The sequence below is a fragment of the Priestia sp. 3CA3 genome (assembly GCF_056836725.1).
Genome location: NZ_JBXENJ010000008.1, coordinates 57672 through 173014 on the forward strand (window position 1 = coordinate 57672; position 115343 = coordinate 173014).

The window sequence follows — 115343 nt, forward strand, 5'->3', positions numbered from 1 at the left end:
GGCTGCCCGCATTTTTAAGTGCAGATCCAGGTCTAGAGTCCGGGCTCATGATTACTCAATACGCTGCGGCTTCATTAGTTTCCGAAAATAAAGTATTAGCGCATCCATCAAGTGTTGATTCTATCCCATCTTCAGCGAATCAAGAAGACCATGTCAGCATGGGAACGACTGCTGCACGTCATGCTTATCAAATTATCCAAAATACAAGAAGAGTTCTATCAATCGAAGCAATTTGTGCGGCTCAAGCAGCCGATATTCAAGGAGTGGATAAACTTGCTTCAGAAACAAGAAAAATGTATTCAAGAATTAGAAAAACCGTACCAACCATTATGAAAGATCGAATTTTCTCACGTGATATTGAGGCGTTAGCAGCTAATTTCAAAATTTTTGTGCAAGATACGAATTATGAACTAGCACTGTAATAAAAAGTTAGTTTAACAGTTTTTCATTTTTATAGAGGAGGAAAACGAAATGGAGACAAAACAAAGTGGAATAAAAGCACCTCGTGGAACAGAACTAACGACAAAAGGCTGGGTACAAGAAGCCGCTCTTCGCATGCTTCTAAACAATTTAGATTCCGAAGTAGCAGAGCATCCGGAAAAGTTAGTCGTATACGGAGGGATCGGAAAAGCAGCCCGTAACTGGGAGGCGTTCGATCGTATTGTAGATACGTTAAAAGAATTAGAAGAAGATGAAACGCTTCTCATACAGTCCGGCAAGCCGGTTGCGGTTTTTAAAACGCACAGTGATGCGCCGCGTGTTTTATTAGCAAATTCAAATCTTGTTCCTGCTTTTGCGAATTGGGAGACGTTCCATGAGCTCGATAAAAAAGGGTTAATGATGTACGGGCAAATGACTGCAGGAAGCTGGATTTATATCGGAAGCCAAGGAATTGTTCAAGGAACGTATGAAACATTTGCTGAGTGTGCCAACCAGCATTTTAACGGAACTTTGAAAGGAACCATTACGTTAACAGCTGGATTAGGAGGAATGGGAGGTGCACAATCGTTAGCCGTTACGATGGCAGGCGGCGTTGTCATTGGAATTGATGTTGATCGCACGCGTATTGAAAAACGTATCGAAACAAAGTATTGCGATACGGTAGTCGAAAGTGTAGCTGATGCAATCACGTTAGCTGAAGATGCAAAAAGATTGGGCAAAGCGCTGTCCATTGGATTAGTTGGAAATGCAGCCGAGATTCTTCCTGAAATGATAAAGCGAGGATTTATCCCAGATATTGTGACAGATCAAACATCGGCACATGATCCGCTTAACGGATATTTGCCGATTGGAGTCAGCTTAGCAGAAGGAGAAAAATTGCGGAATACAAATCCAAATGAATATATAAAACAATCAAAAGCAAGTATGGCTATTCACGTTCAAGCCATGTTAGAGATGCAAAGAAAAGGCGCGGTTGCTTTTGACTATGGCAATAATATTCGCCAAGTGGCGCTCGATGAAGGTGTCGCGAATGCATTTGATTTCCCGGGATTTGTCCCAGCGTACATCCGTCCGCAGTTCTGTGAAGGAAAAGGACCGTTCAGGTGGGTCGCTTTGTCAGGAAACCCAGAAGATATTTATAAAACAGATGAAGTCATTTTACGTGAGTTTTCGGATAATACGCATCTTTGCAACTGGATTAAAATGGCGAGAGAAAAAATTGAGTTTCAAGGGTTGCCGGCTCGTATTTGCTGGCTAGGCTACGGAGAAAGAGCGCGCTTTGGAAAAATTATTAATGACATGGTAGCAAACGGAGAGCTGTCAGCGCCTATCGTTATTGGCAGAGATCATCTAGATGCCGGTTCTGTGGCTTCGCCAAATCGTGAAACTGAAGCAATGAAAGATGGCAGTGATGCAGTAGCAGACTGGCCTATTTTAAATGCATTAGTCAATACGGCAGCAGGCGCAAGCTGGGTATCCGTTCACCACGGAGGAGGAGTAGGTATGGGGTATTCTCTGCACGCTGGAATGGTTGTAGTAGCAGACGGGACGGAAGATGCCGCCAAACGTCTAGAACGTGTTTTAACAACAGACCCTGGCATGGGTGTTGTTCGTCATGTAGACGCCGGCTATGATAAGGCCATTCAAACTGCAAAAGAAAAAGGGATACAAATTCCTGCGTTACATGAATAAAAAAGGAGGGATACGTATGACTATTACGTATATCAAATGCGCTGAACAAGTCATTACGGTTAAAGGCGGAAGTAAGCCTAGACGAGAGGAAGAAATGTCAGCTCTAGGAATCATTGAAAATGGCAGCGTACTCGTGAAAAATGGAAGAATTGTATTTGTTGGACCTGACGTCAAAGCGCAGGAATACCTTGAGCATATCCATGAACCTATTAATATAATTGATGCCGAAGGAAAAATCGTAACGCCTGGGTTAATTGATCCCCACACTCACCTTGTGTTTGGAGGCAGTCGTGAAAAAGAATTAGAAATGCGCTTAAACGGGGCAAAGTATATTGATATTTTAAAAGCGGGAGGAGGAATTTTACAAACAACCGTTAGTACACGACAAGCAACAGAAGAGGAGCTAATCAAGCAATCTACAAAACGTTTAAATAAATTTCTGCAGTACGGAGTTACAACTGTCGAAGCCAAAAGCGGGTATGGTTTAAATCTTAAAGATGAAATCAAACAATTAAAAGTAGCGAAGAAACTGAATGAACAGCATCCAGTAGATGTTGTTTCAACCTTTATGGGAGCTCATGCGGTGCCGGTTGAGTACAAAGGGAATGAAGATGCGTTTGTTCAACACGTTATTGAAGAAATGATACCAATTGTTGCAAAAGAAGAGCTAGCGGAGTTTTGTGATGTATTTTGTGAAGAAGGTGTGTTTACAGTTGAACAGTCAGAGCGTATTTTACAAGCTGGAAAAGCATACGGACTAAAACCTAAAATCCACGCCGATGAAATTGTGTCTTTTGGCGGGGCAGAATTAGCGGCTAAAGTGGGAGCTGTGTCTGCGGATCATTTATTAAAAGCATCGGATCAAGGAATTAAGCAAATGGCTGAAAGCGGAGTTATAGCCGTTCTATTGCCGGGTACTGCATTCTTTTTAATGGAAGAGCCGGCGCGTGCTAGAAAAATGATCGAAGCAGGGGTACCGGTTGCTTTGTCTACAGATCGAAACCCAGGGTCTTCTCCTACGGAATCGCTGCCGTTTATTATGAATTTAGCTTGTTTAACGATGAAAATGACGCCAGCAGAAGTTTTAACAGCCTGTACGATCAACGCGGCTCATGCCATTGGCAAAGGGGATCAAATCGGAAGTATTGAAGTAGGTAAAAAAGCCGATTTAGTGCTATTTGATGCGCCCAATTACCAAACGCTGCAGTATAACTATGCCGTAAATCTTGTAGACACGGTATTAAAAGATGGGAAAGTTGTGGTTGAAGGCGGTGTTTTACATGAACTATCCGTACCCACAGCTTGATCCACCGCCTTTTTGCTGGCAGCGTCAAAGTACTTCTGACCCAAAAATAAGTGATTGGATTCAGACAGTTGAAGATGGGTGCAAAGTCGACTTTACATCGATAGATATTACGGTTTTGGGCGTGCCTCTTTCAAGATCCTCCATTAGCGCTTCTGGAGCCAGTGAGACGCCAATGGCCATGAGGAAACTCTGGAAATCCTTTAATCCGTATCATATTGAGTATGATACGGATTTGACTTCCTTGTCAGTGTTGGATTTAGGTGACGTCAAACAGCACGTAACGGATATAGAGAAGTCTCATCAGTATATAAAAGAAGCGATGATGTCTATGCGGAAATGTCATCCGCATGCGCTGCCTGTTATGCTCGGAGGAGACCACTCCATTACAGCTATGTTAGTAAAAGGATGGAAAGAGTCACATCCCGAACAGAAAATAGGAATTTTACAGTTTGATACGCACTTTGACTTACGAAGCTTAGAAGACAATGGCCCTTCTAACGGAACACCCATACGAAATTTAATTGAAAGCAACACAATTGATGCAACTCATGTATGGAATATTGGGCTTCACGGGTTTTACAACTCAAAATCGTTAAAGGAATATGCGGATAGCAAAGGCGTTCATTATGTAACGCTACTGCAAGCAAGAAAAGCGGGAGTAACTCATACGGTGAAAGAAGTACTAAAACAGCTGAGCAAAGAAGTAGACATGATCTATTTAACCGTTGATATGGACGTGTTAGATATTGCTTACGCACCTGGAGTTCCAGCAGGAACCACAGGGGGAATGAGAACGGAGGAATTGTTTGAAGCGGTATACACGGCTGGGAGTCATCCGCTTGTTCAAGCAATGGATATCGTTTGTCTAGATCCGCTGCGTGATGTAAAAGAAATAACTGTAAAAGCAGGCGTACATGTATTTTTGAATTTTTTAACGGGAGTTGTAAACAGAAAGTAAGGGAGTATACTTCCTTGCTTTTTTTATCGTTAAATAGCTGCTTACATAGGATTAATAAACTTTTTTTAGAGCGAGATAACATAACTTTAGAAGTGTGTATGGATTTTAGTAAATATATTTTTACTAAAATAAACTAATTATATTGTTTTTATTTAAAATTAGTAATAATATATTTACTAAAGAAGGTGAGTATCTTATGGAGGAAAAACTGGCTAAGGAATATATCGCTTTAATACCGGTTTTATTTGAAAACTTCAAGAACTTAAACAAGAATGAAGTGAAATTAACACATTTACAAAATCACGTAGTTGAATTCATGTATATGAAAAAAAGAGATTTGAATATTAAGGAAATTAGTAATGGATTAAATATTGCCAAACAACAGTTAACGAATGTTATCAGTGAATTAGAAAATGAAGGATATTTAATCAAAATGCCTGATCCGCGAGATAAGCGTGCAGTTTTAGTCTCATTAACGTCTAAAGGAAAAAATATTCAAGAAGAAAAATGGAGAGGGATTTATAGTAATTTCAATACAAATATCTCCAAATTAAATGAAGAAGAGCAAATAGACCTGCAGTTTGCTCTTCATAAATTAAATATTTTGTTAAAAAAGATGGAGGGATAAATTATGAACCAAAGAGAACGGATTTCACTCATTAGTGTAGGTGTTATAGGCGGGACAGTAATGGGAGTAATTTATAAAGATATATCCAACTGCTTGATTACAGGTGTGATTGTTGCTTCAATCATTACTTTAATGCTCAATCAAAAAGCGAAAAAAACAGCTAGATAGTATGAATAAACGTAAGACAGCACCAGCAAGTTGTGAACTCGACGTTCTGGTGCTGCCTCTATAAAATTTATCTTCTAGATGAACATTACGAAGCTGAATATGTTTTGAGAGCCTCAATCATTAAATTCCAAAATGCGTCTACATCAAGAGTTAAACCGAATTTAGCATTGGGTTTCCTCCCTGTGACTCCAAGCAAATCAACTGAAGTTGTTCCAGCCGTGTATTCTCCGCGTGTTTCTACTACAATATTAACTTCTTTTAGCGTAAATAGTTCTGGAGCTACACAATAAGCAACGGTCAATACATCGTGAACAGGAGGGCCATTAAATCCAAAGGTTTCTTTATAGGTAGATTTAAAAAATGCTAATAATTCCCCGACCTTTTTTGCTACGTTATTATCGATGTTCATGACTTGGTTAATAACGTCATCTGTTGCAACGGCTTGATGCGTAATATCTAACCCCATTACTACGAGTGGGATGCCGCTATCGAACACTTTTTTAGCCGCTTCTGGATCTGCCCAAATATTAAACTCAGCCGTTGGCGTCCAGTTCCCGAAGGTTCCACCGCCCATAAGGATAATCTCTTCAATGTCTTCTTTCATTTCTGGAGCTTTCATTAAAGCTAAGGCAATGTTTGTTAAAGGGCCTGTAGGTAAAAGTGTAACGGGATCTTCTGACTCTTTTACCATTCGTATAATAGTATCTACTCCGTGTTCTTCACTCCAGCTGCGAGACAGAGGAGGGAACTCAGGGCCGTCTAACCCTGAATCACCATGTATGCTAGGAGCGTTTTCACGCGTGCGAATCAATGGTTCACTTGCTCCTTTTGAGACAACCACGTTATGTAAAAATACTAAATCACACACTTTCAAAGCGTTCACTGTCGTTTTTTCAATTTCTGCGTTTCCCGAAACAGTTGTGATCGCTAAAATATCTAATTCCGGTCGTGCGGCAGCCAAAATAATAGCAATAGCATCATCATGACCTGGATCACAGTCCATAATAATCTTTCTTTTTTTCATTATGATCACCTCTATAGAATGGATAAATTGCTGTTAATTTTGCGTGGGTTTTATTTTCTCTAAAATAGCTTCTGTAAACTCCAATGTAGAGGCATGTCCGCCTAAATCTTTCGTTTTCACTTCATCTTGAAGCGTTTGATAAAGTGCGTGTTCTACTGTAGCAGCCACTTTTGTAAGTTTGTAATCCGCATGTTTTTCAGCTAGCCATTTGAGTGTAGTATTTTTTTATGTCTATAGATTAAATTCTTTTATCTTTCGTTTTGCCCCTTTTTAAAAAAAGAACTAGCTAATGGTTTCATGCTCCAGATTTTCTATCAACTAGCTTCTTAATTGGCGTTATTAAATTTTAAAAAACACCCAATTAACACCTAAAACACATTTTAATTATATCATAATTCAGAAAATTAAATGGTTATACGTTGGCACGAAAATTGCTTGTACTATATGTGAAGAACACAAGAGAAAGGAGCAATGTGTAGCTGCAGATAAGGAAGCTGCTTTTAAAGAACGAGATGTCTGTTTAAAGTTACTATTTCACAATGAAGGGGAGAAGAAGAATGAGTGAACCGCAAAAGGAAATGAGTTCATTAAATAAGGTACGGAAAAAAGAGAGAAAAATAAACGTTTTTGCTTTATTGTTAGGCTTTCTTGTGATTGCTACTATTTTAACGTATATCTTGCCAGCCGGAGAATACGCACGTGTAGAAGTAGACGGACGAACAACGGTAGATCCTCAGTCGTTTAAATGGATTGGTTCTACACCTGTTGGATTCTTTGATATGGTCAAAGCGATACATACAGGAATGGTAGAAGGAGCCGACATTATCTTTTTTGTATTAATTATCGGCGGTTTCTTTGGTGTACTAAGCGCTACGGGGACAGTAGATGTATTGATTACAACGATGGCTAAAAAGCTTGCTACTAGAGAAAAATTATTAATTCCTGTTATGATGCTATTTTTTGCGGTAGGCGGTTCTTTAATGGGGATGGCGGAAGAAACGCTAGCTTATATTCCTCTTTTAATTCCGCTGGCACTTGCTCTTGGATTCGATGCATTAACAGGGACTGCTATTGTTTTAATTGGCGCATCGGCTGGTTTTACTACGGCCGTTATGAATCCATTTACAGTAGGTGTTGCACAAGGAGTAGCAGAGCTTCCTATGTTTTCTGGAATGGGCTTTCGTCTCATCTTATTCGTAGTTGTTTATGCTGTTTCAGTATGGTTTGTCTACCGATATGCGATGAAAGTGAAAAGAAGTCCTTCTATAGGAACATACGGAAAATACAGCATAACTAATGCACATAAACTTTTAAACTCTGATGCGAAGTTAACTAGAAAGCATAAATGGATTATGGCAGCATTTCTTGTTAACTATGTAATTCTTGCTTTTGGTGTTATTAAATATAAGTGGTACATTACTGAAATTGCCTCTCTGTTTGTGATTTTGACAGTGGTGATTGGGATTATTGGAAGGCTCTCTGTTGAAAATACGGTTAAGTCGTTTACAAACGGGGCAGCAGCACTAGTTGGAGGAGCGCTTGTTATTGGAGTTTCTCGCGCAGTTCTTGTTGTTTTAAATGAAGGTCATATTGTAGACCCTATGCTTCATCAAGTATCTGGAGCTATTCAACATATTCCGGGATATTTAAGCGTCATCGGAATCTACAACTTCCAAGCGCTGATTCATCTTATTTTAGCGTCTGGAACGGGTCATGCGATGCTGACGATGCCAATCATGACCCCTCTTGCAGATTTGCTTGATATTACGCGACAAACGGCTGTATTATCTTTTTCTTTTGCAGACGGCATCGGAAATATTATCTTCCCAACGGCTGGAACATTGATGGCTGGCTTAGCGATTGCGGGGATTTCATGGACAAAGTGGGCAAAATGGGTGTTGCCGTTAGTCCTTATTCAATATGTGATTGGTCTAATAGCCGTTGTGATTGCTTATTTTATCAATTACGGGCCATTTTAAGAGATAGAAAAATGTAATTTGTAAGTTGAGCTTACTAGGAGGAATAGAAGTTGTTAACCTTAATCAAAAACGCAGAAGTATATGCACCACAGCACTTAGGAAAAAAAGATATATTGCTTGCAGACAGCAAAATCATCCTTATAAAAGATTGTATTGATCATGTAAATACGTCCATTCCTATTAATGTTGTAGATGCCGCTAATCACATTATAGCTCCAGGCTTCATTGACTCACATGTTCATATTATTGGCGGAGGAGGAGAAGGTGGATATAAAACACGCACTCCTGAACTAATGTTAACCGATGCAACAACTGCCGGTGTTACAACTATTGTAGGTGTACTTGGAACAGACGGTACAACAAGAAGAATGGAAAACCTTCTGGCCAAAGCAAGAGGGTTAGAAGAAGAAGGGATTAGCTGCTTCATTCACACAGGTTCCTATCAAATACCGGTAAAAACGTTAACTAATAGCATTGAAGAAGATCTTATTTTAATTGATAAAATTATCGGAGTAGGTGAAATTGCCATTTCCGACCACCGTTCTTCTGAACCGACATTTGAAGAACTGGTGAAGGTGGCTGCCGCTGCTCGCAATGGAGGGATTTTATCAGGGAAAGCCGGAATATTAGAGATTCACGTAGGAGACGGAGAACGAAAATTATCTTTATTGAATCACATCGCAGATAAAACAGACCTGCCAATTCGTCAGTTTCACCCTACACATATTAATAGAAATGAAGAGCTGTTTAAAGAAGGAATTCAATTTGCAAAGCGAGGCGGATATGTAGATTTTACGACTAGCACGATCCCTCACTTTTTAGAAGAAGGCGAAGTTAAGTGCAGCAAAGGGTTACGCATCATGCTGGAAGAGAAAGTGGCGATTGACAGCATTACGTTTTCATCCGATGGAAACGCGAGCCTGCCGTTTTTTGATGATAACGGAGATTATAAAGGTCTTCAAGTTGGAAAAGTGTCTTCTTTATTTCAAGAAGTACGAGATGCAGTATTAGAGGAATCAGTACCGTTAGAAACAGCTCTTCAAGTCATTACTTCTAATCCTGCCAAAGTATTAAAACTGTCCAATAAAGGGCATATTCAACCCGGAAAAGATGCAGATTTAGTCCTTTTAGACAAAGAGACGCTAACAATTAAAACGGTTTTTGCTCAAGGTAAAGTAATGGTAAAAGACGGTGTCCCTGTTGTGAAAGGAACGTTTGAATAACAGGTTTTAGATATCATTTATCGAAAGTATCGCGGAAAGGATACGAGCTAATTAGAGAAGGGTATTAAAATTTGCGTGGAAAGGATCTTTCAAATGAAAAAGAAACTGGTTTCATGTCTCATCAGCTTTACATTACTTTCTTCGTTGAGTACACCCCTGCTTGCAAAAGCACAAGAAAATACTGAGGGCATTAAAGGCAGCCTTGTTATTGCCGGCGGAGGTGTAGGAACATCCAATCACGATATATATGAAAAATTTCTCTTGCTTGCTGGGGGAAAAGAAAAAGCCAAAGTAGGGATTATTCCAGCTGCTAGCACAACGCTGCAGTCTTCTGAAAAGTTTAAGGAAGACCTCGTGAAATACGGAGTAAACTCAGATTCTATTCAAATTCTTCCCATTTCCAATCACGATTTTTCTGACACACAAAAAGATGAATCGACTTGGAAGAATCAAGTGAACGACAAGAAGTTATCCCGTACGATTAAAGGACTAACGGCAGTTTGGTTTGTTGGAGGAGACCAAACAAAAATTGTGGATTCCCTTCGTGAAAATAATGGAAACGATTCTGAAGCGTTAAAAGCTATCTGGGATATATATCGTAAGGGAGCAGTTATCGGAGGTACAAGTGCAGGAGCTGCAATTATGAGTGACGTCATGATTACAGGAGGAGACAGTCTAGGAGCTTTAAAAGAAAGTATAGGAAACAAGGAAAATAAACATGTAAACGAAAAGCAACACAATAAGAAAGAATACGAGCCTCTATCAGTTCAAAAAGGGCTGGGATTTTTCCAACACGGCATAATTGATCAGCATATGGATGAACGAGCACGACTTGGACGACTGGCAGTAGCTGCGTATAATGCTGAACGTGACAAAGAAAAAAACTTTGCATACGGTGTAGACGAAGATACTGCTATGGTCGTTAACAATAAAGATCAAAAGGTTGAAGTCGTTGGAAGAAGCGGAGTAGCTGTATTAGATATGAGCAAAGCTAAGCTTATATCTAAGCAAAAAGTGCGTTCAGGCTTAGAGAACATAAAAGTCAGTTACTTATCTCCTGGAGATAAAATTAACTTTCATTTAAAGTCATTTGAATTTCCAAAAGATAAAGTAGAAACAAAGGGGTTTGAATATTATTCCTTTAACGTACTGCCTGCTACGGGTGTTTTTACACCGTATGGAAGATTAAAGGCTTATTTATCATATTCTTTCGTTGATAATAAATCAATGAAATCTGCTAACAGCTATGTTTATGACAGTAAAGGGTCTGGATACGAAATTGCTTTCCAAAAGGATAATGACACAAACGGCTACTGGCGGTATACTGATGGACAAAAAGATGATTATTCCATTGTCAATGTAAGAATGGACATTACACCTAAAACCGTAAAATTTCAACCGGATAAAAAAACTAGTTTAACGTATAAAAAACCTACTTTTTCTTCATCTGAAAGTCCTGCATACGACGAGATTAAAGGTAATCTCTTAATTGCAGGAGGAGCGCTTGGAAGCAGTAATTCAAGCGTGTATGACAAGTTTATTACTCTTGCAGGAGGAAAGCAGGCCAAAATAGGGATTGTTCCTGCAGCAAGTACTAAGTTCGACTCCTCTAATCAGTTTAAAAGTGATTTAGTTAAATACGGAGTGAAGGCAGAAAATATAGAGATTTTACCTATTTCAAACCACGACTTTAAAGGAACTTCTGAAGATGAGTTGACTTGGAAAACAAATATGAACAGTGATAAACTAGCCCAAAAAGTTAAAGGGCTAACAGGCATTTGGTTTGTAGGAGGAGATCAAACCTTGATTACGGGCTCCTTGCGTAATGAAAATGGTTCGGACTCAAAAGTTTTACAAGCCATATGGCATACGTATAAAAACGGGGCAGTACTTGGCGGTACGAGTGCCGGAGCGGCAATTATGAGTAATACTATGCTGGCTGGCGGAGATAGCTACGGAGCGCTTTCATACGGATTTACAGACACGTACGATGATATGGCTCAGCAAGAAGGCGGTCCTGCTTATTTAGAAAAAGGGCTCGGCTTTTTCCAATACGGTCTTGTAGATCAGCATTTTGACAACAAAGCAAGACTAGGACGCCTTATTGCAACAGCATATGAAAAAGGAAATAAAAATCAGCTTTCTTACGGCATCGATGAAGATACTGCTATGGTGGTAAACAATAAAGAAAAACAAATAGAAGTTGTTGGAAGAGGCGGTATTACGCTAGTTGACTTAGCAAAGGTACAGGCAAATGACAAATTTCCGAGTGATTACAAAAATATTCTTATCTCTTGTATTACGCCAGGTGATAAAGTAAATATCACAACAAAAGAAATCGTCATAAACCCAGCTAAAACATCTACTAGAAAAAATGAATACTACAGTGAAAAGGTTGGGCCAAACACGGGTCTTTTCTCTCCGCACGGTGTATTAAGGAAATTTTTAGCTTACGATCTTATCGATAACGCTCAGAGCAAAGAAATAAAGAGCTATGCGTTTAACCAAGGCAAAGGTTTTGAGCTTACCTTCAGAAAAAGCCCTGAAAGCAATGGCTATTGGGCTTATACCGACGGTCAAAAAGACGATTACTCTATTGTGAAAGTAGCCTTAGATATCAAACCAATAAACGTAGACATTAAATGAGAAAAAAGTAATTCAATGCATCTAGCACTTTAGCATATCGTGCCTCCACCCATTAAAGTGGAGGCGCTTTTTTCTACTTATTTTTATTTACAAAAGGGACAAACGTCCGCTAGATGAAATGCACAGCAAAGTATAAAATGATAGGTATAGTATTCCAAGACTAATCTCTGAAGGCAAGTCAAGTTAAAGGCCTGTAGAAAGGTGTCCATACGATGAAAAAGAAATTAGTTTTAATAACAGGAAGCAAGCAAACTAGAATCATTTTACACAATCAATTAAAAGAGTTGCTAGGCGATTATATTTTTATTGAATGCTTTGCAATTGATGAAGAATTACGAAGAAAAATTGATGGAGATGTTGTTCTTTATTCATCAGAGAGTATATATCATGAAATGAAGAACAGATTAGACGTTCAGCATGCACATGAAATTGTAGGAAATAGAACAATTCATCATAAGCATATAAATGAATTACTGAAAATCCCTGCCCATACAAAAGTATTAATTGTAAATGATGACGATAAAGAAACTCTTAAATTAATAGAATCTCTTTATCAAGTAGGCATTAATCATGTTCAGTTTATCCCTTTTAAAAAGCAAAAGACCTATTACGAAGGTGTTGAAATTGCAGTTTCTCCAGGCGAGGTTCACTTGTGTCCCCCATACGTAAAGCATGTAATTGATATAGGCGTTAGACTTTTTGACATGGCGACCATTTTTGAACTTATAAAATCATTCGGTTTTAATCAGTCTAATCATTCAATTATTTGGGATCGCTATTTGCGAAACATCATTGTGCTGCAAAAAAAACTAATAGAAGCAGAAGGGAAAATGAAAGAACTTCACCTTCATGTAAAGAGTATTGTAAACGTAGTAGAAGATGGTATTCTTGCCGTGGATTTTAATAGAAAAATTACGTTATTCAATAAAAGGTTAGAATCACTGTTCCAGCTAGCTTCTTCCGATGCTATAGATCATGAGATTCAAAGCGTAATTTCTAACAAAGGCCTTGTGGAGTTTATTATATCGTCCGATGAGAAAAGTCAGTACTTTAACATAAATGGGTACGAAATGGTTATCTATAAGTCGATGATTGAGAAAAGCAATACTACTGTAGCAACGTTTAAAAGTGTTAATCAAGCTGTTGAAATAGAAGGAAAAGCGCAGTCAGAACTTAGAAAAAACGGATTTTCTGCTAAGTATAACTATCAAGATATTATAGGAGAACACCCAGCTTTGCTTAAAACGATTGAAATTTCCCGGAAAATGGCTGCCACTGAGTATCCTATTTTGATTCAAGGAGAAACCGGTACAGGAAAAGAGCTGTTTGCTCAGGCTATCCACAATCATTCTACACGTAAAAACGGACCGTTTCTTGCCGTGAATTGCAGTGCCATGACCGATACATTACTAGAAAGTGAGCTGTTTGGGTACGAAGAAGCCAGCTTTACAGGAGCGCAGAAAGGCGGCAAAAAAGGGCTGTTTGAGAGCGCTGATAAAGGTACAATCTTTCTAGATGAAATTGGTGATATCAGCCCGCGTTTACAAACTCAGCTTTTAAGGGTGCTTCAAGAAAAAGAAATTAGGCGGGTAGGAGGTACAAGAGTCATTCCGATTAATGTAAGAATCATAGCAGCCACTCACAATAATTTACTACATAAAATGAAAGAAGGTCTGTTTCGAGAAGATCTGTACTATCGTTTACATGTATTATCTTTAACGATTCCTCCTTTAAGATATAGAAGAACCGATATTCCTTTACTGATTCATCATTTTATGTCCAAATCGAAAACGTGGACGCATATCCATCCAGAAGCGATGAAGCTGCTTATCGAACATGAATGGTTAGGAAATATAAGAGAATTAAAAGGCGTAATTGAGTATTTACTTACCGTCTGCGATGACAACGAAGTGAAAGCAAAAGACGTAGAGTATAGGCTTAGTAGTCAAAAAGAAGATCATTCTTTGTATGAAGTTGAAAATGAATCGGTTGACTTAATCGAACTTCAAGAAAATCGTGCCCTGTTAGAAACGATAAAACAGTGTAATGATACAGGAAAAGCAGCAAGCAGAAAGTGGATCACCCAGCATTTAAAAGGCTTTACGCTTACAGAACAGCAGGTGAGAAATCGTTTGGATGTACTAGAAGAAAAAGAGTATATTATAAAGCGCAGAGGCAGAGCCGGAACGAAAATAACAGAAAAAGGACTGCATTATCTATATCATTTAAAAACAAAACAGCATTTAATCAATCCTTGATGTGCGTAAGGAAGGGAAACTTTACTGATCAAGCTTCCCTTTTCTTATTCAATTACCGTTTACGGCTGATTTCCGCCGTAAACTTTTCCTGTAGAAGAAGTAATAACACCGCTGTTTACGTTTAAAGTATAAGCTAATCCTCCAGAACCTGTCCAAGTGGAAAGATTAAAAGTGCTGCCATTAAATAGTTTATAGATAGAAATATTATTAAACGTCAGCGGCTGACCGTTTGCACAAGTGGTAGGAGCCATATTCGTTTTAGCTAGATAAACAGCTGCATTTGTAGAGCCCGGCTGTGTTACGACCTTAGCTGAACCATCTTTTTCTACCAACAGTGCTGACTGTTCATTAACAGCAATCCCTTTTGCGCTTGTTCCAGTTTCTTCTCCATCTTTAATATTACGTGCAAGAAAGGTTAAAAAGCGTCCCATTCTATCTCGTTGTTCAAAATGGGTGTCTGTTTGAATGTTGTTGTTATGAGGTGTTTGAATCAAATAATCTGTAAAGGAAATAAGAGAACTATAAGGATTGTTTAGCGCTGTTTTAGAATCTAAAGTTGTAGAGCCTGCTGAGATAGAGTCGTAAATGTGATCCCCTTGAATCATAGTACCAGCACTTGTTCCTCCAAAAGGAATGCCTTGATTAATACGATTATTTAATGCTGTAAGAGCGGGAGACCCTTCTAAAAAATCTACATAATCAGCTTGATTGCCTCCAGCAAAAAAGATGCCTTCTGCTTTGTTAATCTTATCTATTAAAGAAGAGTCTGAACCTGCTCTTATTAAATCATCGACGACAATTGTGCTAACAGAGTTAAGAGGCTTACCTATGCTTTTTGCTAGGTCGTAGATATAAGAGTTATAGGCATCAGTACCCGTCGCTCTTATAACTAAGAAATCTCCGCCGTTTGCCTTTTGAATCATCCATTTGAACGCTTCATCTACATCGATGCTTCCACCCATATAGACTTGTCCAAAGCTTGTACTAGTCGCTTTGTCTGCAGTACTTCCGACTTGATAAAGTGTATAAGGTGCAGATGCAGCAGAAGCTGAAATGGGCAGTAAAAGAGATGCTGCGAGAACAGCACCAGTAATGACCTGCTTTTTAATACTTTTCTTACGTTTAACTTTTTTCATAAAGTTCTCCTCCTTTAGTAAGTGTTCATAGATGAACATGCAAGTTTTATACCAACTTATTAAACAGCTGAAAAGCTGTGAAAGAAGAGGTCTTTTGAAAAAAACACGGGTGATATAGGTTCTTTATGGGCTCTTATTGAATTGCTTTATAACCAAAAATGACAAGAAGAACTCTAACTTGGATGCCTAATAGTGAAAGGGAAATAGTAAAGGATATATTTTAAAAGTCCATACCTCATTGAAAAATAACCTTTAAAAACTTAAAATTATCATAGAAAGGAAAAACAAGGATAAAAAGAAGAGCTGTCCGCAATAGCGACCTATTTATCAAACAGACCTTCATTCTATCAATATCTTCATCTCTTAAACGTTTTCCACCAGCATTTCTACGCAGAAAAAATTATACATGAGAGGATCTATCAAAATGAACAAGCAGGAAAGTAGTTATAGATGGGTGGTTTTTGGAACCGCTTTATTAGCGTATTATTTGATTGTCAGTCAACGAACAGCCCCCGGACTTATTACCGAGCAGTTAATGAAAGATTTTCACGTTTCAGCATCCGTTATAGGATTGATGACGAGTATACAATTTTTAGCCTATGCAGGCCTTCAGATTCCTGTTGGTTTACTTTCTGACCGGTACGGTCCAAATCGATTTCTTATCATCGGATCGCTTTTAACCGGAATAGGAAGCCTTATCTACAGCACATCTCCCAACGAATATGTGTTAATTTTCTCTCGTTTGCTAGTCGGTACCGGAGACTCCATGATTTTTGTCAATTTAGTGTTAATTTTAAGTCAGTGGTTCAAGGGAAATGAGTTTGTAAAGCTTTTAGGTTTAATTGGGCTGGTAGGAAGTGTGGGGTCATTATCAGCTACCGTGCCTTTATCTATGTGGATCTCCTTTTCAGGCTGGAGAGTTCCTTTTCTTAGTATAGGTCTAGTTTTAATCGCGGTATCTTATTTGCTTTATGTCGTTTTAGTTATAAAACCTAAACGATTATTTGTAGATGATGCTAAAGCAAATAAAGCCTCTGTTAAGACTCAAGAAAGCGTATGGGCGATCCTAAAAAGGGTAATGACGACTCGTCAAGCATGGGCAACATTTCTTTGTCATTTTGGTGTAGTAGGTACATATATAGGTTTTATTGGCTCTTGGGGAGTTCCTTATGGCATGAATGTGTTTCATTTATCTCGCGCTGATGCAAGTCAGCTTATTATGTATGGTTTGTTTGGCGCTATGATTGGCGGACCTTTAATTAGCTGGATATCAAGCAGGTTAAACTCCATTAAAAAAATCTATTCACTCGTCCATCTTATTGTGGTGCTTAGCTGGACAGGATTATTATTAACGGGAGTGAAACCTTCATTCATGCTAGTCGTTATTTTACTTTTTATCATCGGATTTGGAAACGGCGCAAGCGCTTTGACATTTGCCGTAGTACGTCAATCTTTTTCAGTAAAAGAAGTAGGAGTTGTATCAGGTTTTGCTAATATGGGAGGCTTTTTAAGCGCTGTATTATTACCTAGTATTTTCGGAAATGTCCTTGATTTATTCCCTGAACGCTCGCTGCACGTGGGCTATCATTATGCTTTTATGATTCCCATTTTGTTTTCAATGATGGGGTTGTTAGGTGTCTTACTAATTAAAGAAAAAGGAAAAAAGGAGCAGAAGGTGCTACATGCTTCTTAATTGGCTTTGAATAAGTAAGTTTCAGCACACAAGCGTGTATCTGTAGTATAAGACATATATTATGTGGTTATTCCCGATATAAATCCTTAAAAAGAATGTAACAGGTAAAGCTTACTTTAATGTATAGCGGGGGATACAAAGGAAAATGATTAAGTAAATACAAATTAAAGGAAAACGAAAAGAGAATTACAGAAAAAAAACAGTTCTTGAAAAGGCTCTATAGATACTAATAGCAGCATTTTTACATAATAAATAAGAAAAAGTTTTATAAAATCCTTGCGTTAAAGCTGACTTTAGGAGATAAGCTATTACTGTACCAGCTAACACAGCGAAAAACAGCAGGTCATAGACTTGCTTTCTCACTAAAGGTAGAAATCAGTTAAAACAGAAAGGATGAATGTTTATTATGTCTAACACACAAGGTAAAGTAGTCATTATTACAGGTGCTTCTAGCGGAATCGGCGAAGCAACAGCAAAAGAGCTTTCAGCAAAAGGAGCAAAGCTTGTTTTAGCAGCTCGTCGTGAAGATCGTTTGAAAGCATTACAAGAAGATATCAAAGCAAACGGCGGAGAAGCAATCTACAAAGTAGTAGACGTAACGTCTCACGAACAAATGCAAGAGCTAGCACAAGATGCGCTTTCAGCATTTGGACGTATTGATGTGCTTGTGAACAACGCAGGTCTTATGCCATTATCTCTTCTACGCAACCAAAAAGTAGATGAGTGGAATACAATGATTGATGTGAACATTAAAGGTGTTCTTTACGGAATCTCAGCAGTTCTTCCAGCAATGAGAGAACAAAAAGACGGACATGTGATTAACTTGTCTTCAGTAGCTGGACACGCAGTAGGTGCTGGAAGTGCCGTGTACAGTGCAACCAAATTTGCGGTTAAAGCGATCACAGAAGGTCTTCGTCTAGAAGAATCAGCTGGCGGAAGCAACATTCGTGCAACGAACATTTCTCCAGGAGCGATTGCAACAGAACTAAAAGAAACAATTACGGATACAGATTTAAAATCAGGTATCGATGAATTCTATAAAGGTGCGATTGAAGTAGAAAGCATCGCACGCGCGATTGCGTTTGCGATCGAAGAGCCAGCTGGTGTGGCGGTAAACGAAATGATCATTCGTCCTGTACATCAAGAATGGTAATTTGAGGATCCTATTAAGTCAAAAGTTGTCCAGAGAGTAACCTCACTCTTTGGACAGCTTTTTCTATTTGTACCATTGATACGCATATGAAGAAAATAGGAGTGAAATCACATGTCTTATACAATGAGAGACATGCAAGAAAAAACGGGGCTGTCTGCTCCTACATTGCGCTACTACGAAAAGGAAGGTATTTTACCCTTTGTTGAACGAAACGAACATGACCAGCGCCTATATACTGATCAGAATATTGAGTGGGTTAAGTTTATTTTAGCTTTACGCGCAACTGGGATGCCTCTTGCTGAAATCAAGCAATATGTAGAGTCATATAAAAAAGGCGAAAGTACAATCAGCGAACGTAGAAACATGATGCTTCAGCATAAAAAGAAAGTAGAAGCAGATATGTCGCAAACTTATCTCCACCTAGAACGAATTAATTATAAACTTGCCCTGTATGATACGTTGGAAGCTGGTTTAAACAATAAACAAATAAAAATTTAAATGCTGACAACAGAGAATCCTGTTTATAAACAAACTATAAAGGTGTTAAAAACTGCGAAACAAATAAAAGAAGATAACTGAATAGTTATCTTCTTTTATTTGTTCTATTTTAGTATGTACTGCTTAAATAAAGAGCCACATCGCGAATGGCTTTATCAGTTTCACTTTCTATTAACTCTCTGTCCTTTGTATACGAATAAAGAGTATCGCCGTGAAGAAGGTGGTCTGATAAATTCAACAAGCCCACAGCGCGCTTGTTGAATTTATGAGCAATCGCTAAAGTGGTAGCTGTCTCCATATCCACGCCGAGAAAATCTGCAAGTGACCATTCTTTTACCATATTATGCGTCTCCATAAGCATGGCACCCATACTGACCACATGTCCTTTAATATAGCTGTAGCCTTTTTGTTCACAATATCTGCAGGCGGCTTCCACTAGCTCTTTGTCAGCTTCTACAAGCGTTTGGTCTGGTAAATACCAGTGCGATACGCCGTCTTGCATTTGTGCTGCAGATACAATTAAAATATCTCCATATTGTATAGTGGAAGATAAGCCTCCAAAATATCCCGTTTGAATAAATAAGTCGGTTCCGCTGCCGGCAAATTGATGTACGATGTTTGATGCCATTGGACTGCCGTACACATTCGCAAACCCTATATTTCTGTTTTTGAACTTACCTATCACCGTGTTCCATTTAGGCATATGAACATTGGTAGATAAAATCTCTTTCCATAAGCTTAGATTATCTTGGAATCCCCACTCACCATGAATAATAAATGCATTAGGCAGCTCTTTTTCTGATAGCTTTAATACGTTTAGCCAATCTTCTTTTTCAAAATCTCCGTACAGTTTCATATCATTCTCCTTACTTTTTACATTTAGACTAGTTGGAGAAGAATTCTTCATTTCTATCTTTTATTCCTTTAATTTTTAAAACGAACAAATACAAAATAAATGACGGTTCTGATTTAGAAATGAAGAATTGCGTGCTTTTTTGCGTGTTTTTCGACAAATATTTATGACTAAAAAAGGAATTCACTAATAATAAAAGAACTTTTTTACTAACCATTATTTAAATTAGATAAAGCTGTGAGAAAAGATCCGTCCAGTTAATGAATGGATAAGAGGAGGGAATTACAGGTGTCACATCATTTTCCTGTCATTAAAACAAAAAGACTTGTACTAAGGGAAATTGTAGCAGAAGACGCAAGCAATATTTTAAAATACCTATCCGACAAAGAAGTAATGAAACACTACGGTCTAGAGCCTTTTACAACGGTTGAAGATGCTTTAAATGAGATTGCGTGGTATAAATCAATCTTAAACAAAAGATCTGGAATAAGATGGGGCATTACTCTTAAAGAACAAGACGACATTATTGGCAGCTGCGGGTTTCTTAATCGAGTTCATGACCATTACCGTACGGAAATTGGTTATGAATTAGCCAGAGACTACTGGGGAAATGGAATTGCTAATGAGACATTGGGCGCGGTCATAAAATATGGTTTTACACATTTTAACTTACGGAGAATCGAAGCTTTGATAGAGCCTGCTAATGCTGCTTCACAAAAATTAATAAAAAAGCACGGTTTTATAAAAGAAGGCCTATTAAGAAGCTATGAATTTACGTGTGGAAAATTTGATGATTTGTACATGTACTCTTTATTAAAACAAGATTTTGACAGGCTTCAATCACATGAAGAGAATATCTAGACATCGTTATTAAAAATACGAATAGCACAATGACAGATAAGGGGAAAATGTATGGCCCATTTTAATGTTGATATTGTTCACTATCATCCACAATTTGCTGAGGCAACGGTAAAAATGTGGAGAGATAGTAAAGAAAAAGCGATTGGACAAAAGGAAATGCACAGTTTTGACCGTCATATTTATTTTTTAGATCATATATTGTCAGCACACTATAAAGTTGAATTAGCGTTAATAGATGAACAAATAGTAGGAATGGTCGCCTATAACGCTGATGAAATTAACCAGCTGTACATTCATATAGATTATCAAGGAGGAGGAATCGGACAGCGATTGCTTGAAAGAGCCAAAGCAGAATCAAATGGAAAATTAACATTACGTACATTTGAACAAAATAAAAACGCACAGCGATTTTACGAAAAACACGGCTTCAGTATTATAAAAAGAGGAGGTGAAAACGAAGAGAAACTACCCGATATTACATATGAATGGACAAATAAATGAAAAATACGTAATTCGGATGAAGGAGCGGTTATTTTGAATAAGTTAGCATATGAAACATAACAACGCTGCCTGTATGTTCGTGGCCCGCCTTTTACTAGTTTAGGATAGATGATTAATGCTGACTGACTATTAAAAGGAGGATTTTAACATGATAACGGACAAACATTTTTTAAATGATGTAAACAATACAAATGTTGATTTTACTGGATGGGATTTTTCTATTATTACTCGTACTGGTCGTATGGATAGCGATATGCTTTCGTGGTCATACGGAAGTGAAGCTTTTCGCCTTATTCAAAACTCTAATGCTGCTTTAGATATGGGAACAGGAGGAGGAGAGTTTTTATCTTTGTTACAACCTTTTCCTCGCGTTATGTATGCTACCAAGGATACAAACCTAACGTTCCAATCGCTAAAAAACGGTTAGAGCCATTTGGTGTCACAGTTGTTGAACGAACTGAAAACGAGAATCTACCGTTTAAAGATGGTATATTTGATTTAATTTTGAACCAGCACGAAGCTTTTTGTGCGTCTGAAGTGAGAAGGATTTTGTCTAAGGGAGGCACGTTTTTCACTCAGCAAGTGGGAGGGTTAGACTGTTCACGAATCAATGAATGTATAGGGGTTCCAATAAATAAAGAGTTTTGTAATTGGAATTTAAAGAAAGCAACAGAAGAGCTCCAACAAAGTTCTTTTAACATCATCTTTTGCAAGGAAGAGTTTCCTGTGCAGAGATTTTATGATATCGGGGCGCTAGTTTTTTATCTAAATGCAATTCCTTGGCAAGTTCCTAATTTTGATATAGAAACACATATTGGCGGATTGTATAATATCCATCAAATTATACAGTCTCAAGGGTTTTTCGACGTAGAACAACATCGTTTTATTATTAAAGCTGAGGCAAAAAAATAGAGTAATCACACACAGAAGGCGGATCTCTAACTGGAGATCCGCTTTTTGTGCATCAATGATGATTGTGCATGAAAACCATGATATAGACAGAATTAGTTACGTAATGGAACGTTTATGATCTTTAATATGATTTTTTAATGTATGAGATGTTGGTAATATGCAGTCTACTGCTTTTTGAGTAATGGGCATAAAGAAATTAAGCAGCACGCCGCCTAAACACACGGTTAATAACGTTCCAACACCAATTGGTCCGTTTAAAAATATTGCAGCTAGTAAGAATGTGAGGTAAATAAATGTTCTTGAAAGAAATAAATTGGTTTTAGCTAGTTTTTGTATGATTAATGTTAAGCGGTCAATTGGAATAGGTGCAAAATTTGTATGTAAATAGGCTGAGGTTCCTACTCCTATAATGATTAAACCGATTCCGAAACAACATACTTTGCTGTACCAACTTTCGAACGTAATCCAATTCTTTAAGAAAAAAAGCCATATATCGATACCAAGACCTGTTATGAATGCCGTTAACAGTCCCAGTATTTCTGGCTTTTGTTTGCTTAAAAGAGAATTACCACAAATTAAAATACAGGCAAGTATAATCTCCCAGCTTCCAACGCTAAAACCTACGTTTAGTGACAGTCCAACCAACAGTGCATCAAAAGGTGAAGCTCCTAGGTTAGATTGTATCGTCAAAGCAATTCCAAGAGTTAATAGTAAAATTCCTCCTGCATAAACAACATACTTCACTGTCATCATCCTTTTTGTTATTTTTTGTTGCAAATGCAACTATTTTGAGATACATTAAATGTAGATTATTTTTATTGTATTTGCAACAAAAATATGTATAAAGGAGATATTTTATGAGTGAAATTCTGCGTGAAATTGGAATGATAGCAAGAGCATTGGATTCAATTAGTAATATAGAATTTAAAGAATATGACCTGACAAAAGGGCAGTATTTGTATTTGGTGCGAATATGTGAAAATCCAGGAATCATTCAGGAAAAGTTAGCTGAAATGATAAAAGTAGATCGCACAACAGCGGCTCGGGCTATAAAAAAGCTTGAAATGAATGGTTTTATTGAAAAGAAAGATGATCTCCATAATAAAAAAAATAAAAACCTTTTTCCTACTGAAAAAGGGAAGAACGTATACCCGTTTATAAAAAGAGAAAATGATTATTCGGATAAAGTGGCATTAGAAGGTTTTACCCAGGAAGAAGCAGATACCATTCTTAAGCTAGTTCAAAGAGTAAGAAAAAATATCGAAACAGACTGGGAGTTTGTCAAAAAAGGAAACAAGAGAAATTATTGATGATATAAAGGAGAGGCGTATGTCAGTGATGATGCATATAAAAAAGTGTATTCTTGAAGATGTATATGATCTTCAAGACGTTAGCTATAAAACGTTTTATGAGACATTTAAAGATCAGAATTCACAAGAAAATATGACAGCTTATTTAGAAAAAGCATTTACAATCGAACAGCTAGAAAAAGAACTATCCAATACGTCCTCGCAATTCTTTTTTATGTATGTTAATCATGAAATTGCAGGTTATTTAAAGGTTAATATGAATGACGCTCAGTCTGAAGAGATGGGGGAAGAAGCGCTTGAAATTGAAAGAATTTATATAGGTAACAGCTTTCAAAAACAAGGACTTGGTAAACATTTATTTAATAAAGCAGTAGAGATAGCAACGACATTTAATAAAAAGAAAATTTGGTTAGGCGTATGGGAAAAAAATAAAAATGCGATTGCTTTTTACAAGAAACAGGGATTTGTTCAAATTGGATCTCACTCATTTTATATGGGAGACGAAGAACAAATAGATCTCATCATGGTTAAAACACTTTTTTTATAGTTTTAAAAAATAAGGATTATTCACTAATTTAACTGGTAGAGGATAATCCTTATTGCATACAGAGACTTTATGCTTTTTTTCAAAGCAGATGCTTTTAGGGGAAGCAGTAAGCAAACTAATATGGTTGCTGTGCCAACACATAGGAGAATAAAATTAATGTCACATGCTTACCAAAATGTTGGCTTCTTTCATTTTGGAAATTACATTTTTACTTTAATTCTATTTGAAACAACACAAACTAATTAGACATATATCGAATTAGAAGGCTTAAAAAATGAACGTTTTTACGTCCACTTTAATAAATAACGGGCCACATCTCTTTCGGATTTGACTCGTATTCTCCATTTTGCCTATACATAAAATGCTGCATAATTAACTCTCTGCGAATCGTTGCATAATCTTCATGATATTTTTTAATATGTTCATTTAATTCTTTTTCTGGATACGTTTTTCCGTGCTGTAAATCACGTATTAAATAGGCTAATATTACGTTCTTTTTCTTTCTTTGACTTGGAATAATTTTTAAAGTACCGTCACTATTTATAAAGTTTTTAACAATAGATAATTTGTCTTTATCCTGTAAATGGTTGTCTTGATTTTCCATCGAATCCTCTCCAATACTTAAAATAGCCTTCGAGTTATATTCAAGTCTTTCAAGGTCTAGATAAAAATAAATAATGTTTCCTTGTCTTCTTTGATAAACAATTCCTACATCTCTTAGCTTTGAAATATGATGAGTAATAGTTGAAGGCTGTAACCCCAGTTTGTAAGCAATTGCTTGCCCGTGAAGAGGCCCTTTTTTTAATAGTGAAATAATTCTAATCCTGGTAGGATCACCAACGGCTTTATGATAATTAACCAACTTATCTAATTGCATAGCTTAATACCTTCTCCCTCTAATTCGATATACATCTAATTTGATATTAATCGAATTGGGTGTACATGTCAAAAAAATATTTAAAGTGAAGACTTGTCACACTGCATATAAAAAACCGGCTCCGTCTAATCTTTAAAGTGTAAAAAAGATCCTGCTTCTCTATATAATTCAACTATTATTTTCACCTGTTCTTTTTATTAGTAAGAAAAAGTTACCATGTTTTCATCAAATAATACCGGGGAACATATTCAAAGAGATAAATGAATTATTAATGATACATGTATGTAAATAATAAATGAAAAAGGAATGAGTAAATCATGGCAGGAAATTCAAAAGTTTTAATGGTTGTTACAAATGGACATACGATGGAAAATGGAGAGCTTGCTGGAATTTGGCTTACAGAATTCTCTGAAGCATATTTAGAATTTAAAAAAGAAGGATACGAAGTAGTCGTAGCAAGTCCAAAAGGCGGAAAATCACCTGTGGATCCTAACAGCTTAACAGATGATGTGACGGACGAAGACAAAGAAGCAGGAAAACTTTTAGAGAATACAAAATCATTAGCTGAAGTAAGTTCACAAGAATTTGCAGGTATGTTTGTACCTGGAGGGCACGGAACAATGTTTGACTTTCCAGACGATACGCACTTACATCGTTTGCTAACAGAATTTGCTGAAGACGACAAGCTAATTGCAGCGGTATGCCACGGACCGGCAGCTCTTGTAGGCGGAAAGCTTAAAAACGGTGAGCCGATTGTAAAAGGAAAACGTATTACAGCGTTTACTGATTCAGAAGAGAAAGATACAACGTTAGATAAATACATGCCGTTTCTTCTTGAAACAAAGCTTCGTGAGCTAGGCGCCGAGTTTATTGCAAAAGATAATTGGAGCGATCATATTGAAGTAGACGGAAAGCTTTTAACAGGACAAAATCCGCAGTCTACAATCAGCCTAGCAAAAGAATTTGTGCGTGCTTTAAACGCGTAAAAGTATGTATAGCCTTAATGGGGATGTCTCATGAGTGTTTGAGACATCCCCATTTCTTTAGGGTGAAATAAAATGAGAATTAAGGAAAACAAAAAGGGCGGCTATCTAAATAGCTGCCCTTTTATTTATTAGAAGATTTATTTCTGAAAATGTATGTAGTAATTCCTGTCACAATGATAACAGCCACAATACAAATGATCAGACGAACAATCTGTGTCACAAAAATATTATCTGCAATACTCATGTGTTTCGTTAGAATTAACGTTCCATAAGCAGCTAAAACAGATAAAAACATATTGACGATTCGTTGAGCCATGTTGTCGTTACTCCTTTCGTTCCACTACTTTACACTTTAACATATGTATTCACTGTAAAAAATAGCGAATTACAAGTATGTCAGAAAATCAGCACTCTCGTAAAAGATTCCACACGTAAGGAAGTAGCTGATATCATATTAGTTATGACGACTAAACGCAGTTCAGAGAAGGAAATGAGCTTTCTTTAGTCGAATTTAACATGCTTATATTCTTTTTTAGATAGGTGGGAAAAGCTTGTTTGATAAATTGAAAAAGCTATTTATGGATAAACAGGGTCAGGAAGCAGATGACAAATACATTCTAGTCCCTGAGAGTGAAATAAATGAGAATTTAAAAAGAGAGATAGTGAAGTTGGAAGAAGTAGGAGAGGCATACAGCGAAAGTCTTCAGCACAAATATAGAAATAAATTTGAACATGATGGTAAGCAGAACTTAAAAATATGGGTGTGTCGAGATATTGATGGCGACCAACTACCAAATCTAAGTTCGGAGCAGTGTCTAGAAAAAGAATATCGTTCCCAAGTTGCGATAAACTTTGATGGATTTACAGATGAAGAAGATGCATACGTTCATTACCTTCAGTTGTGGTATTACTTTGGTGGGTATTTTAAAGGGACAGGTACTTTGTATGATTTGTCAAAAAATCATTTAGAAGCTGATATTGAAGAAAAGTTAGAAGAATTACTGAAACAGCTATAACCTTTTAGCATAGAGATTATGTGTTAGCACACAGGGGGAAGGAAGATGAGGGGTCGTCCAGAGTTAGAAATAGAAAGGGAAAAAGTTTATAAAACGAAAAAAAATCCTAACGGAACATTTATAGCGCGAATTATTCAAGTGCCTAAGGAAGAAAATATGTTAGATTTCATGTTGGAAATCAAACACTTAAGGAAAAAGGAACTTACTTATAAAAATCTATTAGTAACGACTGAAAACTGGTATGATTCTTTTCGTCTTGCTAGAGGAGATCTGAAATGGGTATCTTTGCATACAGTAGCTGTGTGGGACTGGTTGGGACATAAATTAGTTGAGGTAGCAGCCCCAACCGGTAAGGAAAATTATCGTATTTCAGATGACCACTGTTCAGCTTACCGAGAAAAGCAATAATGACGATATAGTAAGGAGCAAACGAATGAAAAAGCATTGCTGCGATTATATGAATTATCATGTGAACTTTACGTGTGATATTCATAGTGATCCATTTGAGTGTCCAGATAATCTTATCTTATTTGATAAAACGAACAAGGAATACGGTTTAATTATCCATGATGGTGGCTCATCCACTATTGAGATTTCATTTTGTCCATGGTGTGGTGCGGAGCTATGAACTAAGAAATGAAGAGGTATCTTTTGCTTAAGAGATCCTCTTCACTCTTGGAATGGGGGATTATACTTGATCTTACGTTATCTAGCTATGTTATCAGGATTGGGAATAGCTTTATTAAACCTTTTTGACCCTTTACATCAAGGGATTACGCGCTGGTTAATGGTTATCTGTGGCTTGTTGATTTTTATTAGCCATTTAAAATTCATCGTAGATAAGAAGTCAAAAAGAATAGATAATCAAAATAAGACCTACTAATAAGAGTTTCTTTTGACTTAGTCCTGTTGTTAAACGGTGTTATGTAAACGAAAAACTTACTGAATATGTAGTAAAGAAATAAACGAGAGAATTATATGTTATAATAATCACGAATATCCAAATAAAGGAACTTTTTGTTGCTATGAATCGTAAATTTAATTCTCTATTTATCATCTATCCTATCGTTTTCTTTGTAGTGCGTACTGTTTTTTCTTTTGTGAAAAATAGCGCTGCGGAATCTGTCTATGAGACGTTAGCTATACTTGCCATGTATTACTTTGCAGTTAGTGTTTTCTATTCGATTGACTTATATATGCAAAAGAAAAATAGTTAATAGATTAGACAATGCTGAGAGTCAGAGTAAAAACAAACGATATAAAGGAGTCTAACAGTGCGCATTAAGAATTATTTTTTGTTTATCTTTCCACTCATTTTACTAGTAGTAGCTAGCTGTGATCCATCTTTTACGCCTAAAGAAAAATACTATTCAAGCACCAAAAGCACAAATCTTGAATTAGAAAACGTTCAATTAGTATCAATAGGCAGTTCTAAATACGAGGTAGCAAGTTGTTTGAAGAAGAAACCAAAATTTATAGAGATTACTGAGCAGCCTCCGTATACTACCTACATTTACGGAAAAAGTACAGAAAAGTATGATGTTGAATTTAAAATTATAGATAATCAAGTCAGCAGATATGACTTGATTAGTAACAAGTATGCTACAGAGAAGGGAATACATACTGGTGACAGCAAACAAAGTGTCGTTAGGGCATATGGTAAAAATTATTACGAAAGAGAAGATACCGGAGCAACAATAATAGGGTATTTTGATAAAACTCATAAACTCAATATTGAGTTTTCTTTAGATGATAAGGACAAAGTTGGAGGGGTTTTGGTTCAAAAATTAAATAATTAAGATGAGTAATGATCATTTATTTGCAAAATGAAATATATTGACTAGTAAATTTCAAATAATAGTAATAGAGGAGAATATGCTGATGCTTGGGGAAACATTTACATTATTAAGGCCTATTTATTACCTGATCGCAGTTTTTTCAGTATGCAATTTGGTGTATATAATTTTCTTGAGAAATAAAGTCAAAGCAAGTAGTTATGTAATCGTCAATTCTTTTTTCTTTTTAATAATTGCAGCAGCCTTATTGTTTCAAGAAGGCATCATTGTAGATGAATTTAATCGTTCAGGTGATTCTGTAACCTTTTATTTAACGATGTTATTGGGCTTTTTGTTTATAGCTAGTTTCATTTTTCAAAGAAAGAAAATGAGAGATAAAAATTGAAGTAAATAAATATAATCATGTTTGCTGTAACTTTCAATATTTGCTCTTTTATGTAAATTGAGTGTTAGGGCGACCAATCTACAACAAATAAAGGGAAAGGATTTTTCTATTGAGCAACTTTATTAAAGTAGTACCGTCAACTTTTATACTTCTCTACATAGTATTCTTCTTTTTAAATATTTCGTATCGTTACGGTGTTTCTTATTTATACAGCTTTTTTCTTTTTTTGTTTTTGTCGTTAATATCTGTAGTTTTATGTTTAGTAATATGGTTTAAGAATAAGGAACGTCTTTTTCTATTTTTGACCGTCGTTTCAATCCTCCAACTTATGTTTACTGTTTTTATTTATCTTTTACCAGAAGCAGGAACCAAACCATTGATCTATGAAAAAGCAATTATAAAAGAAGAGGTTTTAAATAAATAAGCTTACACAAAAAAACTTCAAGAATGTGTATCTAGTATAAGGCTATTAAAGAGATCCCCTTAAATAAAGAGGATCTCTTTGATGTAGGTGTTTGTAATAGTAATTATATTAACTAGAGCTGTATACTTTTTCATTAAAAAGCGTTGTTTCATACTTATTAAAAAAAGAAATGTGTACAGTTAGTTGAGGAAAAGAGATCTGTCACTATAGGTTTCTTTCTTCGCTTCTAAAAAACCATTATTTTATATTTTAACCATAATATGTTATAATGTTTTAAAAATGGTGGTGTGACAATGAGCGAAGATAAAGAAACACCTGAAAGAAGAAGAGAGAGATTAAAACACGAAGAGGTAAAAAGAAATCCAGCTGGGAATATGAACGATGCATTTAATAGAAATGAAGCTGGAAACTTATCTGGTTTAGCAGGCAGCTTAGGATGGAAGGGTCTTGGTGTACTTATTACTGTAATGATTATAGGTTTTATCATTGCGTCACTATTTTTAAAATAATATCAGGTTTATAAATTAAGAGTACTGGAGGCGCTTTTTTGAAAAACTATGCAGTGTTTATTGGTAGTTTTATATTGTTGCTATTTGCTTTTCAAATTGTTTCTGGTCTATTTCTTACACTTACATATGTACCTGAGACTTCACAGCACTTGAGTAGCTCAACGGTCAGTATTTTTTCTGTTAATTATCCATTTTTAAGTTCGATTATAGCGGCCACTTTTTCATTTATTATTTCAAACAAAGTATGTAAAGTTAAGAAGAGTACCTATAAATAAGTAGGTGCTCTTTTTGTGCTGAGAACAGTGATTACTATTTTTAATAAATTACATATTCCTTTTTATGGTATTGTATATAGATACGTATTAAATACTGTTGAAAGAGGGAGATACTTAATGTTGCAATCACTAATCTTTGATATGGATGGAACGCTGTTTCAAACAGATAAAATTTTAGAATTATCACTTGATGATACCTTTAACCATTTGCGTACACTCAACCAGTGGAATACTAGTACTCCTGTTGATAAGTATCGTGAAATCATGGGTGTACCGTTACCCAAAGTATGGGAAGCTTTATTACCTACTCATTCAGGTGAAATAAGAAAGTATACGAATGACTATTTTTTGAAAAGCTTAGTTGAGAATATAAAAAAAGGCAAAGGCGCTTTATACCCTAATGTAAAAGAGGTCTTTAGCTATTTAAAAGAAAATAATTGCTCCATTTACATAGCAAGTAACGGTTTGAAGGAATATTTAGAAGCGATTGTAAACCATTACGATTTGGATAAGTGGGTAACAGAAACATTTAGTATTCAACAAATCCAAACGCTCGATAAAGGAGATTTAGTCAAAACGATTATAAAGAAATACGATGTAAAGCACGCAGCAGTAGTGGGAGACCGTCTATCGGATATCAATGCTGCAAGGGATAATGGTTTAATGGCAGTGGGGTGCAATTTTGATTTTGCTCAAGAAGCTGAGCTTGCACAGGCTGATGTGGTAATAGATGATTTAATGGAGTTAAAAAGGATTGTATCCAACATAAATAGTAGCTTGTCAGTCTAATAGACTGATCCTCGTATATAACTATTATAGATGGTTAATGTCTCAATTATAGACCTAAATCTACTGAAGTTGAAACATAAGTAATGAGCGGTTCCCCTGTAATTTAAAATTTTTACATAATCTTTTCTTGTCATTAATAAATGGTTTACAATACTGAGCTATGCTTAGGTTAAGATTTCCAAAATAGTTTTATATTAAAAATAATTCTATAAGAAAGGAGATTTTTGATTGTGACTTCGCATATGATTCGTAAATCTGATAGCGCTCACTTATATATTAGAGAATATAAGATAAAATTGACACTCAGCCAGTGGGAGCTTGTAAGCACTCAGAGATAATGGTTAACCCAACTATAAAAGAGGAAAACCTCCATCTTAATTTAGATGGGGTTTTTTGCATTTCTTTTATTAACCTTTTAATTGATTAACTATTTAGACTTTATAATAAAAAAGACTAATAAAAGTTAAAAAATGTAATAAAAAAGAGGAATATTATTTAAGTGAAATTAAAATAAAGCACAACTAAATATGCATTTTTTAAATGTTTTACCACTTTTTATTGACCATAAAAATTTAAAAGAATTAAAATAAATATAAAGTAAGTAGTTACTTACATTTTAAAATTAGTTTGTAGGAGGATGAATATTTTTAATGTATAGTTTAAGTTTTCAAAAGGTCGACGAGGCAAATGAACGAGTTGGAGCAAAAGCTTTAAACCTTATAAAAATGAAAAGAAAAAATTTACCGATTCCAGATGGATTTGTTATTCAAATGGAAGCTTTAAAGCGATATATTGAATGGAACGGGATTGATTGTCAAACGGATAATATACACGAGAGAATTTTACACGGGGAAATTCCTATTGAAATTGAATCGGATCTCATAGAGGCATTTCGAAACCTAAAGTGCTCTTATACATCGGTAGCTGTTCGTTCATCATCTAGTGCTGAAGATTTAGAAGGTGCATCTTTTGCTGGCCAGTATGAAACCTATCTTAATGTGAAAAGTACCGAGGATTTTTTGAGTAAAGTGAAAGCGTGCTGGGCCTCCTTTTTTACTGAAAGAGTCGAACAATATACTCAAAATATGTATGCTAATTTTGATGAAGTTTCAATGGCAGTTGTTGTTCAAGGGTTAATTCAGTCCGAAGTATCGGGAGTGATATTCAGTCAAAATCCTGTCACTCATAATACAAAAGAAATGATGATTAATGCCAGCTATGGATTAGGAGAAGCCATTGTATCGGGCTTAGTAACACCTGATGTTTACCTAGTTAATAAACAAACTTTTAAAATAGAGAAAGAAAAAGGGCTAAAGGAAGTAAAGATAATTCCACTTGCTGAAGGCGTTGAAGAAATCGAAACAACGGAAGATGAGCAGCAAAGGTTTTGTTTAACAGACGAGAAAATTATTGAATTGGCCGAAATAACAAAAGAAGTAGAAGCTCTTTACCAACATCCCGTAGACATAGAGTTTGGGGTTCAAGACAATCAAGTATATCTATTACAGGCAAGAGCTATTACTACATTAACAGAGGCCAAAGAATTAACTCCTTTCCAAAAAGATATATCTTTAAGTTTCGACGATATGGAAGAGTTTTGGATTTTAAATGACACAAGTTTTTCTCATGCTGTTAGTCCTTTGTACGCTTCATTTATTATTCCGGCATTTTCTGAAGGAACAGCTGCTAGTTTTAAAAAATTAAAGTTTATGTTTAATAGACTTAATTTAAAACTTTATAAAGGTCATATCTATACAAAAATGGAGCCTTTTAAAGGAGATTCTAATAAAAGATTCCAAGAAAATAAAGAATTGATGGAAAGTATTTATCCAATCCTAACAAAACGAATGAATCAAATAATTACGGAACAATTCTTGCCTTACTATAACAAATTAAATAGTTTTACCTATGAAAATCTAACCCTTCAGAGAGGAAAAGAGATTCTTCAAAGTTTAGCTGATTTTTATAAAATGGCATATGATCTGCACTTTGATATTGTTATGCCTCAAATGTCTTTAAATACTATAGTTGAAGAGTACTATAAAAACCTTACAAATAAAAAATCCGGACATGATGTTTATGAGCTATTGACCGGAAAAATGAACAAATCGTTGGAAACGGATCAACAGCTTTCTAGACTTGCTTTAACAGTGAAAAGAGATAGTGAACTTACTGAAATTTTTCAAGAAGAATGCACAGAAACTTTATTAAAGAAATTGGAGGGAAATAAAGCAGCAAAAAGCTTTATGGCTGAAGTAGATACTTTTCTAAAACAGTATGGATATCGAAACGTTGTAAGTCACGATTTTGTAGGAGAAACTTGGCTAGAGAATCCTCTTCACGCATTATCAATTATTCAAGGGTATGTTAATGACAATTACAACTTTGATGAGAATTTCAAACAGACGGTCAAGAAACGTGAACAGAACTATAATGAATTCCTGGAACAGATAGCGGATAGCAAACACAAAGAAGAGTTTAAAAAATATTATCAGTGGGCATTAGATGCATCCGTTATAAGAGATGACCATCATTTTTATATCGATGCAATGCTGGATGCAAAAGCACGTTTGTTCCTACTTAAGCTAGGTAATTTACTAGTACATCATCATGTTTTTCTAGTGGAAGAAGATGTTTTCTTCTTATATCTTGATGAGCTAGAGACTCTTTTAGAAAATCCAGTAGACATGACAAAATTAATCGAGAAACGGAAAAAAGAACATGTAGAACATGAGCAAACGTCTAATTTACCTAGATACTTCGGCGTCCCTGAAGCAGCTCAGCTGAAAGAAGCTGAGAAATATATGGGAGCTATTGAGGAAGATGACGCGAACAGCGAACATTGTATTAAAGGGTTAGCCTCTTCTTCAGGAATCTATACCGGAAAAGTAACAGTCATTTCAAATACGAAAGACTTTTCTAAGCTGGAAAAAGGTGATGTTTTAGTATGTAAGACCACTACTCCACTTTGGACTACTTTATTTCAAACTGCGGGGGCTGTTATCACCGACGCTGGAGGTATTCTTTCTCACTCGGCAATAATTGCACGTGAATATGAAATTCCTGCAGTAGTTGGTACGAAAATAAGTACGGATAAGCTAAAAGATGGCGATATGGTTATGGTCGATGGTACGAATGGAATTGTCACGCTTTTAAATGACTAAATGATTCTCTTCGCTTCTATTTGACAACAGCTCTTTTTCCTTTATATACTGCCTAATGGAAAGTAAATACTTACATTCAGGAAGCATAAAGGATGATTAACATGAAAAAAGATGAAACAAAAAAGAAGATAACAAAAGCTACAATAGAACTGCTTAAAGAAAAAGGCTATAAAGGTACTACCACTAGAGAAATTGCAGAGCAAGCTGGCGTTAATGAATTGACGGTTTTTCGCCACTTTGGCAATAAAGAAGGCATTATTCAAGCTATTGTCAAAACAACAAGCTTTTCACTTGAGATTTTTGATAAATCAATTGAATGGGAGCTTGAAAAAGATTTGACGAATTTCGGTTACCTGTTACTAAAAGACTTTGATAATAACCGAGACATGATTTCAATTGCTTTAAAAGACCCTTTAATTTTCTCACAGGCGCACGAGGAAATTATAAAAAAAATTAATGATACGAAAAAAATATTAAAAGAATACTTTGAAGAAATGCAAAGGAAAGGATATATCAAAGAATTAGATTGCTGCACACAAGCAGAGATTTTCCTAAGTACGTATTGGGGATATTTTATGTATAAACTAAATTTTGGAGACAAAGCCTTACATGCGGATTATCAAGATATGATAAAAAACAGTATAAACACGTTTATAAAGGGAATTTCTCTCCACTAAAAGGAGGCATTAATGTTTGGGTAAACATAAAGAGCTTATCTTGATTATTTCATTGCTAATTGGGACATTTCTTGTACCAATTAATTCAACCATGATTGCCGTTGCTCTATCAACTATATCAGCTCATTTTAATGAACCACTTGCAAATATTTCGTGGGTAGTAACTATTTATTTGATTGTAATGGCTGTTACTCAGCCTATCGCTGGAAAGCTAGGAGATTTGTACGGAAACAGAAATATCTATTTATGGGGCGTAGTGTTCTTTCTTATAGCATCTTTAGGATGTATATTTTCAACTAATCTCATTTCCCTTATTATTTTTCGATCACTGCAGGCAGTAGGAGGAGCTTTACTCACCCCTAACACGATAGCCATCATTAGATATGTGGTGCCAAAAGAGCGGCTTCCTAAAGTTTTAGGTGTATTTGGAATGGGAATGGGATTGGGTGCTGCAATTGGACCATTGCTAGGGTCTGTATTGCTTGAAAACTTCAACTTGGAAGCTATATTCTGGGTGAATGTGCCTTTTCTTTTCTTAGCTTTAATCAGTGGCATAGTTATGATTCCTAAATCTAATGTAAAAAAACAAGCAAGTACTTTAGATATTCAAGGTTCCATCTATTTAGCCATTAGTATTTCCTTATTGATTTTATTAACACACGGTATGGAGATTACTAAGGCTTTAATAATGGGATTAGTATTTGTTTTATCTTCATTCTTGTTTATCAAAAGAGAAAATACGGCAGAAAACCCGATTATCAATTTTTCTTTGTTTAAAAATGCCACCTTTACAAGCGCTAATTTGTCTATTATGCTTAGCAATTTTGTTATGTATGTGATTTTATTAATTATGCCGCTGTTAATGAAGGCTCAATTTCACTTATCTACAGCACAAACGGGTATTGTTTTATCGGTTTTTTCGATTTCAATGTCTTTAAGCGGCTGGATAGGAGGATTGTTAAACAATAAGTTTAGTTCTAAAAAAGTGATTGGCTTTTCTTTTGCTATGATCATTTTCTCTACTATTCTTTTTCTATCTTTAGAGAACGTTGGATCTATTCTTTTTCTTATAGTGGCTTTAATTATTGGAGGTTTTTCGACCGGAATAGGTCTAACAAGCATGCAGATTGCCTCGCTAGACTCGGTAAGCAAAGAGCAATCTGGTACAGCCTCTGGCATTTATTCAACGTTTCGTTATTTCGGAAGTATTATTTCGTCCACGCTTATTGCTCTTGTTACAAGCTATAACTCCATCTTCATTGTTTTAGGGTTATCGGGGGTAGTAGGTATACTAGTAGCTAAAAACATTAAATCTGGTAGCCAAGACATGATAAGCAGCAATAATTCCAGTGCAAAAGCATAGTTATTTTTTGATAAAGCTTTTGGTTATATATGCGATTTACTAATTAATCTATAAAAATAAGTAATGCTTCTGAAATAGGAGCATTACTTATTTTTTGACTAAATTTCTATGGATTGCTTTTTTAATGGTAATATTTAGCTGAAGGGATATACAGATAAAAAGTTCAATTACAATGGGAGAAGGGTTAATCTTATTTATCATTACAAGTATATTTATAGTAGCACTAGAGCTAAAAAACGGGGGCGAGGTTGAAAGATAAAACTTTTCATTATGAGAAAGGCGGGGATGAAATGGTAATCGGAATCGCATTAACTGTTTTAGTATTAGGTCTTATGTTTGCGAGTAGACTAAGCCAAGGAAAGTCAGCTAAAAAAAAATATATAGTATGGGGAACGACTATTATATTATTAATAACTCCATTCTTTTCATGTGTTGTTTCTATTCTGTTTAGTATTAATCAAGGAGATGATTTTGCAGAAGTTGGTTTAATGATGTTATCATTGCCGCTTTTCTTTTTAATCGGAGTCCTTACTCTTCTGATAGGTATTTTTAAGAAGTACAATATGAATAAAATCTATTTAGAAAGCAAAGAAAGCTCTAAGGTTTATTTATGGGGCTTTCTTTACTTCTTATTATCTCACTTAATAATATGATGATTATAGATATAATGGATCCTATAAAAATAGCAAAATTAACTACTCCAATTCCCATACCAGTTAATCCTCCGTAAAAATAGCTTATAATAACAATACTTAGACTAACTATTCCTGCAATTAAAGGTATTGTATATTTTAAAGAAGATGTTGTTCTGCTCAGTTTGTATGAAAGTAAAAGTAAGCAAGCAACTGTAGTTATAACAATCAAGTACATTATAGGCATTTTTAACCTCCTTGAGCTGTATGACATAAATATTACCATAAATTTACACATCAATAAATGTTTTTTTGAATTAAAGAAGTTCGTTAAAAAAAGAGATATTTTCAATTAGTCTTCATTAAAGGAGGAAGGGAATATGAAGGAAAACCTCACTATAACAAAAGTTATGGCTTACATAACTAGATTCAATGAGCCCTATACAGAGTTACTAGTTTGCGAACATAGAGATTATCCAGAAGCAGGAGTTCAAGTTCCAGCCGGTACTGTAGAAGAAGGAGAAACAATTGAAGAAGCTTTATATAGGGAGGTCAAAGAAGAATCTGGATTAATGGAGTTTTTATCCGTCACAAAATTGAAAACATATGTTTATCATCATGAAGGTAAAAATCAATATCATGAACGACATGTTTTTCATTTAGAAGTTCAAAAAGAAACGGCAGAACGGTGGGAATATAAGGTGAATTCTGAAGGGGAAGATGCAGGATTAATCTTTTTCTATTATTGGGTTCCTGTTGGAGCTGTTCCTAAACTAGCTGCAAATCAAGATGACTGCATTAATCAGTTATTCGTATAGTTTTGAATTTACTCATAAAAGAAACATGCATTTAAACAAAAAATAAAACCGATTTTCATATTATATTAAACCGTCCATAAGGAGAATAGGAAACATGCTTAACCAATTAAAGTTGTGGGCTAAAAAGTTAAAAAAGCAGCTATTTATCTTATACTTAGCTTATAAAGATAACCGAGTATCTTGGTATACCAAAGTATTTACTGCTTGTGTGGTTGCATATGCCTTCAGTCCAATCGATTTAATTCCTGATTTTATACCGGTTTTAGGCTATATTGACGATATAATCATTGTTCCTTTAGGAATTATGCTTGCTTTAAAGATGATACCTAAAAATGTAATAGAGGACTGCACAATAAAAGCAGAAGAGCTCATTCAAAATGAAAAACCTAAAAATTGGGTTGTGGGTTCAATTATTATCATAGTATGGCTACTTATTTTTACGTGGAGCTGTTTTACTGTTTTTAAGTTTTTAAACTGAATGTACTCTTACAAAGAAAAAAATATATTAGGTTTACTATCGATCGTTATGATAAAAAATGGTAAATGATATATATAATTGAAAGGAGTACATTAGAACACATGCAGCAAATTGGTATTCAAGAAAAAAATAGACAGAGCTCTCTTTCAATGTATTTTCTCCATATTTATCTTAAAACAGAAACAAAGATTGTACCTTAGCGCATAATTGATAACCATAGGTATCAATTATGCGCTAATTTACCTCTATGCCTTTTGAAGAAATGTTCGTTAATGGTTATATTTTTATATAAATTAGATTGATTTACAATTAGAAATAAAGGTTGAAATCAAGCTAATAATCCATTTGTTTAGTACGGTTTTTTTACTATCCACTTTTTAGAGATGTAGTGTAAGAGAAAGCCTCTGTACTGATTTATAATATAGTAGCTAGCAATATAGAGTATACTTCCAAATAAGAAGCTGTTAAGAATCATGCCTGTTAAAAAATTCTTTCCTACTTTTGCTCCTAGTTCTAGTCGATTATCTAAATCTTCATCTGTATTCTGAAGTAAAGTTTGATCAAGATCGATTGGGAATATATATCCTCCAACTAATGTATTCAAGTAAAACATCAACGGAAAGGCCCACATAAAAAACATTCCACCAATGAGTCCTGCTATGCTGTTTCCTTTACATAATTTAGCTAAACCTACGGCTAGTATAAGGCCAAATCCAAAGGTAGGAACAAAGTTCACAACAGAACCTAGACTAAAACCTAGCGCAACTTTATGTGAATGATCTTTTAATCGTAATAGTTTAATAAGTAAGTATTTAAACCGGCGCTTCAAACCCGCTATTTTGCTCACATTATTCCCCCTATCCTTTACCATGCAGCCTCTATTTTTCTTTTTTATGTTCACAATTATAAAAAGGTGCTTTATTGTATGAAAGATTTGGCGGTATATACGTAAAACAGTAAGGTCAAAGAATAGTAACTTTAACCATTATAAGTATATTTATACTTTATATGACAAAACAAATAATTACCTCCTAATAAATCAAGTGATTTTTAGAATTGTCACGAAAAATTCACAAATAGGTTGTTTCTTTTCTATTTCTCCCTGCTAAAATTTTATAGTCAAGAACAAGAAAAATATAACATCGGGGGATATACTTAGTGAAAAAGATAATTTCTTCATTAGCTTTATGCTCATCATTGATTGTTTTACCAACAATAAGCCATGCAGCTTTAGGGGACAAGCTATTAAAAGAAGGTATGACAGATCCAGACGTAAAAGAATTACAGGATGTTTTAAGACAGAAGGGCATATTTTCAGCTACTTCGACTGCCTATTTTGGTTCAATTACAAAAGATTCAGTTCTAAGCTTTCAGCGTTCTCATAGTTTAACCGCTGATGGAATGGTGGGACCTAATACATATCAAGCGTTAATAGCTAATTCAACAAGTGCGGTTACAAGCAGTACACTTCTGAAATATGGAATGACTAGTAATGAAGTTGAAAAAGTACAGCAGCTGTTAAAGGAAAAAGGTTACTTTAACGCCACACCAACAGGCTATTTTGGCACAATTACTCAAACTGCCGTTATGAATTTCCAACGGGATCATGGCTTAGCTGTGGATGGAATAGTAGGTCCAGCTACTTTAAATGCCTTAAATAACGCATCTACTAGCGCCACTGGTTCTTCAACTGTTAATAGTTCAACGCAAGCGACAGCTAGTGATATTGTGGCTTATTCTAAAAAATTCATAGGGGTGCCATATGTTTGGGGCGGAACTTCTCCAAATGGTTTCGATTGCAGTGGTTTCATTTATTATGTATTTAAAAATGGAGGTGGAGTAACTGTACCGCGAACAGTAGCCACCTTGTATCAGTCAGGAAAAAGTACATCTACTCCGAATATTGGAGATATCGTATTCTTCGATACTACTGGAGGTCCTTCACACGCTGGAATTTATATTGGAAACGGGCAGTTTATTCATGCTGGAAGTTCAACTGGTGTAACTATTGCATCGTTAAGCAATTCTTACTGGGCACCTCGTTATTTAGGAAGTAAATCTATCCTCTAATAGATTACTAGTAAAAAACACAGCAATTCTAAGCAGCTGCTTGATTATTATTTATGTAAATAAAGTAAAAAGTCCTGATATATAGTCAGGACTTTTTATTATAGCCACCAGTTAGCCATTCAAACGTTAAACATTCCTTATATAAGCTTGTTCCATTGAGTGGCTTTGATAGGTTTGAGTGTATGTGGTAAACATCGAAACATTGGTAAGTATTCCTGCAGCAAGCATTAACAATGTCAGCGAAGAACCTCCAAAGCTTATAAAAGGTAGGGGGACACCGGTAATAGGAAGAAGACCCGTGACAGCTCCAAGGTTTACAAATACTTGAACAGCTATCATAACGAAAATATTTAGAAAGAATGTTTGTTAAAGTTTTACCTTCTAACTTTTATATAAAAGCTGTGATTACTTGCAGCGCGCAAAAATTTTTTGAAGATTACCTTTTTATTTTTATGAATATTGAGCTTTATGATACGATATGAAGTGAACTTTTTAAATGAGGGTCTATATGCAAAAAATTAAAGGTAAAAGAGTAAAGATCAGTATATTCATGCTGGGATTAGGGATGATTTTTTTCCTGTTTGCCGGGAAAGAGCTTGTAGTGAACGAAAAGCCTGTAAAATCTGACGTGATTATTGTGTTAAGTGGTGATAATGATAGACTGGAGAAAGGAATTGAATTATATAAAAAAGGATATGCGTCTCATTTGATCCTTTCGAATGGTCAAGAGAATAATTTTTATCATCAAGCCAAAGACTCTGGAATACCTAAGGATTCAATTATATTAGAAAATCACGCTACAAGTACTACGGAAAATGCTAAATTTACAAAAAAGCTAATGATGAATTATCACTTTCAATCCGCTATCGTTGTTTCTTCAAACTATCATATGAAAAGGGTAGAAAAAAACTTTAATAAAGAATTTGAGGATACCCAAATACAATTAACCTATTGTTCTAGTGGAAGTCGTTATTATAATCCACAGAGATGGTGGGAAACTGCTTTAAATAGAAAAGTTACTTACACAGAATACGTCAAACTTATTGGCAATTATTTTGGTTTTAGCGGAAAGAAATCTAAAGAATTATTAAGAGAATTTATTTAACAAAATAGCAAAAAGTCCATAGGGAATGCCTCTATGGACTTTTTGCTATTTGAAATTCCGGCTAGTTTAACATAGTCTTGTAAGCTCATATGAAACGGAATGATAATGGATTATTTGTTTAACATAAAGGAAAGCACGGTGCCCCATATAAAGATTACTAAATAGAATAACCTTTGCAGCAGACCGGTAGGCATAGGAACAAAAAATACAAGCATAATGAGTAGGAGAATGATTAGTAGGGAAATTAAGCAGCCATAAGTCCAATACTTGCCGCTGCTTAAAGATGATGTATACATCCAAAGACCAGCTAAAACAGTAACCATGCCAAGCTGAGCAAGTATTGAATGCCAAAATAAATTAATATCAGCCGGTATAAAGCCTGAAACAATATTACCTAAAGCTAATATAAGAATAAAAGCTGTTGCTAGTTGGCTTTTTCTCGTTTTCTTTAGGTTTTGTGAAATGTACAAAACACCAATTGAAAGTGTCAATCCGTTTATGATAAACAATACGTTCATCCAGAAATGGTGAGGAGAGCAAATTTCATGAGGTGCAATTGAATAGGTGTAGTTTCCACAAGAAGTTACACCAAGATCACTCATTGCGTGATGTAAAAAACTGTAGGGAGCAGTTGAAGTCAAAATAAAGAAAGGTTCAACTAAAAAATACAAGCAAGTAGCAAACCAGCTTAAAATGCCAACCTTTTTTGATATATACAGAATCATCACCTCTTAAAAAGCGTTATATACGAATTATATATCCAAATAATGTTAAAAAGAATGCCCTTGAAGCCTATTTTTATGTAGGGCTTGGGGTTGATGTGAGGAAGGAGGACAAAGTGTTTAACTTGGAGGTGTTTAGGAAAGGACCTCTTTACTAATGCTTTGTAGCGCTAGAGAGGTCCAAAAGCAGCTTGATTAGAAATGAATAACGCTGATTATACGGCCTAACTTACATGGAGTTTAATGTATCCAAAACGCGGTGGCATTCAAGATGTTTTCTCTAGAATTTAATAATCTGCTGTTTTTTGAATATCTACATCATATTCATGTGCAAATGTTTCTAATTCCTTAAAAACATTTGGTGGATTAAATAATGCTATTCTCATATTCCACCCGTTTTCTACTTTTACTACTGCTAATTTTGATTTCCAACTTAACCGTTTAAATACAATTCTTTTAATGTCCCTGGGTTTAACGGTTTTTGCATATACTTTAAACCATAATATATATATTCTATAGGTTAAAGTATCTCTGTCTATCTGAAATTCATATCGGAGAAAAAGGGAAAGAAACAAGCAAAGGATAGCCAAAAGGTTTAAAAAGGCAAGTTCTTTATGTTGAACTGCTTGAATGAGTAATAAAGTATTTAAAAGTAATAAAGGATAAACAACAGTTTTTTGAGCGGTAGCTTTAAATAACATAAAGTCTCCTTCCTTTAGTAAATAAGCCAACTTATTTTTCTTCTATGATATTATTTAGTTATTGATTTAGATTAGATTTATATTGGGAGGTCTTTTATATGTATAATACCATTTCAGATTTTATCAAAGAATGGAACAACGAAGCCATGCTGACTCAAAAAGTTTTAGATAGCTTGACAGATGATTCGTTGAAACAACAAGTGTATCCTGAAGGGCGTACGTTAGGGAGAATTGCTTGGCATTTTACAACAAATATTCCAGATTACCTAACTGAATTCGGATTAAGTATAGACAGAATTGAAAGTACAGCAAGCGTTCCATCTTCAGCACAGGAAATCGCTATAACCTTTAAAAATGTAAGTTCTCATGCTGCTAAAATTATCGAACAGCAATGGACAGATGAATCTTTAGAACATACGCAAGAAGCGTTTGGAAGAACCCAATCAAATGCCACAATCTTAATGGGACTAATCAAACATATTGTTCATCACCGAGGTCAAATTACCATTCTTATGCGTCAAGCAGGCCTAAAACCTGCTGGAGTTTATGGGCCTCCAAAAGAAGATTGGATTCATTTAGGTGTGGAAAATCCACCGCTTTAATAATATCAGGTAAATAAAAAAGAGGCTGCCCATAGAAAATACTATAAAATTATTTTCCAGGCAGCCTTTACGTAAAACCTAATTAATCATTTAGTGCTTACTCTGAAAAAGATTTTGAGTAATGTACAACACCTTGCACATTTTTTAGAGATCCTTCTGTTAACTCTATGGCCATAAAAAATTCTTCAGGCACGTCAAATGGAGCATATATATTCCATGAGCTAGCTGGTTTAAATCCAAACTTAGGATAGTAATCTTTGTGCCCTAAAACAATTACTGAATGATAACCAAGCTCTTTTGCGCGTTTTAACGCAGCGTGTATTAGTTGGCTCCCAGCTCCTTGTTTTTGATACTGAGGTGCAACTGAAACTGGAGCAAGTGCTAAAGAAACGGTAGCGTTATCACCATCTATAATTGTTATTTTAGATAAAAGAATATGACCTACAAGGTCTGCATTCTGATTAAATGCGACCAATGACAGTTCAGGAATAAAGGCATCTGACTTTCTAATCCGTTTTACAAGTAAATGCTCTTTTTGATCGCTGTATTCTTCATTTAAAAAAGCACTTTTAACAACTTCTTCCGTTTTATTATATTCTTCAGTGAGTTCTTGTTTAATTAAGATATCCATTTATAGTCTCCTGTCCATTTGGTGAATTACGGATTTTTATACTCCATAAATGGGGATTCCTTTATGCAAACAGCCATCAAGGAAGCTTACTCACCCAGCTTTAAACATAAGTTTAACAAACAAAAACCTCCAAAATTAGTATGTATATATTTTATATTGTTCTATTTTATGAGTCCACCTTTAGTACACAATATTTGTTAATTATTTATGGTAAAATATACTATATATGTTAAATTAGAGTGTGTAAAGAAGGTGTAATATCTGATGTTAAAATTATTATTTGTATGTTTAGTAAGCTGCTTCATCATTTATATAGGGAAACGTATATGGAAAGAAGGTAGTACCAATTTTATTGCTGGATACGGAAAGACATTTACCCCTAGAAATGAAAAGCAGCTCGCTAAAGGATTTGGACTTGTTATTATGTTATTTGGCTTTGAAACTATGATATTCCCCATTCTCTCTTTATTTTTTGAAGGGGTTGGGTTTTATTATGGATTGCTGGTTGTATTAAACTTCTTCGCTATATTTGGACTTATGATAAAGGACCAGGTGCAAAGAGAAGCCTAAAGGGGGAGAAAACAATCAATAAAAATATTCGGCTTATGATTGGTTTAATCGGCACTATTATCCTATGTTTTTATGGAATAAGAGGTTTATTCATGCATGAAACAATACCGTTTTCTTCTTATCTCTTTGCGGTAGGTGGAGCTATTTCTACCATTGCTCTTATCTGAGAATTAATAAAGAAAGATGCAGCTTAAATTGAAAGGAGTAATGATGTGAAAAGACGATGGATTTCCTGGTGGATAGCTAATATAATTTTGATCATACTTTTCGTCGTAGGAACAGCTGTTGTCTGGACAAGAGAAGTGGATGGAGCGGGTGTTACCCAAACACTAGAGCTGAAATTGTTCGCATTTATAGTGTTGCTAATCGCATTTATTTTTCCTTTGATTATCCAAGTTATACGGCTAATTATTAATTTAAAAACTAGTAAGCATGTACTATAGAAAATAGGAATGATGTTATGAAATAGAAAGGGTGATATGTATGCAAAGTAAAAAGTGCTCTAAATGTGATTCAGCTCTAACCAAAGCCCGTATTCAATCATCACCTGGTACAGTAGGTATAAATAAAACACCGAGCAGGGGATTAAATAACAATCACCATTACAGTGAGTTAATACCTTATGTTTGTTCAAGCTGCGGTTATGTGGATTTTTATGTGGAGGAGCCTAGAAAGTTTGTTTAATAGAACTTTTAGGATTGTTCGTTTTCGAATACATTATGATACGTCACTGAACTTGGTATATCGCCTAATGTCAATTTTACTTAAAGGGTAAGGAAAATGATTTCCGGAGGCTATTATGAAGAGAACACTTAGTTTTCTGTCAGTAGTTTATTTAATCGTTCTAACTGCATGTAATCAAGAAAGTTTAGGGACGAATACAGAGAGTTCTTCTGCTATCGTTGTTGTAGTTGAAAACAAGGAATATAACGGAACAGAAGATAAATTAGATCAAACACAAGAAATAGGAGACCAAATAGGGACAATAGAAAAGGAAACCAAAGCAACTAAAATGCCCGCGGGTAATAATCAATCAAACTATTTTACAGTTGGTTCAGAAATCTATTCACTAAAAGGAACAGAGGATTATATTATAGTTAAAGATAAAGATCATAAAAGTCAGTTAATGAAAAAGGTAGTTCAAAAAAGGTGAGTGTTATCTAATATTGTCAAACAAGATTTTAAGTCTCTTAACGAATATAAATATTATCTTGATACATTCCGCTTTTCCACCAGGAGTATTTGTCTTACCCTTCAATCAACTGCTAGAAAGACCTAAACAAATGAAGGCTGCGTTTAGCTTAATAAAAATAACAAACTATTAATCGCTTGATCAATAGCTCGTTTTTTACTTCATCTAAAATACTTTTGTCTCAACCTCTTTTTTCACCAGAATTTCTACTTCCGACTTTCTTATTCTCGAAAAAGAACTTTCCTGACACTGTTTTTCTAACCCTGAAATAAGTTCAACTAGATAAAAAAAATTGTTGATATGTGTAAGTTTTTGATGATAAATCAGTTGAACTGAAGGATTGAAAATCTACCTTTTCTTTTGTATAATAAGTTCAACAGAAGTTCAACTAAAAAAAGAGGTGTATAGAGATGAAAATTTCACGTTTTAATAAAGACTGTGGGAACTCAGTCGATATGAATATCATAGATGGATATCTATTTGATTTCCAAACCAACGTAGTAGAACTCCAAAAAGAAGCTGCTGATTCATTCTTCACAGATGCGGTGACAGCACCAGAGGAATTTAAAAAGCGTATCTTATTATCTACAACCATTGGAGAGGAAGAAAAAGAACGTTATTTCTTGGTGGGTGACATTGCCGCCAGCCAACAATTAGCAAACAATCATATCAATCGTTTACATAATAAAATTACAAGTCATATTCCATACGTAACATTTTTAGCTGCCGTTGCATACTACCACGCGTTACATACAAAAGATCAAAAGGACAACAACATCCAGATTGACTATTTCTCTACAATGTTACCAATTTGGTTACTAAAAAAAGAAAGTACGTTTGGTGAAGCGCAAAAGGCTATGGCAAATCGCTTTGTAGGTGATCACACTTTTTATATCCATACCCCAGGATTTGAAAAAGAATTAAAAGTATCTGTGGAGGAAAGTGTTTGTTTAAAAGAAGGTGAAATCGCACGTTTTGCGTTAAAGAAAGACCTAACGCTTCAAGACCGTGAAGATGCTAATGAATATGTGGAATGTGAAACCGTAATGATCGATATTGGTGGAGGATCCATTGATGTTGTAATCTTACCTGAAGGGTTGAAGGCTGCGAACAGTCGTGAATCGTTCCAAAGTATCGAGGGTATTCCCTACTTAGCACATATCGATAAGTTACGAAAAGAGAAATTCCCAGAGTTGTTTACCGATTTACGCGCTTTCGATCAATTTATTTTAGATAACTACAGCAAACAAAAGTTTGAACTAAAGAATGAAAACACAGGTGAATCCATTGATTTAACAGCTCAAATCAAATCTTCTCTAAGAGATTATGTAGAGATCTTACTAGCTAAGTTAAATGATGTCGCCCCACCACCAGCAAATAAAATCCGAAAATATGTATATAGTGGCGGTGTCGCTCCTACACTAGAAGTAGCGATTATGAATAGCATGCGTGAAAAAATTGGCGAAGAACGCACAGAGAAATATCATAAAGTGCCTGAGGATAGCCGTCACTTAAATTTATTCGGCTTAGAAATCCGAAGCATGGGGTACCTTCAAAAGAAACAAGCCGAGAAGAAAGCCGTTAAATCCTAACAGCGTAGGTGATAACCATGTCAGAGCGTCAAAACGCCTTTACGATTAAAACTAATCAGTTGAGTGATGAAGTCTATGATATACTTGCAAAATATGCAAAGTCTCGAAAATTAGGGGACTATATTTCATCTCTAATTGTTCGTGACCTTCATAGTTCATCTTCCAATCAAGTAGAAGCAGGACACAGAACAGAAGAACTTCTTGAACATATCAATTCCGAACTACGGGAATTAAAGAAATTAGCTCAGTCCAACGGGTTTGTGAGTAAACAAGAGGAGATAGAAGAGAAGCCTTCAGAAAGCCACCAAACCTTCAAAGAAGGTAAGGTTGCAGATCTAGAGCAATTATCCGGGTCATTAGATGATGATGATTTAGAGGAATATAACGATTTTTAATTAAAAAAGCTAATGGTATGTGAGACGAGACTGTCCCACATACCATTAGCTTTTTTGTTTTCAATATGTCTATTCGTTTTTGATACATTATCATATGTACAAAAAACGTGTTAAGCCTAAAAAAAATGGAAGGAAACAGTTTATTTATGGATAATAATAATTAGTATGAGTACTTTTATTTATTCTAAATTTGCTTTGTCTCAAGAACATTAATAATTAAGTTTAGGTATTCTAAATACCATATCGAAGCTCAATCACACCATGAAGTGTTAGATAAAAGGTACGCTTACCGTCTCCCAAGATGACAAGGACATTGCGGAGTTTAGGTTGGATTCAAACGAATAAACATGACTATAAATTTATTAGATTAATAGCTTGCTAACTCTGAAGGTATTCAGAATTAGCGGGCTATTGTTTTTACATTGAAACGCTTGTACGTGAATTTAATTTATATAGCTTTTTTAAGCAACATATAATTGATTGGCTCTAATTATTTAGTCACGATAAGCGCTCGAATAATTTCATTCCAGTAGTATTTGAAATCTTTTTTACTCGTATCTTTTTGTGTTAAACTCATCGATTCCTTTGTATTTTCTTTTTTTATGGTCATTATGATTTCCCCTTATCTCTTTATATTTAGTATGTTGTGGTTTGATTTACCATATTTTATAATGAAATTAACGATCGTTACAGATGAACATTCCGATTGAATCAATCGGAATACCCGATTATATAGAGGTGAGGAAAATCGAAATAAAACAACTGATTACATTTAAAACAGCTGCAGAAAATTTAAATTTCACCTATACGGCTAAAATTTTAAACTTTGCTCAATCAAGCGTTACCGCTCAAATAAAAGCTCTTGAAAATGAACTTGAAACGCCTTTATTTGAACGTCTCGGAAAGCGCTTGGTTTTAACAGAGGCAGGCAGAGAATTTAAAAGGTACGCCGATAAAATGATTCAACTGACTAATGAAGCAAAAAATGCTGTAAGTGGAGTGGAGGAACCTGCCGGTACACTTATTATTGGGTCTTCTGAAAGTCAGTGCACGTATAGATTGCCTCCAATATTAAAAGAGTTTAAGGATCAATTTCCAAAGGTTAAAATGATTTTTAAGCCCATTTACTCTCAAGCACAAACAAGAGCGCAGCTGCTAGACGGAACTCTTGATATCGCCTTTACAATGGAGCCTATTCAGCATCATGATGCAAATCTACATACGCAATGTCTTGTTGCAGAAAACTTAAAAATTATTGCTTCCCCTCAGCATCCTTTAGCTGATAAAGCGGAAATCTACTTAGAAGATCTTGAGAATGAGACTCTTTTGTATACCGAATCAGGATGTTCATATCGTGTAGTATTGGAAAACTTGTTTCGTGAGGCGGGTATTTGTACATCAACTAAATTTGAATTTGTAAGCGTAGAAGCTATTAAGCAATGCGTTATGCTAGATTTAGGTATTGCCATATTGCCCGAAGTAGTAGTAAGAGGAGAGCTAGAGAACGGCATATTAAAAGAATTGGCTTGTACTAAAGTTGATACGCCTCTTTATACACAAATGTTTTGGCATAAAGATAAATTTATGTCTCTTCCTTTACAATCTTTTATTCAATTGGCTTGTAGTACTTTTGGGTTAAAGTATAAGGGGATTGAAAGTAAGAATCTCTAGGTACATTATGCTGACTAAAGAATTACAAAGGATACATAAAATAATCTAATATCTTTCCTAATAAGATAAGAGGTGAAGGAAATCTTCATTTCTTTACTAATACATAGATGAACCTTAATAAACTAGATTTTAATTGGTGAAATCTGAGTTAGGAGTTGATCTGATTTGAAAATGGGAGTAAATCAAATTGAACTAAATGGTTTAACATTTCAATATCGAGAGTCGGGCGAAGCTTCGGCACCCGCTATTATTGCACTTCACGCTTTGGGAATGAGTGCAGAGTCGTGGGATGAAGTAGCAGCTGTATTAGGGAAGGAATATCGATTTTTAGCTTTAGATCAGCGAGGACACGGTGGAAGTGAAAGAACCGGCACCTATACGTTTGAACTTATGTGTGATGACTTACTTCAGTTCGTAAATGCCATGAATTTGGAGCGCTTTACGTTGATTGGGCATTCTATGGGCGGTACGGTGTCCTATCTTTTTTCTGAAACATTTCCAGAAAGGGTAGATCAATTGATTGTTGAAGACACTCCTCCACCTTTTACAGGAGAAAAGTTCGAAATCCCAGCCAAACCGCCTGGTTCTTTACCGTTTGACTGGGAGGTTGTACCTTCAATCCTTCAACAGTTAAACACCCCCAATCCTAAATGGTGGGGAAGTCTTACAGAGATAATTGCACCTACTCTCATCATAGGAGGAGGATCTAGCCATATCCCTCAAGATAAATTGCAGGAAGTTTCTAAGCGCATTCCAAATTGTAAATTAGTAACGATAAAAGGGGCTGGACACGAGGTGCACGCAGGAAACTTATCCGCTTTTTTAACTGCTGTGAAAAGCTTCCTTGCTTCGTGACTTTCTGGAGCTTTTATTTAATTTGAAAGACTGTTTAACTAAATATAATTTTTAAAAGTTATTAAACTTTTATAGAAAGGGAGACTATACGTTAGTCTCCCTTTTAACTTGTGTATATGTTAATATATAGATTATATGTAATAAAATTCATAATTAAATAATTTTTGTGGAAGATAAATAAATGCTCATCTAATGAGTTATAGAGAGTGCTATAACTCATTAGATGAGCATTTTTGAAAGGAGGAGAGTTTCTTGTTGAAATTTATAGAAAAAGGTTTTTTCTACGGCCTTATTTTAGGAGGATCATTAGGTTTCTTTGTGATTCCATATAAAGAAGTTGAATCAGTCGGTGATGGTGTAACAGAAACAACCTATTTAAACCTTATTGATTTTATTATTCATCTCATTCGTTTTAGTGTAGTTATGGCTGTACTGGGAGCGGTAATAAGTTTCTTTCTTTATAGAAAAAAGAGTTTGTAGTGATTCACCCAAGCTGGAGGGCAAGGCGAAGACTCCTGCGGGAAAAGCGGAGCAGGTGAGACCCCGCAGGAGCGCAAGCGACGAGGAGGCTCAGCGGCCGCCCGCGGAAAGCGAAGCCTTGCACGGAAATCAACTGCGGTGTCACAAGCGATGCACCTCATGTATACTAGTTGTTCATCTTTAGATTGGATTCATTTCGTTATGTCTCAACCTTTTATTCTTTTACTATAGGAACATTCTTAAAAAAATGTTCTCGAATAGCTGCCGATTTAACTGTTTTATTTATCTTTTCTTTATTATCATCTATAAATTGCTGTGCTTTTTCTTTATCAAATAATTTATTACTATCCGGTAAAGTTTTAATGTTGCCAGAAATAAACTGTTCCATTTGTTCTCTAGATACTGAGAATTTTTGATTGTCTACTTTAAAACTGTAACCTTGAGCATTAGGCACTAATATTGCTAAATAAATAGCATTGTAAAGAAAGTTTTTCTCCAATGTATTCTTACCGTCAAACCAATATTTTAACGTTTCATCTTCTGAAAGAGAGCCCGCTTTAGTACCATACGTTATTTTTAGCGTTTTATTATGTAAATCAATTTCTTTAAATTTTTCTCCTCCAGGCAAGTCCCTTACGATAGCTACCACGTTAGAATTATTTCCAACATAAGTTCCGCTACGCTCTTTAAGCTTTTTTACATCAACAGTATTAATGCTTGTAACTTCTTCTTTTTGAGAACAGCCGGTTATGCCTACTAGGAGTAATAAGATTAAACAAAAAAATACCTTAAAATATCTCATAAAAAGCCTCCATTTTCTTACTTTAATACCCTTATGTGGATATTTCATGAATTATTAGTGTATCGTAAATAGGCTGTCTTGAAAAGGTGTAGGTCCTTTTGTACAAAATACCCTTTGCTATAGAAAACGTTTTTGTCAACTGCTAGTAGAAGAAAGGAATTTTGAAATATGAAAAGACCCCAAAGCTTTCTTGAAAAAGCGCTTTGAAGTCTTCATTTCTCTTTTTTTACTTTTAAGAGCTAATCCCTACAATTGCTTCGATAATTTGGTCCCAGTCCTCACTATGAACTTCATGTCCTGTACCCTCAAGAGCTATTAATTTAGCATGAGAAATAGCTTTTGCAAGAGCAAGTCCATGTTCATAAGGAAGTGCCGGATCTTTTGTTCCATGAATAATCAGCGTAGGTGTGCTAATTTCACTCAATCTGTCATAATATTGGCCTCCTCCTTGAAGTAACGCATGATTAAATCTACTCGGCAGCTGTTTGGCGCGGGCAGCTTCTCTTTTTGCTAGCTTATACATTCTTTCCTCTTCATAAGGTTTTGTTCCACTTAACGTTTTCCATCCACCTGCAAGGTAGTGAACGGTTGCCTCTTGATTTGACCAGTCTATGGAAGTACTTTTTGTATGATAATCAAGTATACGCTGGTCCATTGGAGGCAATTTTTCCGCCTCAGTTCCAAAAATGCTTGATGCAATTAAAGTAAGGGAATCTATGCGTTCGGGATATCTAAGAGCAAGAATCTGACCTATCATCCCGCCCAACGACATTCCAACAATATGAGCTTTTTCTATAGAATAAGCATCTAAAACGCCAATTGCGTCATCAGCCATATCCGTTATTGTATAGTTAGAAGTACCGGGTGGATAAGTGGTAGAGCGGCCTAAATCACGATGGTCGTAACGAATAACAAATCTCTCCCTTTCAGCGAGGCGAAGACAGAAGTCTTCATCCCACCAATCTAACGAGGACATTGCTCCCATTATTAAAAGTACAGCAGGATTCTCTGGGTTCCCAAAACTTTCTGTACAAATCTCTACTTTATCTATTTTTAGTATTTGTTCATTCATTTGTGTACCTCCTTTTAAGTGTTAGAAAAATGAAAAGCAGCCCTTTATTCACTTCTCTAAAATGAGAATATTTCCTTTTTGAATTTTATTTAGGTAATCGATTGTTCCGTCTGTTACCTTATTGACTAGAATAGAGCAGGAAAGTTGAATGCACGTATGGAAAACTACTAATGTGAGGTGAAATAAGAATGGATGATTACTATGGAGAGCTTTGCACAAGGTTATACGAAGTTGATAAATCCGTTGCAAAGAGAAAAGAGCTGGAGTTTTATCTTTCCTTTGTAAAAGACCAAAATATGAAAGTATTAGAACCGATGTGCGGGAAAATACTTTTAACGATTATAAAGAAAAAAAGTGAAATTGAAGAACTAGTAGATTGGACTGAAACAAATAGAGTATCTTTTAATAAAGAAATCATCGTCGTTTACAAAAAAAGCTTCTACGATAGAAAAGCGAGCTCTTTGAATACTAAGATAAAATATGAGCTACTTCAAGGAAATTAGACAAAAAAGGTGGAGATAATGGATTTCCCTCTTCGACTTTATGGCTCAGAAGAATTTGAACGTATCCTTAGCTCTAATGGATTTAACAATCTTACTGTTCATGAAGTAAAAGATGGCTACGGAGAAGGCATGTCATTCTCTGTCTATGAGTGCAGAATATAGACATTGTAATACCATTTAAACTTTGATTACCTTTTTCATTCATTACAACTTGATAGATTAATATACATATACAGGATTGCTGAAATCGTGTGCTATTGGTGAGCATATAAATTCAGCGTTCCCATGAGGAGATGCTTTATGAAGCGATTAATAAATAAAATTGCGATTGTTACTGGTGCTAGTCGGGCAAAAGGTATTGGTACTGAAATATGCAGGGAGTTAGCTAAAGAAGGCGCAGATATTTTTTTCACTCATTGGTCAAATTATGATCGTTTAATGGATTATTGTAATGAGGATGATTTTAATTGGTCGAAGCATCTGATTGAGGAGATACGCAGTCTGGGAGTACGATGTGAATCGATGGAATTGGATTTATCACAGCCCGATGCATCAAGAAAACTGCTTGATACAGTTCAAACCAAACTGGGTTCTCCATCAATCCTTGTAAATAATGCAACACATTCTGTAGACGTAGATTTTCGTTCGATAGATGCTGATGTTCTCGACGCTCATTATAACGTGAATGTTAGAGGAACATGTCTTTTAACTGTTGAGTTTGCACGTCTAATCGAAGGCAAGCATGGCGGTCGAATTATTAATATGGTATCAGGTCAAGATAAGTCACCTGAGCCTGGCAATTTGGCTTATGTTGCCACCAAAGGTGCCGTTTCTACATTTACTAAATCAGTTGCTATTGAATTAGCACCTCTTAAAATTACTGTTAATGCTGTAGATCCTGGACCAACTAATACTGGGTGGATGAGCAGTAAGTTGAAGGAAGATTTACTGCCGAAGTTCCCAATGGGTCGACTTGGTGAGCCCCGGGATGCCGCAAAATTAGTTGTTTTTTTAGCAAGCGAAGAAGCAGAATGGATTACCGGACAAATTATCCACTCAGACGGTGGCTTTTGGTGATTTAACATAGTAGCGGTCTCCCGCTTTTTTAGCGGATTTTTGTATGAAATAAGCAGTCAAAAAGATCTTCGAATGAAGATTCTTTTTTTATAATGTAAAGTAACATTAATGGGCTATGAAGGGAAAAGTACGGGCTGTTCTAAATAGATGGTGAAATAAGGTATATCATTGTGGTAAATGTTTTATCACTTTCACTTATTAACGACAAATCGGGTATATTCAGGGGGAATATTTATATGTCAGGCTTTAAGGACGAAGAAATACTAACAGGAGGGAATGTTTCTAACGTTTACCGCTCGGGAAATACCGTACGACGAGAATTAAAATCAGATAGTCATAAATTTCATAAGCTATTAAAGCATTTAGAAAACAAGGGATTTACTTATGCACCAAAATTTTTAGGCATTGACGAAAAAGGGAGAGAGGTCTTGTCATTTATTGAAGGTGAAGCTGGTAATTATCCCTTGAAGAAATATATGTGGTCCGATGATGTTTTGATAGAAATAGGAAAAATGCTCCGTCTTTATCATGATTCAGTGAGTGATTTTTCATTTGATGACAGCTGGAAATCAATAGATAACACGCCTAAACCATTTGAAATACTATGTCATAATGATTTTGCTATATACAACATTATTTTTAATGATGAGAGACCAATAGGAATTATTGATTTTGATGTTGCTGCACCTGGGCCAAGACTTTGGGACATTGCTTATACTCTTTATACGTGCGTCCCTTTGAGTAGATTTTATCTTTCTGAAACAGGTGAGAAAATTCATTATAATTCATCACAGCATGCTCAAGATAGAAAGCGCAGAGTGAAATTATTTTTTGAATCTTATGGCGAAGAATTACAAGAAGGTTATTTGGAAATGGTATTGCTGCGATTAGAGGGGTTATGTAAAACAATTACAAGAAAAGCTAGTGAAGGTGATATTGCGTTTCAAAAAATGATAGACGAAGGGCATCTTGAGCATTATCAAAACGATATCAAATTCATTTATGAACATACAAAAGAATGGATTTAATTTTAATAGAGGAGCCCTTGTCATGCGAATTATTAATATTAGAGAACAGGTAGAGTACAAAGACAAAGCTATTGAATATACTCAGCGTAAGTGGGCGAGTAAAGAGAATTTAAAGCTTTACGAAGACTGTATTATACATAGCTTAAACACAAATAGTTGTCTTCCAGTCTGGTACCTGTTAGAAGACGAAGGAGGAATTATCGGCTGCGCAGGGCTTATCACCAACGATTTTATAAGTCGAATGGATTTATGGCCCTGGGTGTGTTCTCTTTACATTGAAGAAAGTTATTGAGGTAAATCCTTAGGTGAGCAACTTCTTTTAAAGCTGAAAGAAGATACGAAAAATGCCGGATTTGATAATCTTTATTTATGCACCGACTACGTTGGATACTATGAAAAGTATGACTTTTCATATATAGGCGATGGTTATCATCCGTGGGGGAGTAGTTCAAGAATCTATAGGGCTAATTTAATAGGTTAACTATCAATTTTTTTATAAAATGTTTTTAGCTGTTTCAATCATTGAATAGCGGGTATAAGTTGATTATACAAGCGTAGCCCCCCCAGGAACATGCATGTATATTTCTTTTTCTTACTTACCCTATTGAATCCTCTTTTTCATGGAGGATTCTTTTTTATGTCTAAAAGAAGACTTCTCAGACTATATACATCAAACACCTTAAACATCCCTTATGTATTTTATACTCACTGAATCTAGGTCACGTTACAAGATGAAAGAGATTCAGAGGTCTCATGGGACTGTGGATAAATGTAAGAAACCTTGCAGAAATACTAAAGACAGGTATAGCCAAATTTTTATTTTATAAAATATTTTTATACTTTTACGCGTTTTGCTTATACCAATTTTTGCTTTCTTTATGGTATGTACTATAAGTGTATAAGGAGGTGGAGTTATGCCAGGACGTCGTAGTGGAGATCGTCGTACATCTCAATCTCGTTCTATAGTAGATAATTTTCGAAGAGGAGATAAAATTCAAGTTTTTTCTGCTGGAAGACAGCTTGATGGAAATGGTACGTTTATTCGAGCAGAAGGCGGATTTTTAGTATGGGAAGATAATTCAGGTAATAGAAATACGACTAGTTTAGAAAGTATCAGCGTTCGCAGATTAAGAAAACGTAATTGCTAATAATTTGGACAGGCTCTGATTTTATATAAATAAAAAACACCTTCAAGCTGATAACTGGGTATGGGGTACCGAGCAATCACTTGGAGGTGTTTTTTCTCATGGGAAACATCAGAAATAAGTTTTTTGACAGTATCACTTATAGATTAATACTTTTCATAAGACGGAAGGTTTCAAGAAGCAAAACGTTTAACCCTAGCCATACTCCCCATACCAGCCACCAAGATACTTCCCACCCAGCTTAAATGTCCTTGAAAAGCAAGAACCCCAGCGTAGCCCATGAGCAGCTCCCCTGGAAGAGGAAGTGCAAGAAGTTCCAGCATCAATGCTAGAAACAGCACGATATATCCGTATTGATTTATATAAGATGTGATAAAATCCATGGTTTGTCCTTCTTTCATAGTATGTATGTATCTAAAGCACAGTCGGTAAGGCGAATATGCTTACATGCGATTGAAATACAAAGGTGAAAAGATTAATTTCACCTTTGTATTTCTTTTAATGTAGCACTATTTATTAAAAAACTGGATTTTTCATTAATTTTTAATGTTATTTTTAGCCTATTTTTAATTACAAAACGTAGACTGAAAATGTGCTATTTGAAAGCTCAACTTAAGACTGTTTGTTTTTCTAATAAATAGTGTAAGGAGTTCCTAACCAATCTATGTAACGAAAAAGAAGAAAAGATATACCCTACAAATCGATTAAAAAGGGGAACTACCCATTATTACTTTTTTATCAGCAGAGCAATTCTTTAATCGCCTAAACAAAAGAACAAAAAGATGTGCTGAAAATTCTAAGTTTTACCCCACAGCACAAGCATACAAACTACAAGGAGGGAAAAGTCATGAATAACCGTGAACGGGATAAATACTTAATTCTTTCCGCTACGTTTGGAGAAGGACATAAACAAGTGGCAAATGCGATAAGTGAAGCAGTAAGTAATGTCGTTGCTGATGCTGAGCCTATTACCATTGATATCATGGAGTGGGTTCATCCCAACCTTTATCCAATCAGCCATTATATTTATAAAAAAGGAATTAAGAAGTTTCCACAAGTGTATAGCTTTTTGTATGAAAAAACTCGTGTGAAAAATTCTTTTTCCGTTAAGTTAAATTCGATCTTTTTATCGGGTATGGAAACCGTGCTTAAAATCATACAGGAAATAAAGCCGAAAGTAGTGGTTAGTACCTACCCATTTGCCGCGGGAATTATATCAAAATTAAAAGAGCAAGGGTTAATTGATATTCCAGCGGTAACCATCATCACAGATTATACGGATCATTCTTATTGGATTCATTCCTGTACAGATCAATATGTGGTAGGGTCTGCTCGATTGCGTGATCAATTAATTGCGTTAGGGGTAGAGGCAGATAAAATTAAAAACACAGGAATACCTGTACGGAAAAGATTTATGGATGTTCTTCCAAAGGATCTTCTCTTAGAAAAATATATGATTAATCCCAATATATTCACCCTGCTCATCATGGGAGGGGGCGACGGATTTTTTGGGAAAGGACTTTCAACCTTTAAGGCCTTAGAATCCATTTCTACACCGATGCAACTTTTTATAGTATGCGGTAAAAACAAGAAGTTAAAAACACAATTAGAGTCGGAATTAAAAGACTCGAAGCATGACGTGAGAATTTTGGGATATTGTGAAAAGGTTGAAGAATTAATGGCTATTTCAGATTTAATGATCAGCAAGCCGGGGGGAGTGACAACGTCTGAGGCAATGGCGATGGATTTACCCATATTAATTTACCATTCGTTACCGGGACAAGAAGAAGACAATGCAGAGTATTTATGTCGTTCAGGATTCGCACTTTCTGTAAAAACAGAAGAAGAGTTGGTTGCGCGGGTCGAAAATCTGGTTCATGATTCAGCACCTTTAAAATGGATGAAACAAAGAATAAAAAAATACCAAACTAAAACGTCATCCATAGACGCTCTCCATGTCATTGTCGAAGCAGCAAGACGTAGTCCATTACTCAACGTAAATGATAGAACAATACAAAAGCAAAAGGAGATAGAGGTGAGTATATAATATGGAGTTCATGATTTCTGCTATTATTTTTTTAATTTTATTATACACCGTTATTCCGTATTTCCTATCACGTGGTCTAGGAGTAAACGTAGTTAAAAGGGGAAGGGATTTATCGAAAATTGCTTTTACGTTTGATGATGGTCCGAACCCTATTTATACGCCGATACTTCTTGATTTATTGAAGAAAAATGAAGTGAAGGCAACCTTTTTTGTGGTCGGTACCAAAGCAGAAAAGTACCCTGAACTGATTCAGCGAATGCATAATGAAGGCCACTTAATCGGAATTCATAACTACGTACATCACTCCAACTGGTTTATGTCGCCTTGGAAAGTTCAAAAAGGGCTGAAGGATACAGCCAAGGTGATTGAAGCTATCACGGGAGTCGAGCCTAGATATTATCGCCCGCCTTGGGGAATGCTTAATCTTTTCGATTTTATCAAAAGAGGTAAATATAAGATTATTCTATGGTCAACCATGGCGGAAGATTGGCGAACCTCTGGCGGAAGCGAAAAGATTAAACAGCGCCTAGCAAATATAAAAGGCGGGGACGTGATTTTGCTGCACGACTGCGGTGATACGCTAGGGGCGGAATCTGAAGCTCCAAGAAATACAATTAATGCGTTAAGAGATGTATTAAAAACAGTGAAAACGAAAGGATTCACTTGTGTCCGTGTTGATGAATTGGTAGAGAAGCTATAAGTAGTACGAGAACTATATTTATTAAAGCTCACAAATGACATTTTAATTCTTGTCATTACCCTAACTAAATATCTTCTCTGTTATAAAAAGAACCTCTATTTTAAAGAGGTTCTTTTTTATGGTCAGTAAAAATATATGGTAATATAATCATATATTGGCTATATTTATAATTTCGTGATTTTTAAATTCTGTGTTGAATCAGCAGTCAATCTAAACGACATCTATGAAAGTAGGGTAGTTCTTGAAAAAAGTTATTTTGAAATTCTTGGTATATTTTTTAATTTTCTTTGGAGGAAACGTAATAATTAATATGCTGTTTACCTCTAATTTTGATCTTTTAACAGCATTTTCAACCGCTTTTGGAGTTTCTTTTGGAATTGCTATCTTTGGGTATTGTACACATAAAAGAGGCAAGGAAGCATAAGATGCTGTGTTTTTGACCCACTACATAAAAGATTTTATGAGAAACGTAAATATCATAGTATTAAATTATAAAAATGTTGAGGTTTGAGATGGGGAATTTGTTGAATTACATTTATTTTTTTATGGCCATTTTAATTGGCTTGTACTTTTTTATCACCAATAAGCACTCTAGAAAGCCACTATTCATGTTGTTACTATCGATGCTTTTATTTTATAGCAGCGCGTATTCTTTTTACTATAAGACTTATCCAATTAACTTACTCAGTACATTATCAATACTTGTGTTTTGGTGGATCATTCTTTTATTACTAAGAGAGGTTTATTCTAGAGAAGAAAATGTTTTCTGGAGTCTTTGTTTAATCTATGTAGCGCTATACCACTTTTTACATTATTTTTTTGATTCATTGGCTCAAAAGAACTTTTGGTATGGGTCTATTTTTTATGTTTATACAAATGTAGGATTACTTCTGCTTGGCTTGTACTACTTCGTGAGAATCTATAAAAATAGAGCCGTACATTAAAATAAATAAAGCTCCTTGTAGATGAATTTTTAAAATTCTTGTTGCGTCAAATTTTTATAACAGATTGCTTTGCAGAAAATCAATTATTTTTCATCATTTAATAAATAGTATTAAATCTCATGGACGCCTTGTATATTTTTATATTATTTACCGCAATTTAAAAGAAAAAGGTGAGGCTGATATAATGGCTAAAATAATTCCATCCTTATGCATTTTGCTGGGGGCTTATGTTCTTATTGTATTCATCGACATTTTCCAGGGAAACTATATGTTTCAATCGTTTTATAACCTAAAACAATATTTTGTAATTGCTCGTGGGGAAGATTATTTTTTGGTTATTTTATTTGCTTTAATATTCCTTACTGTTAGCATTTTTCCTGTTTTAAAAAAACAATAGCCTCCCTTGTCATGAAAGGGTAGGCTTTATTTTTTGCTTAATATATGCTGTAATCAGCAATAGGATAGGAATTGCTATATGAAAAGGGAGGTGTAATAAATAAGGAACAACTTTGAGCCCTTCATTTATATGAGCTTGGTAGCTAGGAGCAATCATCAGTGAGGAGAAAAAAATAACACCACCAATTAGATAAATGTTTGTAACAGAAGGTTTCATACGAAACAAATCAGTTGCCCCAATCACGGCACAAAAGAAATAGATGGATATTTTAACAAAACCTAAAATGACCATGAGAATAAGAATAAAGGTATCCAGCCTTTGAATAAAACTGGCTATGTTAATGTAACTCACAGCTGTAAGAGCTGGGAAAGAAGATCTTAAAACAGTCTCTGGTCCGAGTACACATAAAAGAATAATTGAATTAATGGTTAAGACAATCCCTCCTATTATAATGGCGGATAGTCCAATTGTTGCAGCCTGACTTTTTTTATTCAAATAAGGAAGAAGCATAGTAAAGGTAATCAATTCTCCGAAAGGGACAGTAATGCCAAGAGGGACTAACTCTTTCCCTATGTTTCCCCATCCATTTGCTAATACGGGTTGAAGGTTTTCCACTTTGATATAACCTCCTACTACATACAAAACGTTTAATATAAAAAGAGTCAGTAAAATAACAACAAAACATAAGCATGTAACTCGTGCGAATGCTTCTATTCCCAAGTGAATACTATAAATTAACACAAAGGTCATGCATATGCCGAGCGTAATAATCGATGTAACATAGTAAGAAGAGCTAATTAGTAATTCTTCAAAATCACGTAGTACTCTAGAAGCAATATAAACAAAATATATAATATAGCAAAAGCTAATAACACCGCCTACGTATTTACCCCAGATTTTAATAAGATAGCCGGTTAAAGGCATATTAGGGTATCTCTTGTATAAGGAGATATAGACTAAATACAGTACACACCCAAAAATAGTAGCCAAAAAGGGAACGATCCATGCATCTTGCTTAGCAGCCTTTCCTATATCTAAAAGTAGCGTACTGCCTAATATGAAGATAAACATCATACAAAATAATTGAAATCCATCGATTTTTATTTTAGTCAATGCTTTTTCAGCTCCTCATCTAATTTACCTCATAAGGATTTGTTCGCCTTCCGGTATTTACAATACTGACGTTCACCTTCATGGATATCTTCGCGCTTGAAAATAGATTCTCCCAATTCTGTTTATGCTGACGCCAATAACTAGGATTGGTTCGAGATAAGCTATCACCAAAGCCAAATATATCTGACTTTTCTTTTTGTGCGATAACAATAGTTTTTGTAATTTCCTTTTGTAGTTCATTTTGGGCTTCTTTTTCCAACTCCTTTAATACCTTAGGATTGCTTAAATCTTTTTGGCATGATGTTTCCGTAATTTCTCCCATAATATTCAAATCTGTATGAAGAAAGGGTTGACCATGACGGATTTCAGTTTTTATTTGGCTTTTTATTCCTGTCGTTACAATGGTGATATGTTCATTTCTGCTGCATTGGACAACAAGGGCTGTACTCTTCACTTTAGATGTAACAAACTGGACAGAACGAGCCGTCTCGTCGTCCAGCCATCGAACTAATTTTCCTTTTCTAAACATAGCTAATCCTTTTACCTGCATAGCACTTGGGTTGGTACTCTCTAAATTGCCTGCTTCTTCTGACTGCTCAGAGGGTTTGTTAATATTGATTCCAGGAAGAGATAGATCTTTTCCCTCACTCAAAAGCATAGAAATAACTTCATATGCTTGTACATTACTAACTATTCCATACATTTTTTGATTGTTCTGGGTTGTACTTAGGATACTTTTGACTGGAGTAACCTCAAAAGGCTCAATCACACCAAGCAATTTTTCAGCAGTTCCATCACGTGCAATAAAAACTGGAATACTGGTACGAGCTTGTTTGCCGCGATCCAAGGCATCAAATAATGAGCTAAGATCATTTCTTGCTAACTTTTCACCTATAACGATAAGTGAGAGATGTGAAGTAATATGTTCTCTTGGAATAACGACGGAGGCTTTTTTTAATGCTTCCACTAACGATTTGGCAGCTACGGTGTAGTTAATGACAGGTAGACCCTGTCCTCCCGACGAACTGCCTTGTGACAAACCACTTGGGTTAATAATCTGATAGGTTACTTTATAGGGTTCTTCCGAATTTTTATTCTCATCAATTCCCAGTCCTATAATGACTCCTATTTGGTTCAATTCTCGATAATTCGAACACCCTGAAACACATAAACAAAGGGCAGTGATCCATAAAAGTGAAAGGTAACTTTTCATTTTTCATCCTCATTCATCTTTATGTGGCTTCTATTTATTTTGTTGTTTTCTTAAAAGAGATGGTAAAGAGAATCGAGCTAAAGTATCCTTTTGCTCTTTAAAATCAAAGGGGGCAAAAGGTGAAAAGTAGGGGACACCGAAAGATCTTAGACTACTTATATGAAGCCATATACATAAGGTCATAAGCAAAATTCCATATAAGCCAATAAATGCTGAAATTAGAATCAAGATAAATCGAAAGCCCCGGGCCGCATTGACAATGCTAGTAGATGGCAGTGTAAAATTGCTGATGGCAGAAATAGCAACAATGATCACAACAGCCGCTGATACAAAACCTGCTTCTACAGCTGCTTGTCCTAAAATCAGTGCTCCTACAATGGAGACTGCTGGTCCGATTGCTCTAGGCATTCGGATTCCTGCCTCTCGCAACATCTCAAAAGCTAGTTCCATCACTAATATTTCTACAATTGCTGGAAAAGGAACTCGTTCTCTTTGAGCCATTAAGCTGACCATTAATGTGTTTGGAATAAGTCCCTGATGATGCGTAATCAATGCTAAATAGATAGCAGACGCATACATAGAAAGAAAAAAAGAACCAAATCTCAAGATCCTTAAAAAGGAAGCAATATAATAATTTTGATAATAATCTTCGGGAGACTGAAAAAATTGAGAAAAAATAGCGGGTGCAATTAAAACAAAAGGTGTTCCTTGTACAATAATAGCAATTCGTCCCTCTAATAAATTTCCTACAACGGCATCAGGTCGTTCTGTATTTAATAGAAGTGGAAAAATAGTGGTCCTATCATCCCGGATAAATTCTTCAATATAATTCGACTCAAGGATCCCATCTACCTCAATCCCTTTTAAACGTTCTTTGATTTCTTCTACAATACGTTCATCTGCATTTCCTTGAATATACATGATTCCTATATCTGTGTGAGTTACGCTTCCAATTTTCATGCTGTCTAAACGTAAATTAGAATCCTGAATTCTAGCTCGTATTAAAGAAGTATTCGTCCTTAAATTCTCTGTGAAACTATCTTTAGGTCCCCTAACAACCGTTTGACTGGTTGGTTCTGTTACTGCGCGGGACTGAAGTTTTTTTGTAGTGCCAATGAAAATTTTAGAACTTCCATTCATTAGTATGACCGTATCACCAGTTAAAACTGCTGACACAAATTCATGCCAATTCTCTTTTATAGTCAATTGAGATACAGTCAACATCCGAGGTATTTGTTCTTCTATCTCTTCGACGGTTACTACTTGATTACTTTCTTTAAACCACTGAATAAGAGGAGTCATGATATTCTCATTTATAATGTTTTCATCTGCTAATCCGTCAAGGTGAATAACGGCTGCTTTTAACGTGTTTTGATGCGGAGACTCAACCATTCGAAACGATACATCAGAACTATTTCCTAATTCGTTCAATAGCCTCTCTATATTTTTATTTACATCATCATATAAGGGAGTTGCTGAACAAGCTGTTGTCTTTTTTTTATTAGGGCTTTTCAGAAGATATCTTTGTCGCACGTTTTACCACCTTTTATATGAGTGAATATTTGTTATACAACGAGTAACGTTATCATTCCTATAAAATGTAAAAAATATGTACGTGAGGAAAATACATAAGATGTTTTTATTGCCGATATCGTACATTATGATAACTAAAAATGAAGTGAATATTCAAATTGGTTGATTCCAAAATTCCCAATGCAAAAGAATAAAAAGCCCTCTCTTAAATATAAGTGCTTAGAGATTGGGCTTTTGTATAGGAATATGTTCAGCATTATAAGTGAATTTCTACTTGGAATGCTTTTCTCTTTTATGCCTTAACAGTCTGTTTTTTTACAGGAATGTAGATGTCAATCTCTTTATTTTCTGAGCCATAACATCTTTTGTCGTACAGTTCAAATTCCATTGATCCGTAGTGCTCATAACCCGATTCAGGGAACCATTCTGTAAAAACATAATTCCACGTGGACTGAATGGAAGAAGTAAAAGATTCTTCATTTGATTTTGGTGTAGTAAATACGGCATATTCTAGTTCAGGGAAGCTTCTGTAAACTGTTCCTTCAGGTGCTGGAGTGTCTTTCTCAACTTCCATACCAATTACATAAACAAACTCACCCGTTTCAGGATTAAAGTCAGTGCAAATACCAAGCTCCACGTTTTTGTTTATGGGATGGGGTATTCTAGAGCCTAATCCATTTTGCATGTACTGTTGCCAAAATTCAGGAATGTCTTTATTATTCTGGCTACCCTCGTTCTTTGTTTTTAGCTCATATCCAATGACATAAAAAGCAGGTTTAGTGACTAGTTTTGGTTCCATCTTATTTCCTCCTGACAAAATTGTGGTAGTTAGGTAGGCTTTTCCTCGCAGCGGTCCAGATATTCTTCTTGCGTTACGGTATTGTTTCGGTGAAACATCATAAAATTTTTTGAACGCTCTGTTAAAAGACTCTTGATAGTGGAAACCAACATCAAGTGCGATATCAATGACTTTTTCATCTGTGAAAAATAAGCGTTCTGCTGCGTGCGTAAGTCTTCGTTTCCTCACATAATCCATCACTGATTCTCCAACCATGGCTTGGAAGACACGGTGATAGTGAAAAGGAGAAAAACAGGCAATTTCTGCTAACTTTTCTAAAGTGATTTGTGTCTCCAAATTCTCCTCAATGTAATCCAGCGTTCTCTGTATACAAGTTACATAATTCATTTACATTCACCTACCTTACGTTCACTATAACAGCAAACAAATCTTTGTTCTTAACATTTTTTGCTATATTCAATTAGGTGGGGGGACTTTTCCAATATACGCCTCTAGATGTATAGTCCTAAGAGGATTTTAATGTTAAAATTTTCTATGTAAATTAATGGAACAAATACATTGTTAAAGGGAGCGTTTGAATTGAAAAAACTTTGTTTTAGCTTAATAATTATTTTTTTATTAGGCGCTTGTTCTTATCAGGAAAGTACAAAAGAAGCTAGTGGAAAAATTGTATTACCAACTTCCATATTTAGTTCATCGAAAAATAATGCTGTAATTGATGAAAAGGAAATGAAAGAAAGTATAAAGACATACTTAGATACTAGCGAAGATTTATCCAATATCAGTGACCAATTTGAAGAAATTATGGATTCTGATCAACAGCTAACTAAAGCTGAAGCGAAAAAACTCGAACAACTAAACGATCTGGTCAGAGAAAATGATCGTAACTTTTCCACCTATATCTCGCACAATACTCTACCAGAAGGATATAAAAAAGAGTCAGAGAGAATTAGCCGCTTTATTAAGGGTTCCAATCAAATTTTGGATGAACTGGATCAAGCAATCGATGACATGGTTGAGCGTATGAGCGAAGGAGATTTTTCTGAAACAGAAATTGAGTCAATTATGAATAAAAATGAAGGTGTAAATGGAAGGGAACAGAAAAAAATAGAGAATTTTCTAGATGACAAAAATATTGATACAAAAGCTTTTGGACGAAAGAGTTAAAACAATTTAATAGGTTTGCTTTGGTTAGGGGGAGTTTACTATTGGAATAGTTAAGTCTACAAACAAACTTGCATTTTCTATTATCTATTTAGTCTTCGGTACAGCTTTGGGGATAGCAACCAAATATTTAGATACTGTTGCAGGTGTTGATGGAAGTTGGCGGATGAATATTCTGCCATATTTTGGAGGTTTGTGTTCGAGGACAGGGATTTGGGTACTGATTGCTACCCTTATAGCTGCGTATAGTAAAACCAAAATTAGTGCGGCTCTTAATACATTCGTGTTCTTTATAGGAATGCTAACAGGCTATTATATATATTCCGCTTTTTTATTTGGATTTTTTCCAACTAGTTATTTTTTACTGTGGGGAAGTATCGCACTAGCGTCTCCGTTTCTAGCAGCTATTGTATGGATGGCTAAAAATAATTTACGTCTAGCTTGGATATTACCAGCTTTGCCTATGGGGTTATTGTTAAGTCTTTCTTTAGCGGTTGGAATATTTTACATACATGTAAACTATATTGAAGAATTCATTATGTATGCTGTTTTATGCGTAGTCTTTTACAAAACTCCAAAGCAGCTAGCGGCAACAATTGCTGTTTCGTTTATTATTTCGTTTGTTATCAAACAAGTGAGTCCATTTCACTTTTGATTGTTCTGAAAAGAACTATTTTTTTAATTCTTTATTCAATAGCATAATGAACTTCTTTTGTACCTTCTCGTTACGAATTATTCTAAAGACACGGAAGCTACTGTGTAGATAAGATCGCACTCGTCTATTTCCAAAAAGTAGTGCATAGTATTCCTTGTTATCATAAACGTTTTTGAACCAGTGCTGCTGTTTTAGCAACAAAATATGTTTGTTAATTTTTCGAGTATTTAAAGGCCTAGGAGTATCAACAATAGGACCTAAGCTTGATAAAAAATCAGATAAAAAATCAGTCATTTATACATCTCACCTTATCATCTATGTATTATCTATTATAACTGTATTTAAGTATTTTTATAGCTTAAATGAGCTTTTATAGTTTTGATATCTGCACTACTGATAAAAACGATTCTGATAACTAACTATAAATACAATCCATAACGGTTTTTACATATATATTCTTTAAAATACAGTAATTAGGAAACTTTTAGAGGAGTAATTCGTATAAAAGGTAGGAGGTGATGGATATTAACACTGAAAAACGTCTGGATGAAATTGAAAGAAAATTAGATGATTTACATAATAAGATAAGTAATCAAGAAAATAGAGCAAAGTATAAACCTATCTTTACAGTTGTACTCATTCTATCTGCAATTCTCATATTTTTTGTGCTGATAGGTGTTGTAAGTTTTTTCACAGGTTAATTTTTTTACTAGTCTCTCAGAATTATTTCTGGGAGACCTTTCATTGTTTAAACTAACGGCAATTTGTTTTATATAGAATATGCCTGAGGATAAAAGGGGGTAAAATTATAATGGAAGGTGAAAAGAAATGTTCCACATTTAGCGCATCTTTCAAAATCTACGAACAGTTTTTAAAAAAGATCTTACATATGTTCTTTACTAGATAATATTCTATGCGACGTTAACTAAAAATATATAGTTTAATACAATATAAGTTAGTAAAAATGTCATTATACTGTTTACATGGAGGACGAGGATGAGAAAGTTTTGTATTGCTTTATTTAGTCTTTTCTTTTTTGTTTCATTAGTTGGATGTCAAAGTAAAGTTGAGGATCCTTTAGAGTTTTCAGGTGAAACTCAAAGCTGGTCAGCTACTATTACGTTATATCCCGTTGAAAATAGTAAAGAAACAGCTCAAATTAACTTAAATTATCTAGGTGGTAAGGTAGAAAACGTAGGGGATTTTGGAATTAATTTAGACACTTCAAATAATCAAAATGGAATTGCAGTGAGAGACGCAAGGTTAAATGAAGAAGGGAATTTTAAAGAGAAAGTAAAGGTTGATGCTAGTGAAGGTATAATGAAATCTAAACATTTGATTTTAACTGTTAAATGGAATGACAAATCAGAAGATGTTGTTTTAAAAGGTAAGTAATTCGAGAGAAAAAGTACCCCATACTCATCTATATCAAGTATTCCCCCAGGTCTTCAGAATAGGGGCACTATACGAACATTTTTAAAAATCTAATAGAGGATTATTAATGCTCACTTTCGTCTATTTCGTCTTATTTTCACGTAAGTAGTTGGTGATGTACCAATGACGTTCCCGCATGAATCTAATGCTTTGACTTGAAAATAGGGACCACCTGCCTCAGCATGAATATCTGTTTCAAATCCAGTACGAGGGGTACTAAATACCACTACTGACAATTTAAAAGGTGTTGGTCCCGCCAGCACCTGCCAAGCGACTGTTTCTGTTGAACCATTCCATGATGCGTAAACTGTAGCTTCACCGTTGCGCAATAAGTCTACAGTTATGCTAGGCGGATAAAGTGGGAGACCTACCCACTTATTTTTAAAGGCTCGATACGAAAGATTCTGATTTGGATACTGCATATCATATAACAAATTAAATGAAGGGTTTCTCCGTGTATTGCCAGCGTTCCTAAATTCCGAAAGGTACGGTTCTTGTCCCCACCCAATGAGTTGATTTCCATTGGAAAGCTTTTGCGCATTTCCTTGACTTGGAACATATAAAGCGGGGTCATGATAATATGTTCGATCTACATTTGCAACCTTGTGTTTATAATCTAAGTGAAGAATTAAACCACGCGCTTGCCCTTGAGGTGGAGAATCAGAAGAAGCACAGCAGGCATTGTCAAACAAGCTTATCCTGTTTTCGGACCTGTAGCGCGCATCATGCTGCCAAGAAAATTTAGCGTTCGGTCCAAGCCTAAAATCACTTTGCTTTCCACCAAGTTGCCAAATTACCTTTCCCGTTTCTTTGTCAATATTATAAATAGCCCACATACTACGCATGCTCACTAAAAGTGTATTGTTTGGACCTTCTTCGACTGAATTTACGTGGTAACAATCCCATATATTATTAGAGCTTGTTGCGGATGAAGCAGGTACCATCGAATCAGCTGGATTAATATGTTTAAGTACATCCCAAAAGAAAAGAAGCTCTCCCGTCTCAATGTCTATTTCTTGAATAGAGTAATTACTAAAATACCCGTTTAAGGGCCCTCCATACTTAGATAAATCTGCAGGTACTTGTTTTACCGCCGTAAATAAAGCCGTATTCCGTTTGGTGATTGTAAACTCGTGCAAATCAGAGGTAAACCCTTTTTTAGCAAATAACTTTTTAATGACCTCATAATGCTGATTGATAATTTGAAAATAAGCACCAGGCTCAGGTTCACCTACTGGAAGGTTAGGGTTTGAAGTTTGAGTGCCTGAAATTGTCCCATGCCACATCGTAAGAACAGGGTTCCCGCAGTATATTTGTACTCGAAAGTCTGTATTTTGGATATACCTACTAGCAAGCGGTCTAAACCACACTGGATTACCCGTCTGATCCATAATTAGTGCGCCGGTCTGTCCAATCATCGCTGCTCCATATACCGTATAGGGTGCAACAAATAATAGGCCGGGAGCTGTTCCAGGCTTATTAATATTAATGGTAACCTTCATGGGATGTAAATTAGGAGCTGAAACAAAATTCCATACTTGCGGGTTTGGATGATCAGTGGATGATTGTGAATTAAAATTATCCATTCTCACTCTCATCTCCTCTAACTTTTATTAGTAAACACTGTCTCTTGAGCTATAAATATGTCATTCGCTTCAAAATATGTACATACATGTTAGGTTTACTGGTGTCTTTTGTTTATTTGAAACGGTTATATGTAAGGTAGATAAAATAAATATAAAAAACGAGCTCTTAGCAGATAAGAGCTCGTTTTTCTTGTTCATATACGATTATATATTATCAATACAGCAATACTTTAATTGTGTTTAAAGTTGAAAACCATGCAAAAGAAAAGCAAATTTTTGTGTATATATTATTCGTCAAGATTTAAAAAGATGATCAAGCTTTGTCTTTATGTAAGCTGAAATTTTCATCTTTTTCTTGAAAAAATTCTATAAAAGGTAAAAACTAAAGCCTATCGCAATGTAGGTACCAACAAGTAAAACACCTTCGAACCAGTTGGAATCACCATCGTTCACAACGGTCACCGTCATGAGAGCGGCAAGAATCATCGCAATCATTTCCGCTGTATTAAACACAAGAGGCAAGAAATCATACAAGTATGAGAACAGAACAAGTATAGGAGCAACAAACATGGCCGTTTGGACGGTTGAACCAATGGAGATCTCCACCATTACGTCCATTCTGTTATTATAGGCCATGGCAATTGCTGACACGTACTCTGCAGCACTTCCCACTATGGCGACAACAATAATTCCAATAAAAACGTGACTCCAGCCTAAAGCAGCACCTACTGGCTCAATGGTACCAACAAGTTTCTCACTAATATAAGCTAGTACAATTGTCGCCAGTCCAAGCACAACGATTGCTTTCTTTTTTCCCCATTCTGGTTTCTCTCCATTTTCTTCTGCGTTTCCGGTGAAAATCCCTTTATGCGTGACAAGTTTAAAAAGAAGAGCAAGCAGGTAAATGGTCAGCATCACAATAGCAAAAGAAGTGGATAGAACCTGCATATCTTTATCATCCAAGCGTTTTGCAAAGATAAACGGCAATACAAAAGTTACGATAATAGCAAACATTAAGAGGGAAGTATTATGTCGTGTTTTAAACACACTAAATTTTTGCTTTTTAAATCGAATACCTCCAACGATCATGGATATTCCACTGGCAAAAAGAAGATTAACAAGAACTGCTCCCGTAATTGAGGAAATGACGATTGTATTTAATCCTTTACTTAATGCAAAAAATGAAATAATAATTTCCGCAGCGTTGCCAAACGTAGCATTCAGTAATCCGCCTGCTGTTGGACCTACTACAACGCTAAGGCTTTCAGTGGAACGTCTAATGTAATTAGCCAAACTAATTAATGTCACGCAATAAATAAAAAACATGAAAATATAATTCCAATTAAACATGCTGCCAATAATTGAAAGAGGTACACCAATAATCATAAAAATAAAAAAGACTTTATTCATATTTTCCTCCATGGTCATTATAGATCCTATAGCAAGAAGAGAAGCTCTATATTATCTTAGCGTTTTTATTAATATAACTCTTAAGACTTTTGTTATTCACATGGAGAGTGCAACTAGCAATTAACTCGATGCATAGAAAGAGAACATACGTAATAGCTGCTACAAAAGGAGACTAAAGTTAAAAAAAGAAAAGAACCTTACAAGATCAAACGTTATGAACTCCTCAGCATAAGCTTCAAAGTATACTGAATAGTCTTTTCTGAATAACTAATATGTATCTTTTACATGCTAAAAAGATATGAATTTTTCAAACGTTTATAATTGACGTTTTCGTTAACGTTAAGTACGGGTAATGTAGTTTATAGAGTTAAAAATAATTAGAATGAAGGACCATTTAAATATGATTCAAACTGGTAATTATCATTAAAGGAGAGAGCTATCATGTATACACTTGGAGAACTATTAGAGCAAAGAGCTAAACAATCTGCTGAAAAAGAGGCTTTAATTTGGAGTACATCTTTCCATACATTTAAAGAATATAATGAACGTGTCAATCAGCTGGCTCATTACCTGTTAAGCCATAATGTTAAAAAAGGAGATCGAATTGCAATTCTATGTCAAAATAATCATCCGTTTCCTACCATTCTGCTAGCTGCATTAAGAATTGGAGCCGTAGCGGTTCCTATTAGCTGGCAGCTGACGAAGTATGAAATTATCGATATTTTAGACAGTGCACAACCTAAAGTTATTTTCTACGACCAAAAATTTCATGAGGTTATTCCTTTTGATTCTGAAATATTAAATGACGTTATTACTTTACAAGTAGGAAGAGAAAATAGTGTGGAGACAGTTGAAGAATATAATGACATTTTTTCTGCGTATTCTATACTAAATCCAAATATACAGGTCTCTCAAGATGACATTGCGATGCTTCTTTTTACTTCTGGAACAACTGGCAATGCAAAGGGCTGTATGATTGAGCATGGTCACGTGTATTCTTATATACAACCATCGAGTCAACGAATAGACTATGAAGAGGATGGTCGATTTCTTGCCTCGCATCCTTTTTATCATATGAGTTCTATTAACAATATTTTAAAATCTGTTTCCAACGGAATGGGGTTGTTTCTGTTGTCAGATCCTACACCAGAAATCATGTGGGAAACGATTGAAACTCATAAGATCACTATGATGTTAGCGTTTCCCTCTACGTATATGCAGATGCTCGAAGTAGTGAAAAATGCAGGGCCAAAGAAATCTTCACTAAAGGTTGCTATTGCAGGAGGAGCCAAAGTTCCTGCTTATCTTATTAAGGAGTATGAAAAGTTAGGCATTAGAATGATCCAAGGGTATGGAAGTACAGAAGCATGGACAGTGAGTGTATGGACACCGGATATGGGAAATAAAAAAATTGAATCGGCGGGTAAGCCTCTTTCCGGTGTAGAAGTGAAAATTATTGATCCCGAATCAGGAAAAGAAGTAAAAACAGGGGAAGTTGGAGAAATTATTATAAAAAGCCCCTATTGTTTTAAAGGCTATTGGCATAATCAAGAGGCGACTGACAAAGTTCTTAGAAATGGCTGGTTCTATATGGGGGACGCTGGAAAGATAGATCAAGACGGCTTTTTATATATTATGGGACGCTATAAAGATGTTATTGTATATGGCGGTGATAATATCTATCCCGATCAGGTCGAAGAAATCATTGAGCAAATGGATACTGTTATAGAAGCTGCTGTAGTAGGCGTAGAAGATCCTGTTTATGGAGAAAAACCTGTAGCTTACGTGGTAAAAGATCCTGTTTCTTCTTTAACAAAAGAAGATATTCTAAATTATTGTAGTGATCGTCTAGCAAGTTACAAAGTTCCGGAAGTTTATTTTATTGATCAACTCCCTAAAAACCAGCTCGGTAAAGTATTAAAAAGAGAACTAAAATGAAGAGGGTTAAAAGCGCGGACTGAATGCAGCCCGCGCTTTTATAATTTATTTTATAATTTAATAGAAGTAATATCATTTTAACGCAAAAATGTTAAGTAGAAAGTTTCCTGATATCAGAGTAACAAATACAAAGTGTATTTTCATATTCAGATTCGTATCCTGTAAATACGAGATTTCTTTCTTTATCATCGTAGTGAAATCCGAATTTCTTTAAATCATCTTTCAAGATATCTTCACTAATTTTAATGGAAGAAGCAATATCTTCATAAGAAGCACCATTATTTAGCTTTTGAACAATCTCACCTATTAACAAGTTACGACCTCCAGTAGCATATGTTTCTTCAGTAATAATTTATCCTAAATACCTGCTTTTATGAAAGTTGTGCGGAAAGCCATTCTAGATTATTAAAATTTGCATTGAGTGCTTCGTTTGCTAATTAGTGAATTAATTATATTTTTTCTTTTTACGATAATCATTAAAACAATAAATGAAAAAAATACTCACAAAAAATCCAACGAAGAGACCAATGAGACTTTCTGATTGAAAATCTTTTTCCCCAATTATTTGGCCGTAAATGATTCTGAATATCACACCAAAAAAAGAAAGAACAACAGCCGTTGTGGTAATACGTAAAAAGTTAATAAAATCACACCTTTTTACAAAGTGTATTCCCCTTTTTTAATACATTTAAAGTTAAGACTGATTATAGGAGGTTCTAAAGTGCAAGTGAGAATATCACTTAGAAAACACAATAAATAATACAAATATGGAACTTTTATGAAATTCGTTCGTAAAAGATATAGGAGGCGATAATATGGATATATCAAGTGTTAATTGAGCGGACGTAGCTTTTCAAATCTTTTGGTTAATTTTATTGGTTTCTTTAGGTTTGTTTATTTATAAAGTCGTTCAAGTTAAAAAAAGAAATAAACGTTTTGTTAAGAATGAATGATCCTTTTATACATAAAGATGTGAATGGAGTATTCAAGCAAAAGAGGTGTCTTTTTGAGAAAATTGATAAAAAAATATTCATTTATCTGTACAGGATTCTTATTTGGTTATTTTCTTTTACTGATTTTAGGCTTAGATGTTTCTATTAGTATGTTTAAAGTGTTTATACCAGTAGCAGCTGTAGGACTGTTGCTTGGAGAAATTATAAATATGACTTTTAATCATCATCAGACTAATATGAACTAACATTATAATTCTGCTCAAAAATTACATAAAAACAAATAAAAGCATAAGACAAGAAAGGTAGAGTATATATGGCTTGTTGCAATCATTGCAATTACAAATGGAACGCTAAAAATGTATGGTTACTTGGGTTTTCTAAGAAAGGAAAGAAGTGTCCTAAATGCCATACCAGACAATTTATCTCCTTTAAAGGTGCTGGTCCTTTAATGGGGCTAGGTTATTTAAGTGGGATTGTTGCTATATCTCTTATTGGTTTATTTCCGTTTATCGTAAAGCTAACAGATAAAGAAGAGCACAGATGGAAGTAAATTAAAAAAGCAAAGAGAATATTAATATTCTCTTTGCTTTTTTCTTGGTTTTACATTCATAGAAGCCATATAGTAAATCAATTATAAAACACCTTTGTTTTACTACTTAATTCTCTTTTTCTGATACCACTTCAGCTTTACCTGGCCAGAAAGCAAATCTTCCTAAAACCGTAGTGATCGCAGGTACAAGGAATGGTCGCACAATAAATGTATCTAACAGAACACCTAAAGCCGTGATAATTCCGAACTGAACCAGAACTTGAATAGGCAGTGTTGCTAGAACCGCGAATGTAGCAGCTAAAATAATTCCAGCTGATGTGATAACACCGCTTGTTTCACTTACGCCTTCTTTAATCGCTTGTTTTAACGGCATGTATTTCTTTTTCTGCCAGATGCTTGAGATCATAAAAATATTATAATCCTCACCAAGCGCCACTAAGAATACAAATGCGTATAAAGGAATCGCTCCTTGGATAGCATCTGCTCCCATGATATTGTGGATGATGAGCCAGCCTAAGCCTAAAGCTGCACTGTAAGAGAGGATAACGGTTCCCACTAAATAAAGCATAGCTACAATAGAACGCAAGTAAGCCACTAGCAGCAGCGATATAAAAATAATAATTAACGGGACAATAATACTGTTGTCTTTATCACTAACAGTCATCGTGTCATATTGCGTCGCTGTTTGACCGCCAATCCATACTTTGGATTTTACTGAGGAAACTCCGGACTGTGACAGTGCCTTTTCGGCTGCATCTTTCAAGTCTGGAATAGCCTCCATAGCTGTTATACTATATGGATTTACATTAAACGTGACGTCATATACCTTTAAATCCTTATTACTTTTACCGCTTTGAGGTGCAGAAACGGTACTAATAAGATCGTTTTTCTTTAACTCTTTTTCTAGATCTACCGATTTTCCTTCTGTATCAATTACTACTTGTGCTGGTGCTAGTTCACCAGGAGAGTAAGCGTCAGAGATAATCGTAAATCCTTCACGAGAAGGCATATCTTCAGGGAAAGAAGACAATAAATCATACGTGTACTTGATTTGACTAGAGTATATGGATAAAGCTCCAAAAAAGACTAGACAAGCTACAATGATTGTCCATGGTTTAGTCGTAACCACATTACCGATCCAATTCCCGAAACGGTTTTTCTCTTTTCGGTCACGCACCGGTTTTCCTTTCTTTTTCGCCAATTCTTCTTCCATTTCGGGAGTGCGAGGAACAAAAGGATAAAAAGAACCTCTTCCCATAACTGCAAGAAGGGCAGGAATAAGAGTTAAGCTCGCTAATCCCATAACCAGAATAGATAAACTAAACGGGATTGCAAAACGGTGGTAAGCCCCGTACTTTGCCACGATTAAAGCTAAAAGAGAGATGACAACCGTAAAGCCACTCATCGCTATAGCACCTGAAGCACCTTTAAAGGCGTTGATAAGTGCTTGTCTCTTATCTTTTACTTTGCGAAGCTCATCGCGATAATGAGAAATTAAAAATAAACAATAGTCTGTTCCGGCTCCAAATAATAAAACGGTCATAATGGATATGGACTGTGAATCGACCGTAATCCATCCTTTATCTGCTAAAATACCGAGAATTGGACTCAGAACCCCATAGGCAAAACCTACACCAATTAAAGGAATAATCGCTAAAATTGGGGAACGATAAATGACAAGAAGTAAAATTAAGACTAATAAAACTGTCGCAATTAGTAACGAAACGTCTGCTCCTTCAAATAAGCTCGTTGCATCTACTTGAATTCCTACAGGACCGGTAACGCGCGTGCTTAATTTATCTTTTTCATCTATATCCGTCGCAAAAGAATCGTATGAAACGTTTTCTTTTACTTGTTTTTTAATCGTATCTAGATTTTTTTCTAGTACATCCGTCTCAGCGTTTTCTTTAAAGAAAATAGGCTGTACAAGCGTGGTACCATCTTTTGATATCATTTTTTGTAAAGCTGCTAACGGTAATTTATGCAAAGGCGGTGTAGACGTTTGTTCTTCTAATGGTTTTTTTTCTAAAGCTGCCGCCATTTGCTGAATAGATTTTAGATCATCGTTTTTCAAACCTGATTCTTTGTGCCATGTAAGTAAGGCAGGAACCCCTGATGAGTTAGGGAATTCTTTCTTTATGAGATTTTCAGCTTCTACGGAAGGTGAATTCTCACTTAAGTTGGGTGCATTGTTCACTTCCGTCTCATTCACGGCAGGCCAAGCAATCGTTAGGACTACAGTGGCCAGAATCCATACGGCAATAACAACCCATCGACTCACTTTCCCAGTCATAAATCGGCTGAATGTTGCTAAAGGTGATTCTTTCATTAATTCTCCCTCATTTCCAAATCTGTTTGTTTCTATTACAATATATATAGAATCTTCAATAATTATATATACCAGAAGGTTAATTAATCAACTAGTTTAAATGTGGCAATTTCTTGAACTAGAAGGAGGCCCTCTTATGAATACTGATAAGACACCAAAAAAAAAGCCTGGCAGACCCAAAATAACAACTGAAAATAATATAACAAGAGAGCAAATTTTAAAGACTGCTGCCCATTTATTTATGGCATATGGATATGAAAGAGTCTCAATGGAGCAAGTAGCTGAGGCTAGCGATGTGACTAAGGCTAGTGTTTACTACTACTTTAAAAATAAGGCCACTTTATTTACCGTTTCGGTATCAAGCATGTTCCAACGTATTACAAAACAGACAGAGAAATTATTACAAAATTCCAAAGGGCTGAAACATAGATTATACGAGGTAACATTGGATCACTTAAAGAGACCGCATATTGATTTTGAAACATTATTGCAGGAAGCTACTTCTTCGCTTACAGAAGATCATATTCATGAAATTCGTGAAGCAGAGAAAGCCATACATCAGGCATTGGAGAACGTATTCAAACAAGCTGCAAACAACGGTGAAATTGTCGTAACAAGCCCTCGCTTGCTTGCGCATACATTTTCTATGGTCACAATGATTCGGAATAAAAAAGAATTAATAACTGAATTAGGAGGCCCTGAAAAAACGGCTCAGGCTCTAGTAGATCTTTTTTGGGTAGGGATTAGTCCTAATTGACCTGTTTTATTTCATGGTACAAAGAAGAAATAAAGAACGGCTAAAAAATATTGATGAATATTTTTTAGCCGTTCTTTTCATTGGTCGCAAGCACTTTGTAAAAAAAGCCTGAAATAATAGCGATTACCTATTAACCATCCAACTTATAGAGATGTTGGCCCGAAGTTTTCATTAATCATGTAAAAAAGCGACGTTATATGATAAAAAACGTAAAAATTTAATAATTTGGTTTTTATTTGTATTTAAAGAAGTATTTTATAGAAGGTTAGTGTTAAAATAATGAAAATCCTATCTTTTAGGGTTGCCTTTAGCATATATGGTTATTCTATTGTAAACAAAACCTTTAGCATAGCAGCTTACATTTTGGAAAGGGGAGAAGCGGATGGAATCTATTTGGCTCGAATACGTATGGGCATTATTGATTCTAATTGGATTAGAAGGGTTATTATCAGCTGACAATGCTCTTGTACTGGCAGTTATAGCCAAGCATTTACCCGAGGATCAGAAAAAAAGAGCGATTAATTACGGAATTCTGATGGCATTTATTTTTCGATTTGGAGCTCTTTTTGCCATTTCATTTATCGCCAACGTCTGGTGGATACAGGCCATAGGAGCCGTTTATCTCCTGTATCTAGGTTTGAAGCATGTCATTCAGGCGCGGTTTGGGAAACATAATGAGAATATTCATGATGATGATGAGAAGGAGTCTGCTGGAAAGGGGTTCTGGCCAACAGTGGGGAAAATTGCGTTAGCTGACCTTGCTTTTGCCATAGATTCTATTTTAGCTGCAGTGGCCATAGCTCTTGGGCTTCCGGATTCACAGTTTGGAGAAATCGGTGGGATGGATGGAGGACAGTTTGCAGTTGTAGTTCTTGGAGGAGTTGCAGGTCTTATCTTAATCAAGTTTGCAGCAACCTGGTTTGTAAAACTTCTCGAAAAGCGACCTGCCTTAGAAACGACAGCATATGCAATTGTTGCCTGGGTCGGTGTGAAACTTGCGGTTATTACTTTTGCGCATAAAGATATCGGGGTTTTAGATTCTCATTTCCCTCATAGCACTGCTTGGACACTGATTTTCTATGGAGTATTAGTTGGTATCGCGCTATTGGGTTGGTTTGCACCGGGCAATAAGTCATCAGAAAAATCATCGGCTTAAAAGTAATCGAGCGTAATGCGCACCCTGAATTTACTAATTACCCTTACTCTTCCCGTCAAAATGGATCCCTATTTCAGCATTTGAAAGGATGTTTAGATTCTATACAAAAGTGAGTTTTGCTGGTTCAGGCCTAACGATCAAGTGCGTTAACCCAAGCAGGGTTAGCGCACTTTTTAATTGAAACGATTGTGAAAACGAACTTAGTTATTTTATTTATTATTTTTGTTCCCTTTACGATAATCAGTAAAGCAGGAAATCAAGAAAACCCCCAAAAAAAACAATGAACTAACTTAATTTTAAGTCCGTACGGTTAAGGTGTAGACTTATTTTTATGATTTGCAAAATCGTTTTTTTTTTGGAAATTATTCTTGGAAACCTTGACTTAAAGCTAACTTTAACTTGCATTAAAAAAGCAATTAGATAAAGCCATCGAACTTCATTTTTGATCCGTAAGTATAATGATTTGCAAAATCTTAGATGTTTTACAATACGTCAATTCCAGTACTTTAGGAGTAATATAAGTAGTAGCGCTATCTTCATATTGAACAAGGCTATAAAGCTTTTTTTTATTTCAAGTATATTCATAAAAGCACTTCTTTCCGTATTTTATGCTATAATAATCCCTAGTTTTTTAGTTTGTATAGAGAGGTGTAAAACAGAATGATGCCAAAATATCTGCAAGTAGCTGGCCAAATTGAATCTGATATTACTGAGCATGTTTATCAAAAAACAAATAAACTTTTGACTGAAGATGAATATGCAGCAAAGTATCAGGTGAGCCGTAATACAGTACGAAAAGCAATTGAAATTCTCGTGAATAAAGGATATGTATATCAAGTTCAGGGCAGCGGTGCATTTATTCGTAATCATCACAACAATGGATACGTTAATCTTGAAAAGCTACAAGGAGTTACCAATGATTTTAGTGACCGCCTTGTAGAAAACAAGCTGCTAGATTTTAAATTAATTAATGCGGATGAGGAACTAGCCCAAAATATGGGATGTAAGATTGGAACACCTATTTATTATGTAAAAAGGCTAAGATATGTTGATAGTGATCCATTTTCAATTGAAACTTCGTATTTCAACAAAAATCTTGTTAAATACCTTGATGAAAATATTGTGAAAAAATCGATTTATACATATTTACGCAATGACCAGCAACTAGCAATTGGTTTTGCAGATCGTGTTATTCGTGCCGATTATCTTATGTGTGAGCAAGCTGATTTATTGGGATTAAAAGAGAATGATCCGGCTTTGGTGGTAGATAATACGGTTTATTTAATAAACGGTGCAATATTTGATTACTCACAGTCAGTGCATCACTTCAAACATGTAAAATTGCTAAAAGTATCAAATATGAAAGGTAGTTAAGGTGCAAAGAGAGCTCAGGGCTCTTTTTTTTTGTCTGAAAATAAAAAAATAGTTTACATATGAATCTGAGTGAGTTATTATAAATTTATAAAATTTGTACCAACAAATTAGATTTGTACTTATGAAAGGGTGTACATATATGGTTGAAGAATCGATTGAGATTAGCTCTGAAGATATCTTTGGATTAATTGCATTTTCAGGTGATGCTAAAGCGAGCTATCACGCTGCTTTACATCTGCTCAGAGAAAACAAAGTAAAAGAGGCAGAAGCAGAAGTAGTAAAAGCGAATGCAATTTTAAACGAAGCACATGCTATTCAAACAAAATTTGTCACACTAGAGGCCCAAGGAAAATCGGCACGGGTTGGTGTATTGATGGTTCATGCCCAAGACCATTTGATGAACACAATCTTAGTGAAAGAGCTATTGGATCATATGATGACCATGCAAAAAGAAATTAACTTATTGAAAGGGATGAATTGATATGGTGAAGATTGGATTATTCTGTGCAGCAGGTATGTCTACAAGTATGTTAGTGGAGAAGATGAAAGCGTTTGCTGGTGAGCGTGGTGTAGAAGCTGAGATTGCAGCTTACCCTGAGTCAGAGATGGAAAAGTATGTTGATAATATCGATGTTGCTTTATTAGGTCCTCAGGTAAAGTATTTGTTAAACAAAGGAAAAGCTGTTTGTGAACCAAAAGGTGTCGCTATTGATGTTATTAACACGGTGGATTACGGCATGATGAATGGTGCAAAAGTACTTGAACACGCGATTAAATTAGCGAATAAATAAACGGGGTGAATGATTTGAAAATGCCAAAAGATTTCTTGTTCGGCGCAGCTTCAGCTTCTTATCAAGTAGAAGGGGCATGGAACAAGGACGGTAAAGGGGTTTCGAACTGGGACGTCTTCTCAAAGATTCCCGGTAAAACATTTGAAGGAACAAACGGTGATGTGGCCATTGATCATTATCACCGATATAAAGAAGACATCGCACTTATGGCAGAGATGGGATTGGAATCGTATCGGTTTTCCATTGCCTGGACACGTATTCTTCCCAACGGTATAGGTGAAGTAAATCAAAAAGGATTGGAATTCTATAATAATGTCATTGATGAATGTTTAAAACACGGAATTGTTCCGTTCGTCACATTGTATCACTGGGACCTTCCTCAAACGCTTGAAGAAGAAGGCGGCTGGCTAAATCCTAAAACAGCCAATGCATTTGTCACGTTTGCTGATGTTTGTTTTAAAGCATTCGGCGATCGAGTACGGAATTGGATTACCTTTAACGAAACGGTTATCTTTTGTTCGTTAGGCTATTTAACCGGTGCTCATCCACCAGGAATTGAAGGGGATGCGAAAGCATACTTTCAGGCGACACATAATGTGTTTGTGGCTCATGCCCGTGCGGTTGAACTTTTCAAACAGTCAAGCTATGAGGGGGAAATTGGCATTACTCATGTTTTTAACCCGGCGTTTAGCATTGATGAAGACGAAGAGAACAAATTTGCAGAAAGACATGCGAATGCATATTCGACACATTGGTATTATGATCCAATTTTGAAAGGAGCTTACCCACAATATGTAATAAAAGAGCTCGAAGCTAAAGGGCTACTCCCGCAAATGACAGAAGAGGAACTGGATTTGCTTCATAGAACGGCACCTATGAATGATTTCATCGGATTAAACTATTACTGCCCACAGCGCGTAATGAAAAACGATTCAGCCCTCGTATTGTCTGGTGGACGTGAGAACTCAACAGGTAAACCTGGAAACCCTTCATTTGACGGTGTATACAAAACAGTCATGATGGAAGAAAAGGTATATACCAAATGGGGATGGGAAATTGCTCCTGATGCTTTTCTAGAAGGGATGCGTATGCTTAAAGAACGCTACGGGGACATCAAAATGTATATCACGGAAAACGGTTTAGGAGATGAAGATCCTATCGTTGGTGAAGAGATTCATGATCAACCTCGAATCGACTATATTGAAAATCATTTAAGCGCTGTCAAAAAAGCTGTCATGGAAGGAATTAACGTCTCAGGATACTTTGCATGGTCTGTCATTGATTTGCTTAGCTGGTTAAATGGTTATAAAAAACAATACGGATTCATTTATGTCGATCACAAAAATAATCTTGCAAGAAAACGAAAGCAGTCATTCTTTTGGTACAAGGATATTATCGCTACACGCGCAGAAGAACTTTAAGGAGGTACCCCTATGGGTCGCTTAGAAAGTGTATTTGAAAAGTTCACCCCGTTCTTCCTTCGATTTGCAAATGCAAAACCAACACTTGCAATTAAGGATGGGTTTATTTTAACAATGCCGATGACAATTATCGGCTCTCTCTTTCTATTAATTCTCGCTGCCCCGATTCCAGGCTGGGAAGAGGCTATGGTGAAATTCTTTGGAGAACAGTGGAACCTTCCACTTACCCAGGTTGTCGGTTCTACATTTGATATTCTGGCTCTTATTGGTGTGTTTGGAATCGCTTATTCATACGTCCGGAACGAAAAAATTGAAGGTACGCCAGCTGGTATTTTAGGTGTAGTTGCCTTCCTTATTATCACTCAGTCCTCTGTCTTGGCAAAAAGCGGAGAAACCGTCACAGGTGTTATTCCCAAAGTTTGGACCGGCGGGCAGGGTGTACTAGCCTCGATTGTAGTTGGTCTATTTGTTGGCTTTGTGTATTCGCAGTTTATTAAGCGTGATATTCGTATTAAAATGCCAGAAGGTGTTCCGCCAGGCGTTGCGAACTCGTTCTCTGCACTAATTCCTGGGTTTGCCATCATTACAGTAGCTGCCATTGTCTTTGGATTATGCCAAGCTTTTGCAAATAAGACATTCACTGAAATTGTTTATAAACTGCTGCAAGTACCCGTGCAAAATTTGACGGACACGCTTACTGGTGCAGTTCTTATCATGGTCTTAATGTCACTTCTTTGGTGGTGTGGAATTCATGGTGCTGCCATTATTATGGGAGTAATGGGACCGCTTCTAACAGCCAATGCTCTACAAAACCAAGCAATATTGGATTCTGGTAAAGAGCTTGTTGTAGGCGAAAATGCTAAAGTTGTAACCATTCAATTCCTGGATGTATTTACGAAACTAGGAGGATCAGGTATTACCATTGGTTTTATTATTGCAGCTCTTATAGTGGCACGGTCATCGCACTTAAAGCAGCTCGGTCGATTATCTTTAGCTCCTGGATTATTCAATATAAACGAGCCAATCATTTTTGGTATGCCAATTGTATTTAACCCAATAATGTTTGTTCCTTTTATTGTTGTTCCTGCAATCGCATCATTTATGGTTTACTTCTCTATCATTTGGGGATGGGTAGAGCCTTTCAATGCACTTCAGGTTCCTTGGACCACACCGCCGGTTATTTCTGGCTTCTTGATTGGCGGCTGGAGAGGGGCTTTATTGCAAATAGTAACCATTGCGATGTCAGTGATGATTTATCTTCCTTTTGTCAGAATGCAAGATAGTATTTCTTACAATGAAGAGCTCGAAGCAAAAAAACAATCAGAAAGTAATATTGCTTGAAACAACTAAATAAAGAATTACCCCCCGTATACTTTTATAGGGGGTAATTCTTTATTTATGCACTTATAATGAAGTTATAGTCAATATTTTGAAGAAGAAAGTAGGATATACAATGAAATTTGTATTAGCTTGTGATATTGGTGGTACCGATTTAAAAATGGGGAAATTTTCTATTTCCGGTGATCTTGTTGAATCCGTAAAAATACCTCTAGCCAATAGGAAAGGGCAGACTATTCTTACTCAAATTGAAAGCCGAATGAATTGTGATGTAGTAGGGCTAGCTCTAAGCATACCTGGTTTTATTAATCCTAATACAGGTTTTATTGAAATGGGCGGTGCTATTGAAGATTTTAATGGGTTCAATATCTTTGCATATTTTAAAGAACAATTTCCTGATTTGGCAATAAGTGCAGAAAACGATGCGAATTGTGTAGCTCTAGCAGAAAAATGGAAAGGAAGTGCAAAAGAAGAGACTGACTTTCTTTGTCTAACTATTGGAACAGGAATTGGAGGCGCAATTTATTTGAACGACGCTCTTTATAGAGGGAGACGTAACCGATCTGGTGAGTTTGGACATATGTTCAGTGAACACGTTACGAGTGATATTGCAGAAAATCATAAATTTAACAAAACAGCTACGCTGGCGGTTATTCGCCAAAAATATGCAGAGTGTATGAATATACCTTTTCAAAATGTCTCAGGTGAACAAATCTTTGAAGCTTACGACCAAGGGGAAGAAGTGGCATCGCTTCTGGTTAGTGACTTATATAGTGGATTGGCAATGAACATCTTAAACTTATATTATGTGTTTGCTCTTCCTACTTTTTATATCGGGGGAGGGATTACTTCAAGAAAAACATTCATAAACGAATTAAAACAGAGAATCTTAGAAATTGATCCAGCATTCTGTGCTGTTATCAGATCTACTAGTTTTGGAAATCAATCAGGTATGATTGGTGCAGTTTACCATCATATTGCGTCTCGAAAAACGTTGGAGTTAATTTGAGACTAAACAATAGAGCTATGACATGTACAGACCATAATGAAGAGATTTTCATCTAGATAAGGTATAGGTAGAGAATTGAGTGGTTTATAGGTCAATATCAACATAAAGATTTAAATAAATAAGCATAGCTGAAGTAAGCAGCTGCGCTTATTTATTTTTGCAAAGACCGCTCGTTAAAATGCAAAATGAAAATGTCCCTGCATTTATGAAAAAACACTGGAGTAGATAGATAAAGCCTACCTACACATAAAAGAATAATCATTGGTAAAAGGGTTATGTATCTCAAGTATGACTTCTCCGCCTTTATCGTAACATTGTGAACTGATGCTTTCGATTTGCTTGCTGTTAAAATAACTAGCGCAATTTACTAATACGGAGATGACAAGTAATAAGGTTAGAATAATGAGTAGTATGTCTTTAAATCTTATTTGAAAAGTTGATTGCAATTTTATGCTCCGCTCTAATTGATAAAACTCTACCATTCGTTATTCTACAGACAGCGTATTATTCCATATGACTAGTGAACAGTAATATGGATGTCAAAAATAGTAGAAGAAGAACATATAGTACAGATATTGTACCTAATTTTAAGACAAGTAGATTCATCATAATAAATAAAACACTGATAGATAAAAAAAGTCTGTACACGAAATCTAGTCTCTTATTAGCAAAAATATATCTCTTAGTGTTTTCTGAAGACTTATATCTTTTATCTATTACGTTTGTGCTAACTACTATAAATGCAAGGATGGACCATGGTATAAAGCTACTTTTACTGATAAGTAAATATACGGAAAACACGGCCAATAAGTAAGGAAATAAACGATGCTGAACATATCTTTGACTCATCTACACACATCACCTTTTCTAAAATTGGTATTTGCATTAGACATCTACTCAATAACTGTTCTCATTTAAGTTTGGTTATTCACTTCCAATTCGTTCACTCCTTAAGAATAGTTCAGGTTTGAGTATACCATAAAAGGTAATAAAATCCTTTTAATCTATAATATTGATAATTTTAAAATGATTTCATATGTTTTAGAGACCAATTACAATACAAAAAAGGTAGTGCATGTTGCATTACCTTTTTTTGTACGTTTATTTTTTATATCTATGTAACATCGAATGGATCATGATAAAGAAAAAAAACGGGCATGTGGCATAATATTCTGCGCAAATCTTATCTTTCCATGTTAGGTTCAACTAACTTCTGCTTCCATGTAACGAAATCCAAAAAACGTGTAATATGTGACACGGTAATTTTTAATTGATTTTTGTTTCACACTATTCCACTGATGTCCATTCGGCTTTGCTTGGTAACTTTGCACCATAAACTTATCCAGTGGTCCAAGTGACCACTTTCGAAAATTTCCTTCGAGTTCTTCTACTTTCTTTTTTTCTTCTGATGAACCTAAAGGGCATGCTTCATTAGCTGTTATTCTTGGTATACCAATAGCTAAAACAATAATAACCCCAACAAGAATGCTCCAACTCAAAATCCGCTTTTTCGTATTGGATATTTCTCCCTTTCTATTTTATTGCTTTATAGACAACTGGTGAGGAAAGCTTAATCAATGTAGACGGCTCTCCAAAAGCCATAGATTCATCAATAAATGTTTCCAGAGATTGAACGGAAGTAGTTAAAACTTTTACTAGATAGTTGTATTGACCCGCCAAACGATGACATTCGATAACCTCAGGGTGTTCTTTACAATATTCTACGAATTGCTTGCATTTTGTATTGCTGTATAAAATAAAAGCAGTTACAGGTTTGTTGAAATTTTCAGGGTTAATTATTGCTCTATATCCATCTATTATGTTTTTCTCTTCAAGTTTTTTTACTCTTTCATTAACAGCAGGAGTAGATAAGCCAACCAGCTTTCCCAACTGTGTAACGGACAAACGAGCATTCTCTTGTAGATGTAGTAATATATTTTTATCAATTTCATCCATAAAACATACCCCGCTTTAAATTATAAATTAAAATCATGAATTTTCCGTCAATATTAAAGCTATTAATTAGTAATACAATAAAATAAATATGTGAAAATAGAAATTTATACAATACAATTTAATTATATCAAAAGGAGGGATTTAATGGCTTTAGAAATGAGAAATACATGCGAAAAGTGCAATAAGAAGCTCCATAATAGCTCTGTTGCTTATATCTGTACACATGAATGTACATTCTGTGATAAATGTAGTGAAAGTGCGATGTATATTTGTCCTAACTGTGAAGGGGAGCTGGTCAAGAGACCAAGGGGGCAAGAAAATCCGCTAAGTTGCTCATTAAATTTCTCATAAATTTAGACACAATACTGTATAGATAGTGCAGTCAGAACAGCTACAATCAATGGAATGGATGTGACATTAGTGGGGGATGGACATTCAACAACGGACAGTAATGGTTTAAGTGCTGAACAAATCATAAAGCATTATAAGGAAACTTTACATGGTCATTACAACGTTGAACACTTTTCGATTGTCAGAAATGCAGAGGAAGACTTGTTTCATCCCACACATTATTCATAAAGGAATAGTACACAACTAGAATAAAGCTCTAAAAGTGTTTAATGGACGCTTTTTAGAGCTTTATTTCTGCATTATGTCTCAATCTAAGCAGGAAAGCCTCCTGTTGGCGGTGGCCATGCTCCGTTTAATCTTCTCATAATGACAATTTCACCGAGATGATAGCTGTTGTGAGAAGCAATATTACGCAGTAATCCCCCTGGGGTTTCACTTGGCCAAGCATCCAGAGGTTCTTCGATTGATAATGTCTCAGCTAAGTGACAAGCTTCGTCAATTCCATCACAAAAATGCTGGATCGTCTTTTCCCATTCTTCCTCATCAACCGGAGCAGGATGTTCAGGCCAGCTTTCACTTACACTTTTCGGTCTCTCAGGGTTTTCTCCTTTAGCAAGAGCAAGTAAAAAGTCTTGCCAATAGCTCATATGCTTCACTAATTGATAAATAGAGTAAGGTAATTCCTTTTGTTTATGTGAAGCAAGTTCCATATTAATGTCGGTTATTGCATTAATTGTTGGAAGATGACCTCTTTCACCTCTGAGTGATTTGATAAGTGCATCACGAAATGCTGTATTTGTTTGTGTCATGTTTTTCAGCCTTTCTTCTTCAAAGTCATACGCTTTTAACAGTCTAACACAAATCAGTTTAATATATGTACTTCTGTGATTAACGACTTACTATAACAAAGCCACTAAAATAAATAGTCTCAATCACAATTTTTTGTTTGTAAATCACCTTTATATGAAGAAATATGGTTTAATATAAAATATATAGAAATAAGTAGAAAAAGGTACCCTTTATGGAAAGTGAAAAAGATTATGTGATTTTGAGAAAGACGATAACAACTCTTTCTACAAGCTTTATTTTAGCGTACCTTTTGACAGTAATAGGTCTGATCCAACAGCTAACTAACGGAGAAGAACTATCGTATCATACTGGAAATGACATGGCAGGGTGGTTCCTTGTATATCTTTTTTATGTAGGGGTAGTTATTGCTGTATACGGAAATTTTGTCTCAGTTATACTGGACGCTATTCGAAAGAAATGGCTTCCCAACATGAGGTGGCTATTTGTCTTCTTCCATGGCATATTAGGTTTAATTAACGGTTTGTTTTTTCAAGATACATATTTGGCTTATTACGGGATGGCAGCTGCTATGTTATATGCATGTATAGATTGGTGGGTAGAAAGAAGAATTGACAGGGAAAAAAGTACAAAAGTATTGCTAATCATACCTCTTATTCTTTTACTTCTCAGTTGGAGTATATTCGAAGCGCTATCACCTAGCCTTCCGCCATTTACCCAAGAAGGTGCAATAGAGTTTGCGGCAAGTGGTGAAGGAACAGATATTGATTTATTTCCTGCTAAAGTTGGAACATGGAGAGGAACTTTTAGAGGGTATCAAATCGAAAGAACAACTCGTGCTAAAAAATTAAATAACGAGTTTTATCTAGTGACGTTTGAAGAAAACTGGACTAAAGGTAAACAAAAAGGACGCTATATAATGTCTTATAAAGTAGATCGCACCAGTGTCTCAGGGTATGGCGGAAGTGGCACAACACCTCCTTATTATGAGAAGGTATTAGAACAATAAAATAGTAAAAATTAAGTTTATGAATAAAGGAGCTTTGATCTATGTCTAAAATTTCTCTAGCAGAGGCTGTGAAATTGAAAAGTGTATTATCAAAACGAATACACGAATTAGAAGAAGAGATGGACCGTGTTGCATTTGTAGAGATTGAAAAAGGGGAGAAGATTCCTCCTCAAGCTCGATCACTATCTCATGTTGAACAGGATTTAGAGGACATTCGAAAGGATTTGCGTCTACTTGATAAATTAATGTATCAAGCCAATATCCAAAATAATATTACTTATAATGAACACAAACTAACAATTGTAGAAGCGATTGAATATGCCACTCAATTACGTGCTAGAGCAAGAAAATACAAAGAGTTTGGTTCATCATCTAAAGAAGAATATCCTTACTATGGAGAAGGGGTATCCATTATTAAAGTGGCTACATTTGATCCTGAAGAATATCGTCTAAGAGGTCTAGAGGTTGAAAAAAAAGCAAACAGATTATCGAATTTAATTAACGCTAAAAACTATCAAATAGAGTTAGAGTTTGATGGAGATAAATATTTTTAATCCTTGAAGAGGTGAGACTCCCTTCAAGGCATAGAAGGAGAATGTTTAGTGTACTCAAAGTACTATTGTGATGGCAAGTGATAAAACCAATAATCCAATGACCCATTACACTGTTACAACTTACCAATAACCAACTATAGCAATGGACGGTCGATGACCAATACCTCCTTGTTTTTAACTCCTTCTATGGTGCCCTTACTTATAAGTTAAGTAAGGGCCTTATTTATCTTATTTCTATTAGAAAACTTTCAGTATAATAACCCCTGTAATAATAAGAGTAACGGAGATAATCTTTCTTTTGTTTTTTGATTCTTTAAATATATAAATACCTAACAGCGTTGTACTAGCAATCGTTAGCCCTGCCCATATAGCAAAAACAATACCCATTTCAAAATAGTGTGTTGTTAGAGAAATGAAATAAATACAAGCAATGAACAATAAGAATGCACCTATCGTGGGAACAGTTTGTCTAAAGCCTTTAGATAGTTTTACACACATTTGCCCTGCAATGCCTAAAACTAAGCCAATCGTTAAAAATACGTATCCCATTACGCTGCCCTTCTTTCTTTAGAACTTCCTTTAATGTTAAGAGAAACTGCACCAATTACAATAAGAGAAACTCCTAAGATTTTAGATAAGGAAATAGTTTCATCAAAAAAAATAATACCTGTGACAACAACAAGTACGGTTGCACCTCCTGCATATAAAGCACTTGCTACTCCTACTTCACCTTTGGCGTTAAGGAGCATATAAGCAGCAATCGAAGAACAATAAAATAGTATGGCAAAAACAGTCGGAACAAAGTTTGTGAATCCATTTGTAAGATTAAGAAAAAATACTGCGATTACCTCCAAGATGATGGCAAGAAACAATAGTAAATAAAACAATCAGATTTCCTCCTTTTAGTCACCTCATTTTAAGAACTTTATGTAATGGCTACTAAATAATTGCAGTAACAATTGGATGTCATTATTTTATCTAGAGCTTGATATCTTGTAAAATAATGATAAATGATTGTAGATATCACTATTGTTAATACCTAAATGAATGTAAGTGGAAAGAAGGATGTTTATGGAAGTAGAGGATATACGTATATTTATGGCTGTGGCAGAATACGGCAGTGTAAGCCTTGCTGCTAATAAGCTAGGTTATGTCCAACCAAATGTAACAGCACGTATTCGATCTCTTGAACGAAAAATTGGACACCCATTGTTTCATCGTCACAGACGCGGAATGACATTAAATGTAGAAGGTCGAAAACTTTTAACGTACGGAGAACAAATGATGAGGCTAATGGATGAAATACAGAAAGCATTTCAAGATGAGCGTAACCTTGTTGGATCATTATGTATTGGATTAGTTGAAACGGTAGTAGGGTTTCCTGAAATCATTTCTTCCTATCATAATAAGCACAAAAATGTGGATATTTCTCTAGTATCAGGAGTAAGTACACAATTAATAGAGAAAGTTCTTAAGTTCCAGCTAGACGGGGCATTTGTAGCAGAACCAGTAAATGTGTCAACGCTTGATCAAATTCCGGCTTTTGATGAAGAAATTGTACTTGTATGCAGTGCAAATGAAAAAGGTAAGAAGCAGATTGAGTCTGCTAGAGAGTTACTACACTTACCATTCATCTTATTTAATGAAGGCTGCCAATATAGAGAAAGGCTACAGCAATGGTTAAAAGAAGAACAGATTGTATCCCCGAAAATTATGGAATTCGCTACACTCGAAACGATTATGGGAGCAGTGATTTCGGGCCTTGGTATGACACTTATAGCCCGGTCATTAGCGGAGAGATATGAGAGAGAAGGGGTAGTACAACTCTTTTCAATACCTGAGCCTTACAGAGACCTCAGGATTGTATATGTTCGTCGTTCTGACTCCTATCTAGGCGTAACTGAGCGTGAATTTATAAAGACAATTAGCGAAGTAAGAGAAAGGAAAAATCAGAAATAATCAGACTGTTTTTCGTAAAGATCTTTTTTATTTAGCCTATGTTTAGGATGAATATACCAAGTGCTAATTTGAGCAGTAAAAGTGAGCTTTTTAATATCTAAAGAGGATTACGCTGCTTAACTTTTTATATGGTATACATCTAAGAAACGTGTAAAGGAGCAGCTTCAGTGAAGATAGGGGACAAAAAATTTGCGGAACGAGTACTGAAGCACTTACTTATTAGCAGTCAAATAGATGGCGTGAAATGTGGGCTTAATAGCTCTGTAACTCTATTGTATTTTACTAACTATAATAAAAAAGATGATAGTGATTTTGTATTGAATATCGAAACAACTTGGACTGTATATCCTGAAGCCCGCGATACATACCCATCATCAGAAGATGAAGTGCCTTTCCATACAGAAGAGCAATATTTTAAGCATATTTGGGATATCAGGAGACAAAAAGTAGTAAATGTTCAGCTGGATGCCGTATCGCCTCATCTTATCATTTCTCTAGAATCGGGGAGAGTATTATTTGTGAACGGTCATGATCCTAACTATGAATGCTGGCAATTAGGAGACCCTTTTGCAGGAAGTGATTGGCTTTTAGTTGCAACTCCGGGGGATGACATAGCTGTTTGGTGTCCTGAGGAGTTTGAATGAGGGTTATGTTAACTATTCTTACATGTTGTATACAGAAAAATTACTAAGGGAAATGTTAAAATAAAACTAAAATATGGAGTGGAATTCATGAATACGATCCTAGAGAGCTTTTATGACTTAAAGGAAATACTGAGTTCTTTTAATAATCTTCATGAAAAGTACAATTGGCTGTTGACTGATTTAGATGGATCTTTTCCAGATAAGTACCTTGATTACTTTACTGATTACAGAATTTACAACAATGGAACGAGCGGCAATACATATTGGATTACAGGTGAAAATCTAACGAAGCTTGCTAATAAAGAGGACATCTATTTTATATGGGGAGTTTTTTCTGCCTTTAATAAGAAAGAAACTATAAATTTAGATATGCTTAAAGAAGAGCCTTATGCTGATGGTAATCCGGGTTTTTGGATTGAAACACCAACAATTCAGCACCCTAAAGCAATTATAGAATTAGTTTTTTGGGACTCATCTTTAATTTTACTTTTGAGCAAGGACGAAGAAATATCTAGGAATTTTAGAAACAAGTTTGCAAAATGGAAAGACCTAGACAAGTATAATAACGAATAGTTTCATGACGTACATGTACTATCGGAAGATTAACTAACTAGAGGTAGGAGGGGAAAGTTGATGATTGATAATAGGCTACGAAAGATAAAGAATCATGAAACCGATGATTCTTTATCTGAGCTTACGGATACGGAAGTTTTATTAAATTTTCAGCGTGCCATTACCAGCTTATATCCCCATCTAATACGCATACATGCTCATGCTTATGAATCATGGGATGATATTGTCATCCCTTTATTTTATGAAATGGTTTATAAAACTTTTTCGTTTAAATATGGCGTTGAGATTATGGCAGATGAAGCACACCCTTTTTTGTTTACTTTAAGGTGCTACGAAGGTATTCATCATATCCAGTGTCTTCCCAAAGCGTCATCGTTTCAAGGGATATTGAATAATGAGAAATTTGGTGTTAGTAAAGAGAACGTGGAAGGGAAAAGGCTTATTTTTAAGTCTTTTGGCGATAGTATTAATTGTTTAACAATGGGTCTAGATAGTGAGGATGTTCATGCTGTTCATTTTAATCTGGTTGAGGTAGATGTAGTATGTGCTCAGTCTAATAAATGTATTGATATTGACGGGTGTACTACATTTTTTATTCATAAAGACAATGTAGAATTTGAATTTGTCGCTGAGACTTTTAACCAGAAGTTGCAAAAATAAAAAGGTGATTAATCTTAATGCCATAAACAAAATAGATTAATACATTCTAATTGTTTAGCTACTTACTAAAAGGAGAAAAGCATGAGAAAAGCAATTAGATCAAAATTAGACAAATTAGTGGGCTTAAATGTAAGATGCGCGGGGAGAGCCTCAAATTTGTTTTGGCTAGGGTTTGGAGAAAAGATTTTAGTAACCAGAAGGGGTAAAACGGAAGAGGTAGCTGAATACGCTTTACATATTCAATGTTCATGGCGTATTGTCAAAGGTAATAAAATTGTAGTAGCCTCACGGGATTTCTATTCTCCAAGAACAGGATTGGATGATGAAAATGAGTACTTTGAATGGGATGTCCAGGGAAATAATCGATTCGATGAACGAATTGAATCTTTTATAGAAGGTATAAACGAACACACGATTGTTGAAAGAGTTGACTCGGATGAAGTAGGAGGGCTAAAGATCTTTTTATCTCAAGGTTATTTAGTGGAGGGATTTCCGGATACATCAGAAGACGATGAGTATAGTGAGTTCTGGAGACTTTTCAACCGAAAGGAAGACAGCCCTCACTTTGTTGTCACAGGAAAAGGTATTGAAAACGAGTAATCGTATAATTAAAGAAACGAAAAAAGCACAAACCCGTTGGAACCAAACGTTTTTGTGCTTTTTTCTTATTTTATAGTTGAGTTACATATAATCATAAGCGGAATCATCAAAATAGAGCCAGTGATAATATTCAACCTGCGGATCTGTCATTTTTAAAACTTCTTCTTCATTGAATTTTTTATACTCAACTAATTTCTGCACTTTAGAATTTCTTTCCACTTGGCTCATTTTAAATCCTCCTTATAGTTTGAAAAGTAACAATGTATTTAAATTTAGAAAGCGTTTTCTTTTTTCTTATTTTTATTATATATCTCAATATGAGATTAAAACAATATCAATTATAGATGATTTTTCAAAAAACAATATAGAAATGGTATTATGGCGTCGGATTGGGACAACAAGGCTTCTGCAATCGAAATTAAATAATAGGTGATTGCCAACGGCCAGGTTAAAAATTTTTGTTCGTATCGTTGCTTAATTCCTAAAAAAACATTATGATAACTAGCTCTATAAACTAAAAATAAAGCTAGCTGGGTTAAGCTAGCTTTATTTTTTTATGTTGTTTTGCAGAGTGATAAATTTTCAACTGTCGTTCACTTTGGTATAAAAACTCTTTATCAATTTCATCATGTTACGCCCCGAGGTTCTTGACATTGGATGATGATCTTCATCATCACGTGTACTCAGGTACCAGCTTCCCTTGTCATCTTCATTTAATCTATATACCTTATTGGTTCTACTATCTGTATAAAAGTTTCCATCCTTCACCCTCAAATAATCGCCCCTCTACCAAGTGTCTATCCTGTATTATGCCCAAGATATCAATTTTATGAAAAATTTTATATACACAAAAACAGCAGGTTTCTTAATACGCTTATTATTTTGTATGTAGTTTACACAGGTGCAAAAAAGGATAAGGGCTATGAGTGAGAAAATATTTAGTAATGGAGAAATAGTAACTATAAGAGTATCGAATGAATCAGTAACAATCTTAAAAAATCATTATGTAAAAAACATGAACTTATAATTATTGATAAATGAGTTTTGATATAACAATCTTTTTAAATAAAAACAGACTCTGAAAATAGAGTCTGCTTTTTAGTATGGTTTTTATGCTTTATTTACGTTTGTCGCTTGTGGTCCGCGTTGCCCCTGTTCGATATCAAAAGTTACTTCTTGACCTTCATCCAAGGATTTAAAGCCTTCACCTTGAATAGCTGAGAAGTGAACAAATACATCTTCTCCACCTTCACGCTCAATAAATCCAAAACCTTTGTCAGCATTAAACCATTTCACTTTACCGTGTTCCATTTTTTGTTGCCTCCTAGAATGTAGAAAATAAACCAGATTATCATTAAATCTAGCTTATTTATTATATTATCCCAATAGAGACATCTTAAACTTAAATTAATGTGATCTTTCTAACTTTCTTTATCAATACTCACTTCACTAAAAAGGTGATTGGAGTATGACAATCTACATCATAATGAGGTTCATATGCAAAAACCTCAAAATATTTATAAGTGATCTTCTAAACATCGAAATGATAGAAGTCAAAGATCAACCAATGCCCACATACTCATTATGGGCATTTTATTCATAAATATGAACTAAATTAGATGAGAGAGCACACGGGGACCCGTCTGCCCAAAAGAAAGGGAAGTTCACTCAAAATCTTTTTGAATAGTGGTGTAAAAATAGATTCTATTAGATAAGAATCTATGTACCTTTTCATATAAATCCAACCTTCGCATGAAGCATTCTTAAACTTGTTTACAAATAAAAAATGACGCCGTTGGAGGCGCCATTTTTTATAGAATAGAGAAGGACACACCCTATGCACGGGCGGTACTCTTAACACATCGTCTTGATTTGATAATACCCAGTGTTTAAATTTAATAAACCTTTTTTTGGTATGACGATTTATGCAGAATATCTACATGTACCTTTTATACGAGTATTCGGCTTATTATTTGTATATGGGATTTTTTACATTCCTTAAAATGTTACTTTCTAATAATAATTCTTTATAGAGTATTGTCACACTCCCAATCAGTTCACACGGATGAAAGGTTGACTCATCCAATTATTTATACATTCTCTAAAAAATGTATTTAACATAAGAACCTAATGGTAACACTATAAACAATAGTTAGTGAGTATGATTTCATTCCATATATTTAGGGTTTCGGTTAGTAAAACTAGAAAAAACGAGATAAGAATTGATGAGCTATTTCTTTCACATAAGCTTGTCAGAATACTATCTAAAGAGAGGTCGAACAATATGAAAGTGACGGATACACTTGTTCAATGTTTAGAAAATGAGGGAGTTGAATATATTTTCGGAATACCTGGTAAAGAGACGTTGGATTTTATTGATTCTTTATCCAACTCTAAACAGATTCAATTCGTGAATGTGCGGCATGAACAAGGAGCTGCTTTCATGGCAGATGTATACGGAAGGTTAACAAACAAAGTAGGGGTATGTTTATCAACATTAGGACCAGGAGCTACTAATTTATTGACAGGAATATCTAGTGCAAAGCTAGACCACTCTCCTGTTGTAGCATTAACGGGACAGGCTGCTTTGGGGAGACAACATAAAGAGTCACATCAATATATGGACATTATTAAAATGGTAGAACCAGCAACGAAGTGGCGTGTTCAAATAAAAGATGCACAAACGCTTCCTGAGATTATTCGAAAAGCATTTAAAATTGCACAAATGGAAAAGCCAGGACCCATAGTAGTAGAATTGCCAGAAGACTTAGCAACTCAAATCGTTCCCATCAAACCTATTTCACCTACATCTATACCCGTAAGTATACCTATCATGGAGTCAATTCAGGCTGCCAATACTCTTATTAGGCAGTATGAGAGACCTTTTGTTATTATCGGTAACGGCGTTGTTAGACAGGAAGCCGTGGATGAGCTTCAACTATTTATTGAACGTCTTCAATCACCGGTTACCCATAGTTATATGGCTAAAGGTGTGTTATCTAAAGATCATCCACAAAATTTCTTTACGTTTGGATTTAATGAGAAAGATGAAGTGCTCGCAGGCTTAAAGGAAGCTGATCTGCTTATTGTAATTGGGTTTGATTTTGTCGAAAAGTTACCCAAAGAATGGAACACGGAAAAAATACCAATTTTACATATAGATACCTTACCAGCAGAAATAGATGAATATTATCCTGTAGAAGCTGAATTGGTTGGAGATATAAAGCAGACTTTACGGGTATTCAATCAGCTGGATATTCCTTCTAAACCGTGGATTCCTTCTGGTAATCTCCAGAAACAAATTAAGCAATCCTATCATATTGAAGAGAAAAAGATAGACAGCAATTTACTGCCTTTAACAATCGAGAATATCTTGCATAGTATCGATAAGCTCTCTTCAGAGGAAACAATTGTGATTTCAGATGTGGGAGCTCATAAAGTATCTATAGCTCGAACTTATCAACCCAAAAACGCTAACAAGTTCATTATATCAAATGGTCTAGCTTCCATGGGTATTGCTTTACCAGGCTCAATTGGAGCTAAACTAGCTTGCCCTAATGATTCAGTTATTTGTATTACTGGAGATGGAGGAGCTTTAATGAATTTTGCAGAAATAGAGACGGCAAAGCGCTTAGGGCTTTCATTCATTATTATTGTCTTAAACGACTCTACATTAAAAATAGAGCAGGAAATGATGAACAAAAAGTTTGGTAAGAGCTATGGAGTAACTTTTACAAACCCAAATTTTGTCCAATTGGCAACTAGCTTTGGAATTAAAGGAGAACGGGCAAATAGTTTAGTCGAATTTGAAAATATAATAAAAAGAGCCTTAAAAAATTCAGATGAGATTGTCCTAATTGACGTTCTTCTAAAAGGCTAATTGCGATTTCTCCATTATTTTAACGAGTTATCTCTGTTAAGAGATTAATCTGTAGATTCACTAGGAAATAAATGTTTTTAATTTTTTTAAATAAGCTAGGCTCAGTTCAACCCAAATCCAACTATAAAGAAAAGTAAATACAAAAATTAAACCAGTAGTAGAAAGAGAAAAATTATTGGGAATCGCAGGATCTAGTACTGGGAATTTGAAACCGTACAATAAGGTAATAATCCCAACAGTTAATAGAGTGGCGCCACTTATAACAATGTACAATCTCTTGTTAAAAATGTAAAAAGCGGCGCCTATGCCCATTCCCAATATTCCGGTTGTAAAAGGAAAAATAATAAGTTCACTTGGCTGGATAATCAGAAGAAGCAGATTTGTTAGTGTATAGGTAAGAAACCCTAGAGGAAGCGAAAGTATAAAACAAAAAAGAATGGGTGCGGTAGATAATGAACTAATGAAAATTCCTATAAAAAGTAATAAATATTAATTTGAAATATATACTAAATGAAGAAAAGGCACAGGAAAGTATAGAATAAAAACAGCATGTATATCCACATTATGAAAAAACGTATCCTTAATGCGCGATGAACATTGTTTAATTAAAAGGAGGAGTTTTATATGAGTGATAATCAATCAAATGATTTAGAACAGGTATCAGAGGAATTAGCTGATCTTGAGAAAGAGTTTGCAACAAAGCCTTCTGATCCTTATCCCCATAAGTATTATACTGGAGACACTTCTATAGTTTCTAATGCTGTGCCAGGAAACGATAAAGAATAAAAATTTCCCCTTATCTATTAATAGATAAGGAGAAATTTAGAGCATATAAGCTTAAGCATTGTATTTTTCCAGAACCAAAATACATCTCATAAAAAGACAGTTATATTTCATTTATTATTTTAAATTAAAAGTAATCGCTTTCATTTTTTGCTTTCCCGAAATCATTTGATAGGTTATAATAAATATCTACAAAAATATTAAATGATACGTAAGTAACAAGCAATTACACCCTTAATATTTAACTAAACAGAAAAACTCCCTTAAGGTATTAGGGGAGTTTTTCTGTTTTTATGTACACTATATAAGGGTAATTTACCATAATGATAGGACGAACTCATTTTTCAATTCTAACTAATGTTTTTTCTGGCATATCAATATCGTCAATGTCAAAGTAATGGATGTTTAACGTTAATTTCCTCTCTAGTTCTTTAGCTTCTTCTCCTACCCAACAACTATACAATTCAAAAAAGTCTCCTGATTTAAGATAGCGGTCCATCAATTTGCATAGTGCAATTAGTTTCTCTTTTGATTCTTTGCGCCTGCTCTTATTCATATATTCCGTAATCTCAATTCCCCAGTCACTTGCAACTTCATAAACATAAAGGGTAGTAAATTGGTGTTTCTTTATGTTCAATCGATTTCTTTCATCTGAAAAGCAACTCCCAATAGTAACTAAATTATCTAGTTCCTTATTAATAGGTAATTCTACGTTCGAACCTATATAAGTAGCTAAACTCATTTGTATTCACTCCGTTCCTCATCTAAATAACCCGTTAAGTTTTGTGGAACTAACCTAGGTTGTTAACATCCTAAGAAATACATCCTGTTATCAAAAAGGTGTTTCACTAAACTCTATTACAAATACTCGAGTTTTATTCAAGGTTTACTATTATTCTACTTAATATATGAATAGGCTGCGAAATGTTTATATACCTGTAAATGGGGGATTTACCATATAAGAACATTGATACCTAATTGGAAGGAGAATGAAAAATGAACAATAATACTGAAACCGTTGAAAATAAAGTAGAGGATAAACTAAATGAAATGAGTCAAGAGAAGAAAGACAACATCCTTTCCAGTTTTAACGAATTTAAAAGTTACTTAGGGGATAAAGTCACAAAAGGTGAGAAACTAGGGTTAAATGATAATCAACTAGCTCTAGCAGCTAAAAAAATAGCTGACTATCTCGCAACCCATGAGGAGCCACAAAATGAAGAGCAATACTTGTTACATGAGTTATGGAAAGTTGGAAACGAGGAAGAACAACATCATCTTGCTCATATGCTTGTTAAATTAGTCAAAGAATAATCTAAATCGATTATAAATTGCGTTTTGCCATTATTTATTAGAGGTTCAAGTGAATTCAATCAACATAGCAAAGAGCCACTTACGTAAAATAAGTGGCTCCTTTTTCTCTTTCATGCTGCACCTCTTTTTATTTTTTAGTATGTCCCTGCGATGCATCAACTAAAAGATAAAGCTATATTTCCCCAACAATAATTTGACTACATGCTATAACTCACTTCATTGAAAACATCAGTACGAATCCAACGGATTCGTATTTTTCGGTGACATTCAAAATACGTCCCAAGCAATAGAAAGAAGAGGTTTTGAACGTTTATAATTCGGTTAAACATGAAGTAACAAATTATTTTTATTTATTCTGTATATTTAAATTATTCGTTCGTAATGGTACAATAAAATGATGGAAAGAGGATATGATGCTTCTTTCTTAATAAAGGATGAAGAAATATGGATATTAAGGCTCAGCAAACAAAATTGGCGAATAACTTGGGCAAATTGTTACGAGATAACTTTGGAAAAGGTCCCGAGGCTGTTCATGTTACGATTTATGAACCTTATGTTGTTATTTATGTTAGTGGCTTTGTATCACCGATGGAACAAGTACTGTTAAACCAGAATGAAGAACTTCAGGTTATGACTACAAGAGAGCTTTTGGTAAAGACTCTTGAACCTCAAATCACTGGTCAAATTAAAGGGATTACAGACCTTGACATCCAGCACTTATATTATGATTGGAATTTAGATCATCACTCCGGAATTTTTGTGGGAGTTTGTCTGGACGATTTGAAAGCCGATTTGACTGAGGGTGACCCTTACCCAGGAAAACAAGCAATTCATGATCGGATTATAAAGATGAGTGAAATTGCACAAAAAGGGCCTGAGAAAATCTCTTCGTATAAATTAAGTGATCGTACATTGGTCATCGTAAGAGAAGGAATACTGGTGGCTATTGAAAAGCAGCTAATTTCGTTGGGTTTTGATGACACCTTACGCATCTCTAAACGCCCTTTGGAAAAAGGAATCTTACGACAAAACGATGACTATGATGAGATATTAAATGCAGACATTCTTGATATTTTTGTGGATTGGGATTTTGAAAAGGACAATAGCATTATTACGCTTATCTTAAAACCAAAAAATTAATGAGGCAGTAATGAATTGGACACATTGTGCCAAACATAAGCCGAGGAAGAAAAGCTCATACCTTTTCTTTTTCGGCTTATTTTTGTTGTTTCAAAAGAGTAAGTCCTTTTGTAACGGAATAATCCCCTAAAATAGCATCTGAAAATAGGATGTGCCAACAGAAAGGATTTGGTCAGTATGGCTGATAATCATGAGATTGTATTGTTTATAAAAGAGCTTCGTCGATTGTTGCAGGATTACCAAAAGTATGACAATGAATTTTACAAAGAAGAAATTAGCAAGGATATAATACTTTTAAGTACCATTATCTACGGAAGTAAAATTGGAATTTCAAATAAAAGAAGAATCTTTAAACATAGAAAATACAAAGGTAAACAGAAACCAATCTATTAAAAATGTACTAGTATGACTAGTTTACATTTTATAGAAAGTGAATTCTTATTACCTAAAATGATCTTATGATGAAGAAGGAGTTTTCATAAAACATCACGAATAGTATACCTTATGAAACTAGAAACTAGGTGCACCATCTATGGATAAAACGAAACTGGAAAAAGAATTAAGTAGTTATATGGGAAGGTTACTTCGTGAAAATTTTGGAAGAGGTCCTGGAGGTGTATTCACCGTCATTTCTCCTCCTTTTATAACCGTTTATTTTAAAGCCTTTTTATTACCTTTAGAAAAGGCTTTGCTAGACAAGGGACAAGTTATCTATGTTCAAAAAACACGTGATTTGTTGATGGAGACTTTAATTGAAGAGATAAAAGGATATATCCAATTAAATATACATTTAGATATTGAAGAATTTTATTATGATTGGAATTTAGAGCTGCAGTCTGGCATGTTTATCATGATCCATTCTGATAAAAATAACATAGTCAACCATTCCTATAAAAATCAGAAATTGCTGCATAAAGAAGTTGAGGAAGTGACTCAAAAAGCAGAAAAACTTCCTCAAGATGTTTCTTCTTATTTATTAGATCAGAGAACACTCCTTATAATCAGGGAAGGTATTATGGTAAATGTAGAGAAAGAATTAGTTCAATTAGGGTTTGAAGAAAACCTTACATTGGCTAAAAGAAATCTCGAAAAAAGGCTACTCCATGAACATAGCCAATCATTAGAAGTGATTTTAGATTCAAAGGTAACAGATATACTAGTCGCATGGGACTTTCATAAAGATAAAAGTACAATTCTTCTGATTTTAAACCCAACTTCATAACGGCACTGATAAGCTAGGCACTGAACTAGATGTAGGCCAAAAAGAAAGGTTATCTAACCTTTCTTTTTGGCCTATTGTTTTTCCTCTCCTATTAAAATAAAGAAAGTGGTGATAATGATGCTATTTCAATCGGATGAAGGAAAGGAACCTTTAACTGTTGAGATACACACGGAAGTGGATATAGTAGAAGCGCGTCAGAAAGGGCGGATGTTCTCTAACTGCTTAGGCTTCAGCACACTTGATCAAGCCCGAATTATTACGACTATTTCAGAATTGTCCAGAAATATATATAAATATGCCACTACGGGAAAAATTATAATGGAAATAATAGAGAATCAACTTGAAATAGGACTCAAAATAATAGCTATAGATAAAGGACCAGGCATTAAAAATATTCAACAAGCGCTAGAAAGTGGCTATACAACGTCAGGGGGACTAGGCGTTGGTTTATCAGGGGTAAAAAAATTAATGGACGAATTCACCATATCATCTCAAGAAGATCATGGCGTTAACATCGAGGTTATAAAATGGAAAAAAAGAAATAAATAAAAGGAACACAAGTTAAAAGGTTAAGAAAGAACTGACTTCCTCTTTACAAAAGACTCCTTTATTGAATAGGAGATAGCTTCTAAAAATATCATCCCCTGATGATCCTGCTCTAGGATACGGTTAAGATATTTCACATGCTTGAGTTGGTGCCTTCAGCATGTGCTTCTCCTCTATTAACTCTTAGCCGTAGGACAAAAATTTTTCTCCGCAGTAATCACAAGAGGCTTAGAAACATGAGAAAAAGGTGTGGAAAATTATGAGCAATTCCATTTAATCGTTAAATGGAAGGAGCAAGCTCTTATGATAGAGAGCTTGCTCTTTTTATTTCTTAATATAATCCTATCTGACAAAAAAACAACCTGTTTCAAGTACACCAAAAACATACATTTATGATACATAAATTTTGAGATAATCTCTGGAACATTTCTACCCGTATTAGGGGCGCAATAGAGGGGGAGTGTGTAAAGAGATTCCCCCTTACTTAACTCAGTTATATAAACAAACAATACTCATATACATTTATTGAATAGCTTTTTTAAACTTGTTGCGGAATAAAACGTAAATAGATAAAGAGTACATAGGAGGAGAAAACATGTTTGTTCATATAGTTCAGCCTGGTGATACGTTATCTTCAATAAGCAGGAGATATGGTTATTCCGTTGCACAGCTCAGGAGCGTGAATGGGTTAGAAGAAGCAAATATTGTTCCCGGTCAAGCCTTGCTCATAGCCCTATATGTATACACAGTTCAACCTGGTGATACGATGAAAGGTATTGCTAAAAAAGCGTACGTGTCCTTGGAGCAATTGAAAAGGGCTAATCCTTCAGTCTCGTATAACTACTTGCAAGTCGGAATGAAAATAAACATTCCTAACATATCAGACTATATTGCAGGGACACTAGAATACTATGCCGTTCGAAATCCAGAAGCAGATCGCGAGTTAATCAGTGATTTTGCAACGTATTCCTCTTCCATTTCTATCTTTGAATATCATTTTGGCAGCAATGGAGATATTATAAATAATTTAAACGATTTAGTAGCGATTGAAACGACTTGGAAAAATCGCGTTACACCGCTAGTTACGATTACTAATTTAACTTCTGAAGGGTTTAGTTCTGATCTTGCCCATCAAGTTTTAAATAATCCTCTGGCACGAAAAAATCTTGTCGATAATATCTTTGATTTAGTATCTAGAAAAGGATACGGAGGGGTGAATATTGATTTTGAACGTGTAAAGGCCGAGGATAGAGATCTTTTTACAGGATTTTTACGTCAGTTGGGTGAACGTTTAAAACCTGCAGGGTACGTGTTGACCATAGCGGTTCCAGCCAAGACAAGCGAAGATATTCCTTGGTTAAAAGGGTATGATTACGGGGGAATAGGTGCAGTTGTTAACTATATGTTCATTATGGCATATGATTGGCATCATGCAGGCAGCGACCCTGGTCCTGTTGCACCTATTACTGAAGTAAAGAGAACAGTAGAATTTGCGATAAAAAGTGTTCCGCGAAGAAAACTCATCATTGGCGTTCCTTTGTATGGATACAATTGGTCAATTCCTTACAAGCCCGGCACGGTAGCACCCGCTATATCCAATCAAAATGCGATTAAAACAGCGATGAGATATCAGTCTCCCATTCAATATTCAAAGGAGTACAAATCTCCATTTTTTCGGTATAAAGATCAAGCGGGGCAGATGCATGAAGTATGGTTTGAAGATGTAAGAAGCATGAGTGAAAAAATGGTGTTAGTTCGTCAATTCGGCTTGCAAGCAATAGGTGCTTGGCAATTAACGCTTGGGTTTACGCCAGGACCTTGGCTTTTAAAGAAATTCTTTACTATTAGAACAGTATAAATAGCAGTAGTCATTATGGATTAATCTAGAAAATTTTATGTATAGTAAATTATAAGAGGGTGGGGAGTTCTTCTATGTCAAAAAGGATAGATGTCTCAATAAAGCAGCATCAATTAAAACTATATGATGGAGCTAAATTAGTAAAGACATATCCTATTGCTGTAGGGAAAATGATCACTCCAACTCCAATTGGGAAATTTAAAATCATTAATAAAGATACGACCCCTCCAGCTGTATTTGGCCCCTTATGGATGGGACTGTCAAAGCCTACATATGGAATACACGGGACTAATGATCCAGCTTCTATTGGCAGAGATATGTCACATGGATGTGTCCGAATGGATAATGAAGATATTCTAGAACTTTTTTCTGCAGTTCCCATTGGAACGCCGGTTTATATACATAAATAATAGTTTAAGAAGAGCACGACTGTTTACATTTAGTTAATTATCGAGATCGAGGGTATCAAAGTTTAAGGATATGCTATACAATCATGTTTTTTTTATGTAATACAAAAAAGCACCCCGATTAACAGAGGTACTTTTAGCATTTTAACTTATTTTGATGCTGGAGACGTAGTAACTTCTGGAGACGTTACTTTGTCATAAAAATCTACGAATTTGTCACGATTCTCGCTATCACGGTAAGCCATAGCTACACGTGGATGTTCATTCAGCACACCAGAAATCATGTAAGGGATGATATAGCCCCATTCCCACTTTTGACGCATTTCAAGCATATGTTTTTCAATTACGCCAAGAATCGGCTTCATCTCATAGCTTGGTTTTGGTATGTAGCTAACAAGCAGCTCTGTGTTACAGTTACCAGCTGCACGGCCCATACCATAAACAGATGAATCAAGGAACGTAACGCCATTACGCATCGCAGTTAATGTATTAGCAAAAGCTAGTTGCATGTTGTTATGCGTATGGATCCCAAGCTGCTTGCTAGGAATCATGGCTTGGAACTTTTTCACTTGATGCTCGATATCGGCAGGGTCTAGGCTTCCAAAGGAGTCAACAATATACACAACATCTACGGGGCTTTTCTTTACCATTTCAAATGCTTCAATAAGCTGATTTTCCGGTACGCTAGATAGTGCCATAATGTTAAGTGAAGTCTCATAGCCTAAATCGTGGAACATTTTTATAAGCTCTAAGCCTTTATCTACTTCGCGAATATAGCATGCCACTCGAATCATATCTAACATACTTTGTTCACGCGGCAGGATGTCATTCGAATCTACACGCCCGATATCTACTAAAGCAGATAGCTTCGTGAACTTTTTCTCAGGGATAATTTCTTTGAGAAAGTTATCGTCAAGAAATCTCCATGGGTTGGGCTCAGTTGCTTGAAGAAGCTTAGGTGAATTTTTATAACCGATCTCCATATATTCAACGCCGGCTGCGCTTAGGCCGTTATATAAGTCTTGCACAAATTCAACGCTAAAATCCCAATTATTAATTAAACCTCCGTCACGAATGGTACAGTCTATAATTTTGCTATTATGTTCCATGATATTTATTTCCTCCTACGTCGTCTATTTATGTATTATTTAAACTTTATCGCTTTTATGCTTTTAAGCACTAAACTCTCCTATTGTGTTTATACCATGACTGATTCAAAGGCGTCAATGTATTTTCTAAATGTGTCTCTGCTTTACTGTATTCTAGGGGTAGGAGATGCTTTGGTTTTTCATCCGCTTGCTGCTCTTAAAACAACACCAAGTTCAGCACTACAACCCCTAGTATATACAAACACACCCTTTATTACATCACTACTTACTGCAATAAAGATTGTTTTTTAAGTAAAACTGCTTATTAAGGAGGGAACTGCCATTAGTATCTATCTAGGTTATTTAGATTGCTCTATAATTAATCCATAAATTTGAGAAGCGATTTAAAACATAAAAAATAGGAAACTTTTTTCACATTAACAGTTGTATAGGAAGTATTAGCTGTTACTTAATCATTTTAATTTACTGGTCTTTACATCGTCCAAAACGTAAGAAATGATAAGAGTATAGAGGTAATAAACATCGCAATCAACGGCTTTAATGCTTTTGTTCGAAGAGCCTTCATACTTACATTTAACCCTAAGCCGACCATAGCCATTGTTAAAAGAAACGTGGTTAGAGTTGAAATATCATTCATGATCGTTTTAGGTAGGATAAGGTGCTTGCCTACGACATAACTTCCAAAAATACTCATGATGATAAAACCTATTAAAAACCAAGGAAATTCAATCTTCGTATCCTTTTCCATTTTTCCTGTTCGCTTCATCCAGTACATTAAGATAAAGCTTAATGGCACAAGTAAAAGCACTCTTCCTAACTTAGCCAACAGGCCAATAGCTAGGGCGTCGCGTCCAGCTGGTGCTGCAGCTAGAGCTACATGGGCAATTTCATGGAGGCCAACGCCTGACCAAATTCCATATTGGATATTCGTTAAATGTATATAGGGTCTTAAAATGGTATATCCAATGGCAAATAGAGTTCCCACTAAAGCGATAACACCAGCTCCGATAGCTGTATCTTCTTCTTTTGCTTTTACAATCGGAGAAACAGCTGCAATAGCTGCCGCACCGCATATTCCTGTTCCTATTCCTAAAAGAAGAGATAAACCACGATCAGCCTTCATCCATTTGCCTAGAAGAATTGTTAAAACAATCGCAAATACAGCCGTTCCCACATCGCGAAGTAGCAGTCCTAGCCCTTGATGAATAACAACATCAATATTAAGCTTTAGTCCATATAAAACAATCGCATAACGTAACAGCTTTTTAGAAGAAAATTCAATTCCAGATCTTATTTTTTCAGGGTATCCCCAAATTTGACGATAAATGACTGCCATTATAATTGAACAGGCTAGTGGACCGATATGATTAAATCCCGGGACTTTTGCTAATCCATAAGCAAGTAAAGCAAAAAGAAAAGTAAAAGCAATTCCTCCAGCCCATAAAGAAATATTAAATGACGTCCGGGTATTTGTTCGTAAGAATACAGTCCGCTTTTGGGCTTTATTTATATTTATCATACATTTCATCTCCAATATGAATTCTTATCAAGCACGGCTTCACACAAGAAGTGTATGATTTAACTATAAAAGACACTTTATTATTAGTAAAATACATATAAATCATGATTAAGATTAAAAATATTAATAAGTGAAACAAAAAAAGAGCAAGTTGATCTTCAGAGTTACTGAAAATCAATTTGCTCCTTTTGTATGTTTTTATCGTTTAATTCTTTAAAAAATCATTCATACAAAAACATATGTGCTTATGAGAGAGATACAGTCTTACTAGTTGCTAAGCCTTTTTTACGTCTATACCATAGCAGAATCAAACTGCCTAGCACGCAAAGGAAAGAAACGAGCTGAGCTATTCTGATATGAGAAGTTAGCATTAAGCTATCTGTACGCAATCCCTCTATAAAAAATCGTCCTATCGAATACCATAGTAGGTAAGTAAGAAAGACTTCGCCTCTTTTTAACAAAGATTTTCTTAGTACGATCAAGACAAGAACACCTATTATGTTCCAAAGGGATTCATAAAGGAATGTAGGATGATAATAAGTTCCATTGATATACATTTGATTAACAATAAAATCAGGTAAATGTAAAGTTTCTAAAAACTGACGTGTAACAGGTCCGCCATGTGCTTCTTGATTCATAAAGTTTCCCCACCGGCCAATAGCTTGGCCTAATAATAAGCTAGGAGCTAAAACATCAGCCATTTTCCAAAAAGAAAGATTCTTTTTTCTGCAAAACCATATAGCTGTTAATACAGACCCAATAATTCCACCGTGGATGGCTATGCCCCCATGCCAAATTGCTATAATTTCGCCTGGGTGGTCTTTATAATAACTCCATTCAAAAAGTACGTAGTAAATTCGAGCAGTAACGATAGCAATGGGTAGTGCTAGCAGAAGTAAATCAGAGATGGTTTCTGAAGAGATACCTCGTTTCTTTCCTTCTTTCGAGGCTAACAAAAAGCCTAAAAAAGCTCCTATCCCTATAATAATTCCATACCAATGGACCTCAAGTGGACCAAGGTGGAAGGCGATAGGGTTTAAAGGTTGTGTGTGTTGGTTCATGTTTTTTCTCCTTTACTTCGTATCGGTTTTCTTACATTTTTTTAGAGTGATATTAAATTAGAGTGCCTTTTTAGTATATCTAATTAGATATAGAAAGGACAACTTTTGCTTACGAAAGGCCACTATTTCTTTGCCTGCTTTAGTGTAACAGAATAGTCAAAATTAAAATAAACAGTACATTGACTTAATTACCAAAATACACTATCATTTTAGACAATATATTGTCTAAAATGGAGGGTTAATATGGATATTTATAAAGATCTTTTTTTAATGCAGCAAACTTACGCTACCTTATTTTCTCTGGCAAATAAAGTCCAGGTGAAAGGAGATCAGTCTCTTGAGCTCTTAACATCAAGACAGCATATGGCGATGGTGGCAATTGCTCATTTACCTGAAGATGAAACAACGTTAAATAATATTGCTAGAAAATTAGGAACCACAAAACAAAGCGTCAAGCAGTTAATTACCATTATGGAAAAGAAGGGGTATGTTGACGTGGTTCCTAGCAGTAAAGATAAACGTGCAGTTAACGTGAAAATCACAAAAGAGGGAAAAGAGGCGCTGCTTGTTGTTTCAGAAAAAGGAATTTTCTTTTTGGAAGACCTTTTTAAAAAGTTTTCAACCGAAGAGTTGGAAATAATGTGGAAGCTTTTAAAGAAACTTTATAGCTTTGACGGGGAAGAACATGATGGATTTGAAGAAGAAGGCAACATCAAAATGGATGAAGATCACAATGAATTACAGTTGAGAGTGATAAGGGAGCTTGAAAGTCGAAGAGTTCAAGCAATTGATAATATAAAAAAGAACTTATAAAAATAAATTTGATAGGCTACTTTACTTTGAAGCATATCGATCCTTTTAATGATTTTCGAAATAAAGGATAAGGGAGAGCACTCATTATGTTTGAAATCAGTGATGAAACAGTACGATTAATTAACAAGACCTGTAGAGGAAAAAAGAATTTGAAATTAACCGTTGGCTATTTAACGGACAACCAATATGTTATCAAAATTTATAATGAAAGCGGTGAAATTGACTCATCCAAAAAATATCATTATGAAATTGGTTCTATTACTAAGACTTTTACTATATCGCTGCTATCAAAATACATATCTGAAAACAAGTTGACACTAAACGATTCTATACGAAAGTACATAAAAGAACTTAAGGAAGACACGTATTATCCTACATTGCTCCGCCTCGCTACTCACTCTTCTGGATATTCAGGAAGCTTACCTTTAAATAAACGGGAATATTTTAAAATAATTTTTAATTTGATTTTTGGCGGAAGTGATTTGAATAAAAATAATCCGTTACATATGGATTTTAACAAAATGAAGATGCTGATCGAAAAAAGTAAATTAAAAGAAGTAGATTATTCATGGAAGTATTCCAATTTCGGTATATCCCTTATTGGATACGTGTTGGGAATGATATCGGGCAAGGGGTATTGGGATACTATGAATGACTTTCTTCTTAATGAGCTTGGACTAAAGGATACTTGTTTAGGCGCTTCAAACGATAATCTACATGGCTATGACCGCAAAAATAATGATTGTGGCAACTGGCAGTGGGACAAGGGGAATTTTATATCACCTGCGGGCGCAGTATCCTCAACCGCTGATGATTTACTTAAATACGCAAAAATAAATATGGATGAAGATAAACCATATCTGTCTTTTTGTCATGAAAAATACGCCAATGGAACAAAGAAGTTTGATATGGGTCTTGGATGGTTGCTTTTAAAGAAAAACAATAATGTGATATTGCACGGCGGTGGAACAGGATGCTTCAGCTCATTTTTAGGGATTGATAAAGAAAAGAAAGTTGCTTCCGTCGTTTTAGCTAATTATAGACTAAGTAGAAATAAGGATGAACATATAGGAATGTCTTTATTAGAAAGCCTCCAAAATTCAAAAGATATATAAGGATGGAAGACAATTTGAAAGACTGTCGCCGAATATGACCGACCTTCAAGAAGCATAGAATATGCTTCTTTTTTTGAGGAAACCGTGCTATTATCATTAAGGTTTGTAAGGAACAGAAGATTTTTGTCTTTCCGTACATTTTTTTGGTATAGTGTTAGAAATAAGGAGTGGGTAAGTTGGTTTTCACTGAATTTTTCCAGCAGTTTCCCGTAAAGGTTTTAACGGTAGGGCTGCTGATTGTACTTATCGTTTATTTTATTCGCAAATTCATTAAGCTTTTCTTTGATAAAACGAGCTTTTTAGATGAAAAACGAGAAGAGACGCTCATGCACTTTTCTAATCAGGTCACAAGAGTATTGGGGCTAGCTTTTTTCTTTATTTATGTGCTTAGCCATTTCTTTGACTTCGGAAAGATTCTCACTAGTTCGGTAGTGTTAGCCAGTGCCCTGGCAATAATCCTCCAGCATATCATCCGTGATTATATAATGGGACTGACTTACTTGTTTGAACGCCAGATCCATCACGGAGATTATGTTATTCTCAACGGAAACCGTCAAGGGAAAATAGAAGAAATTACGATGCGCTACTTAAAGATTCGTCAATATGACGGCTACCTCTATACCGTCTCATATAGCAACATTACGGAACTTCAGAACGGAACCCGAGGAAGACGCCGGGTAAATGAAAGTCTTATTCTCAACTATAGGCAAAACCCGGACGATGCCTTCAAAGTAATGGAGCAGGTAGCACAAACATGTAACGAGAAATATGGTCAATATTTGTTAAAAGATGTGAATGGAATTCCTATAGAGAGCTTTCAATTCAATCAAATTACTGAACTGAACGTAGGTTTTAAAGGTCACCAATATTCATTATCAGGACTTGTGAAGGAAGCTGATTTTGTAGAAGCGAGCCAAAAGGTGCGATATGAACTCGCAATGGCTGCCTATAAAAATGACCTTATGATGGCTGAAAGCTTCGAGACAAGCCATTAAAAATAAAACTCGTACCTTGTTTATATACAAGCTTTTATATTTAAGATACAAACACCCTTTTGATTTTTCAAAAGGGTGTTTTTTATTTTTAAAAATATCTATTAAGTACTTCTCCAGTAAAGATTAATTATCTGAAACAGAACAAATTAATTAGTACATCTAAATTATTCTTCTAGTGACATGGTAAAATTAAACAAAGTACGTAAAAAGGTAAAGGGGGATTAACTATGACGCAAAAATCTAATTATACAAAAATCAACTCCGAAATGTGGGATGAATGGGCTTCAGCTGGAGGAGAATGGTCATTAGCTATTAATCATCAAGATTTTGTAGATGCAACTCAAGGTAATTTTGATATCTACTTAACACCTTGTAAGCCTGTTCCGCATAACTGGTTTATTCCATTTAAAAAAGCAAAAATATTGGGACTTGCTAGCGGAGGAGGACAGCAGTGCCCAGTCTTTGCAGCGCAACATGCGGAAGTTACGGTTTTTGACTACTCTGATAAGCAATTAGAATTAGAAAAAATGGTGTCCACTAGAGAAGGCTATTCTATTGACTTAGTTAAAGGGGATATGAGTAAGACATTTCCATTTGAAGATGAGACGTTCGATATGATTTTTAACCCTGTATCAAACTGCTATATTCAAGATGTTGAACACGTTTGGCAAGAATGTTTTAGAGTTCTAAAAAAAGGTGGCGTTCTGCTATCTGGCTTTGCAAATCCTGCTCTTTATTTATTTGGAGAAGATGAGGAAGCGTTACAAGTGGTTAATAAATTACCTTATGATGGAACGAAAAACACCGTAGAAAATGATGAAGAACTTATAAAAAATGGCGGTGTACAGTTTAGCCATTCATTAGAAACTCAAATTGGCGGACAGCTAAAAGCTGGATTCACTTTACAAGACCTTTATGAAGATCATCATCACAAGGGGAAAATCACTGAATATATGCCTTGTTATATTGCGACTAAATCTATTAAATAATAGTTAGTTATCATATTGAATGAGCTACCTCAACTTTTTCTAATACGGAGTCATAGTAGAATAATAGCTCAAAAATGAGATGCCATGTTCACCGAGAGAAATGGCAGAAAAAGTGGGCGAGCTTTTAGAAAAAAACTTATAAGCCTATGTTTGGTTAACAGATGCTTCAAAAAAATGAAATGGTCTACCTTTTATTTTTAATTACAGTATTTTTGTTTTAACGTGGAAAAAAAGGGTAAATATTCTAAGAATCACCTAAAAATAGGAGGAGATCAAATGAGAAGAGCGAAACAAGCTGTTGTAGCTTCTGCCGTAGGTTTAGCTGTGTTAGCGACGCCATTAGCTCTACCGAATTTAGGAGGTTCTGCAGGCTCCGCAGAAGCTGCAGAAGTTGGAGGAGACGTAACAGTTGATCCCGTAGCCATAGGACAAGCGATTGCAGATGCGGCTAAAACGGCCGACAATCGAAGTGGGTTCGTCAAGGGAGCAATGGAAAAGGCGTTTTTTGAATCGGGTCAACAATATAACGTAATGGTCATGAATTTGAGTCAAAGTTATAATTCAGATCAATTACAAGGTGTTCAGTATTTTGATACCGTAGATTATGATGGTATTACGTATGGAGTCTGGATATTTGAAGAAGGAACATTTATTAATGAAGGTGACGGAGGTTATGATAACTGGGCCTTCAGAGGCTGGTTTGAACGCACAGGAGATGACGAGAAAACAGTCAATTTTCATAGACCTTAACTAAAGATAACATAAGACTCCCATCAGGGAAGAGCATATGAAGAGCCTTTACCGTCATGGTAATGGCTCTTTTCAATATTTGAAAACCTGAGACCGGATGTTTATAAGCATGCAGAATAGAAATTTGTATATCATCTACAGCTTAAAAAGAGAAAAACTCCTGTTACGTCTGAACAGGAGTTTTTCTCTTTGCATTAACAGAAGCCTGATCTCATTCTTTCTTCTCTTTTAGTGAGCAGGAAGCCTATACTAATTCAACCTTAGTTTTTATTTTTAGTTTGTAAATATTCTTTTTGAAACATACACATTCTTATAGCGTTATGATAGCTTCCATCGACAAAAAATTCATCTTTTAACTCACCTTCAATAGAAAAACCGACCTTCTTATAGATATGAATTGCTTTTTCGTTTTCCTTGTCTACAATTAAGTAAAGTTTATGCATATTCAATACCGAAAAGGCATAATTCATTGCTAGATTTGTGGCAACCATGGCGTAACCATGACCTTGATATGTAGGGTCAATGATAATTTGAAACTCTGCTCTACGATGAATATAATCAATTTCGACCAATTCCACTAATCCAAGCATATCCCCGTCCTTTTCTAGTATGAACCGACGCTCACCTTGATCGTGAATATGTTTATCATATAAGTCCTGTAGCTCTACAAAAGCTTCATAAGGCTCTTCAAACCAATAAGACATAATATTTGCATCATTATTGAGTTCATGGACAAATTTTAAATCTTCTCTTTCCAAAGGACGTAACTTAAGTTCCTTATTCATTTCTCAAACCTCCATATTCTAGCATTACTTTAGCACTTTCCGTTTTAAATGTAAAAGTTGCTGTAGTTTAAAAAAATAACAAGACATAGTGCGATGTTTTACATACTTATTAAAAGAGCCATAGTATAATTTAAACATCTTGTAAGTGAAACTCATTAACTTTAAGGAGTATCTTATGAAAAAAGCAGTTGGTATTTTTCTTATTTTACTGTGTTGTATAAACCAAAGGGTTGAGGCAGCTAATCAGCCTTCAGTAGAACCTATACATCATGAGATCTACGTTTCTCCTACAGGGGATGACAAAAACTTAGGTACTAAAAGCAAACCTTTTAGAACATTAAGGAAGGCAAGTGAAGCAGCTCAACCCGGAACTACGGTTTACATCAGAGGTGGTATTTATTACGAATAATTAATTATTAGCCGTTCAGGTACTAAACAAGAGCCTATTATTTTCATGAACTATAAAAGTGAAAAGCCCCTTATTAGTGGAGAAAAAATAAAGCAGTCTACACAAATAGACTGCTTCTTGATTAATTATTTACCTGTTTCGGCAAAACGCTGAATACGCTCACCAATTTCATCACGGACACGTTGAAAGAACGCCCATTTCTCTTCATCTGTTCCTTCTGCTTTTGCAGGATCATCAAATCCCCAGTGTTCACGCTTCACATGAGGAGGGGTTACGGGGCAATGATCAGCTGCATGGCCACATAATGTAACCACTAAATCCGCATTATTTAAAATTTCAGGATCAATAATATCAGATGTTTGGTTTGAAATATCAACACCAGCTTCTTTCATTGCTTTTACAGCGTTAGGATTTAATCCATGAGCTTCTAATCCTGCACTGCGTACATCCCATTCATCGTTATTTAGATATTTTTTTGCCCATCCTTCAGCCATTTGGCTACGGCAAGAGTTACCTGTACATAAGAAATAAAGTGTTTTTTTAGACATGTGTAAAATCTCCTTTATGATGTGTTAAGAAATAATTGATAACCAAATATATAAACCAACAAGTGTAATAAACAATGTTGGGATGGTTAAGATAATACCTGTTTTAAAATAAGTTCCCCAAGAAATCTTAACTCCTTTTGTCGAGAGAACATGAAGCCATAAGAGCGTCGCTAGAGAGCCAATAGGT

General features: G+C 35.3%; 125 protein-coding genes and 3 pseudogenes (2 of these 128 cut by a window edge). 90 read left to right on the forward strand and 38 right to left on the reverse strand.

Annotation, left to right across the window (positions count from 1 at the left end; all coding sequences use genetic code 11):
* From hutH to AC1VNJ_RS20610, 6 genes are all read left to right on the forward strand, one after another.
* Positions 1-422, forward strand: the end of a protein-coding gene (hutH, locus tag AC1VNJ_RS20585; RefSeq protein ID WP_482641226.1) for a histidine ammonia-lyase. 1090 nt of this gene lie to the left of the window's left edge; the window shows 422 of its 1512 coding nt (coding positions 1091-1512); the start codon falls outside the window, past its left edge; the stop codon is at positions 420-422.
* Positions 423-471: 49 nt separating this feature from the next.
* Positions 472-2133, forward strand: a complete 1662-nt coding sequence (gene hutU / locus AC1VNJ_RS20590; protein WP_482641227.1) for a urocanate hydratase — start codon at positions 472-474, stop codon at positions 2131-2133.
* A 16-nt stretch (positions 2134-2149) separates the two neighbouring features.
* Positions 2150-3439: an imidazolonepropionase gene (gene hutI, locus AC1VNJ_RS20595; protein ID WP_033578524.1), complete on the forward strand. Its 1290-nt coding sequence runs from the start codon at positions 2150-2152 to the stop codon at positions 3437-3439.
* Entirely contained in the window at positions 3414-4397 is a 984-nt protein-coding gene (locus AC1VNJ_RS20600) for an agmatinase family protein (protein ID WP_328153307.1), read from the forward strand. The genes hutI and AC1VNJ_RS20600 overlap by 26 nt, the downstream gene beginning before the upstream one ends.
* 196 nt (positions 4398-4593) lie before the next feature.
* The gene (locus AC1VNJ_RS20605) at positions 4594-5025 is read left to right on the forward strand and encodes a MarR family winged helix-turn-helix transcriptional regulator (RefSeq protein WP_033578526.1); all 432 of its coding nucleotides are present in this window, start codon (positions 4594-4596) and stop codon (positions 5023-5025) included.
* Positions 5026-5028: 3 nt separating this feature from the next.
* Entirely contained in the window at positions 5029-5193 is a 165-nt protein-coding gene (locus AC1VNJ_RS20610; protein ID WP_165573357.1) for a hypothetical protein, read from the forward strand.
* Between the two features lie 85 nt (positions 5194-5278).
* Here AC1VNJ_RS20610 and AC1VNJ_RS20615 read toward each other — a convergent pair whose 3' ends face one another.
* Both AC1VNJ_RS20615 and AC1VNJ_RS20620 read right to left on the reverse strand, forming a co-directional pair.
* On the reverse strand, positions 5279-6217 hold the full coding sequence (locus tag AC1VNJ_RS20615) for a nucleoside hydrolase (RefSeq protein WP_482641228.1): 939 nt from the start codon (positions 6215-6217) through the stop codon (positions 5279-5281).
* 33 nt (positions 6218-6250) lie between these two features.
* Positions 6251-6385: a hypothetical protein gene (locus AC1VNJ_RS20620; RefSeq protein WP_328132784.1), complete on the reverse strand. Its 135-nt coding sequence runs from the start codon at positions 6383-6385 to the stop codon at positions 6251-6253.
* A gap of 389 nt (positions 6386-6774) precedes the next feature.
* Here AC1VNJ_RS20620 and AC1VNJ_RS20625 point away from each other — a divergent pair, with 389 nt between their 5' ends.
* From AC1VNJ_RS20625 to AC1VNJ_RS20640, 4 genes are all read left to right on the forward strand, one after another.
* Positions 6775-8196 carry a YfcC family protein gene (locus AC1VNJ_RS20625; protein ID WP_028413919.1) on the forward strand — a complete coding sequence of 474 codons (1422 nt, stop codon included), beginning with the start codon at positions 6775-6777 and terminating at the stop codon, positions 8194-8196.
* A gap of 50 nt (positions 8197-8246) precedes the next feature.
* A complete protein-coding gene (gene iadA / locus AC1VNJ_RS20630; protein ID WP_482641229.1) occupies positions 8247-9419 on the forward strand; it encodes a beta-aspartyl-peptidase in 1173 nt (390 codons plus the stop codon).
* 93 nt (positions 9420-9512) lie between these two features.
* Positions 9513-12065, forward strand: coding sequence for a cyanophycinase (locus AC1VNJ_RS20635; protein ID WP_482641230.1), 2553 nt, complete (start codon positions 9513-9515; stop codon positions 12063-12065).
* 212 nt (positions 12066-12277) lie between these two features.
* Positions 12278-14323, forward strand: coding sequence for a sigma 54-interacting transcriptional regulator (locus tag AC1VNJ_RS20640; protein WP_482641231.1), 2046 nt, complete (start codon positions 12278-12280; stop codon positions 14321-14323).
* Positions 14324-14382: 59 nt separating this feature from the next.
* Here the strand turns inward: AC1VNJ_RS20640 and AC1VNJ_RS20645 are convergent, their stop codons facing one another.
* Positions 14383-15459, reverse strand: coding sequence for a cyanophycinase (locus tag AC1VNJ_RS20645; RefSeq protein ID WP_033578531.1), 1077 nt, complete (start codon positions 15457-15459; stop codon positions 14383-14385).
* 424 nt (positions 15460-15883) lie between these two features.
* Between AC1VNJ_RS20645 and AC1VNJ_RS20650 the strand changes: the two genes are divergently transcribed.
* From AC1VNJ_RS20650 to AC1VNJ_RS20660, 3 genes are all read left to right on the forward strand, one after another.
* Positions 15884-17152 (forward strand): MFS transporter, encoded by a 1269-nt coding sequence (locus tag AC1VNJ_RS20650; RefSeq protein ID WP_033578532.1) that lies wholly within the window; start codon positions 15884-15886, stop codon positions 17150-17152.
* Positions 17153-17558: 406 nt separating this feature from the next.
* On the forward strand, positions 17559-18305 hold the full coding sequence (locus AC1VNJ_RS20655) for an SDR family oxidoreductase (protein ID WP_154989864.1): 747 nt from the start codon (positions 17559-17561) through the stop codon (positions 18303-18305).
* 111 nt (positions 18306-18416) lie between these two features.
* Complete coding sequence (locus AC1VNJ_RS20660; protein ID WP_033578534.1) at positions 18417-18803, forward strand: MerR family transcriptional regulator; 387 nt, start codon at positions 18417-18419, stop codon at positions 18801-18803.
* Between the two features lie 109 nt (positions 18804-18912).
* Here AC1VNJ_RS20660 and AC1VNJ_RS20665 read toward each other — a convergent pair whose 3' ends face one another.
* Positions 18913-19659 carry a phosphorylase family protein gene (locus tag AC1VNJ_RS20665; RefSeq protein ID WP_033578535.1) on the reverse strand — a complete coding sequence of 249 codons (747 nt, stop codon included), beginning with the start codon at positions 19657-19659 and terminating at the stop codon, positions 18913-18915.
* A gap of 285 nt (positions 19660-19944) precedes the next feature.
* On the opposite strand from AC1VNJ_RS20665, the gene AC1VNJ_RS20670 reads away from it, so the two are divergent.
* The 3 genes and pseudogenes from AC1VNJ_RS20670 to AC1VNJ_RS20680 all read left to right on the forward strand — a co-directional run bounded on the left by AC1VNJ_RS20670 (position 19945) and on the right by AC1VNJ_RS20680 (position 21930).
* A complete protein-coding gene (locus AC1VNJ_RS20670) occupies positions 19945-20517 on the forward strand; it encodes a GNAT family N-acetyltransferase (protein WP_328133016.1) in 573 nt (190 codons plus the stop codon).
* Positions 20518-20568: 51 nt separating this feature from the next.
* A complete protein-coding gene (locus AC1VNJ_RS20675; RefSeq protein WP_034265173.1) occupies positions 20569-21018 on the forward strand; it encodes a GNAT family N-acetyltransferase in 450 nt (149 codons plus the stop codon).
* 148 nt (positions 21019-21166) lie between these two features.
* Positions 21167-21930: pseudogene (locus AC1VNJ_RS20680) on the forward strand (methyltransferase domain-containing protein).
* Positions 21931-22026: 96 nt separating this feature from the next.
* Here AC1VNJ_RS20680 and AC1VNJ_RS20685 read toward each other — a convergent pair.
* Positions 22027-22674 carry a YczE/YyaS/YitT family protein gene (locus tag AC1VNJ_RS20685; RefSeq protein WP_034265164.1) on the reverse strand — a complete coding sequence of 216 codons (648 nt, stop codon included), beginning with the start codon at positions 22672-22674 and terminating at the stop codon, positions 22027-22029.
* Between the two features lie 113 nt (positions 22675-22787).
* Here AC1VNJ_RS20685 and AC1VNJ_RS20690 point away from each other — a divergent pair, with 113 nt between their 5' ends.
* Positions 22788-23240, forward strand: coding sequence for a MarR family winged helix-turn-helix transcriptional regulator (locus tag AC1VNJ_RS20690; protein ID WP_013056339.1), 453 nt, complete (start codon positions 22788-22790; stop codon positions 23238-23240).
* A 19-nt stretch (positions 23241-23259) separates the two neighbouring features.
* Positions 23260-23787, forward strand: a complete 528-nt coding sequence (gene paiA, locus AC1VNJ_RS20695; protein WP_033578540.1) for a spermidine/spermine N(1)-acetyltransferase — start codon at positions 23260-23262, stop codon at positions 23785-23787.
* 295 nt (positions 23788-24082) lie between these two features.
* Here paiA and AC1VNJ_RS20700 read toward each other — a convergent pair whose 3' ends face one another.
* Positions 24083-24664, reverse strand: coding sequence for a DUF2087 domain-containing protein (locus tag AC1VNJ_RS20700; RefSeq protein WP_482641232.1), 582 nt, complete (start codon positions 24662-24664; stop codon positions 24083-24085).
* 317 nt (positions 24665-24981) lie between these two features.
* On the opposite strand from AC1VNJ_RS20700, the gene AC1VNJ_RS20705 reads away from it, so the two are divergent.
* Positions 24982-25650: a type 1 glutamine amidotransferase domain-containing protein gene (locus AC1VNJ_RS20705; protein ID WP_028413906.1), complete on the forward strand. Its 669-nt coding sequence runs from the start codon at positions 24982-24984 to the stop codon at positions 25648-25650.
* A 121-nt stretch (positions 25651-25771) separates the two neighbouring features.
* Here the strand turns inward: AC1VNJ_RS20705 and AC1VNJ_RS20710 are convergent, their stop codons facing one another.
* A complete protein-coding gene (locus AC1VNJ_RS20710) occupies positions 25772-25966 on the reverse strand; it encodes a hypothetical protein (RefSeq protein WP_013056341.1) in 195 nt (64 codons plus the stop codon).
* Positions 25967-26201: 235 nt separating this feature from the next.
* Between AC1VNJ_RS20710 and AC1VNJ_RS20715 the strand changes: the two genes are divergently transcribed.
* The 11 genes from AC1VNJ_RS20715 (at position 26202) to AC1VNJ_RS20765 (ending at position 36701) form a co-directional block, all read left to right on the forward strand.
* Positions 26202-26666: a hypothetical protein gene (locus AC1VNJ_RS20715; RefSeq protein WP_328133019.1), complete on the forward strand. Its 465-nt coding sequence runs from the start codon at positions 26202-26204 to the stop codon at positions 26664-26666.
* Positions 26667-26711: 45 nt separating this feature from the next.
* Positions 26712-27074 carry a hypothetical protein gene (locus AC1VNJ_RS20720; RefSeq protein WP_028413904.1) on the forward strand — a complete coding sequence of 121 codons (363 nt, stop codon included), beginning with the start codon at positions 26712-26714 and terminating at the stop codon, positions 27072-27074.
* A 25-nt stretch (positions 27075-27099) separates the two neighbouring features.
* Complete coding sequence (locus AC1VNJ_RS20725; protein WP_165635746.1) at positions 27100-27294, forward strand: DUF6980 family protein; 195 nt, start codon at positions 27100-27102, stop codon at positions 27292-27294.
* A 646-nt stretch (positions 27295-27940) separates the two neighbouring features.
* Positions 27941-28465 (forward strand): hypothetical protein, encoded by a 525-nt coding sequence (locus AC1VNJ_RS20730; RefSeq protein WP_482641233.1) that lies wholly within the window; start codon positions 27941-27943, stop codon positions 28463-28465.
* An 82-nt stretch (positions 28466-28547) separates the two neighbouring features.
* Positions 28548-28847 carry a hypothetical protein gene (locus AC1VNJ_RS20735; protein WP_028413899.1) on the forward strand — a complete coding sequence of 100 codons (300 nt, stop codon included), beginning with the start codon at positions 28548-28550 and terminating at the stop codon, positions 28845-28847.
* A gap of 717 nt (positions 28848-29564) precedes the next feature.
* A complete protein-coding gene (locus AC1VNJ_RS20740; RefSeq protein ID WP_034265158.1) occupies positions 29565-29780 on the forward strand; it encodes a DUF6366 family protein in 216 nt (71 codons plus the stop codon).
* A gap of 392 nt (positions 29781-30172) precedes the next feature.
* Positions 30173-30844, forward strand: coding sequence for an HAD hydrolase-like protein (locus AC1VNJ_RS20745; protein WP_430050860.1), 672 nt, complete (start codon positions 30173-30175; stop codon positions 30842-30844).
* A gap of 650 nt (positions 30845-31494) precedes the next feature.
* Positions 31495-34008: a PEP/pyruvate-binding domain-containing protein gene (locus AC1VNJ_RS20750; protein ID WP_482641234.1), complete on the forward strand. Its 2514-nt coding sequence runs from the start codon at positions 31495-31497 to the stop codon at positions 34006-34008.
* Positions 34009-34109: 101 nt separating this feature from the next.
* A complete protein-coding gene (locus AC1VNJ_RS20755; RefSeq protein ID WP_226313282.1) occupies positions 34110-34685 on the forward strand; it encodes a TetR/AcrR family transcriptional regulator in 576 nt (191 codons plus the stop codon).
* A gap of 16 nt (positions 34686-34701) precedes the next feature.
* On the forward strand, positions 34702-36048 hold the full coding sequence (locus AC1VNJ_RS20760; RefSeq protein ID WP_482641235.1) for an MFS transporter: 1347 nt from the start codon (positions 34702-34704) through the stop codon (positions 36046-36048).
* 248 nt (positions 36049-36296) lie between these two features.
* Positions 36297-36701, forward strand: coding sequence for a hypothetical protein (locus tag AC1VNJ_RS20765; protein ID WP_482641236.1), 405 nt, complete (start codon positions 36297-36299; stop codon positions 36699-36701).
* Here the strand turns inward: AC1VNJ_RS20765 and AC1VNJ_RS20770 are convergent.
* Positions 36646-36978: a YesK family protein gene (locus AC1VNJ_RS20770; RefSeq protein WP_482641275.1), complete on the reverse strand. Its 333-nt coding sequence runs from the start codon at positions 36976-36978 to the stop codon at positions 36646-36648. The two genes, AC1VNJ_RS20765 and AC1VNJ_RS20770, sit on opposite strands and share 56 nt — an antisense overlap.
* Before the next feature lie 82 nt (positions 36979-37060).
* Here AC1VNJ_RS20770 and AC1VNJ_RS20775 point away from each other — a divergent pair, with 82 nt between their 5' ends.
* Both AC1VNJ_RS20775 and AC1VNJ_RS20780 read left to right on the forward strand, forming a co-directional pair.
* A complete protein-coding gene (locus AC1VNJ_RS20775; RefSeq protein ID WP_482641237.1) occupies positions 37061-37498 on the forward strand; it encodes an NUDIX hydrolase in 438 nt (145 codons plus the stop codon).
* Between the two features lie 94 nt (positions 37499-37592).
* A complete protein-coding gene (locus AC1VNJ_RS20780; RefSeq protein ID WP_028413889.1) occupies positions 37593-37976 on the forward strand; it encodes a YkvA family protein in 384 nt (127 codons plus the stop codon).
* A gap of 349 nt (positions 37977-38325) precedes the next feature.
* On the opposite strand, the gene AC1VNJ_RS20785 is transcribed toward AC1VNJ_RS20780, so the two are convergent.
* Complete coding sequence (locus AC1VNJ_RS20785; protein WP_482641238.1) at positions 38326-38823, reverse strand: DUF2062 domain-containing protein; 498 nt, start codon at positions 38821-38823, stop codon at positions 38326-38328.
* Positions 38824-39134: 311 nt separating this feature from the next.
* Here AC1VNJ_RS20785 and AC1VNJ_RS20790 point away from each other — a divergent pair, with 311 nt between their 5' ends.
* Positions 39135-40046 (forward strand): C40 family peptidase, encoded by a 912-nt coding sequence (locus AC1VNJ_RS20790; protein WP_028413887.1) that lies wholly within the window; start codon positions 39135-39137, stop codon positions 40044-40046.
* A 126-nt stretch (positions 40047-40172) separates the two neighbouring features.
* Here AC1VNJ_RS20790 and AC1VNJ_RS20795 read toward each other — a convergent pair whose 3' ends face one another.
* Positions 40173-40394, reverse strand: coding sequence for an FtsW/RodA/SpoVE family cell cycle protein (locus tag AC1VNJ_RS20795; RefSeq protein WP_372454480.1), 222 nt, complete (start codon positions 40392-40394; stop codon positions 40173-40175).
* Positions 40395-40554: 160 nt separating this feature from the next.
* On the opposite strand from AC1VNJ_RS20795, the gene AC1VNJ_RS20800 reads away from it, so the two are divergent.
* On the forward strand, positions 40555-41151 hold the full coding sequence (locus AC1VNJ_RS20800; RefSeq protein ID WP_482641239.1) for a YdcF family protein: 597 nt from the start codon (positions 40555-40557) through the stop codon (positions 41149-41151).
* Between the two features lie 110 nt (positions 41152-41261).
* Here AC1VNJ_RS20800 and AC1VNJ_RS20805 read toward each other — a convergent pair whose 3' ends face one another.
* Together AC1VNJ_RS20805 and AC1VNJ_RS20810 are read right to left on the reverse strand one after the other, a co-directional pair.
* On the reverse strand, positions 41262-41876 hold the full coding sequence (locus AC1VNJ_RS20805; RefSeq protein WP_098113387.1) for a DUF998 domain-containing protein: 615 nt from the start codon (positions 41874-41876) through the stop codon (positions 41262-41264).
* A gap of 284 nt (positions 41877-42160) precedes the next feature.
* Positions 42161-42574, reverse strand: coding sequence for a hypothetical protein (locus AC1VNJ_RS20810; RefSeq protein ID WP_034265100.1), 414 nt, complete (start codon positions 42572-42574; stop codon positions 42161-42163).
* Positions 42575-42672: 98 nt separating this feature from the next.
* Here AC1VNJ_RS20810 and AC1VNJ_RS20815 point away from each other — a divergent pair, with 98 nt between their 5' ends.
* The gene (locus tag AC1VNJ_RS20815; RefSeq protein ID WP_099330807.1) at positions 42673-43176 is read left to right on the forward strand and encodes a DinB family protein; all 504 of its coding nucleotides are present in this window, start codon (positions 42673-42675) and stop codon (positions 43174-43176) included.
* Between the two features lie 97 nt (positions 43177-43273).
* Here the strand turns inward: AC1VNJ_RS20815 and AC1VNJ_RS20820 are convergent, their stop codons facing one another.
* Complete coding sequence (locus tag AC1VNJ_RS20820) at positions 43274-43807, reverse strand: GNAT family N-acetyltransferase (RefSeq protein ID WP_033578558.1); 534 nt, start codon at positions 43805-43807, stop codon at positions 43274-43276.
* Positions 43808-44071: 264 nt separating this feature from the next.
* On the opposite strand from AC1VNJ_RS20820, the gene AC1VNJ_RS20825 reads away from it, so the two are divergent.
* The 8 genes from AC1VNJ_RS20825 to AC1VNJ_RS20860 all read left to right on the forward strand — a co-directional run bounded on the left by AC1VNJ_RS20825 (position 44072) and on the right by AC1VNJ_RS20860 (position 50562).
* On the forward strand, positions 44072-44377 hold the full coding sequence (locus AC1VNJ_RS20825) for a hypothetical protein (protein WP_482641240.1): 306 nt from the start codon (positions 44072-44074) through the stop codon (positions 44375-44377).
* A 212-nt stretch (positions 44378-44589) separates the two neighbouring features.
* On the forward strand, positions 44590-44820 hold the full coding sequence (locus AC1VNJ_RS20830; protein WP_482641241.1) for a DUF3923 family protein: 231 nt from the start codon (positions 44590-44592) through the stop codon (positions 44818-44820).
* A gap of 356 nt (positions 44821-45176) precedes the next feature.
* Positions 45177-45530 carry a hypothetical protein gene (locus AC1VNJ_RS20835; protein ID WP_482641242.1) on the forward strand — a complete coding sequence of 118 codons (354 nt, stop codon included), beginning with the start codon at positions 45177-45179 and terminating at the stop codon, positions 45528-45530.
* Positions 45531-45979: 449 nt separating this feature from the next.
* A complete protein-coding gene (locus tag AC1VNJ_RS20840; RefSeq protein ID WP_014460729.1) occupies positions 45980-47161 on the forward strand; it encodes an Alp7A family actin-like protein in 1182 nt (393 codons plus the stop codon).
* A 17-nt stretch (positions 47162-47178) separates the two neighbouring features.
* Positions 47179-47556, forward strand: coding sequence for a hypothetical protein (locus AC1VNJ_RS20845; protein ID WP_098113384.1), 378 nt, complete (start codon positions 47179-47181; stop codon positions 47554-47556).
* Between the two features lie 747 nt (positions 47557-48303).
* On the forward strand, positions 48304-49227 hold the full coding sequence (locus AC1VNJ_RS20850; RefSeq protein ID WP_049163905.1) for a LysR family transcriptional regulator: 924 nt from the start codon (positions 48304-48306) through the stop codon (positions 49225-49227).
* A gap of 165 nt (positions 49228-49392) precedes the next feature.
* On the forward strand, positions 49393-50082 hold the full coding sequence (locus AC1VNJ_RS20855) for an alpha/beta fold hydrolase (protein ID WP_482641243.1): 690 nt from the start codon (positions 49393-49395) through the stop codon (positions 50080-50082).
* 252 nt (positions 50083-50334) lie between these two features.
* Entirely contained in the window at positions 50335-50562 is a 228-nt protein-coding gene (locus AC1VNJ_RS20860) for a hypothetical protein (protein ID WP_049163909.1), read from the forward strand.
* Positions 50563-50776: 214 nt separating this feature from the next.
* On the opposite strand, the gene AC1VNJ_RS20865 is transcribed toward AC1VNJ_RS20860, so the two are convergent.
* Complete coding sequence (locus AC1VNJ_RS20865) at positions 50777-51364, reverse strand: DUF4825 domain-containing protein (RefSeq protein WP_482641244.1); 588 nt, start codon at positions 51362-51364, stop codon at positions 50777-50779.
* A gap of 232 nt (positions 51365-51596) precedes the next feature.
* Positions 51597-52436 carry an alpha/beta fold macrolide esterase gene (gene mle / locus AC1VNJ_RS20870; RefSeq protein ID WP_482641245.1) on the reverse strand — a complete coding sequence of 280 codons (840 nt, stop codon included), beginning with the start codon at positions 52434-52436 and terminating at the stop codon, positions 51597-51599.
* Between the two features lie 188 nt (positions 52437-52624).
* Here mle and AC1VNJ_RS20875 point away from each other — a divergent pair.
* The 5 genes and pseudogenes from AC1VNJ_RS20875 (at position 52625) to AC1VNJ_RS20895 (ending at position 56192) form a co-directional block, all read left to right on the forward strand.
* Positions 52625-53101: pseudogene (locus AC1VNJ_RS20875) on the forward strand (hypothetical protein).
* 138 nt (positions 53102-53239) lie between these two features.
* Complete coding sequence (locus AC1VNJ_RS20880) at positions 53240-54016, forward strand: SDR family oxidoreductase (protein WP_033578569.1); 777 nt, start codon at positions 53240-53242, stop codon at positions 54014-54016.
* 236 nt (positions 54017-54252) lie between these two features.
* Positions 54253-55044 carry a phosphotransferase gene (locus AC1VNJ_RS20885; protein WP_098627301.1) on the forward strand — a complete coding sequence of 264 codons (792 nt, stop codon included), beginning with the start codon at positions 54253-54255 and terminating at the stop codon, positions 55042-55044.
* A gap of 22 nt (positions 55045-55066) precedes the next feature.
* Positions 55067-55336, forward strand: a complete 270-nt coding sequence (locus AC1VNJ_RS20890) for a hypothetical protein (protein ID WP_255287264.1) — start codon at positions 55067-55069, stop codon at positions 55334-55336.
* Between the two features lie 622 nt (positions 55337-55958).
* A complete protein-coding gene (locus AC1VNJ_RS20895; RefSeq protein ID WP_045289872.1) occupies positions 55959-56192 on the forward strand; it encodes a hypothetical protein in 234 nt (77 codons plus the stop codon).
* Positions 56193-56362: 170 nt separating this feature from the next.
* Here the strand turns inward: AC1VNJ_RS20895 and AC1VNJ_RS20900 are convergent, their stop codons facing one another.
* Positions 56363-56572 carry a hypothetical protein gene (locus AC1VNJ_RS20900; protein ID WP_482641246.1) on the reverse strand — a complete coding sequence of 70 codons (210 nt, stop codon included), beginning with the start codon at positions 56570-56572 and terminating at the stop codon, positions 56363-56365.
* 464 nt (positions 56573-57036) lie between these two features.
* Here AC1VNJ_RS20900 and AC1VNJ_RS20905 point away from each other — a divergent pair, with 464 nt between their 5' ends.
* From AC1VNJ_RS20905 to AC1VNJ_RS20920, 4 genes are all read left to right on the forward strand, one after another.
* On the forward strand, positions 57037-58236 hold the full coding sequence (locus AC1VNJ_RS20905) for an MGDG synthase family glycosyltransferase (protein WP_482641247.1): 1200 nt from the start codon (positions 57037-57039) through the stop codon (positions 58234-58236).
* A gap of 1 nt (position 58237) precedes the next feature.
* On the forward strand, positions 58238-58936 hold the full coding sequence (locus AC1VNJ_RS20910) for a polysaccharide deacetylase family protein (RefSeq protein WP_033578574.1): 699 nt from the start codon (positions 58238-58240) through the stop codon (positions 58934-58936).
* A gap of 241 nt (positions 58937-59177) precedes the next feature.
* Positions 59178-59360, forward strand: a complete 183-nt coding sequence (locus tag AC1VNJ_RS20915) for a hypothetical protein (RefSeq protein WP_154991493.1) — start codon at positions 59178-59180, stop codon at positions 59358-59360.
* A 704-nt stretch (positions 59361-60064) separates the two neighbouring features.
* Entirely contained in the window at positions 60065-60277 is a 213-nt protein-coding gene (locus AC1VNJ_RS20920; RefSeq protein WP_479687719.1) for a YczF family membrane protein, read from the forward strand.
* Between the two features lie 9 nt (positions 60278-60286).
* On the opposite strand, the gene AC1VNJ_RS20925 is transcribed toward AC1VNJ_RS20920, so the two are convergent.
* From AC1VNJ_RS20925 to AC1VNJ_RS20940, 4 genes are all read right to left on the reverse strand, one after another.
* Positions 60287-61390, reverse strand: coding sequence for a GerAB/ArcD/ProY family transporter (locus AC1VNJ_RS20925; protein WP_482641248.1), 1104 nt, complete (start codon positions 61388-61390; stop codon positions 60287-60289).
* Positions 61391-61409: 19 nt separating this feature from the next.
* Positions 61410-62603, reverse strand: a complete 1194-nt coding sequence (locus AC1VNJ_RS20930) for a Ger(x)C family spore germination protein (RefSeq protein WP_482641249.1) — start codon at positions 62601-62603, stop codon at positions 61410-61412.
* A 30-nt stretch (positions 62604-62633) separates the two neighbouring features.
* The gene (locus tag AC1VNJ_RS20935; protein ID WP_033578578.1) at positions 62634-64136 is read right to left on the reverse strand and encodes a spore germination protein; all 1503 of its coding nucleotides are present in this window, start codon (positions 64134-64136) and stop codon (positions 62634-62636) included.
* A gap of 292 nt (positions 64137-64428) precedes the next feature.
* Complete coding sequence (locus AC1VNJ_RS20940; RefSeq protein WP_328171129.1) at positions 64429-65322, reverse strand: AraC family transcriptional regulator; 894 nt, start codon at positions 65320-65322, stop codon at positions 64429-64431.
* Between the two features lie 192 nt (positions 65323-65514).
* On the opposite strand from AC1VNJ_RS20940, the gene AC1VNJ_RS20945 reads away from it, so the two are divergent.
* The 4 genes from AC1VNJ_RS20945 (at position 65515) to AC1VNJ_RS20960 (ending at position 68149) form a co-directional block, all read left to right on the forward strand.
* On the forward strand, positions 65515-66102 hold the full coding sequence (locus AC1VNJ_RS20945; protein WP_482641250.1) for an NDxxF motif lipoprotein: 588 nt from the start codon (positions 65515-65517) through the stop codon (positions 66100-66102).
* Between the two features lie 163 nt (positions 66103-66265).
* Positions 66266-66754 (forward strand): hypothetical protein, encoded by a 489-nt coding sequence (locus tag AC1VNJ_RS20950; RefSeq protein ID WP_482641251.1) that lies wholly within the window; start codon positions 66266-66268, stop codon positions 66752-66754.
* A gap of 518 nt (positions 66755-67272) precedes the next feature.
* Positions 67273-67455 carry a hypothetical protein gene (locus AC1VNJ_RS20955; protein WP_014460704.1) on the forward strand — a complete coding sequence of 61 codons (183 nt, stop codon included), beginning with the start codon at positions 67273-67275 and terminating at the stop codon, positions 67453-67455.
* 295 nt (positions 67456-67750) lie between these two features.
* Positions 67751-68149 carry a hypothetical protein gene (locus AC1VNJ_RS20960; protein ID WP_421544425.1) on the forward strand — a complete coding sequence of 133 codons (399 nt, stop codon included), beginning with the start codon at positions 67751-67753 and terminating at the stop codon, positions 68147-68149.
* Between the two features lie 110 nt (positions 68150-68259).
* Here AC1VNJ_RS20960 and AC1VNJ_RS20965 read toward each other — a convergent pair whose 3' ends face one another.
* Both AC1VNJ_RS20965 and cax read right to left on the reverse strand, forming a co-directional pair.
* A complete protein-coding gene (locus AC1VNJ_RS20965) occupies positions 68260-69774 on the reverse strand; it encodes an arylsulfotransferase family protein (protein WP_482641252.1) in 1515 nt (504 codons plus the stop codon).
* A 366-nt stretch (positions 69775-70140) separates the two neighbouring features.
* The gene (cax, locus tag AC1VNJ_RS20970; protein ID WP_033578584.1) at positions 70141-71184 is read right to left on the reverse strand and encodes a calcium/proton exchanger; all 1044 of its coding nucleotides are present in this window, start codon (positions 71182-71184) and stop codon (positions 70141-70143) included.
* Between the two features lie 441 nt (positions 71185-71625).
* Between cax and AC1VNJ_RS20975 the strand changes: the two genes are divergently transcribed.
* A complete protein-coding gene (locus AC1VNJ_RS20975; RefSeq protein ID WP_482641253.1) occupies positions 71626-73122 on the forward strand; it encodes a class I adenylate-forming enzyme family protein in 1497 nt (498 codons plus the stop codon).
* 91 nt (positions 73123-73213) lie between these two features.
* Here the strand turns inward: AC1VNJ_RS20975 and AC1VNJ_RS20980 are convergent, their stop codons facing one another.
* Positions 73214-73435, reverse strand: a complete 222-nt coding sequence (locus tag AC1VNJ_RS20980) for a hypothetical protein (protein WP_028413859.1) — start codon at positions 73433-73435, stop codon at positions 73214-73216.
* 693 nt (positions 73436-74128) lie between these two features.
* Here AC1VNJ_RS20980 and AC1VNJ_RS20985 point away from each other — a divergent pair.
* Positions 74129-74320, forward strand: a complete 192-nt coding sequence (locus AC1VNJ_RS20985; protein ID WP_033578587.1) for a hypothetical protein — start codon at positions 74129-74131, stop codon at positions 74318-74320.
* A 411-nt stretch (positions 74321-74731) separates the two neighbouring features.
* Here AC1VNJ_RS20985 and AC1VNJ_RS20990 read toward each other — a convergent pair whose 3' ends face one another.
* Positions 74732-76954, reverse strand: coding sequence for an MMPL family transporter (locus AC1VNJ_RS20990; RefSeq protein WP_328132719.1), 2223 nt, complete (start codon positions 76952-76954; stop codon positions 74732-74734).
* 136 nt (positions 76955-77090) lie between these two features.
* Here AC1VNJ_RS20990 and AC1VNJ_RS20995 point away from each other — a divergent pair, with 136 nt between their 5' ends.
* From AC1VNJ_RS20995 to AC1VNJ_RS21030, 8 genes are all read left to right on the forward strand, one after another.
* The gene (locus AC1VNJ_RS20995) at positions 77091-77711 is read left to right on the forward strand and encodes a TetR/AcrR family transcriptional regulator (protein WP_033578589.1); all 621 of its coding nucleotides are present in this window, start codon (positions 77091-77093) and stop codon (positions 77709-77711) included.
* Between the two features lie 382 nt (positions 77712-78093).
* Positions 78094-78867, forward strand: a complete 774-nt coding sequence (locus AC1VNJ_RS21000; protein WP_033578590.1) for a TerC family protein — start codon at positions 78094-78096, stop codon at positions 78865-78867.
* 660 nt (positions 78868-79527) lie between these two features.
* Positions 79528-80241, forward strand: a complete 714-nt coding sequence (locus AC1VNJ_RS21005) for a GntR family transcriptional regulator (protein ID WP_014460689.1) — start codon at positions 79528-79530, stop codon at positions 80239-80241.
* A gap of 139 nt (positions 80242-80380) precedes the next feature.
* Entirely contained in the window at positions 80381-80722 is a 342-nt protein-coding gene (locus AC1VNJ_RS21010; protein WP_482641254.1) for a PTS lactose/cellobiose transporter subunit IIA, read from the forward strand.
* A 1-nt stretch (position 80723) separates the two neighbouring features.
* Complete coding sequence (locus AC1VNJ_RS21015; RefSeq protein ID WP_014460687.1) at positions 80724-81032, forward strand: PTS sugar transporter subunit IIB; 309 nt, start codon at positions 80724-80726, stop codon at positions 81030-81032.
* A 14-nt stretch (positions 81033-81046) separates the two neighbouring features.
* The gene (locus tag AC1VNJ_RS21020; RefSeq protein WP_033578592.1) at positions 81047-82453 is read left to right on the forward strand and encodes a GH1 family beta-glucosidase; all 1407 of its coding nucleotides are present in this window, start codon (positions 81047-81049) and stop codon (positions 82451-82453) included.
* 12 nt (positions 82454-82465) lie between these two features.
* On the forward strand, positions 82466-83794 hold the full coding sequence (locus AC1VNJ_RS21025) for a PTS sugar transporter subunit IIC (RefSeq protein WP_047751254.1): 1329 nt from the start codon (positions 82466-82468) through the stop codon (positions 83792-83794).
* 112 nt (positions 83795-83906) lie between these two features.
* On the forward strand, positions 83907-84800 hold the full coding sequence (locus AC1VNJ_RS21030) for an ROK family protein (protein ID WP_482641255.1): 894 nt from the start codon (positions 83907-83909) through the stop codon (positions 84798-84800).
* A 1202-nt stretch (positions 84801-86002) separates the two neighbouring features.
* On the opposite strand, the gene AC1VNJ_RS21035 is transcribed toward AC1VNJ_RS21030, so the two are convergent.
* Positions 86003-86299: a hypothetical protein gene (locus AC1VNJ_RS21035; protein WP_482641256.1), complete on the reverse strand. Its 297-nt coding sequence runs from the start codon at positions 86297-86299 to the stop codon at positions 86003-86005.
* A gap of 34 nt (positions 86300-86333) precedes the next feature.
* Positions 86334-86756 (reverse strand): Lrp/AsnC family transcriptional regulator, encoded by a 423-nt coding sequence (locus AC1VNJ_RS21040; RefSeq protein ID WP_047751251.1) that lies wholly within the window; start codon positions 86754-86756, stop codon positions 86334-86336.
* A gap of 144 nt (positions 86757-86900) precedes the next feature.
* On the opposite strand from AC1VNJ_RS21040, the gene AC1VNJ_RS21045 reads away from it, so the two are divergent.
* The gene (locus AC1VNJ_RS21045) at positions 86901-87107 is read left to right on the forward strand and encodes a DUF1272 domain-containing protein (protein ID WP_014460681.1); all 207 of its coding nucleotides are present in this window, start codon (positions 86901-86903) and stop codon (positions 87105-87107) included.
* 6 nt (positions 87108-87113) lie between these two features.
* Positions 87114-87335 (forward strand): annotated as a pseudogene (locus AC1VNJ_RS21050) (cysteine hydrolase); the annotation flags it as partial.
* Positions 87336-87418: 83 nt separating this feature from the next.
* On the opposite strand, the gene AC1VNJ_RS21055 reads toward AC1VNJ_RS21050, so the two are convergent.
* Positions 87419-87916 (reverse strand): DinB family protein, encoded by a 498-nt coding sequence (locus AC1VNJ_RS21055; RefSeq protein ID WP_047751249.1) that lies wholly within the window; start codon positions 87914-87916, stop codon positions 87419-87421.
* A gap of 212 nt (positions 87917-88128) precedes the next feature.
* Here AC1VNJ_RS21055 and AC1VNJ_RS21060 point away from each other — a divergent pair, with 212 nt between their 5' ends.
* On the forward strand, positions 88129-88923 hold the full coding sequence (locus AC1VNJ_RS21060; RefSeq protein WP_367032709.1) for a hypothetical protein: 795 nt from the start codon (positions 88129-88131) through the stop codon (positions 88921-88923).
* Positions 88924-88964: 41 nt separating this feature from the next.
* Positions 88965-89477 (forward strand): DIP1984 family protein, encoded by a 513-nt coding sequence (locus tag AC1VNJ_RS21065; protein ID WP_367032708.1) that lies wholly within the window; start codon positions 88965-88967, stop codon positions 89475-89477.
* A 237-nt stretch (positions 89478-89714) separates the two neighbouring features.
* Here AC1VNJ_RS21065 and AC1VNJ_RS21070 read toward each other — a convergent pair whose 3' ends face one another.
* Positions 89715-90026, reverse strand: coding sequence for a DMT family transporter (locus AC1VNJ_RS21070; protein ID WP_482641257.1), 312 nt, complete (start codon positions 90024-90026; stop codon positions 89715-89717).
* Positions 90026-90364 (reverse strand): DMT family transporter, encoded by a 339-nt coding sequence (locus AC1VNJ_RS21075; protein ID WP_033578604.1) that lies wholly within the window; start codon positions 90362-90364, stop codon positions 90026-90028. The genes AC1VNJ_RS21070 and AC1VNJ_RS21075 overlap by 1 nt, the downstream gene beginning before the upstream one ends.
* A gap of 184 nt (positions 90365-90548) precedes the next feature.
* Between AC1VNJ_RS21075 and AC1VNJ_RS21080 the strand changes: the two genes are divergently transcribed.
* The 5 genes from AC1VNJ_RS21080 (at position 90549) to AC1VNJ_RS21100 (ending at position 93913) form a co-directional block, all read left to right on the forward strand.
* Positions 90549-91436: a LysR family transcriptional regulator gene (locus AC1VNJ_RS21080; protein ID WP_482641258.1), complete on the forward strand. Its 888-nt coding sequence runs from the start codon at positions 90549-90551 to the stop codon at positions 91434-91436.
* A 167-nt stretch (positions 91437-91603) separates the two neighbouring features.
* Positions 91604-92080, forward strand: coding sequence for a hypothetical protein (locus AC1VNJ_RS21085; protein WP_482641259.1), 477 nt, complete (start codon positions 91604-91606; stop codon positions 92078-92080).
* Between the two features lie 87 nt (positions 92081-92167).
* A complete protein-coding gene (locus tag AC1VNJ_RS21090; RefSeq protein WP_251438955.1) occupies positions 92168-92653 on the forward strand; it encodes a hypothetical protein in 486 nt (161 codons plus the stop codon).
* 60 nt (positions 92654-92713) lie between these two features.
* Entirely contained in the window at positions 92714-93313 is a 600-nt protein-coding gene (locus AC1VNJ_RS21095) for a hypothetical protein (RefSeq protein ID WP_063246994.1), read from the forward strand.
* 81 nt (positions 93314-93394) lie between these two features.
* Positions 93395-93913: a hypothetical protein gene (locus tag AC1VNJ_RS21100; protein WP_098627280.1), complete on the forward strand. Its 519-nt coding sequence runs from the start codon at positions 93395-93397 to the stop codon at positions 93911-93913.
* 81 nt (positions 93914-93994) lie between these two features.
* Here the strand turns inward: AC1VNJ_RS21100 and AC1VNJ_RS21105 are convergent, their stop codons facing one another.
* Complete coding sequence (locus AC1VNJ_RS21105) at positions 93995-94141, reverse strand: BH0509 family protein (protein ID WP_014460666.1); 147 nt, start codon at positions 94139-94141, stop codon at positions 93995-93997.
* A gap of 882 nt (positions 94142-95023) precedes the next feature.
* On the reverse strand, positions 95024-95224 hold the full coding sequence (locus AC1VNJ_RS21110) for a cold-shock protein (protein WP_013056409.1): 201 nt from the start codon (positions 95222-95224) through the stop codon (positions 95024-95026).
* Between the two features lie 973 nt (positions 95225-96197).
* Between AC1VNJ_RS21110 and AC1VNJ_RS21115 the strand changes: the two genes are divergently transcribed.
* Together AC1VNJ_RS21115 and AC1VNJ_RS21120 are read left to right on the forward strand one after the other, a co-directional pair.
* Positions 96198-97793 (forward strand): acetolactate synthase large subunit, encoded by a 1596-nt coding sequence (locus AC1VNJ_RS21115; RefSeq protein ID WP_482641260.1) that lies wholly within the window; start codon positions 96198-96200, stop codon positions 97791-97793.
* 624 nt (positions 97794-98417) lie between these two features.
* Positions 98418-98579, forward strand: coding sequence for a hypothetical protein (locus tag AC1VNJ_RS21120; protein ID WP_165635770.1), 162 nt, complete (start codon positions 98418-98420; stop codon positions 98577-98579).
* Positions 98580-98913: 334 nt separating this feature from the next.
* Here AC1VNJ_RS21120 and AC1VNJ_RS21125 read toward each other — a convergent pair whose 3' ends face one another.
* A complete protein-coding gene (locus AC1VNJ_RS21125; protein WP_108674582.1) occupies positions 98914-99318 on the reverse strand; it encodes a hypothetical protein in 405 nt (134 codons plus the stop codon).
* A gap of 254 nt (positions 99319-99572) precedes the next feature.
* Here AC1VNJ_RS21125 and AC1VNJ_RS21130 point away from each other — a divergent pair, with 254 nt between their 5' ends.
* The 7 genes from AC1VNJ_RS21130 to AC1VNJ_RS21160 all read left to right on the forward strand — a co-directional run bounded on the left by AC1VNJ_RS21130 (position 99573) and on the right by AC1VNJ_RS21160 (position 105066).
* Entirely contained in the window at positions 99573-99890 is a 318-nt protein-coding gene (locus AC1VNJ_RS21130; RefSeq protein ID WP_014460657.1) for a DUF3243 domain-containing protein, read from the forward strand.
* 444 nt (positions 99891-100334) lie between these two features.
* The gene (locus AC1VNJ_RS21135; protein WP_014460656.1) at positions 100335-101030 is read left to right on the forward strand and encodes a Na-translocating system protein MpsC family protein; all 696 of its coding nucleotides are present in this window, start codon (positions 100335-100337) and stop codon (positions 101028-101030) included.
* Positions 101031-101207: 177 nt separating this feature from the next.
* Positions 101208-101423: a hypothetical protein gene (locus AC1VNJ_RS21140; protein WP_033578616.1), complete on the forward strand. Its 216-nt coding sequence runs from the start codon at positions 101208-101210 to the stop codon at positions 101421-101423.
* Between the two features lie 139 nt (positions 101424-101562).
* Entirely contained in the window at positions 101563-102252 is a 690-nt protein-coding gene (locus AC1VNJ_RS21145; RefSeq protein ID WP_033578617.1) for a Na-translocating system protein MpsC family protein, read from the forward strand.
* 117 nt (positions 102253-102369) lie between these two features.
* Entirely contained in the window at positions 102370-102801 is a 432-nt protein-coding gene (locus tag AC1VNJ_RS21150; protein ID WP_033578618.1) for an ATP-binding protein, read from the forward strand.
* Between the two features lie 592 nt (positions 102802-103393).
* Entirely contained in the window at positions 103394-104656 is a 1263-nt protein-coding gene (locus tag AC1VNJ_RS21155; protein ID WP_482641261.1) for a glycosyl hydrolase family 18 protein, read from the forward strand.
* Between the two features lie 74 nt (positions 104657-104730).
* Positions 104731-105066, forward strand: a complete 336-nt coding sequence (locus AC1VNJ_RS21160) for a L,D-transpeptidase (RefSeq protein WP_482641262.1) — start codon at positions 104731-104733, stop codon at positions 105064-105066.
* A 146-nt stretch (positions 105067-105212) separates the two neighbouring features.
* Here the strand turns inward: AC1VNJ_RS21160 and AC1VNJ_RS21165 are convergent, their stop codons facing one another.
* From AC1VNJ_RS21165 to lgt, 3 genes are all read right to left on the reverse strand, one after another.
* The gene (locus tag AC1VNJ_RS21165; RefSeq protein WP_482641263.1) at positions 105213-106172 is read right to left on the reverse strand and encodes an aldolase catalytic domain-containing protein; all 960 of its coding nucleotides are present in this window, start codon (positions 106170-106172) and stop codon (positions 105213-105215) included.
* A 472-nt stretch (positions 106173-106644) separates the two neighbouring features.
* A complete protein-coding gene (locus tag AC1VNJ_RS21170; RefSeq protein WP_460113441.1) occupies positions 106645-107691 on the reverse strand; it encodes a YeiH family protein in 1047 nt (348 codons plus the stop codon).
* Positions 107692-107936: 245 nt separating this feature from the next.
* Positions 107937-108752, reverse strand: coding sequence for a prolipoprotein diacylglyceryl transferase (lgt, locus tag AC1VNJ_RS21175; RefSeq protein WP_034264911.1), 816 nt, complete (start codon positions 108750-108752; stop codon positions 107937-107939).
* 243 nt (positions 108753-108995) lie between these two features.
* Here lgt and AC1VNJ_RS21180 point away from each other — a divergent pair, with 243 nt between their 5' ends.
* The 5 genes from AC1VNJ_RS21180 to AC1VNJ_RS21200 all read left to right on the forward strand — a co-directional run bounded on the left by AC1VNJ_RS21180 (position 108996) and on the right by AC1VNJ_RS21200 (position 113414).
* Complete coding sequence (locus tag AC1VNJ_RS21180) at positions 108996-109565, forward strand: MarR family winged helix-turn-helix transcriptional regulator (RefSeq protein WP_028413823.1); 570 nt, start codon at positions 108996-108998, stop codon at positions 109563-109565.
* 86 nt (positions 109566-109651) lie between these two features.
* Positions 109652-110680 (forward strand): serine hydrolase domain-containing protein, encoded by a 1029-nt coding sequence (locus tag AC1VNJ_RS21185; protein WP_482641264.1) that lies wholly within the window; start codon positions 109652-109654, stop codon positions 110678-110680.
* Between the two features lie 167 nt (positions 110681-110847).
* A complete protein-coding gene (locus AC1VNJ_RS21190) occupies positions 110848-111675 on the forward strand; it encodes a mechanosensitive ion channel family protein (protein ID WP_230683541.1) in 828 nt (275 codons plus the stop codon).
* Positions 111676-111902: 227 nt separating this feature from the next.
* Positions 111903-112664: a class I SAM-dependent methyltransferase gene (locus AC1VNJ_RS21195; RefSeq protein WP_098999932.1), complete on the forward strand. Its 762-nt coding sequence runs from the start codon at positions 111903-111905 to the stop codon at positions 112662-112664.
* Positions 112665-112940: 276 nt separating this feature from the next.
* The gene (locus tag AC1VNJ_RS21200) at positions 112941-113414 is read left to right on the forward strand and encodes a hypothetical protein (protein WP_063247007.1); all 474 of its coding nucleotides are present in this window, start codon (positions 112941-112943) and stop codon (positions 113412-113414) included.
* A 260-nt stretch (positions 113415-113674) separates the two neighbouring features.
* Here AC1VNJ_RS21200 and speG read toward each other — a convergent pair whose 3' ends face one another.
* Positions 113675-114199 carry a spermidine N1-acetyltransferase gene (gene speG, locus AC1VNJ_RS21205; RefSeq protein WP_013056444.1) on the reverse strand — a complete coding sequence of 175 codons (525 nt, stop codon included), beginning with the start codon at positions 114197-114199 and terminating at the stop codon, positions 113675-113677.
* Positions 114200-114374: 175 nt separating this feature from the next.
* On the opposite strand from speG, the gene AC1VNJ_RS21210 reads away from it, so the two are divergent.
* Positions 114375-114608, forward strand: coding sequence for a DUF1565 domain-containing protein (locus AC1VNJ_RS21210; RefSeq protein WP_224980019.1), 234 nt, complete (start codon positions 114375-114377; stop codon positions 114606-114608).
* A gap of 125 nt (positions 114609-114733) precedes the next feature.
* Here the strand turns inward: AC1VNJ_RS21210 and arsC are convergent, their stop codons facing one another.
* Together arsC and AC1VNJ_RS21220 are read right to left on the reverse strand one after the other, a co-directional pair.
* Positions 114734-115156, reverse strand: a complete 423-nt coding sequence (arsC, locus tag AC1VNJ_RS21215) for an arsenate reductase (thioredoxin) (RefSeq protein ID WP_028413817.1) — start codon at positions 115154-115156, stop codon at positions 114734-114736.
* A gap of 24 nt (positions 115157-115180) precedes the next feature.
* A protein-coding gene (locus tag AC1VNJ_RS21220) for an arsenic transporter (protein WP_482641265.1) crosses the window boundary here: on the reverse strand, positions 115181-115343 show its 3' portion. 1136 nt of this gene lie beyond the right edge of the window; the window shows 163 of its 1299 coding nt (coding positions 1137-1299); the start codon falls outside the window, past its right edge; its stop codon occupies positions 115181-115183.

Coding starts and splice junctions, on each gene's coding strand:
- hutU (WP_482641227.1), top strand. CDS start 472: ATGGAGACAAAACAAAGTGGAATAAAAGCACCTCGTGGAACAGAACTA.
- hutI (WP_033578524.1), top strand. CDS start 2,150: ATGACTATTACGTATATCAAATGCGCTGAACAAGTCATTACGGTTAAA.
- AC1VNJ_RS20600 (WP_328153307.1), top strand. CDS start 3,414: ATGAACTATCCGTACCCACAGCTTGATCCACCGCCTTTTTGCTGGCAG.
- AC1VNJ_RS20605 (WP_033578526.1), top strand. CDS start 4,594: ATGGAGGAAAAACTGGCTAAGGAATATATCGCTTTAATACCGGTTTTA.
- AC1VNJ_RS20610 (WP_165573357.1), top strand. CDS start 5,029: ATGAACCAAAGAGAACGGATTTCACTCATTAGTGTAGGTGTTATAGGC.
- AC1VNJ_RS20615 (WP_482641228.1), bottom strand. CDS start 6,217: ATGAAAAAAAGAAAGATTATTATGGACTGTGATCCAGGTCATGATGAT.
- AC1VNJ_RS20625 (WP_028413919.1), top strand. CDS start 6,775: ATGAGTGAACCGCAAAAGGAAATGAGTTCATTAAATAAGGTACGGAAA.
- AC1VNJ_RS20635 (WP_482641230.1), top strand. CDS start 9,513: ATGAAAAAGAAACTGGTTTCATGTCTCATCAGCTTTACATTACTTTCT.
- AC1VNJ_RS20640 (WP_482641231.1), top strand. CDS start 12,278: ATGAAAAAGAAATTAGTTTTAATAACAGGAAGCAAGCAAACTAGAATC.
- AC1VNJ_RS20645 (WP_033578531.1), bottom strand. CDS start 15,459: ATGAAAAAAGTTAAACGTAAGAAAAGTATTAAAAAGCAGGTCATTACT.
- AC1VNJ_RS20650 (WP_033578532.1), top strand. CDS start 15,884: ATGAACAAGCAGGAAAGTAGTTATAGATGGGTGGTTTTTGGAACCGCT.
- AC1VNJ_RS20655 (WP_154989864.1), top strand. CDS start 17,559: ATGTCTAACACACAAGGTAAAGTAGTCATTATTACAGGTGCTTCTAGC.
- AC1VNJ_RS20660 (WP_033578534.1), top strand. CDS start 18,417: ATGTCTTATACAATGAGAGACATGCAAGAAAAAACGGGGCTGTCTGCT.
- AC1VNJ_RS20665 (WP_033578535.1), bottom strand. CDS start 19,659: ATGAAACTGTACGGAGATTTTGAAAAAGAAGATTGGCTAAACGTATTA.
- AC1VNJ_RS20675 (WP_034265173.1), top strand. CDS start 20,569: ATGGCCCATTTTAATGTTGATATTGTTCACTATCATCCACAATTTGCT.
- AC1VNJ_RS20690 (WP_013056339.1), top strand. CDS start 22,788: ATGAGTGAAATTCTGCGTGAAATTGGAATGATAGCAAGAGCATTGGAT.
- paiA (WP_033578540.1), top strand. CDS start 23,260: ATGTCAGTGATGATGCATATAAAAAAGTGTATTCTTGAAGATGTATAT.
- AC1VNJ_RS20700 (WP_482641232.1), bottom strand. CDS start 24,664: ATGCAATTAGATAAGTTGGTTAATTATCATAAAGCCGTTGGTGATCCT.
- AC1VNJ_RS20705 (WP_028413906.1), top strand. CDS start 24,982: ATGGCAGGAAATTCAAAAGTTTTAATGGTTGTTACAAATGGACATACG.
- AC1VNJ_RS20710 (WP_013056341.1), bottom strand. CDS start 25,966: ATGGCTCAACGAATCGTCAATATGTTTTTATCTGTTTTAGCTGCTTAT.
- AC1VNJ_RS20720 (WP_028413904.1), top strand. CDS start 26,712: ATGAGGGGTCGTCCAGAGTTAGAAATAGAAAGGGAAAAAGTTTATAAA.
- AC1VNJ_RS20725 (WP_165635746.1), top strand. CDS start 27,100: ATGAAAAAGCATTGCTGCGATTATATGAATTATCATGTGAACTTTACG.
- AC1VNJ_RS20735 (WP_028413899.1), top strand. CDS start 28,548: ATGCTTGGGGAAACATTTACATTATTAAGGCCTATTTATTACCTGATC.
- AC1VNJ_RS20740 (WP_034265158.1), top strand. CDS start 29,565: ATGAGCGAAGATAAAGAAACACCTGAAAGAAGAAGAGAGAGATTAAAA.
- AC1VNJ_RS20745 (WP_430050860.1), top strand. CDS start 30,173: ATGTTGCAATCACTAATCTTTGATATGGATGGAACGCTGTTTCAAACA.
- AC1VNJ_RS20750 (WP_482641234.1), top strand. CDS start 31,495: ATGTATAGTTTAAGTTTTCAAAAGGTCGACGAGGCAAATGAACGAGTT.
- AC1VNJ_RS20755 (WP_226313282.1), top strand. CDS start 34,110: ATGAAAAAAGATGAAACAAAAAAGAAGATAACAAAAGCTACAATAGAA.
- AC1VNJ_RS20770 (WP_482641275.1), bottom strand. CDS start 36,978: ATGTGTAAATTTATGGTAATATTTATGTCATACAGCTCAAGGAGGTTA.
- AC1VNJ_RS20775 (WP_482641237.1), top strand. CDS start 37,061: ATGAAGGAAAACCTCACTATAACAAAAGTTATGGCTTACATAACTAGA.
- AC1VNJ_RS20780 (WP_028413889.1), top strand. CDS start 37,593: ATGCTTAACCAATTAAAGTTGTGGGCTAAAAAGTTAAAAAAGCAGCTA.
- AC1VNJ_RS20800 (WP_482641239.1), top strand. CDS start 40,555: ATGCAAAAAATTAAAGGTAAAAGAGTAAAGATCAGTATATTCATGCTG.
- AC1VNJ_RS20805 (WP_098113387.1), bottom strand. CDS start 41,876: ATGATTCTGTATATATCAAAAAAGGTTGGCATTTTAAGCTGGTTTGCT.
- AC1VNJ_RS20810 (WP_034265100.1), bottom strand. CDS start 42,574: ATGTTATTTAAAGCTACCGCTCAAAAAACTGTTGTTTATCCTTTATTA.
- AC1VNJ_RS20815 (WP_099330807.1), top strand. CDS start 42,673: ATGTATAATACCATTTCAGATTTTATCAAAGAATGGAACAACGAAGCC.
- AC1VNJ_RS20820 (WP_033578558.1), bottom strand. CDS start 43,807: ATGGATATCTTAATTAAACAAGAACTCACTGAAGAATATAATAAAACG.
- AC1VNJ_RS20825 (WP_482641240.1), top strand. CDS start 44,072: ATGTTAAAATTATTATTTGTATGTTTAGTAAGCTGCTTCATCATTTAT.
- AC1VNJ_RS20835 (WP_482641242.1), top strand. CDS start 45,177: ATGAAGAGAACACTTAGTTTTCTGTCAGTAGTTTATTTAATCGTTCTA.
- AC1VNJ_RS20840 (WP_014460729.1), top strand. CDS start 45,980: ATGAAAATTTCACGTTTTAATAAAGACTGTGGGAACTCAGTCGATATG.
- AC1VNJ_RS20845 (WP_098113384.1), top strand. CDS start 47,179: ATGTCAGAGCGTCAAAACGCCTTTACGATTAAAACTAATCAGTTGAGT.
- AC1VNJ_RS20865 (WP_482641244.1), bottom strand. CDS start 51,364: ATGAGATATTTTAAGGTATTTTTTTGTTTAATCTTATTACTCCTAGTA.
- mle (WP_482641245.1), bottom strand. CDS start 52,436: ATGAATGAACAAATACTAAAAATAGATAAAGTAGAGATTTGTACAGAA.
- AC1VNJ_RS20880 (WP_033578569.1), top strand. CDS start 53,240: ATGAAGCGATTAATAAATAAAATTGCGATTGTTACTGGTGCTAGTCGG.
- AC1VNJ_RS20885 (WP_098627301.1), top strand. CDS start 54,253: ATGTCAGGCTTTAAGGACGAAGAAATACTAACAGGAGGGAATGTTTCT.
- AC1VNJ_RS20890 (WP_255287264.1), top strand. CDS start 55,067: ATGCGAATTATTAATATTAGAGAACAGGTAGAGTACAAAGACAAAGCT.
- AC1VNJ_RS20895 (WP_045289872.1), top strand. CDS start 55,959: ATGCCAGGACGTCGTAGTGGAGATCGTCGTACATCTCAATCTCGTTCT.
- AC1VNJ_RS20900 (WP_482641246.1), bottom strand. CDS start 56,572: ATGGATTTTATCACATCTTATATAAATCAATACGGATATATCGTGCTG.
- AC1VNJ_RS20905 (WP_482641247.1), top strand. CDS start 57,037: ATGAATAACCGTGAACGGGATAAATACTTAATTCTTTCCGCTACGTTT.
- AC1VNJ_RS20910 (WP_033578574.1), top strand. CDS start 58,238: ATGGAGTTCATGATTTCTGCTATTATTTTTTTAATTTTATTATACACC.
- AC1VNJ_RS20920 (WP_479687719.1), top strand. CDS start 60,065: ATGGCTAAAATAATTCCATCCTTATGCATTTTGCTGGGGGCTTATGTT.
- AC1VNJ_RS20930 (WP_482641249.1), bottom strand. CDS start 62,603: ATGAAAAGTTACCTTTCACTTTTATGGATCACTGCCCTTTGTTTATGT.
- AC1VNJ_RS20940 (WP_328171129.1), bottom strand. CDS start 65,322: ATGAATTATGTAACTTGTATACAGAGAACGCTGGATTACATTGAGGAG.
- AC1VNJ_RS20950 (WP_482641251.1), top strand. CDS start 66,266: ATGAATATTCTGCCATATTTTGGAGGTTTGTGTTCGAGGACAGGGATT.
- AC1VNJ_RS20955 (WP_014460704.1), top strand. CDS start 67,273: ATGGATATTAACACTGAAAAACGTCTGGATGAAATTGAAAGAAAATTA.
- AC1VNJ_RS20960 (WP_421544425.1), top strand. CDS start 67,751: ATGAGAAAGTTTTGTATTGCTTTATTTAGTCTTTTCTTTTTTGTTTCA.
- AC1VNJ_RS20965 (WP_482641252.1), bottom strand. CDS start 69,774: ATGGATAATTTTAATTCACAATCATCCACTGATCATCCAAACCCGCAA.
- cax (WP_033578584.1), bottom strand. CDS start 71,184: ATGAATAAAGTCTTTTTTATTTTTATGATTATTGGTGTACCTCTTTCA.
- AC1VNJ_RS20975 (WP_482641253.1), top strand. CDS start 71,626: ATGTATACACTTGGAGAACTATTAGAGCAAAGAGCTAAACAATCTGCT.
- AC1VNJ_RS20990 (WP_328132719.1), bottom strand. CDS start 76,954: ATGAAAGAATCACCTTTAGCAACATTCAGCCGATTTATGACTGGGAAA.
- AC1VNJ_RS20995 (WP_033578589.1), top strand. CDS start 77,091: ATGAATACTGATAAGACACCAAAAAAAAAGCCTGGCAGACCCAAAATA.
- AC1VNJ_RS21000 (WP_033578590.1), top strand. CDS start 78,094: ATGGAATCTATTTGGCTCGAATACGTATGGGCATTATTGATTCTAATT.
- AC1VNJ_RS21005 (WP_014460689.1), top strand. CDS start 79,528: ATGATGCCAAAATATCTGCAAGTAGCTGGCCAAATTGAATCTGATATT.
- AC1VNJ_RS21010 (WP_482641254.1), top strand. CDS start 80,381: ATGGTTGAAGAATCGATTGAGATTAGCTCTGAAGATATCTTTGGATTA.
- AC1VNJ_RS21015 (WP_014460687.1), top strand. CDS start 80,724: ATGGTGAAGATTGGATTATTCTGTGCAGCAGGTATGTCTACAAGTATG.
- AC1VNJ_RS21025 (WP_047751254.1), top strand. CDS start 82,466: ATGGGTCGCTTAGAAAGTGTATTTGAAAAGTTCACCCCGTTCTTCCTT.
- AC1VNJ_RS21030 (WP_482641255.1), top strand. CDS start 83,907: ATGAAATTTGTATTAGCTTGTGATATTGGTGGTACCGATTTAAAAATG.
- AC1VNJ_RS21040 (WP_047751251.1), bottom strand. CDS start 86,756: ATGGATGAAATTGATAAAAATATATTACTACATCTACAAGAGAATGCT.
- AC1VNJ_RS21045 (WP_014460681.1), top strand. CDS start 86,901: ATGGCTTTAGAAATGAGAAATACATGCGAAAAGTGCAATAAGAAGCTC.
- AC1VNJ_RS21055 (WP_047751249.1), bottom strand. CDS start 87,916: ATGACACAAACAAATACAGCATTTCGTGATGCACTTATCAAATCACTC.
- AC1VNJ_RS21060 (WP_367032709.1), top strand. CDS start 88,129: ATGGAAAGTGAAAAAGATTATGTGATTTTGAGAAAGACGATAACAACT.
- AC1VNJ_RS21065 (WP_367032708.1), top strand. CDS start 88,965: ATGTCTAAAATTTCTCTAGCAGAGGCTGTGAAATTGAAAAGTGTATTA.
- AC1VNJ_RS21070 (WP_482641257.1), bottom strand. CDS start 90,026: ATGGGATACGTATTTTTAACGATTGGCTTAGTTTTAGGCATTGCAGGG.
- AC1VNJ_RS21080 (WP_482641258.1), top strand. CDS start 90,549: ATGGAAGTAGAGGATATACGTATATTTATGGCTGTGGCAGAATACGGC.
- AC1VNJ_RS21090 (WP_251438955.1), top strand. CDS start 92,168: ATGAATACGATCCTAGAGAGCTTTTATGACTTAAAGGAAATACTGAGT.
- AC1VNJ_RS21095 (WP_063246994.1), top strand. CDS start 92,714: ATGATTGATAATAGGCTACGAAAGATAAAGAATCATGAAACCGATGAT.
- AC1VNJ_RS21100 (WP_098627280.1), top strand. CDS start 93,395: ATGAGAAAAGCAATTAGATCAAAATTAGACAAATTAGTGGGCTTAAAT.
- AC1VNJ_RS21105 (WP_014460666.1), bottom strand. CDS start 94,141: ATGAGCCAAGTGGAAAGAAATTCTAAAGTGCAGAAATTAGTTGAGTAT.
- AC1VNJ_RS21110 (WP_013056409.1), bottom strand. CDS start 95,224: ATGGAACACGGTAAAGTGAAATGGTTTAATGCTGACAAAGGTTTTGGA.
- AC1VNJ_RS21115 (WP_482641260.1), top strand. CDS start 96,198: ATGAAAGTGACGGATACACTTGTTCAATGTTTAGAAAATGAGGGAGTT.
- AC1VNJ_RS21120 (WP_165635770.1), top strand. CDS start 98,418: ATGAGTGATAATCAATCAAATGATTTAGAACAGGTATCAGAGGAATTA.
- AC1VNJ_RS21125 (WP_108674582.1), bottom strand. CDS start 99,318: ATGAGTTTAGCTACTTATATAGGTTCGAACGTAGAATTACCTATTAAT.
- AC1VNJ_RS21130 (WP_014460657.1), top strand. CDS start 99,573: ATGAACAATAATACTGAAACCGTTGAAAATAAAGTAGAGGATAAACTA.
- AC1VNJ_RS21135 (WP_014460656.1), top strand. CDS start 100,335: ATGGATATTAAGGCTCAGCAAACAAAATTGGCGAATAACTTGGGCAAA.
- AC1VNJ_RS21140 (WP_033578616.1), top strand. CDS start 101,208: ATGGCTGATAATCATGAGATTGTATTGTTTATAAAAGAGCTTCGTCGA.
- AC1VNJ_RS21145 (WP_033578617.1), top strand. CDS start 101,563: ATGGATAAAACGAAACTGGAAAAAGAATTAAGTAGTTATATGGGAAGG.
- AC1VNJ_RS21150 (WP_033578618.1), top strand. CDS start 102,370: ATGCTATTTCAATCGGATGAAGGAAAGGAACCTTTAACTGTTGAGATA.
- AC1VNJ_RS21155 (WP_482641261.1), top strand. CDS start 103,394: ATGTTTGTTCATATAGTTCAGCCTGGTGATACGTTATCTTCAATAAGC.
- AC1VNJ_RS21160 (WP_482641262.1), top strand. CDS start 104,731: ATGTCAAAAAGGATAGATGTCTCAATAAAGCAGCATCAATTAAAACTA.
- AC1VNJ_RS21165 (WP_482641263.1), bottom strand. CDS start 106,172: ATGGAACATAATAGCAAAATTATAGACTGTACCATTCGTGACGGAGGT.
- AC1VNJ_RS21170 (WP_460113441.1), bottom strand. CDS start 107,691: ATGATAAATATAAATAAAGCCCAAAAGCGGACTGTATTCTTACGAACA.
- lgt (WP_034264911.1), bottom strand. CDS start 108,752: ATGAACCAACACACACAACCTTTAAACCCTATCGCCTTCCACCTTGGT.
- AC1VNJ_RS21180 (WP_028413823.1), top strand. CDS start 108,996: ATGGATATTTATAAAGATCTTTTTTTAATGCAGCAAACTTACGCTACC.
- AC1VNJ_RS21185 (WP_482641264.1), top strand. CDS start 109,652: ATGTTTGAAATCAGTGATGAAACAGTACGATTAATTAACAAGACCTGT.
- AC1VNJ_RS21195 (WP_098999932.1), top strand. CDS start 111,903: ATGACGCAAAAATCTAATTATACAAAAATCAACTCCGAAATGTGGGAT.
- AC1VNJ_RS21200 (WP_063247007.1), top strand. CDS start 112,941: ATGAGAAGAGCGAAACAAGCTGTTGTAGCTTCTGCCGTAGGTTTAGCT.
- speG (WP_013056444.1), bottom strand. CDS start 114,199: ATGAATAAGGAACTTAAGTTACGTCCTTTGGAAAGAGAAGATTTAAAA.
- AC1VNJ_RS21210 (WP_224980019.1), top strand. CDS start 114,375: ATGAAAAAAGCAGTTGGTATTTTTCTTATTTTACTGTGTTGTATAAAC.
- arsC (WP_028413817.1), bottom strand. CDS start 115,156: ATGTCTAAAAAAACACTTTATTTCTTATGTACAGGTAACTCTTGCCGT.